The sequence below is a fragment of the Actinoplanes sp. DH11 genome (genome assembly GCF_020873875.1).
In the GTDB taxonomy this organism is placed as follows: Bacteria; Actinomycetota; Actinomycetes; order Mycobacteriales; family Micromonosporaceae; genus Actinoplanes.
Genome location: NZ_JAHWGU010000008.1, coordinates 1 through 113,382 on the forward strand (window position 1 = coordinate 1; position 113,382 = coordinate 113,382).

The 113,382-nt window shown below is 70.2% G+C and carries 109 protein-coding genes and 3 pseudogenes (1 of these 112 only partly in view); 52 read left to right on the forward strand and 60 right to left on the reverse strand.

Annotated features, from left to right (window positions below; all coding sequences use genetic code 11):
• Positions 1-212: 212 nt before the first annotated feature.
• A complete protein-coding gene (locus LPA41_RS13210; protein WP_229070473.1) occupies positions 213-881 on the forward strand; it encodes a hypothetical protein in 669 nt (222 codons plus the stop codon).
• A 360-nt stretch (positions 882-1,241) separates the two neighbouring features.
• On the opposite strand, the gene LPA41_RS13215 is transcribed toward LPA41_RS13210, so the two are convergent.
• Both LPA41_RS13215 and LPA41_RS13220 read right to left on the reverse strand, forming a co-directional pair.
• Positions 1,242-2,000, reverse strand: coding sequence for a DinB family protein (locus LPA41_RS13215; protein WP_229070475.1), 759 nt, complete (start codon positions 1,998-2,000; stop codon positions 1,242-1,244).
• A 44-nt stretch (positions 2,001-2,044) separates the two neighbouring features.
• Positions 2,045-2,506, reverse strand: a complete 462-nt coding sequence (locus tag LPA41_RS13220) for a substrate-binding domain-containing protein (protein WP_229070477.1) — start codon at positions 2,504-2,506, stop codon at positions 2,045-2,047.
• 274 nt (positions 2,507-2,780) lie between these two features.
• On the opposite strand from LPA41_RS13220, the gene LPA41_RS13225 reads away from it, so the two are divergent.
• Positions 2,781-3,350 (forward strand): S1 RNA-binding domain-containing protein, encoded by a 570-nt coding sequence (locus LPA41_RS13225; protein ID WP_255689665.1) that lies wholly within the window; start codon positions 2,781-2,783, stop codon positions 3,348-3,350.
• Between the two features lie 84 nt (positions 3,351-3,434).
• Here the strand turns inward: LPA41_RS13225 and LPA41_RS13230 are convergent, their stop codons facing one another.
• Together LPA41_RS13230 and LPA41_RS13235 are read right to left on the reverse strand one after the other, a co-directional pair.
• Positions 3,435-4,394, reverse strand: coding sequence for a DUF4238 domain-containing protein (locus LPA41_RS13230; RefSeq protein ID WP_229070481.1), 960 nt, complete (start codon positions 4,392-4,394; stop codon positions 3,435-3,437).
• A 695-nt stretch (positions 4,395-5,089) separates the two neighbouring features.
• Positions 5,090-6,154, reverse strand: a complete 1,065-nt coding sequence (locus LPA41_RS13235; protein WP_229070483.1) for a toll/interleukin-1 receptor domain-containing protein — start codon at positions 6,152-6,154, stop codon at positions 5,090-5,092.
• A gap of 131 nt (positions 6,155-6,285) precedes the next feature.
• Here LPA41_RS13235 and LPA41_RS13240 point away from each other — a divergent pair, with 131 nt between their 5' ends.
• Positions 6,286-6,768: a hypothetical protein gene (locus LPA41_RS13240; RefSeq protein WP_229070485.1), complete on the forward strand. Its 483-nt coding sequence runs from the start codon at positions 6,286-6,288 to the stop codon at positions 6,766-6,768.
• A 135-nt stretch (positions 6,769-6,903) separates the two neighbouring features.
• Here the strand turns inward: LPA41_RS13240 and LPA41_RS13245 are convergent, their stop codons facing one another.
• The 4 genes from LPA41_RS13245 to LPA41_RS13260 form a co-directional block, all read right to left on the reverse strand.
• Positions 6,904-7,233 (reverse strand): hypothetical protein, encoded by a 330-nt coding sequence (locus LPA41_RS13245; protein WP_229070486.1) that lies wholly within the window; start codon positions 7,231-7,233, stop codon positions 6,904-6,906.
• An 86-nt stretch (positions 7,234-7,319) separates the two neighbouring features.
• Entirely contained in the window at positions 7,320-7,640 is a 321-nt protein-coding gene (locus tag LPA41_RS13250; protein ID WP_229070487.1) for a hypothetical protein, read from the reverse strand.
• Positions 7,641-7,960: 320 nt separating this feature from the next.
• On the reverse strand, positions 7,961-8,827 hold the full coding sequence (locus LPA41_RS13255; RefSeq protein ID WP_229070488.1) for a LacI family DNA-binding transcriptional regulator: 867 nt from the start codon (positions 8,825-8,827) through the stop codon (positions 7,961-7,963).
• Between the two features lie 100 nt (positions 8,828-8,927).
• A complete protein-coding gene (locus LPA41_RS13260; protein WP_229070490.1) occupies positions 8,928-9,245 on the reverse strand; it encodes a hypothetical protein in 318 nt (105 codons plus the stop codon).
• Between LPA41_RS13260 and LPA41_RS42955 the strand changes: the two genes are divergently transcribed.
• Entirely contained in the window at positions 9,235-10,248 is a 1,014-nt protein-coding gene (locus tag LPA41_RS42955) for a DUF695 domain-containing protein (RefSeq protein ID WP_229070491.1), read from the forward strand. The two genes, LPA41_RS13260 and LPA41_RS42955, sit on opposite strands and share 11 nt — an antisense overlap.
• Before the next feature lie 239 nt (positions 10,249-10,487).
• Here LPA41_RS42955 and LPA41_RS13270 read toward each other — a convergent pair whose 3' ends face one another.
• The 6 genes from LPA41_RS13270 to LPA41_RS13295 form a co-directional block, all read right to left on the reverse strand.
• Complete coding sequence (locus tag LPA41_RS13270) at positions 10,488-10,988, reverse strand: barstar family protein (protein WP_229070492.1); 501 nt, start codon at positions 10,986-10,988, stop codon at positions 10,488-10,490.
• A gap of 167 nt (positions 10,989-11,155) precedes the next feature.
• A complete protein-coding gene (locus tag LPA41_RS13275) occupies positions 11,156-11,617 on the reverse strand; it encodes a GNAT family N-acetyltransferase (protein ID WP_229070495.1) in 462 nt (153 codons plus the stop codon).
• Positions 11,618-11,677: 60 nt separating this feature from the next.
• On the reverse strand, positions 11,678-11,899 hold the full coding sequence (locus LPA41_RS13280) for a hypothetical protein (protein ID WP_229070496.1): 222 nt from the start codon (positions 11,897-11,899) through the stop codon (positions 11,678-11,680).
• Positions 11,890-12,534 carry a hypothetical protein gene (locus tag LPA41_RS13285; RefSeq protein ID WP_229070498.1) on the reverse strand — a complete coding sequence of 215 codons (645 nt, stop codon included), beginning with the start codon at positions 12,532-12,534 and terminating at the stop codon, positions 11,890-11,892. Before LPA41_RS13285 ends, LPA41_RS13280 begins: the two co-directional genes overlap by 10 nt.
• 122 nt (positions 12,535-12,656) lie before the next feature.
• Complete coding sequence (locus tag LPA41_RS13290; protein WP_229070501.1) at positions 12,657-13,316, reverse strand: response regulator transcription factor; 660 nt, start codon at positions 13,314-13,316, stop codon at positions 12,657-12,659.
• Positions 13,313-14,425, reverse strand: a complete 1,113-nt coding sequence (locus LPA41_RS13295; protein ID WP_229070504.1) for a histidine kinase — start codon at positions 14,423-14,425, stop codon at positions 13,313-13,315. Before LPA41_RS13295 ends, LPA41_RS13290 begins: the two co-directional genes overlap by 4 nt.
• 224 nt (positions 14,426-14,649) lie before the next feature.
• Here LPA41_RS13295 and LPA41_RS13300 point away from each other — a divergent pair, with 224 nt between their 5' ends.
• Positions 14,650-14,982 carry a DUF6223 family protein gene (locus LPA41_RS13300; protein ID WP_229070506.1) on the forward strand — a complete coding sequence of 111 codons (333 nt, stop codon included), beginning with the start codon at positions 14,650-14,652 and terminating at the stop codon, positions 14,980-14,982.
• A gap of 92 nt (positions 14,983-15,074) precedes the next feature.
• Here LPA41_RS13300 and LPA41_RS13305 read toward each other — a convergent pair whose 3' ends face one another.
• Together LPA41_RS13305 and LPA41_RS13310 are read right to left on the reverse strand one after the other, a co-directional pair.
• A complete protein-coding gene (locus LPA41_RS13305; RefSeq protein ID WP_229070509.1) occupies positions 15,075-15,605 on the reverse strand; it encodes a hypothetical protein in 531 nt (176 codons plus the stop codon).
• A 73-nt stretch (positions 15,606-15,678) separates the two neighbouring features.
• Complete coding sequence (locus LPA41_RS13310; protein WP_229070512.1) at positions 15,679-16,392, reverse strand: VOC family protein; 714 nt, start codon at positions 16,390-16,392, stop codon at positions 15,679-15,681.
• A 263-nt stretch (positions 16,393-16,655) separates the two neighbouring features.
• Here LPA41_RS13310 and LPA41_RS13315 point away from each other — a divergent pair, with 263 nt between their 5' ends.
• A complete protein-coding gene (locus LPA41_RS13315; RefSeq protein WP_229070515.1) occupies positions 16,656-18,152 on the forward strand; it encodes a non-reducing end alpha-L-arabinofuranosidase family hydrolase in 1,497 nt (498 codons plus the stop codon).
• A 76-nt stretch (positions 18,153-18,228) separates the two neighbouring features.
• Here the strand turns inward: LPA41_RS13315 and LPA41_RS13320 are convergent, their stop codons facing one another.
• From LPA41_RS13320 to LPA41_RS13330, 3 genes are all read right to left on the reverse strand, one after another.
• Positions 18,229-19,830 (reverse strand): lysyl oxidase family protein, encoded by a 1,602-nt coding sequence (locus LPA41_RS13320; protein WP_229070518.1) that lies wholly within the window; start codon positions 19,828-19,830, stop codon positions 18,229-18,231.
• A gap of 223 nt (positions 19,831-20,053) precedes the next feature.
• Entirely contained in the window at positions 20,054-20,656 is a 603-nt protein-coding gene (locus tag LPA41_RS13325; protein WP_229070520.1) for a MarR family winged helix-turn-helix transcriptional regulator, read from the reverse strand.
• A 316-nt stretch (positions 20,657-20,972) separates the two neighbouring features.
• Positions 20,973-21,521 carry a carboxymuconolactone decarboxylase family protein gene (locus LPA41_RS13330; protein WP_229070522.1) on the reverse strand — a complete coding sequence of 183 codons (549 nt, stop codon included), beginning with the start codon at positions 21,519-21,521 and terminating at the stop codon, positions 20,973-20,975.
• A 164-nt stretch (positions 21,522-21,685) separates the two neighbouring features.
• Here LPA41_RS13330 and LPA41_RS13335 point away from each other — a divergent pair, with 164 nt between their 5' ends.
• Entirely contained in the window at positions 21,686-23,851 is a 2,166-nt protein-coding gene (locus LPA41_RS13335) for a tetratricopeptide repeat protein (RefSeq protein WP_229070525.1), read from the forward strand.
• Positions 23,852-23,952: 101 nt separating this feature from the next.
• On the opposite strand, the gene LPA41_RS13340 is transcribed toward LPA41_RS13335, so the two are convergent.
• Complete coding sequence (locus LPA41_RS13340) at positions 23,953-24,375, reverse strand: helix-turn-helix domain-containing protein (RefSeq protein ID WP_229070528.1); 423 nt, start codon at positions 24,373-24,375, stop codon at positions 23,953-23,955.
• Between the two features lie 128 nt (positions 24,376-24,503).
• Between LPA41_RS13340 and LPA41_RS13345 the strand changes: the two genes are divergently transcribed.
• Positions 24,504-25,370, forward strand: a complete 867-nt coding sequence (locus tag LPA41_RS13345) for an aldo/keto reductase family oxidoreductase (RefSeq protein WP_229070530.1) — start codon at positions 24,504-24,506, stop codon at positions 25,368-25,370.
• Between the two features lie 78 nt (positions 25,371-25,448).
• Here LPA41_RS13345 and LPA41_RS13350 read toward each other — a convergent pair whose 3' ends face one another.
• Positions 25,449-26,042, reverse strand: a complete 594-nt coding sequence (locus tag LPA41_RS13350; protein WP_229070534.1) for a TetR family transcriptional regulator — start codon at positions 26,040-26,042, stop codon at positions 25,449-25,451.
• A 74-nt stretch (positions 26,043-26,116) separates the two neighbouring features.
• Here LPA41_RS13350 and LPA41_RS13355 point away from each other — a divergent pair, with 74 nt between their 5' ends.
• On the forward strand, positions 26,117-26,524 hold the full coding sequence (locus LPA41_RS13355) for a VOC family protein (RefSeq protein ID WP_229070536.1): 408 nt from the start codon (positions 26,117-26,119) through the stop codon (positions 26,522-26,524).
• Here the strand turns inward: LPA41_RS13355 and LPA41_RS13360 are convergent.
• On the reverse strand, positions 26,514-27,188 hold the full coding sequence (locus LPA41_RS13360; protein ID WP_229070539.1) for an alpha/beta fold hydrolase: 675 nt from the start codon (positions 27,186-27,188) through the stop codon (positions 26,514-26,516). The two genes, LPA41_RS13355 and LPA41_RS13360, sit on opposite strands and share 11 nt — an antisense overlap.
• 56 nt (positions 27,189-27,244) lie before the next feature.
• On the opposite strand from LPA41_RS13360, the gene LPA41_RS13365 reads away from it, so the two are divergent.
• From LPA41_RS13365 to LPA41_RS13375, 3 genes are all read left to right on the forward strand, one after another.
• On the forward strand, positions 27,245-28,219 hold the full coding sequence (locus LPA41_RS13365) for a YafY family protein (RefSeq protein WP_229070541.1): 975 nt from the start codon (positions 27,245-27,247) through the stop codon (positions 28,217-28,219).
• A 245-nt stretch (positions 28,220-28,464) separates the two neighbouring features.
• Complete coding sequence (locus LPA41_RS13370; RefSeq protein ID WP_229070544.1) at positions 28,465-29,100, forward strand: RNA polymerase sigma factor; 636 nt, start codon at positions 28,465-28,467, stop codon at positions 29,098-29,100.
• Entirely contained in the window at positions 29,054-29,809 is a 756-nt protein-coding gene (locus tag LPA41_RS13375; protein ID WP_229070547.1) for an anti-sigma factor, read from the forward strand. Before LPA41_RS13370 ends, LPA41_RS13375 begins: the two co-directional genes overlap by 47 nt.
• A 50-nt stretch (positions 29,810-29,859) precedes the next feature.
• Here the strand turns inward: LPA41_RS13375 and LPA41_RS13380 are convergent, their stop codons facing one another.
• From LPA41_RS13380 to LPA41_RS13390, 3 genes are all read right to left on the reverse strand, one after another.
• Positions 29,860-30,279, reverse strand: a complete 420-nt coding sequence (locus LPA41_RS13380) for a DNA-binding protein (RefSeq protein WP_229070551.1) — start codon at positions 30,277-30,279, stop codon at positions 29,860-29,862.
• Between the two features lie 148 nt (positions 30,280-30,427).
• A complete protein-coding gene (locus LPA41_RS13385) occupies positions 30,428-30,835 on the reverse strand; it encodes a hypothetical protein (RefSeq protein WP_229070554.1) in 408 nt (135 codons plus the stop codon).
• A gap of 259 nt (positions 30,836-31,094) precedes the next feature.
• Positions 31,095-31,574, reverse strand: coding sequence for a MarR family winged helix-turn-helix transcriptional regulator (locus LPA41_RS13390; protein ID WP_229070556.1), 480 nt, complete (start codon positions 31,572-31,574; stop codon positions 31,095-31,097).
• 85 nt (positions 31,575-31,659) lie between these two features.
• Between LPA41_RS13390 and LPA41_RS13395 the strand changes: the two genes are divergently transcribed.
• From LPA41_RS13395 to LPA41_RS13435, 9 genes are all read left to right on the forward strand, one after another.
• The gene (locus tag LPA41_RS13395; RefSeq protein WP_229070559.1) at positions 31,660-32,511 is read left to right on the forward strand and encodes an alpha/beta fold hydrolase; all 852 of its coding nucleotides are present in this window, start codon (positions 31,660-31,662) and stop codon (positions 32,509-32,511) included.
• Positions 32,512-32,562: 51 nt separating this feature from the next.
• Positions 32,563-32,958, forward strand: a complete 396-nt coding sequence (locus tag LPA41_RS13400; RefSeq protein ID WP_229070562.1) for a GntR family transcriptional regulator — start codon at positions 32,563-32,565, stop codon at positions 32,956-32,958.
• On the forward strand, positions 32,955-33,854 hold the full coding sequence (locus tag LPA41_RS13405; protein ID WP_229070565.1) for an ABC transporter ATP-binding protein: 900 nt from the start codon (positions 32,955-32,957) through the stop codon (positions 33,852-33,854). Before LPA41_RS13400 ends, LPA41_RS13405 begins: the two co-directional genes overlap by 4 nt.
• Positions 33,851-34,825 carry an ABC transporter permease subunit gene (locus LPA41_RS13410; RefSeq protein ID WP_229070567.1) on the forward strand — a complete coding sequence of 325 codons (975 nt, stop codon included), beginning with the start codon at positions 33,851-33,853 and terminating at the stop codon, positions 34,823-34,825. The genes LPA41_RS13405 and LPA41_RS13410 overlap by 4 nt, the downstream gene beginning before the upstream one ends.
• Before the next feature lie 82 nt (positions 34,826-34,907).
• Positions 34,908-35,531 carry a maleylpyruvate isomerase family mycothiol-dependent enzyme gene (locus LPA41_RS13415; RefSeq protein WP_229070570.1) on the forward strand — a complete coding sequence of 208 codons (624 nt, stop codon included), beginning with the start codon at positions 34,908-34,910 and terminating at the stop codon, positions 35,529-35,531.
• Positions 35,532-35,679: 148 nt separating this feature from the next.
• Positions 35,680-36,174 carry a pyridoxamine 5'-phosphate oxidase family protein gene (locus tag LPA41_RS13420; protein ID WP_229070573.1) on the forward strand — a complete coding sequence of 165 codons (495 nt, stop codon included), beginning with the start codon at positions 35,680-35,682 and terminating at the stop codon, positions 36,172-36,174.
• Positions 36,175-36,244: 70 nt separating this feature from the next.
• A complete protein-coding gene (locus LPA41_RS13425; RefSeq protein ID WP_229070576.1) occupies positions 36,245-37,246 on the forward strand; it encodes an acetylserotonin O-methyltransferase in 1,002 nt (333 codons plus the stop codon).
• A 2-nt stretch (positions 37,247-37,248) separates the two neighbouring features.
• Positions 37,249-38,097 carry an SAM-dependent methyltransferase gene (locus LPA41_RS13430; protein ID WP_229070578.1) on the forward strand — a complete coding sequence of 283 codons (849 nt, stop codon included), beginning with the start codon at positions 37,249-37,251 and terminating at the stop codon, positions 38,095-38,097.
• Between the two features lie 7 nt (positions 38,098-38,104).
• Positions 38,105-38,707, forward strand: coding sequence for a sugar O-acetyltransferase (locus tag LPA41_RS13435; protein ID WP_229070581.1), 603 nt, complete (start codon positions 38,105-38,107; stop codon positions 38,705-38,707).
• A 40-nt stretch (positions 38,708-38,747) separates the two neighbouring features.
• Here LPA41_RS13435 and LPA41_RS13440 read toward each other — a convergent pair.
• The 6 genes and pseudogenes from LPA41_RS13440 to LPA41_RS13465 form a co-directional block, all read right to left on the reverse strand.
• A pseudogene (locus LPA41_RS13440) lies at positions 38,748-39,317 on the reverse strand (GrpB family protein).
• Between the two features lie 36 nt (positions 39,318-39,353).
• Positions 39,354-40,268: an NAD(+) diphosphatase gene (nudC, locus tag LPA41_RS13445; protein ID WP_229070924.1), complete on the reverse strand. Its 915-nt coding sequence runs from the start codon at positions 40,266-40,268 to the stop codon at positions 39,354-39,356.
• 476 nt (positions 40,269-40,744) lie between these two features.
• Complete coding sequence (locus LPA41_RS13450) at positions 40,745-41,125, reverse strand: hypothetical protein (RefSeq protein ID WP_229070584.1); 381 nt, start codon at positions 41,123-41,125, stop codon at positions 40,745-40,747.
• A gap of 15 nt (positions 41,126-41,140) precedes the next feature.
• Positions 41,141-41,401, reverse strand: a complete 261-nt coding sequence (locus tag LPA41_RS13455) for a PLDc N-terminal domain-containing protein (RefSeq protein WP_229070587.1) — start codon at positions 41,399-41,401, stop codon at positions 41,141-41,143.
• A gap of 45 nt (positions 41,402-41,446) precedes the next feature.
• On the reverse strand, positions 41,447-42,235 hold the full coding sequence (locus LPA41_RS13460) for an ABC transporter permease (RefSeq protein WP_229070591.1): 789 nt from the start codon (positions 42,233-42,235) through the stop codon (positions 41,447-41,449).
• Positions 42,232-43,152 carry an ABC transporter ATP-binding protein gene (locus LPA41_RS13465; RefSeq protein ID WP_229070593.1) on the reverse strand — a complete coding sequence of 307 codons (921 nt, stop codon included), beginning with the start codon at positions 43,150-43,152 and terminating at the stop codon, positions 42,232-42,234. Before LPA41_RS13465 ends, LPA41_RS13460 begins: the two co-directional genes overlap by 4 nt.
• Positions 43,153-43,248: 96 nt before the next feature.
• On the opposite strand from LPA41_RS13465, the gene LPA41_RS13470 reads away from it, so the two are divergent.
• From LPA41_RS13470 to LPA41_RS13485, 4 genes are all read left to right on the forward strand, one after another.
• On the forward strand, positions 43,249-44,442 hold the full coding sequence (locus tag LPA41_RS13470) for a sensor histidine kinase (protein WP_229070595.1): 1,194 nt from the start codon (positions 43,249-43,251) through the stop codon (positions 44,440-44,442).
• Entirely contained in the window at positions 44,439-45,113 is a 675-nt protein-coding gene (locus LPA41_RS13475; RefSeq protein ID WP_229070598.1) for a response regulator transcription factor, read from the forward strand. Before LPA41_RS13470 ends, LPA41_RS13475 begins: the two co-directional genes overlap by 4 nt.
• 215 nt (positions 45,114-45,328) lie before the next feature.
• On the forward strand, positions 45,329-46,153 hold the full coding sequence (locus LPA41_RS13480) for a TIGR03619 family F420-dependent LLM class oxidoreductase (protein WP_229070607.1): 825 nt from the start codon (positions 45,329-45,331) through the stop codon (positions 46,151-46,153).
• Positions 46,154-46,473: 320 nt separating this feature from the next.
• On the forward strand, positions 46,474-46,842 hold the full coding sequence (locus LPA41_RS13485; RefSeq protein ID WP_229070609.1) for a DUF2625 family protein: 369 nt from the start codon (positions 46,474-46,476) through the stop codon (positions 46,840-46,842).
• Positions 46,843-47,023: 181 nt separating this feature from the next.
• Here LPA41_RS13485 and LPA41_RS13490 read toward each other — a convergent pair whose 3' ends face one another.
• A complete protein-coding gene (locus LPA41_RS13490) occupies positions 47,024-48,208 on the reverse strand; it encodes a hypothetical protein (RefSeq protein WP_229070611.1) in 1,185 nt (394 codons plus the stop codon).
• A gap of 36 nt (positions 48,209-48,244) precedes the next feature.
• Between LPA41_RS13490 and LPA41_RS13495 the strand changes: the two genes are divergently transcribed.
• The 5 genes and pseudogenes from LPA41_RS13495 to LPA41_RS13515 all read left to right on the forward strand — a co-directional run bounded on the left by LPA41_RS13495 (position 48,245) and on the right by LPA41_RS13515 (position 52,891).
• Entirely contained in the window at positions 48,245-49,264 is a 1,020-nt protein-coding gene (locus LPA41_RS13495; protein WP_229070612.1) for a sigma-70 family RNA polymerase sigma factor, read from the forward strand.
• 8 nt (positions 49,265-49,272) lie between these two features.
• A complete protein-coding gene (locus LPA41_RS13500; protein ID WP_229070614.1) occupies positions 49,273-49,638 on the forward strand; it encodes a VOC family protein in 366 nt (121 codons plus the stop codon).
• 195 nt (positions 49,639-49,833) lie between these two features.
• A pseudogene (locus tag LPA41_RS13505) lies at positions 49,834-50,193 on the forward strand (dienelactone hydrolase family protein); the annotation flags it as partial.
• 109 nt (positions 50,194-50,302) lie between these two features.
• Positions 50,303-52,048 carry an exo-alpha-sialidase gene (locus LPA41_RS13510; protein ID WP_229070616.1) on the forward strand — a complete coding sequence of 582 codons (1,746 nt, stop codon included), beginning with the start codon at positions 50,303-50,305 and terminating at the stop codon, positions 52,046-52,048.
• A gap of 99 nt (positions 52,049-52,147) precedes the next feature.
• Positions 52,148-52,891, forward strand: a complete 744-nt coding sequence (locus LPA41_RS13515; protein WP_229070617.1) for a FadR/GntR family transcriptional regulator — start codon at positions 52,148-52,150, stop codon at positions 52,889-52,891.
• 41 nt (positions 52,892-52,932) lie between these two features.
• Here LPA41_RS13515 and LPA41_RS13520 read toward each other — a convergent pair whose 3' ends face one another.
• Complete coding sequence (locus tag LPA41_RS13520; protein WP_229070619.1) at positions 52,933-53,394, reverse strand: hypothetical protein; 462 nt, start codon at positions 53,392-53,394, stop codon at positions 52,933-52,935.
• Positions 53,395-53,665: 271 nt separating this feature from the next.
• Between LPA41_RS13520 and LPA41_RS13525 the strand changes: the two genes are divergently transcribed.
• The 3 genes from LPA41_RS13525 (at position 53,666) to LPA41_RS13535 (ending at position 54,833) form a co-directional block, all read left to right on the forward strand.
• Entirely contained in the window at positions 53,666-53,968 is a 303-nt protein-coding gene (locus LPA41_RS13525) for a hypothetical protein (protein WP_229070621.1), read from the forward strand.
• 82 nt (positions 53,969-54,050) lie between these two features.
• Positions 54,051-54,446 carry a hypothetical protein gene (locus LPA41_RS13530; protein WP_229070624.1) on the forward strand — a complete coding sequence of 132 codons (396 nt, stop codon included), beginning with the start codon at positions 54,051-54,053 and terminating at the stop codon, positions 54,444-54,446.
• A gap of 72 nt (positions 54,447-54,518) precedes the next feature.
• Entirely contained in the window at positions 54,519-54,833 is a 315-nt protein-coding gene (locus LPA41_RS13535) for a hypothetical protein (RefSeq protein ID WP_229070626.1), read from the forward strand.
• Between the two features lie 52 nt (positions 54,834-54,885).
• Here the strand turns inward: LPA41_RS13535 and LPA41_RS13540 are convergent.
• Positions 54,886-55,837 (reverse strand): annotated as a pseudogene (locus LPA41_RS13540) (helix-turn-helix transcriptional regulator).
• 62 nt (positions 55,838-55,899) lie between these two features.
• Here LPA41_RS13540 and LPA41_RS13545 point away from each other — a divergent pair.
• The 3 genes from LPA41_RS13545 (at position 55,900) to LPA41_RS13555 (ending at position 59,578) form a co-directional block, all read left to right on the forward strand.
• On the forward strand, positions 55,900-57,054 hold the full coding sequence (locus LPA41_RS13545; protein WP_229070629.1) for an epoxide hydrolase family protein: 1,155 nt from the start codon (positions 55,900-55,902) through the stop codon (positions 57,052-57,054).
• Between the two features lie 284 nt (positions 57,055-57,338).
• Entirely contained in the window at positions 57,339-58,985 is a 1,647-nt protein-coding gene (locus tag LPA41_RS13550) for an IS1182 family transposase (protein WP_229070632.1), read from the forward strand.
• Positions 58,986-59,101: 116 nt separating this feature from the next.
• On the forward strand, positions 59,102-59,578 hold the full coding sequence (locus LPA41_RS13555; protein WP_229070634.1) for a hypothetical protein: 477 nt from the start codon (positions 59,102-59,104) through the stop codon (positions 59,576-59,578).
• A gap of 59 nt (positions 59,579-59,637) precedes the next feature.
• Here LPA41_RS13555 and LPA41_RS13560 read toward each other — a convergent pair whose 3' ends face one another.
• The 8 genes from LPA41_RS13560 to LPA41_RS13595 form a co-directional block, all read right to left on the reverse strand.
• Complete coding sequence (locus LPA41_RS13560) at positions 59,638-60,573, reverse strand: alpha/beta hydrolase (RefSeq protein WP_229070636.1); 936 nt, start codon at positions 60,571-60,573, stop codon at positions 59,638-59,640.
• Between the two features lie 116 nt (positions 60,574-60,689).
• Entirely contained in the window at positions 60,690-61,379 is a 690-nt protein-coding gene (locus LPA41_RS13565; RefSeq protein ID WP_229070639.1) for an N-acetylmannosamine-6-phosphate 2-epimerase, read from the reverse strand.
• Positions 61,376-62,329 carry an ROK family protein gene (locus LPA41_RS13570; RefSeq protein WP_229070642.1) on the reverse strand — a complete coding sequence of 318 codons (954 nt, stop codon included), beginning with the start codon at positions 62,327-62,329 and terminating at the stop codon, positions 61,376-61,378. Before LPA41_RS13570 ends, LPA41_RS13565 begins: the two co-directional genes overlap by 4 nt.
• Positions 62,326-63,303, reverse strand: a complete 978-nt coding sequence (locus tag LPA41_RS13575) for a dihydrodipicolinate synthase family protein (RefSeq protein ID WP_229070645.1) — start codon at positions 63,301-63,303, stop codon at positions 62,326-62,328. Before LPA41_RS13575 ends, LPA41_RS13570 begins: the two co-directional genes overlap by 4 nt.
• Positions 63,300-64,337: an ABC transporter ATP-binding protein gene (locus tag LPA41_RS13580; RefSeq protein WP_229070647.1), complete on the reverse strand. Its 1,038-nt coding sequence runs from the start codon at positions 64,335-64,337 to the stop codon at positions 63,300-63,302. The genes LPA41_RS13575 and LPA41_RS13580 overlap by 4 nt, the downstream gene beginning before the upstream one ends.
• The gene (locus LPA41_RS13585; RefSeq protein ID WP_229070649.1) at positions 64,330-66,258 is read right to left on the reverse strand and encodes a dipeptide/oligopeptide/nickel ABC transporter permease/ATP-binding protein; all 1,929 of its coding nucleotides are present in this window, start codon (positions 66,256-66,258) and stop codon (positions 64,330-64,332) included. The genes LPA41_RS13580 and LPA41_RS13585 overlap by 8 nt, the downstream gene beginning before the upstream one ends.
• Complete coding sequence (locus LPA41_RS13590) at positions 66,258-67,217, reverse strand: ABC transporter permease (protein ID WP_229070651.1); 960 nt, start codon at positions 67,215-67,217, stop codon at positions 66,258-66,260. Before LPA41_RS13590 ends, LPA41_RS13585 begins: the two co-directional genes overlap by 1 nt.
• A gap of 70 nt (positions 67,218-67,287) precedes the next feature.
• Positions 67,288-68,871: an ABC transporter substrate-binding protein gene (locus LPA41_RS13595; RefSeq protein ID WP_229070655.1), complete on the reverse strand. Its 1,584-nt coding sequence runs from the start codon at positions 68,869-68,871 to the stop codon at positions 67,288-67,290.
• Positions 68,872-69,098: 227 nt separating this feature from the next.
• On the opposite strand from LPA41_RS13595, the gene LPA41_RS13600 reads away from it, so the two are divergent.
• Positions 69,099-69,827 carry a FadR/GntR family transcriptional regulator gene (locus tag LPA41_RS13600; RefSeq protein ID WP_229070657.1) on the forward strand — a complete coding sequence of 243 codons (729 nt, stop codon included), beginning with the start codon at positions 69,099-69,101 and terminating at the stop codon, positions 69,825-69,827.
• A 51-nt stretch (positions 69,828-69,878) separates the two neighbouring features.
• Here LPA41_RS13600 and LPA41_RS13605 read toward each other — a convergent pair whose 3' ends face one another.
• Entirely contained in the window at positions 69,879-72,212 is a 2,334-nt protein-coding gene (locus LPA41_RS13605) for a lectin (RefSeq protein WP_229070660.1), read from the reverse strand.
• 140 nt (positions 72,213-72,352) lie between these two features.
• Here LPA41_RS13605 and LPA41_RS13610 point away from each other — a divergent pair, with 140 nt between their 5' ends.
• On the forward strand, positions 72,353-75,121 hold the full coding sequence (locus LPA41_RS13610) for a TIM-barrel domain-containing protein (RefSeq protein WP_229070662.1): 2,769 nt from the start codon (positions 72,353-72,355) through the stop codon (positions 75,119-75,121).
• Positions 75,122-75,159: 38 nt separating this feature from the next.
• Here the strand turns inward: LPA41_RS13610 and LPA41_RS13615 are convergent, their stop codons facing one another.
• A complete protein-coding gene (locus LPA41_RS13615; protein WP_229070665.1) occupies positions 75,160-75,336 on the reverse strand; it encodes a hypothetical protein in 177 nt (58 codons plus the stop codon).
• A gap of 196 nt (positions 75,337-75,532) precedes the next feature.
• Here LPA41_RS13615 and LPA41_RS13620 point away from each other — a divergent pair, with 196 nt between their 5' ends.
• Entirely contained in the window at positions 75,533-77,089 is a 1,557-nt protein-coding gene (locus LPA41_RS13620) for a GGDEF domain-containing protein (RefSeq protein WP_229070666.1), read from the forward strand.
• Complete coding sequence (locus tag LPA41_RS13625) at positions 77,086-78,264, forward strand: ROK family transcriptional regulator (protein WP_229070669.1); 1,179 nt, start codon at positions 77,086-77,088, stop codon at positions 78,262-78,264. Before LPA41_RS13620 ends, LPA41_RS13625 begins: the two co-directional genes overlap by 4 nt.
• 116 nt (positions 78,265-78,380) lie before the next feature.
• Here the strand turns inward: LPA41_RS13625 and LPA41_RS13630 are convergent, their stop codons facing one another.
• The 6 genes from LPA41_RS13630 to LPA41_RS13655 all read right to left on the reverse strand — a co-directional run bounded on the left by LPA41_RS13630 (position 78,381) and on the right by LPA41_RS13655 (position 84,948).
• A complete protein-coding gene (locus LPA41_RS13630; protein ID WP_229070672.1) occupies positions 78,381-80,369 on the reverse strand; it encodes a discoidin domain-containing protein in 1,989 nt (662 codons plus the stop codon).
• Between the two features lie 34 nt (positions 80,370-80,403).
• Positions 80,404-80,586, reverse strand: a complete 183-nt coding sequence (locus LPA41_RS13635) for a hypothetical protein (protein ID WP_229070674.1) — start codon at positions 80,584-80,586, stop codon at positions 80,404-80,406.
• 18 nt (positions 80,587-80,604) lie between these two features.
• Positions 80,605-81,474, reverse strand: a complete 870-nt coding sequence (locus LPA41_RS13640; RefSeq protein ID WP_229070676.1) for a carbohydrate ABC transporter permease — start codon at positions 81,472-81,474, stop codon at positions 80,605-80,607.
• A 9-nt stretch (positions 81,475-81,483) separates the two neighbouring features.
• The gene (locus LPA41_RS13645) at positions 81,484-82,455 is read right to left on the reverse strand and encodes a carbohydrate ABC transporter permease (RefSeq protein ID WP_229070679.1); all 972 of its coding nucleotides are present in this window, start codon (positions 82,453-82,455) and stop codon (positions 81,484-81,486) included.
• 1 nt (position 82,456) lies between these two features.
• Positions 82,457-83,779: a carbohydrate ABC transporter substrate-binding protein gene (locus LPA41_RS13650; protein ID WP_229070681.1), complete on the reverse strand. Its 1,323-nt coding sequence runs from the start codon at positions 83,777-83,779 to the stop codon at positions 82,457-82,459.
• A gap of 155 nt (positions 83,780-83,934) precedes the next feature.
• Positions 83,935-84,948 (reverse strand): LacI family DNA-binding transcriptional regulator, encoded by a 1,014-nt coding sequence (locus LPA41_RS13655; RefSeq protein ID WP_229070683.1) that lies wholly within the window; start codon positions 84,946-84,948, stop codon positions 83,935-83,937.
• An 82-nt stretch (positions 84,949-85,030) separates the two neighbouring features.
• On the opposite strand from LPA41_RS13655, the gene LPA41_RS13660 reads away from it, so the two are divergent.
• Positions 85,031-86,866 (forward strand): beta-galactosidase, encoded by a 1,836-nt coding sequence (locus LPA41_RS13660; RefSeq protein WP_229070685.1) that lies wholly within the window; start codon positions 85,031-85,033, stop codon positions 86,864-86,866.
• An 80-nt stretch (positions 86,867-86,946) separates the two neighbouring features.
• Here the strand turns inward: LPA41_RS13660 and LPA41_RS13665 are convergent, their stop codons facing one another.
• From LPA41_RS13665 to LPA41_RS13685, 5 genes are all read right to left on the reverse strand, one after another.
• Positions 86,947-88,281, reverse strand: a complete 1,335-nt coding sequence (locus tag LPA41_RS13665; protein ID WP_229070687.1) for an alpha-L-fucosidase — start codon at positions 88,279-88,281, stop codon at positions 86,947-86,949.
• Positions 88,281-89,183 (reverse strand): carbohydrate ABC transporter permease, encoded by a 903-nt coding sequence (locus LPA41_RS41865; protein ID WP_229070689.1) that lies wholly within the window; start codon positions 89,181-89,183, stop codon positions 88,281-88,283. The genes LPA41_RS13665 and LPA41_RS41865 overlap by 1 nt, the downstream gene beginning before the upstream one ends.
• Complete coding sequence (locus tag LPA41_RS13675; RefSeq protein WP_229070691.1) at positions 89,180-90,100, reverse strand: carbohydrate ABC transporter permease; 921 nt, start codon at positions 90,098-90,100, stop codon at positions 89,180-89,182. Before LPA41_RS13675 ends, LPA41_RS41865 begins: the two co-directional genes overlap by 4 nt.
• 99 nt (positions 90,101-90,199) lie before the next feature.
• Positions 90,200-91,690, reverse strand: coding sequence for a sugar ABC transporter substrate-binding protein (locus LPA41_RS13680; protein WP_229070693.1), 1,491 nt, complete (start codon positions 91,688-91,690; stop codon positions 90,200-90,202).
• 57 nt (positions 91,691-91,747) lie between these two features.
• A complete protein-coding gene (locus LPA41_RS13685; protein WP_229070695.1) occupies positions 91,748-94,876 on the reverse strand; it encodes a glycoside hydrolase family 2 TIM barrel-domain containing protein in 3,129 nt (1,042 codons plus the stop codon).
• Between the two features lie 191 nt (positions 94,877-95,067).
• Here LPA41_RS13685 and LPA41_RS13690 point away from each other — a divergent pair, with 191 nt between their 5' ends.
• The 10 genes from LPA41_RS13690 (at position 95,068) to LPA41_RS13735 (ending at position 105,249) form a co-directional block, all read left to right on the forward strand.
• Entirely contained in the window at positions 95,068-96,138 is a 1,071-nt protein-coding gene (locus LPA41_RS13690) for a LacI family DNA-binding transcriptional regulator (protein WP_229070697.1), read from the forward strand.
• A 269-nt stretch (positions 96,139-96,407) separates the two neighbouring features.
• Entirely contained in the window at positions 96,408-97,937 is a 1,530-nt protein-coding gene (locus LPA41_RS13695; RefSeq protein WP_229070699.1) for a hypothetical protein, read from the forward strand.
• Positions 97,938-98,119: 182 nt separating this feature from the next.
• Entirely contained in the window at positions 98,120-98,971 is an 852-nt protein-coding gene (locus LPA41_RS13700) for a fumarylacetoacetate hydrolase family protein (protein ID WP_229070701.1), read from the forward strand.
• Complete coding sequence (locus tag LPA41_RS13705) at positions 98,968-100,335, forward strand: L-fuconate dehydratase (RefSeq protein WP_229070702.1); 1,368 nt, start codon at positions 98,968-98,970, stop codon at positions 100,333-100,335. The genes LPA41_RS13700 and LPA41_RS13705 overlap by 4 nt, the downstream gene beginning before the upstream one ends.
• Positions 100,332-101,093 (forward strand): SDR family NAD(P)-dependent oxidoreductase, encoded by a 762-nt coding sequence (locus LPA41_RS13710; protein ID WP_229070703.1) that lies wholly within the window; start codon positions 100,332-100,334, stop codon positions 101,091-101,093. Before LPA41_RS13705 ends, LPA41_RS13710 begins: the two co-directional genes overlap by 4 nt.
• Complete coding sequence (locus tag LPA41_RS13715; protein ID WP_229070704.1) at positions 101,090-102,085, forward strand: aldo/keto reductase; 996 nt, start codon at positions 101,090-101,092, stop codon at positions 102,083-102,085. The genes LPA41_RS13710 and LPA41_RS13715 overlap by 4 nt, the downstream gene beginning before the upstream one ends.
• Positions 102,085-102,825 (forward strand): (Fe-S)-binding protein, encoded by a 741-nt coding sequence (locus LPA41_RS13720; protein WP_229070705.1) that lies wholly within the window; start codon positions 102,085-102,087, stop codon positions 102,823-102,825. The genes LPA41_RS13715 and LPA41_RS13720 overlap by 1 nt, the downstream gene beginning before the upstream one ends.
• On the forward strand, positions 102,822-104,288 hold the full coding sequence (locus LPA41_RS13725; RefSeq protein ID WP_229070707.1) for a LutB/LldF family L-lactate oxidation iron-sulfur protein: 1,467 nt from the start codon (positions 102,822-102,824) through the stop codon (positions 104,286-104,288). Before LPA41_RS13720 ends, LPA41_RS13725 begins: the two co-directional genes overlap by 4 nt.
• Entirely contained in the window at positions 104,285-104,941 is a 657-nt protein-coding gene (locus LPA41_RS13730) for an LUD domain-containing protein (protein ID WP_229070709.1), read from the forward strand. Before LPA41_RS13725 ends, LPA41_RS13730 begins: the two co-directional genes overlap by 4 nt.
• On the forward strand, positions 104,938-105,249 hold the full coding sequence (locus tag LPA41_RS13735; protein ID WP_229070711.1) for an L-rhamnose mutarotase: 312 nt from the start codon (positions 104,938-104,940) through the stop codon (positions 105,247-105,249). The genes LPA41_RS13730 and LPA41_RS13735 overlap by 4 nt, the downstream gene beginning before the upstream one ends.
• Positions 105,250-105,322: 73 nt before the next feature.
• Here the strand turns inward: LPA41_RS13735 and LPA41_RS13740 are convergent, their stop codons facing one another.
• From LPA41_RS13740 to LPA41_RS13760, 5 genes are read right to left on the reverse strand one after another with little or no spacing between them, the layout of a single operon-like run.
• On the reverse strand, positions 105,323-105,994 hold the full coding sequence (locus tag LPA41_RS13740) for a FadR/GntR family transcriptional regulator (protein ID WP_229070713.1): 672 nt from the start codon (positions 105,992-105,994) through the stop codon (positions 105,323-105,325).
• Positions 105,995-106,051: 57 nt separating this feature from the next.
• On the reverse strand, positions 106,052-106,906 hold the full coding sequence (locus LPA41_RS13745; RefSeq protein ID WP_229070715.1) for an amidohydrolase: 855 nt from the start codon (positions 106,904-106,906) through the stop codon (positions 106,052-106,054).
• A 57-nt stretch (positions 106,907-106,963) separates the two neighbouring features.
• The gene (locus tag LPA41_RS13750) at positions 106,964-107,965 is read right to left on the reverse strand and encodes an ABC transporter permease (protein ID WP_229070717.1); all 1,002 of its coding nucleotides are present in this window, start codon (positions 107,963-107,965) and stop codon (positions 106,964-106,966) included.
• Positions 107,962-109,479, reverse strand: coding sequence for a sugar ABC transporter ATP-binding protein (locus LPA41_RS13755; RefSeq protein WP_229070719.1), 1,518 nt, complete (start codon positions 109,477-109,479; stop codon positions 107,962-107,964). The genes LPA41_RS13750 and LPA41_RS13755 overlap by 4 nt, the downstream gene beginning before the upstream one ends.
• On the reverse strand, positions 109,476-110,522 hold the full coding sequence (locus LPA41_RS13760; protein WP_229070722.1) for a sugar ABC transporter substrate-binding protein: 1,047 nt from the start codon (positions 110,520-110,522) through the stop codon (positions 109,476-109,478). Before LPA41_RS13760 ends, LPA41_RS13755 begins: the two co-directional genes overlap by 4 nt.
• 224 nt (positions 110,523-110,746) lie before the next feature.
• On the opposite strand from LPA41_RS13760, the gene LPA41_RS13765 reads away from it, so the two are divergent.
• A protein-coding gene (locus LPA41_RS13765) for an alpha-L-fucosidase (RefSeq protein WP_229070724.1) crosses the window boundary here: on the forward strand, positions 110,747-113,382 show its 5' portion. 118 nt of this gene lie beyond the right edge of the window; only the first 2,636 of its 2,754 coding nucleotides appear in the window; its start codon is at positions 110,747-110,749; its stop codon lies beyond the right edge, outside the window.

Here is a 113,382-nt window from a genome sequence, read left to right on the forward strand (position 1 = left end):
TCCTACCGAACCCGTCACCGGCGAGAACTCCTCGCCAGAGAAACACGCGCCAACCGCTCATAACCGCAGGTCCGTGGGGTCAACTTTCCCGAACCCGCAGAGGGTCAGATTTCAGAAAGCGCTGACACCGCGTTGCTGCCGCTATTGGCCGTGACGTCGGCGCTGCGCTGGTGTCGGTCAGTGCTCACAGCTATGCCAGCCGCAGTGGGCGGGTGGCACTGTTCGAGCGTGACGGCATGCGATACGCGCTGGTGCCCGGCGGCGCAGTGGAGCTCGGCTTCGATCCTGCGCGGTTCGTTCCGACCGCTGGTCAACTTCAGGATTTCGAGGAGGCGGTAGTCGCATTCTCGCTGCCCAAGCCGATTCACGGTTTCCTGGCCGAACACTTGTCCCCGGCGCGCTGGGCCACGCTGCCGGCTCGGCTGGTTGCGGTGCGCTCGGTTGACGCCGACTCCCTGTTGACGGCCGAGCACGACGGCACGGACGACCACAAATCAGTCATGGCCCGGTTGCAATGGCGAGGTCTGCGGCCGCCGACGCCGGACGAGTGGGAGTACGACTGCGGCGCCGGGGCGACCACGCTATTTCGCTGGGGCGACGAATACCCGGACGGGGAGCCCTACGGCGATGTCCCGCTGATCCAGCGTCCCAACTTCTTCGGACTCGTCATCGGCGACGACCCGTATCGGGCGGAATTCACCACCGATCCGGCAGTGCTGTGCGGCGGTGACGGCGGCAGCGCGCTGTGCGGCGGTTACGGGTCGTTCCTGTCCTGGATCACCCTGGCGACCGCCTACCGCGAACCGGCTATGGCCGAGATCGTCTACGAGGGCTATCTCGTCGGCGAAACGCCCGTACGCCCCGTTCTGCCCATATCATGATCCGCCACGCGGATCTGCCGCGATGAGGTGCGGTGCTGGTGCGTCTTCAGGAAGAGCAGGTGTTGAGCATCGCCTGCAGGGCGCTCCTCTCCGCTGTCTGCACCTTCAGGGCCCAGTGGGGCTTTACCGTGATCCACATCTTGGCGTAGGTCCAGCGGTAGCGACCTGTGACCGTACGGATGGACGGCCGGATCTGACGATGGCGGTGTCGGCGCTGGGGTCGTTGTATCTCCGGTGGCAGGTCGGCCGCCGTGCTGGCCGGGGCCGAACAGATCCGGGTGCACCGGCCCGGTGCGGTGGCCGAGCTCGCCCGCATCATTCGCGTCGATCCGCAGCCGTTCACCTCGTTCGATTTCCGACCTACCCCGTGCCGGCCTGCAGCGCCGCCAGGTCGCGGACCGCGTAGCGGTGGTGTTCGGCTTCCTCCTTCAACACCACGCTGAGGCAGCGGCGTACGACGTATTCCCGGTCGGGGTACAGGTCGCCCGGCTTGCGGGCGCACACCCGGTCGAGGTCGGTCTCGGTGAGCCCGTCGACGATGGCGCGCAGCGTGGCCATCCGGGCACGCCGCGGCGCGAGCACCTCGTCGAGGGTGGGGGTGGCGTCGAGGGTGAGGCCGAGTTTCGCCGCCTCCTCGGGCGGCGTCCCGCCGGCCGGCAGGCCCAGCGGGTGGTACGGCGCCGGCTCTTCGAGGACGGCGTTGCCGAGCCAGGCGTCGCCGGCGAACAGCAGGTGCCGGTGCGTTTCGACGAATGACCATTCGCCGTTGACCCGCTCCTGCAGGGTGGCTTCGGGCAGCTGCCGGGCGCGCTCCAGGGTCGCCGCCCACTGTGTTTCGACGGCCTGGCAGGCTGCCCGGTAGTCGTCGGGGGTCGTGGCGTCGCGGGCCAGCACCCTGGCCGGGTGCTGCCGGTCGAGTTCGGCTTCGACGTAGGCGGTCACGTCGACGTCGTTGACGACGAGTCGGGTGAAGTCGCCGCCGAGGTAGACGTCGCTGCCGTAACAGTCGACGATCTTCAGACCGGTGACCTCGCAGTCGCGGATCTCCAGGCCGGCCAGGTCGGACAGGTGGATGCGGGCACCACGGAACTGCTCACTGTTGGTGTAGTCGGCGGGCATCGCAGCAGTCTGGCGCAGTCGTCTCGTCCGCGTCTATCCCGTGCCTACGTCCGGGGCACCCAGTTCGGCGTCCAGGTGCCGGGGCTGTCGTGGCCGGTCTTCGTGGCGGCGAGGTGGTCGCGCAGGGCAGCCAGGGCGGGGTGGCGGTTGTCGCGGTGCCAGAGCAGCGAATGCGGGTAAACCGGGGTGGGGCCGGTCACCGGGATGCGTCGCCGGCCGTGGCTGGCGGGCCAGACCAGGCGAGTGTGCGCGCCGATGAAGGTGGCCAGGGCCGGGGTGTCGGCGACGGTGTCGAGCAGCGCGTCGGCGCCGAGGTTGGGGCCGGGCGCCTCGATGGTGAGCCGGAAATCGGCGACGAGGTCGTCGCAGTAGGCCGCCCACTCGGTGCCGGCGGTGATGCCGGGCATCCAGATCCGGTGCCCGACGAGCTGGGCGGGCGTCACCGGCCGGGCCACCTCCAGCGCCTGGGCCGGGCCGGTGAGCAGGTGCAGCGGTTCGTCGAGCACCCGGACGCCGGCGATGTCCTCGGGAATGGCCGCCCGGGCATGGCCACCGCGCGGAAGGCCGCGTCGATGGCACCGGAGCGCAGGGCGGCGACGGCCGTCTCAACGTCGAACAGTTGCATCAGGTCGAGCTCGGTCTCGGGGTGTGCCTGGTGAAAGGCGCGGATGACACGAGCGATCACCGTACGCGACATCGATCCATGCCACTAGACCTGATCTTGCCTGACGGGACTTTCCGAGCGTTAACCAAGCCCGACATGCGATCTTGCCGAGATGAATGCGCCCGGCGGAACTTCGATATGGTTCGCCGGTGTCCCGCCAATCGCCTTCCTCGGTATCAGTGCAGTTTTTGACGACCCTATGCCCTGGCGATGTCGTCCACGGGACGGTAACGAGGATCGAGAACTTCGGCGTGTTCGTTGACCTTGACGGGTGTCCCGAACCTGAGATTGGGTTCGTGCCGCCACCGGAGCTGTCGTGGAAGTGGATCTCCTCCGCCCATGAGGTCGTGACGCTCGGCCAGCGGGTCAGCGCCGAGGTACTGGCACTTGATCCTGAAACCCGAGGGCAGGCACTGCTGTCGCTGTGCGCCCTTGAAGAGAACCCCTGGATGGCATGGGCGGACCGGGTCGGCAGTGTGGTGACGGGCCATGTGACTGGCAACTTCGTTCCGCACGGCGTCTTCGTGGCGATCGAAGACGGAGTTGAAGGGTTGCTGCCCTACGACGAACTGGCTCCAGTCGGACAGCAAGAGACTGTTCTTCTTGGGTCGGAAGCGACAGTCCAGGTGGCGGATGTCGAGGTGTCCCGGCGACGCATTCTTTTATCGCTGCCGAAAATAAGCTGACCCTCGAACCAACGCACTCAACTGCCGACGAGAGTGCGTTTCTTCTACCGAGCTGGCAGCAATACTGGCATCCGCAACAGACAGTCATGCGTCGCTCATGCCGCCTGCGGTTAAGGCTGGAAAGATATACTTTGCAAGAAACCTTTGTTCATCAAGGTGACCTATGACCGCGCCGTAGAGGCTCGGTGCGACAGCATCCCAATCAGGATGGTGAGCCACAAATTCGCGACTGTTGCCAACCGTCCACCGGTTGAATTTCCGTGAGTCTATCCGGTTCAGGTCGGCGCTGTCGCGAGAGATAATCAGACCAATCCTGGGAGTGAGCGGCATGGTCAATCGCTGAAAATTGTCGAATCCAATACCGATACCAATTTGCGCGTAAGCCGGAGGTAGCTCAAATACTTGACCGCTAGCAACTCCACTAAGGCATACCGTGTTGTCGGAGATCACTAAGGATGGGGTACGCGGTCGCAAAAGTTTCCAATGAAAGCTCCGGCCATGTAATCGACTGGCGATCGAGTTCCACATATCCTTCGGTCTGGCGTGAGGATCACTGCGATTGCGCCATGGCCAGATGACCTGCGCAAGAATAGCGCGTAGCCCCCCGGACTTGAATGCCAGTTCTTCCTCGCTGGTAGTCGCATCGTTGGAGTAGTCTCGACGGACATACTGGTGAAGCAGGTCGAGAAGCAGGCGATGGCGTTGCCATTGGAGTGCGATAAGCCAAGCTAGCACTTCGCGCTGTTCGGCGTTAGGTTCGCGCGCCGAAGACCCAACAAGTTCGCGGATTACGGATGCAGCGGCACCCTCAATCTCCGACATGCCCTTTTCTAGGGTGACATGATCGGGTTCTTTGCCGGGGCGGTACAAGGTGTGCCCAAGATTTCGATGCCCGACATCCGTAACTGAGGCAAGGTGGGGACCCTCACGATTCAGGCGATGAACGGCAAGCCGCCGTCTGTCGTCAGCAAAGTATTCCAACTGGAACTGCGGAACAAAATGATGCTTCTTCGGGTGTTCCGATCGCTTGGAGTTTTCTCCCACTTCGCCGATCCTCCGTCTTTCAATGCGGCGAGTTAAGGGTCCGATTATAGCGGAGCGCGGGATCCCGACACCTAAAAGATTGACTGACCCGCCCCGCTAAAGCGGAGGCGCCTGCCCCGAAACGGGACTGGCGTCTGCCGGGCGGATTCGCTTCCACCTTGACGCCCTCTTTTGCCGCTGATAAAGCGTGCTGAGCGCCCGTGCGAAGTGCCGGGCGGCTGGCATCGCTCGGGGGAGAACCTCACGAAGTTGTACCGCCGCCCGGCACTTGTCAGGGTAGGCGTTTGACGGGTACTCATGACCCGCAACGCGGCCGGGCAGCGTCCCGTCATCCGGGGTGCGATTCAACGTCGTGTCGTCAGGCACAGCGCGCTAAACACCAACGCACCGAGTTTGCGCCGGTAGACGCCTTCTCCGTGAAGTCTGGCTCAACGACAGGGGACGCGCGCCCTGAAACACCGGCCGATCCGCGCCCCGATCTCACGCTCGCCATCAGCACCGCCGTGGCCGGCACCACGGTGAGGCGTCGGCCATCACACAGCGGTGCACCGCCAGCGGGGCGATAGCGCGTCGTTCGACGCATTGTCATAGCCGAAATGAGAGCGACAGCCCGGACGTCTAGACCGAAGCCTGGCCGGGCCGCGGTCCTAGAGCAATGAAATAAGTAGCCGATGTGAGTGCGCCATAATCCCTAATCAAAATTGGGACGGGGGAAACATTTTATCCCAAACCAACTTACTTGACAGCTTTTTCGGGAGCCCCTCAAATTCTTCATCGAACCATTCATCAAAGGCGTCATTCGCGTCTGCAATAAACTCCTGAAGTGCCTCAACGGCCTCTAGCGCCGTCGCGACCTTAGGGAAGCTCTCGTCGAGTTCAAGTGGCTCCTCATCGTCCCGCTTAAGGTGCCCTGCATCGATCGCCTCAGCGACTAAATCCGCGCCGCTCGGGTCATTAAAGATGTTGGGGTATTCCGCCGAGAATCCTCCAATTTTCGCACGGATCACTTCGCGCACAACCCGGTTGTTCAATGCCCGCAGTGCTTCGAGGGCCTCCTCCCGAAGGGCCTCGAAGCGCTCGATCGGTTCCGTTGGGCGTAGCGCCTCTTTGCGATCTTCTTCGGTTGTTGCCGACTTCAGCAGGCCGATCTGATGAGAAAGAACTGCGACTTCCTTACTTTTTTCAGCTAGGCGATTTTGGGCGTCTTCGAGCTTGCTTTGCAAGTCCTTGAGTTGCGCTTCAGTCACTACTGTCGGTCGTCGCAGAGTTGGCGAAATCCTCTTGAGTTCTTCAAGCCATCTGCTCTTAGCGCGGGTAAAGCTCGCTACATCCTGCTTCTTTCCCATTGCTGCACATGCGCGAGAATGCAATTCGGTAAGAAAATCCTCGTCATTCATGTAGCGGACCGTCATGGGTGTAAGAACCCCTTTTAATTCCTCGCGCGACATGCCGGGCAACAAGACCGGGAAGAGATTGTTGCCGGCTCGCCCCCACGCCGCCCCCAGCTCAGCAATGCAGACTGGACGCGCCTGGTACATGGGAGTAACGAGCGCAATTACAAGTGTAGTTTCCGCTATTTGCCCGCGAATTTCCGCCATGAGATCGGTTCCGGAATTGGCTCCGTACCCTGAATGGCCGGAGCTATAGAAGACATCCTCCTTTGCTGCATTCGCGCCAATGTCTAGCATGTAATCAACGAATGCATCAACAAGCTCCTTATCGGCGTTCGCGTGGCTGATGAAGATCGGTTTCGCAGACATGGTGACAAACTACTACTTGCCACTTGAGGTGGTGTGCTCTTCTGCCGCTGACAGCGTTCTGTTCGAGGGCCGCGGAGAAGAGGTAGGGGCTCCGGCTCTCGACCTTGGCCTTGCTCAGGCAAACTCTCCACATGGACATCGGCGCATTCGCCATGCGGTGGAACCTCGTCGGTCCTGGGTCAGCCAACCTCACTTGGGGCGCTGACGACGAGTTACTGGAGCTCCGTACCACCTACGTCGGCGACGGCTTGCGCAGTCTCCTCCGTGCCGCACTCGATCTCCGAAACGGATCGAACGCCTCAATCGCTTCGCTGCCCACCGAACCTGGTGCTCACGTATTCCTCTTCGGCGGAGCGGCCGAACAGGTCTATGTCCAAATCCTCTTCCTCCGAGACGAGTATGCGGCGGATCCGTGGCTGGGAGCACGGCGCCGCTGGGCCGGACGGATCCGCGTGGACGACTTCGTAACCGCTACGGCAGACATGGCCCAAGCCGTGCTGGACCAGCACGGCGAGGCTGGATACAGGCGGGCGTGGCGCGACATACCCTTCCCGAACCGGGAACTGGCGCGGCTTCAGGAACCCGTTGCAAGTCGGCCCACACCTGATGAGTGAATCCAGGATTGCTTTCTCCGCGGGGAACTCACTCTCTTGCCGCCGATAGGGCGTCGTCGCCGGGTAGAACCCAGGCCAAACAGCGACAGCTGGTTGTGCCGAGGGAGCGCGCCTGCTGTGCTCCTCCGAGAGTTGTCAGCGCGCTTCGCGTAGTAGGCGGTACTGGCAGCAGATATCCAGCAGTTCGGCACACCTGCTCGCGTTGTCGGGATCCAACCCTTCAAGCTCCACGTCCACGAGCACGTCGCCGTCCGGCGCCTTTGCGAAATACAGCTCGACGCGGGTCTCTCCCTCGATGACAACATCGAACCAGTCGTCCGTATCGGCATCCGAGCGAGCGACACCCGCAGCGATGGCGCTCAGGTCATCCCGGCATCGAGTGATCTCGGTAATCCTCTCGACGAACGGGAGTAAATTCGGGCCCAGAATCCAGCCGTGCATCGTGCCGCGCGGTTCCTCCAGCATCGTCGCAATGTAACGCATTGCTATCAATTTCCAAATCTCGAGAATGTCAACGCCCTGATCTGCCGCGAATCGCGCGTTCGGCCTGCTCAATCGCCGATGAAGACCAGTTCGCCGTGCTGCTCTGCGCAGCGCTCCGCCATCGATCGAAGCCGTATCAGCCCACGATGCTCAGCGCCTGCCTTCGCCAGGGTGAGCAGCAGATCGACGTCGGCGACGAGCTGCTGCATCTGGCTCGTGCCGAAACGGGTCTCGCCATGGGGATCGAGCCGACCCAACAGCCCGAGGGTCGAATTCCCATGGAACATAAGCCGGTCGAAGTCGCCGGCGGCATCGAAGAACCCGCCGGCCGGATCCGGTAGCCGTTGTATCCGCTTGCCGGCCACACGCAGTTCGACCTGAATGCCCATCCCCTGATGATCCACGGTCCCGGGTGGGCGTCCTCATCTGCCGCGATCCGGCATGTCCGCGGCGCCGTTCACCAAGCGACGGAGCCCCTGTACAGCATCCTGCGCCCCGAGAAGGCACGCAGTTTCAGCACCGACAAGGCTGATGTCCCGGGTGGGGGGTAGGGCACGGTCGCTGTGGTCAGACGACCCCTCCGATGACTGTCTGCGCCTGGTCGGCGGCCGCACGGCAAAAGGCGGCGATGGCGTGCGGAATGAGGGTCGTCTCCTGCCCCGGGCTCCACCAGCCCCCATCGACCAGTCCTCCGGCAATCTGCGCGGCATCAGGTGGAGCCGCGGACGACCAGTTCGACGGGCATGATGACGCCGGACGGGTCGTCGCCGTCGAAGCGGCGCAGGAGCTGGCTGGTCAGCTGGCCGGCGTAGCGGTGCCACGGGATGCGTACCGTGGTCAGCTTGGGTGTGGTCCTGGCGGCGATCGCCGCGTCGTCGTAGCCGGCGACGGCGATGTCGTCGGGGACGAGGCGTCCAGCCTGGGCGCAGGCGGCGAGCGCGCCTGCGGCCATCACATCGGAGGCGGCGAAGATCGCGTCGAGGTCGGGTGCCCGGCGCAGGAGCTGCTCGGTCGCGGCCAGCCCACCGGCGTAGGTGTAGTCGCCGTGCACGACGAGCGCGGGGTCGAAGGTGCCGATGGCGTCGCGGTACCCGGCGAGGCGTTGCACGCCGCCGGGCAGGTCCATCGGCCCGGTGATGGTGGCGATCCGGCGGCGTCCACGTTGCCGCAGGTGGGTGACGATCTGCTGGGCGCCGTCGCGGTCGTCGGTGCTCACGTAGGAGACGCGGCGTTCGTGGCCCAGCGGTGTTCCGCAGGCCATCACGGGCACCTGCCGGTCGAGGAGGTCGTCGACGGCGGTGCACGCGCGCGGCGCGGAGAACATCAGCACCGGGTCGTCGAGCCGGGCGGCAAGTGTATGGGTGGCCGCGTCCGGTGGTCCGTCACCGGCCACCGGGGTGACCATCATGATGTCCCGCTCGCCGAGGGTGCGCAGGCAGTCGAGCAACAGGGCGTTGACGTTGGCGTCGGCGAGCAGCCGATCGCCGGACACGCAGTGCAGGAACGCCACCGTCCCGGGGCGCGCACCGGCGAGGCGGCGTGCGTGCTGGTTCGGTGCGTAACCGGTGGCGGCCATCGCCCGTCGTACGGCGGTGCGGCTGGCGGCGCCGACGGGGCGACCGTTCAGGACCCGCGACACATGAGTACGCCGAGGCCGATGGGAAGCCTCCGGCGTCTCACGTAAGGCCATGAAGCCGGTTCAGGTCCGGAAGATGGTGTCCGACCACTGAGTTGCCGGGCACATCGAGCACCAGCACCAGGAACACGTCGGGTGTTTCGCATTCCACGAGCACGTGCTGGAATGCCGTCCCGCGCATGTTCCATGCGTACGGCACTCGCCCCTCCGAGAAGTCATGGCCGCCGAAGTCTTCCGAGGGAATGGTCTCGATGTACTCCCAAAAGTCGAATGGCGGCGCGATCCCCCACACCTGGTACTTGGGAGATCCGGTGAGGGCGGCTGAGCACCGGGCGTAGCCTGCCGATGTGATCTTCAAGAGGCGATGGAAGGCGGAGCCGGCAACGGCGATCGAGTCCTTCTGGACCTGGTGGGCCGGAGCGCGGACACGAGCCGAAGAGATGCTGGGCGGCCGGTCGGACAGTCAGCTGGTGGAGGAACTTGGTGCCGCGGTGACGGCGATCCATCCCGGGCTGGACTGGGAGTTCACGGCGGGCACGTCATCGCAGCATCTGCTGGTGGTCAGTGCTGTCGGCGACCCAGAGCTTCGGTCCTTGGCCGAGCAGTGGCGGCGGGCGGGCCCGGGTCCCGACCAGGTCTTCGGATATGCGTCCGCACGCCCGGGCAGGCCGGATGCCCTCGACTCGGGGCTCGTGTTCGACGGGCACGACCTCGACCTGGCCGACACCCGTTTCGCCGCCGCGCACGACGCGGAACGCGACTGCGTCGACGTGCGGGTGTGGCACCCGGCCTTCCCGACGCTTCCCGAAGGGGCACGCCGTCAGATCACTTTTCTCATCCTCGACTGGCTGCTCGGCGAGGACACCGTAGAGATCTGGATCGGCGGTATCGAGACGTGCGTCGAGGCCGGTCCGAGCCTGACCGGCCGAGCCCTCGCCGAACTGGTCGCCGAAGCCGGCCCGGGGGACGGCACACCCCGCTGGCGAACGATGTCCGGGACGGTCGCCGGGAAGCCGGTGGTCGCACTCGCACAGACACGGCTCATACCTGCCCGCTGGCCTGGCTATGACGTGCACATCCGGATGGACGTGCCGTACCCGCGGCGCGACGAGAACGGGCTCCCCGCCAAGGCGACTCTGGCCGCGCTGTACGCACTGGATGATCACGTCGTTGAACACGCGGACACGGTGGTCCTGGTCGCGCATGAGACGTCGAACGGGGTCCGTACCACCCATTTCTACGCCGACCGGCCGACGGCCGCGGACGCGCTGAAGCCACTCGTCGCCTCCTGGGAACACGGACGGGTCAAGATCACGGCGACCCGTGATCCCCACTGGGAGCAGGTCCGGCATCTGCGTTGAGACCCAGCGCCCGGAGGCCGCGATCGCCCTTCCATCGGCTACTTGTTTCATTGCCCTGGTGATCGTCTTCAGCCACGGGCGGACCGAGCATCACCTCCCCCGAAAAGCTCGGCGAGGTCTCCGTTGCCAGGATCCCGGCGGACGAGTTCGCGGCCGTCCTCGACGAAGACGCTGAGATCCTCGATGCCGAGCTTTGAGCTTCATGAACTCACCGCGCCGCGATCGGACCGCTGGACGCGTCAAGGCGTGACCGGGGCACTTCCCGGCCATTCGATACCCGCGAGAGTCGCGACGAGCCGTCCATCGACGAGCCCTACATCGACGTCTGCACCGGAAGCCGCGCCCTGAGCGAAGGCGCTGGGCGCGACTTCGGTGAGCAGAAAGACGAAGTGCAAGGGGAAGGGCGACCAACTCTCGTGGGGAACCCCATCGGCATCAAGCTGGAGATTCGCCTTCCACCCCGCTTCGCACAGCACCGAGAAGAAGACGCCCAGAAAGTCTGCCTCGGCCAGGTGGTCGCTGTCATCAATCAGGACGGCGAGACCCTGCCCAGCAGTTTCATGCCCGTGCCAATCATGCAGGCAGTCCACGAGCGCATCCCAGTTGTGACCGAAGTATCCGGGGAATGACAGCTCACGCGCGAAGACCGCGAAGAGCGATGCCGGGTTGCGCAACTCACGACCCGCGAGCCGCACAACGGTCCCTTCCCGCTCCCGCAGCCTGGTCACTTCAGTAGCCACCCGCGGGTCATCGGCTCGTGTGACGACGACCCATGGGGGCCGGCACTCAGACAGGGTCGGCTCCATCCCATGATCTTTCCAGACGGCCGATCCTGGTGACGCCGATGCGCTACTCGCAGAAGACGTGAGGGCGCCGCAGTACTCGTACACCCGGGAATTGGATATTGCTATGCCCTGGTCCCGCGCAGTGGCTTTCGCAGGATGTAGTTGAATCCGAATTCGGTCTCGCTGGTACGCACATCGACGTAACCCAGTCGCTGATAGAAGCCGTGCGCGGTGATGCTCGCGCCGGTCTCCATGTGGTCGTATCCCTCGCCCGCGGCCTGTGTCTCGATGTGCTGCATGAGGCGCCGCCCCACACCGTGGCCGATCATCCGCGGCTGGACGAACATCGTGAACACCCGGTTGCCGTCACGGGAGACGGTGCCGACGACCGTACCGTTGTCCACCGCAACGAAAACCTGCCGCTCCTCGCCGAGCCGTTCGATCTGCCGCGGAGAGAAATACGCGCACATGCGCGCGATGATCTCCTCCGGGTAATCCCGGCTGTTGATCTCGCGCAGGCACTGGGTTACGACGTCACTGACGGCGGTGCTGTCGCCGGCTTGGAGTGAGCGGATCTGCACCATTCCCCCATCCTGCCGTTCCTGCGCCGGTGAGGGAGGTCGGCGGCGGTCGCGCCGGAGCAGTCAGCCCCGCACCGGGGCCGGGGTCAGTTTGTAATGCAACCGCACGACGGCTGCCGACCACAAGCGCAGCAGATGGTCGGTCCGCAGCACGCCTTCATCATCGACATAGACCCGGAAACGTTCATGGATGGGTACGCGTGCGGCATGCGTGCGCCCACGGGTCTCCACGACGACGTAGGCGCCGTCCGCACCGAACGGGCCGGCGAGTGAACTCAGTTCCAAAGCACCTCCGGGAAGCACTTCCGGTCGCAGGAAGACCTGGACGTTGCCGTACGGAAGAGGGAAGGCGACATGCACGCTGGGCTGGGCGGCGCCGGGCAGTCGCCGGGTGGATAGCATCCGCTGTAGACGTACTCGCCGGTTGAGCGCAGCGTACGCATCCACCCTGCCGCCCTCTGCCGGTCATCGGCATCCACGATTGTCACCACCCTGCTGTCCATGCCGAGGGCGACATCGAGCGGCCTCGTCGGCAGGGCCAGCTGTTGAACCCGGCGGCCGAAGTACCGCGCGACGAACTCCCCGCCGGGCAAGAACACGGTGTTCCATTGCGTCCACACCTCCATCCGCCAGTCGGACGTGTGTTCGTAGAAGTCGCGGATCTCCGGCCGTAACGCATCCGCCTGAAAGCCCGGCCCGTCGAGCTGCGACATGTCCGTCAACAGGCCGGCGCCTTCCCGCTCGCGCACAGCACCGCCGTAGGCAGCCGCGGCATCCCGCAGCCAGGCGTCCCCGATCGTCTCGCTGTCATTCATGGGAGCGGCCAGCCATCGCTCGCCGCAGGCAAGGTCGACCGGGCGGCCGGTGACGCACCAGAACGTACGGGTCATCCGATCGAGACCCGGTATGAACGAACTCATCCGAGAAGCCTGTCAGGATCGGTGCGGCCGCACGCGGCAACCGTCCGCTCCGGGCGAGAACGCCGGCCCGGTCAAGGGCGGCGGCTGCGCCAGGACGAGTAGGTCAGCGGGCGGTGCGGGTGTCAGCGGTGGCGCGGCGTGGCCAGGCCGCATTCGTAGGCGATCACGACCAGCTGGGCGCGGTCCCGGGCGTGCAGTTTGGTCATGGCGCGGTTGATGTGCGTCTTGGCGGTGATCGGGGTGATCGCCATGCGGGCGGCGACCTGGTCGTTGGAGTGGCCCTGGGCGACCAGGGCGACGGCCTCGCGTTCGCGGTTGGTGAGGTGGGCCAGGGCGGCGGTGTCGGCGGGCGGTGGCTGGGCCACGTACCGGTCGATGAGTTTGCGGGTGATGGAGGGTGCGAGCAGGGCGTCACCGCGGGCGGCGACGCGGACGGCGTGCAGGAAGTCCTCCGGTTCGATGTCTTTGACGAGGAATCCGGCGGCGCCGGCGCGCAGGGCGTCGAAGACGTATTCGTCCAGGCCGTAGTTGGTGAGGATGACGACGTGCACGGCGGCCAGGGCGGGGTCCGCGGCGATGCGCCGGGTCGTCTCGATGCCGTCGGCGATCGGCATCTGGATGTCGACGAGCGCGACGTCGGGCAGGTGCTGCCGGGCCAGCGTCACGCCGTCGCGGCCGTCGGCGGCCTCGGCGACCACGGTGATGTCGTCCTCGGCGTCGAGCAGCGCGCGGAAGCCGCTGCGGATGAGCGGCTGGTCGTCGACGAGCAGGACCCTGATCATGGGGTACGGGCCACCGGCAGCTCGGCGTGCACGGTGAAGCCACCTCCGTCACGGGCGCCGGCGCGCAGCCGGCCGCCGAGGGCGGTCACTCGTTCCCGCATGCCGATCAGGCCGACCCCGGGAACGGCCGTGGATTGCGGGGTGGCGGTGCCGTCGTCGTCGACGCGCACGACGACGGCTTCCGGCCGGTACTCGATCCGGACCGACGCGGTGGCCGGCCCGGCATGGCGGGTAATGTTGGTGAGGGATTCCTGCACGATCCGGTACGCGGTCCGGTCCACCGCGACCGGCACCCCGGTGGCCTCCCCTTCGATGGTCAGCGACGTGTCCAAGCCGGTCGTGCGGGCCCGCCGGACGAGGTCGGGGACCTGGTCGAGCCCGTGCGGCACGGCTCCACCGTCATCGCGCAGCGCTTCCAGGGTGGCGCGCAGGTCGCGGGAGGCCTCGCGGCCGGCGTCCCGGATCGCCAGCAGCGCGTCCGGCACCGGTTCGCCCCGTTTGGTGGCCAGGTGCACGGCGGCCTCGGCCTGGATCTTGATCACCGAGATCTGGTGTGTCAGCGAGTCGTGCAACTCGCGGGCGATGTGCAGCCGCTCCTCCCCGGCACGGCGCAGCGCGATCTCCTCCCGGGTGCGCTCGGCCTCGTCCGCCCGGCGCTCGGCCTGGCGCAGCGCCTCACCGGCCGCGCCGGCGGCGAGCAGCCAGGCCAGTCCCAGAACGCCGCGGGCCTCGGTGAACGCCTCGCGCACCGGCAGTCCGGAAACGATCGCGGCCGCGGGCAGCGCGGCCAGCACGACCACGCTGGTGAGCACGGTGGCTCTGCGGTGCCCGGCGCGGACCGCACCGTACACCGCGACCAGGTAGGCGACCGCGAACACGTCGAACCGGGCCGCCTGCCAGCCCACCGCGCACGCGCCGGTGACGATCAGGACGGCGACGGGCGCGCGGCGCAGCGCGACCAGGGCCAGACCGCCGGCGGCCAGCAGCACCAGGCCGAGCGGGTCGGGCCCGCTGCCGGCGCTGTCCGCGGACAGACCGGTGATCACCAGGATCGCCGCCACAGCAGCGCCGATCAACCAGTCACGAACACCGATCCGAGCCTTGCTCATGCGGGCACCCTAGCGGGGCACCGCGGCCGGGCGCGTCATGCGGACGGAGCAACGGCGAATACCACGGATGCGGTACGTCCTCGGCCGCGCACCCGCGTCCGCGGCACGTGCCGCCGCCACCGGCAGCAGCTCGGCAGGCCCACGTCCGCACGATGCCGAACCGGGGCCCGGCGGACAGGATCAGGGCACGTCAAGCACCTCCTCCGAAGGGGACTGTCATGCCCATGAGCGCACTGTTCGCCGCGAACGCGTACACCTTGACCGGGGACCGGATCGTGGCCACCGCCGCCGCGCTGATCGCGCTGGCCGCCGCCGTGGCCGGTGGCCTGGCGCTGCGGCGCCCCGCCGGCCGCAGCTCCGCCCTGGCGCTGGCCGCCGGTGTGGTCGGCGTCGTCGTCGGCGCGCTGGTGGTGGCCGGCGCCGACGGTGGACCCGGCACCGGCAACGGCATCGTCGGTGGTTACGCGGCCGTGGCGCTCGGACTCACGGCGATCCTTCTCGGCGCGCTCGCCCGCGTCCGGAAGCCGCGCCGGGGCGCTGCAGGGCCGCCTGCCTGACGCTCATCGGGAGGCTCCCTCGGCGAGGCTGCCGGCCGCGTCGCTCAGTTCCGCGCGTCGCTCAGTTCCGCGAGGGTGCCGTACCGCGTCGCTCAGTCCGGCGCGCCGCCCGGGCGGGCCGGGCTGCCGAAGAACCGGCGCGAGGTCGCCGTGAGCAACATCGTGACAGTCGCCACGGCCAGCGCCAACGCCGCCACGGCCAGCGGGCCGTTCACCATGCTCATCACCATCGACCAGGCGGTCAGCCGCTCGAGCGCCGTATCGTCACCCGTCGAGAACGCCCCGATACTGACTGTCGTCGTGTCGCCGCCGGACACGCTCGCCACAGCCACGGCCAGCACGGGAAGGGCCATCCCGGCCAGGCTGAGCCGGTACGCCGTCCGGCCGGCCCGGCGCAGCCCGAACGCGGTCACCGCGAGCCAGACAGCAAGGACGCAGAGGATCGCGGGCAGGAAAGCGAACACCCGGAGGACGGCGCCGCCGAACAGTTGCGTGAACAGCACCGCTTCGGCCGCGTTCACCAGCGTCAGCACGCCGAGCAGGCCGGCCACGGCGAGCTGACACCAGAAGGCCACGGTCACCGTCGCCGGCCGCAGACTCCCGCCCGGTTCATCCGAAATCACCCGAGTACCCTAGTCGCCCGGCGGCGGCTCCGGGATGGCCGTTCGGCCATGATCGGCAGGCGGCCGGCCCGCTTCACCGGTCCTCGGGCGTGACCAGCCGGAACTCGGTGCCGTCAGGGTCGGCGAGCAGCACCGGGCCGGTCCCGCCCGCCGTCAGCCGGGTGGCCCCGAGCGCGACCAGCCGGTCCACCTCGGCCGGCCGGTCGCCACCGGTCGTGGTCAGGTCGAAGCGCTGCCGGACGGGCTCGGTGCGCACGGCCAGGGGCGGGCCGCCCCACGCGACCTTGGTGCCGCCGTACGGTGACTGGATCGCGGTCTCCTCGTCCTGGTCCCACACCAGGGGCCAGCCCAGCACCGCGCTCCAGAAGAGGCCCACCTTCCGGGTGCCGTCGCAGGTGATCTCGCCGAGCAGGCCGCAGCCGGCGAGGTACGCGTTGCCGTGCTCGATCACGCAGAACGGGTTGCCCTCCGGGTCGGCCAGGACGATGTGCCCCTCCTCGGGACGCTGGCCGACGTCGAGGTGCGCGGCACCGAGCCCCAGCGCCGTCGCGACGGTGCGCTGCTGGTCGACGGGTTCGGCGCTGGTCAGGTGCAGGTGCAGGTGGTCGGGCCGGGCCTGGGCCGCGCTGCCGGCGGCGAACCGGAGCCCGACCTGGGTGTCGGTGCCGGGGAGGGACACGCCGTAGGCGTCCTCCACGATGTCGCGGCCCAGCATGCCGGCCCAGAACTGTGCCAGGCGGGCCGGTTCGTGCGCGTCGAAGGTCACCGTCAGCCGTGGTGAGAGCATCACCGCACAGTAGAGACGGCCGGCATCGGCGACAAGGCGTGGACGTCACGGACGGCCTCCGCGTAACGGAAATTCGCCACCTTGCTTGTTAGCGCTAATTCTGACTTGTCCCGCCGAAAACTGTTACGCCAGTGGACCGGAAATGGTCGCTTCAGCTGCCAGGTAAGCATCTTGTAACGCCAGTAACCGTCTGGCAATATCGCCTCACGAATGTGAGCGCTCCCATTCAAGTACATCATTGGCACCGGATAGGGAGTTCGACGATGAGGAGCAGTCCCGGAAGTACCCGAAACCGCCGGCTGTGGCGGCTCGCCGCCGCAGCCGTCACCACCGTGCTCGGCGCGGGGCTCGCCGTCGCCGCCACGTCCGCGGCGTCGGCCGCGACGATCGACACCAGCGCGTCGTACGTGCTGGTCAACCGCACCAGCGGCAAGGCTCTCGACGTCTACAACCTGGCCACGAACGACGGTGCCCGGATCACCCAGTGGACGCGCAACGACCAGGTGCAGCAGCAGTGGCAGTTCGTCGACTCCGGCGGCGGCTGGTACCGGTTGAAGTCGCGGCACTCCGGCAAGGTCCTCGACGTCTACAACTGGTCGACGGCCGACGGCGGCTCGATCGTGCAGTGGAGCGACAACAACGCCGCGAACCAGCAGTTCAGCGTGCAGGACGTCGACGGTCACATCCAGCTGATCAACCGCAACAGCGGCAAGGCCCTCGAAGTGCAGGGCGCGTCCACGGCCGACGGCGCGAACATCGTGCAGTACAGCGACTGGAACGGCGCCAACCAGCAGTGGCAGCTCGTCCGGGTCGGCAGCGGCGGCGGACCGTCGCCCTCACCGTCCTCCGGCGCGTGCACGCTGCCGTCGACGTACCGCTGGTCCTCGACCGGGTCGCTGGCGAACCCGCGGTCCGGGTGGGTCTCGCTGAAGGACTTCACGCACGCGCCGTACAACGGCCGGCAGCTGGTCTACGCGACCACGCACGACACCGGCACGTCGTGGGGCTCGATGAACTTCGGGTTGTTCACCAACTGGAACGAGATGGCCTCGGCCAGTCAGAACTCGATGAACTTCGCCGCGGTCGCGCCGTCGCTGTTCTACTTCGCGCCGAAGAACATCTGGGTGCTCGCCTACCAGTGGGGCGGACCGGCGTTCTCGTACCGGACCTCCAGCGACCCGACCAACCCGAACGGCTGGTCGGCGCCGCAGACCCTGTTCTCCGGCAGCATCACCGGCTCCGGCACCGGGCCCATCGACCAGGCGATCATCGGTGACAGCACGAACATGTACCTCTTCTTCGCCGGCGACAACGGCAAGATCTACCGGGCGAGCATGCCGATCGGGAACTTCCCGGGCAGCTTCGGCAGCACCTCGACCGTGGTCATGAGCGACACCACCAACAACCTGTTCGAGGCGGTCCAGGTCTACAAGGTCCAGGGCCAGAACCAGTACCTCATGATCGTCGAGGCGATCGGGGCGAACGGCCGCTACTTCCGCTCGTTCACCGCCAACAGCCTCGGCGGTTCGTGGACGCCGCAGGCCGCGACCGAGAACAACCCGTTCGCGGGCAAGGCCAACAGCGGCGCCACCTGGACCAACGACATCAGCCACGGTGAGTTGCTCCGCAGCAACGCCGACCAGACCATGACCGTCGACCCCTGCAACCTGCGCCTGCTCTACCAGGGCCGATCGCCCAACTCCGGCGGCGACTACGGCCTGCTGCCCTACCGGCCGGGTCTGCTGACCCTGCAACGCTGACCGGTTCCGATCACGCGGTGGTCGCCGCAGGACTTCCCCCTGCGGCGACCACCTCAGGTGTACGGTCGAAGCGTCCTCAGCCGGCGATGCCGTGGACCTTCGGGACGGTCAGCGTGCGCTTCTTCGCCGTACCGCCCAGCACGATCTTGCGAAGGGCCGCGTTGTTGGTGGTGCTCATCTCCGCCAGCTTGCGGTCCGGGTTCGCCAGAACCTGGATGTAGTAGGTGCCGTTCGGCAGCTTGGTGATGTCGAACGACTGACCCGGCCGGTCCTGGCTGTACGTGTCACCGTTGCCGATGTCGAGCACCTCCCGCACCGCGACCACGGTGTTCGCGCCGCACGAGGTCGACAGGTCGGTGTTCGCCGGCCGCCACTTCGCACCCGCGATCGTGTAGTCGACCGCGTCCGTGTTGGCCAGGCAGAACGACTCCTTGCCGCTGCGTACCGCCAGCTTCTGGTCCGCCGCCAGCAGGTTGTACTGCGCGAAGTCGGTGAAGTGCCAGTGCAGGTGCCCGTCGCGCGGGTCCCACTCCATCGTCCCGGCCTTCTTCGAGCCGACCTGCTTGCCCTTGGCGTCGAAGTAGTACTGGTAGGCGTCCATCAGCTCCGTGCCGGTCCGCCGGAACCCGTCCACCACCAGCGGCGACGTGCCCGCGTTCCAGACCGTGGCGCCGAAGTTGACGTACCACTTGCCGTCCGCCTTGCCGGTCTTCTCGTTGAAGCCCTGCGACAGCGAGATCCCCCACGCCGGCAGTGACCGCAGATCCGGCCGCGGGCCCTTCGGCAGCGACGTCACCGGTTTCGGCACCGACGCCGCCGCCCGGAACTCGGGCAGGAACGACGAGACCTGCCGGCGCGCGTCGCCCTCGGCGCTGTGCAGGTCATGCCCGCCCGCTTCCGGCACCGCCGGTTTGCGCTCGGCGTCGGCCGCCCGTGCCGCGGCCACGCCGGCCTTGTCGAACTTCATGTCGACGATGTTCACGGCGACGCTGGCGGACGCCTGCTTGGCCGGGATGCCGAACAGTTTGACGTACTTCGGGTTCACCGTCGCGACAGCGGTGTACTTGCCGGCTTTCAGCTTGTTCAGCGCGGCCGGGTTCACCGGCTGATCCGGCACCGTGGCGTCCCAGCCGGCCTGCACACCCCAGACCGCGCCCAGGCTGAACGGGTTCTCGCCACCGCACCGGGTCGGGTACGGGTTCGTCGCGGGCGCATCCCGCCGGGTCCGGCCCGAGCTCTCCGAGTTGCCGCAGAAGGGCGTCCGGTACGTGGTGACGACCTTGCCACCCTTGTCCTTGATGGCGATCGTGGTGAAGTCCGGCAGGCCGGTGAAGTCCTTGATCGCGCCGGCGGGCAGCGTGACGCCGGTCTTCTTGCCGTTCTTGGTGACCATGCGATGCGCGATGATCGGCTTGTCGTACGCGATGCGCTTGGCCCTGATCTCGAACGCGTCCCGGCCGGCGATCACGTGCAGGCCCAGGTCGAAGGAGAGGTAGACCTCGTCGCCGTCGGCGTACCGCTCGGCGGTCACCGTCTTCGCGGCGGCCACGAACGAGAGCACGGGCGGCGCGGCGGCGGCCTCGGCCACCCCGGCGCCGGCGCCCGCCAGCAGCACGGCGCCCAGGGCCACCCCGGCCACGGGACGCCGTAACCGGCGCCGACTCTGCGGGTCTGTCATTCTGTTCCTCCCCCATTTCGGTCGGCCGGGTCGAACCGGCCGCGGTGGAACAGATCCCACACCATTGGCTGTGAAACTCCTGTGAGGCGCCGGACGATGGCATGAACCCGGGAGGGTTCGATGCCCCATTCATCCGCGCGTGACGACCAGGGGTCGGTCGTCTGCTTCCGGACCTGGACATCACGAACCGGCTCGCCGCAGGGCTCCGGCCGATCGGCGAAGCTCAGCCGGTGGCCGGCTCGTGGTCGGGGCAGCTGACCCGCAGCTCCGCGTCGCCGAACGGTGCGTCCACGAAAGCGCAGTGATGCGGCCTCGCCGGGTCCGGGTGCGCGCGCGGCACGAAGAACCGGCACGTCAGGCACATCCGCGAGATCGGGATCGCGCGCCGGTCCTGCAGCTCGCGGATCAGCGTCGTCGTGCTGCGCAGCATCGCCGCGAAGTCGTCCTCGGAGAGCGCCGACACGGCACCGGTCAGCGTCTCCGACTGCACGGCCAGCCGCCCGGCCTCCTCGTGGCCTGCCTCGGTGAGCCCGAGCAGCAGGGCTCGCGCGTCACCGGGGTCGCGTGTCGCCTCCAGCAGCTCCTTCTTGCGCAGCGTCTTCACCGCGTCGGAGACGGTGGGCGGGGTCGACGCCAGTGCCGTGACGATCTCACCCTGGCGGATCGGGTGACCCCGGTCGTGCAGCAGCGCGACGATGTCGGCCTGCAGCGGAGACAGGTTGTGCGGGCCGGCGTTGCGCCACGCCTCCATCCGCACGGCCTGCCCGAGGCGGGCCAGCCCGATCAGCAGCTGGCTCGCCGGTGGTAGCCCTGGCACGTCGGCCACGCGAACCACGCTCCCCACCCTGCGACCACTGTTGCGCTGACACGTGATCGTATCGGGGCGCCTTCGCGGTCAGCGCCGGAACGTGCCGGGGGTGCCTGGCCAAGTGGCCGCGGTCGGCTGCGCTGGGCTCGCGGGGCGGTGTTGATCTGCTAGCGATGCGAAATCGCGGTTTTGACCCCTTGATCACAGCGATTTCGTAGCGCTAGCAGATCAACATCTCGCCAGGGGCGGGGTGCGCCGGGGGCGGGGTGCGCCGCCGGCGGGGGTCCCGGCGGCGGCAGGTCGCGCCGCCGCCGGGCGGGTTCGTCGGGCCGGATCAGTCGCGCAGGGCGACGCCCTCGACGGCCGGGAAGTCGAGGGTGGTCTGGCCGACGGAGTTGAAGTAGTTGGTGAAGGTGTTCAGCGCGACCGCCGCGACGATCTCGCCGATCTCGCCGTCGCTGTAACCGGCCGCGCGGACCGCCGCGAGGTCGTCGTCCGCGACGAAGCCCTTGCTCGCGATGACCTGCTTGGCGAACGTCAGCGCGGCCTGCACCCGGGGGTCGGAGGCGTGGCCGTCGCGGCCGGCGACCAGGTCGTCCGGGGAGACACCGGCCTTGGCGCCGAGCACGGTGTGCGCGGCCAGGCAGTAGCCGCACTCGTTCTGCACGGCGGCGGTCAGTGCGATCTGCTCCTGCACCGCGGCGGGCAGCCGGCCTTTGGAGAGGGCGCCGGAGAACTGGAGGTAGGCGTCGAGCACGGCGGGCGAGTTCGCCATCGCCCGCATCATGTTCGGTGTGACGCCGAGGGCCCGCTCGACGCGGCCGAGCAGGGTGCGGGCCTGGCCCTCGGCGGTGGCGGGGTCGACGGTGGCAAGACGAGGCATGTCGGTTCCTTCGTTCGCGGCGATTGTTTGGCAGTGCCAACAACACGGCTCCGCGGCGGCTCCGCAAGACCGATCGCGGTGTGTCCCGGAGCACTCCGACGTGACGTGCGGTCCGCGTCCACACCGGGGAGACACGTCGCGCGGCGGGCCGTAGCGTGGACGGGGTGTTGAGCAAGGTGCTTGCCGGTCATCGCCGCCGGGTCAACCTCACCCAGGAGGACCTGGCGGGACGGGCCGGCCTGAGTGTGCGCAGCATCCGTGACCTGGAGAACGGGCGGGTGGCGCGGCCGCGTCCGTCCACTCTGGGCCTGCTGGCCGACGCGCTCGGCCTGTCCCCCGGCGAGCGGCAGCGGTTCCTCGGCGCCGCGACCGCGAAACCCGCCGGACCCCGGCAGCTGCCGCTGGACGTGCCCGGTTTCTGCGGCCGCGACGCCGAGCTCGCCGCCCTGGACGACCTGCTGGACCGGGCGGACACCGCGGTCGCGGTGGCCACGATCGCCGGGCTCGCCGGGGTCGGCAAGACCACTCTGGCCGTGCACTGGGCGCACCGGGTCGCCGATCGGTTCCCGGACGGCCAGCTCTACGCGGACCTGCGCGGTTTCGGCCCGGAACCGGCGGTGAGCGACCCGGCGGACGTGCTGCGTGCCTTCCTGGAGGCGCTCGACGTGTCACCGGCGCGCATCCCGGCCGGCACGGACGCGCGCGCCGCGCTCTACCGCGACCTGCTCAGCGACCGGCGGATGCTCGTGGTGCTCGACAACGCCCGCGACGACGATCAGGTGCGCCCGCTGCTGCCGGGCGCGGGGGCCGGTGTCGTCGTGGTGACCAGCCGGGACCGGCTGGCCGGGCTGTTCGCCGTGGCCGGGGCGCGACCGCTCACCCTGGACGTCCTCACCGGCTCACAGGCGCGGGTGCTGCTGGCCGCCCGGGTCGGCGCCGGCCGGCTCGCCGTGGATCCGCGGGCGACGACCCGGATCGTGGCGGCCACCGCCGGGCTGCCGCTGGCGCTGACCATGGTCGCCGCCCGGGTCGCGGTGCACCCGGCGTTCCCGCTCGCCGCGTTCGCCGACGACCTGGACGTGACGGCCGATCTGCGGCGGGTGTTCTCCTGGTCGTACGGTGCGCTCGCGGAGCCGGCGGCGCACCTGTTCCGCCTGCTGGGCCTGCATCCCGGCCCGGAGGTGACGGCGCCGGCGGCGGCCGCGCTCGCCGGTCGCCCGGCCGGCGGCATGACACCGTGCTTGCGGGAGCTGGCCCGGCTGCACCTGCTGGTCGAGCACCGGCCGGGGCGATTCCTGATGCACGACCTGGTCCGTGACTACGCCGCCGCGATCGCCGAGCAGGACCGGGACGCCCGGGAGCGCCTCTACCGGCATCTGCTGGCCGAGGCGGGTGCCGCCGCGGCCGCGTTGCAGCCGCAATGGTTGACGCCGCTGCCGCAGCCCGCTGTCACGCCCGCGCCGGAGGCGGCCCGCCGCTTCTTCGCCGCCGAGCATCAGGTGCTCACGGCCACGGTGCGTCAGGCCGCGGAGCAGGGCTTCGACGGGTACGCCTGGCGCCTCGCGTGGTGCCTGGCGGCCTGGCTCACACCCGGCGGCCGGTGGGTGGACAGCGCGGTGGTGCAGCGGATCGCGCTGGACGCGGCCCGGCGCTGCGGCGACCCGCTGGGCACGGCGACGGCCAGCCGGATGCTGGCGCGCGCCGAGACCCGGCTGGGCCACCTCGACGACGCCGAGTCGCATCTGCGGGAGGCCTACGACCTCTATCGCGACCTCGGCGACCTCGGCGGGCAGGCGCAGACGCTGCACAACCTGGCCGAGATCCTGCAGATGGCGGGCCGGTCCGGTGAGGCCGTCACGGCCGCCGGTGACGCGGTCGCGCTGCACCGCCGGGCCGGGCACCGCGACCGCGAAGCCCGGTCACTCAACGCCCTGGGCTGGCTCCTCGGCCTGGACGCGAACTACGCGGAGGCGATCGCCTGCTGCACCGCCGCGCTCGCGGTGCAGCGGGAACGCGGCGACCGCAACGGGCAGGGCGCGACGCTTGACAGCCTGGCCTTCACCTACGACCGGCTGGGCAAGCCCGCGCGGGCCGCCGCAGCAGCCGAGGAAGCCGTCCGGCTCTTCCGGGAATCCGGCGATCGGTATCACGAGGCGGAGACCCTGGGCCGGCTCGGCGACATCCGCACGGCGGCGGGTGAGCACGCGGCGGCGGCGCATGCCTGGCGCGCGGCGGTGCGCATCTTCGACGACCTGGACGACCCGGCCGCCGCCGGCCTGCGCCGCCGGCTCGGCAGCGCGGCGCCGGCCCACGCTGGGTCAGGTTCCTGAGGTGCCGCCGATGAGTCGGATCCCATGCCTCCATCGTCGGGACCGGCCCGCCGAGGTCACCAGGAAGTTGGGCGGCAGATGACCGGCAGTACCACCGGCGCTCAGGCGCTGGTGTCGTGGGCGGCCCGGCTGGCGAACACGTCGTCCATGTGCGTCTCCGCCCACTGCTTGAGTGCCCGCATCGTCCGGTGCAGGGACAGGCCGAGTTCGGTCAGCTCGTAGGTGACGGTGACCGGCACGGTCGGTGTCACGGTCCGGCTGACCAGGCCGTCGCGTTCCAGCGAGCGCAGTGTCTGGGTGAGCATCTTCTGACTGACGCCGGCCACCAGGCGGGCCAGTTCGGAGTACCGCATGGCGCGCGGTTCACCCGCGCAGTCGGGCCCGCTGCCGAGCCCGGCCAGGATCAGCGTGACCCATTTGCCGGACACCCGGTCCAGCAGCTGGTGGCTGGGGCAGGCGGCGAGGAAGGCGTCGTACGCCATCTTGCTCGTGGCCCTGTCCTGCGCCGCCGTCGTCGTCGCCATCGCAAGCTCCCCACATCTGGTGTGTTACGCACTTTCAGGTGCCTACTTCCCGCCGGAAAGCTACCTGCTCATAGTGGATCACGCATCCGGCGGCAGCGCCGGAGCACCGAACCGGAAGAGGTACGAACATGTCGTCAACCACCCTCCCCGGCGGCACCTGGACGCTGGGGGATCTGAGCGTCACCCGCGTCGGCTACGGCGCCATGCAGCTGGCCGGACCGTGGGTGATGGGACCGCCCGCCGACCACGCCGGCGCTCTGGCGGTGCTGCGCGAGGCGGTCGAGCTGGGCATCACCCACATCGACACGGCCGAGGCGTACGGGCCACGCGTCACCAACCAGCTGATCCGGGAGGCGCTGCACCCGTACCCCGCCTCGCTGCTCGTCGCGACGAAGGTCGGCGCGACCCGTGACGAGCAGGGCGGCTGGCCGCCGGCGCGGGATCCGCAGAGCCTGCGCCGGGCGGTGCGGGACAACCTGGAAACCCTGGGCCTGGACACGCTCGATCTGGTCAACCTGCGGCTGGGTGACGCCGAGGGGCCGCAGCCCGGTTCGCTCGCCGAGGCCTTCGAGACGCTCGTGGACCTGCAGCGCCAAGGCCTGATCCGGCACCTCGGGGTGAGCAACGCGACGGCCGAGCAGGTCGCCGAGGCGCAGGCCATCGCGCCGATCGTGTGCGTGCAGAACAGGTACAACCTCGCGCACCGCCACGACGACGAGCTGATCGACGCGCTTGCCGCACAGGGTGTCGCGTACGTCCCGTTCTTCCCGCTCGGCGGTTTCAGCCCGCTGCAGTCCGAGGCGCTGTCGGCGGTGGCCGCCCGGCTGCACGCGACACCGATGTCGGTGGCGCTGGCCTGGCTGCTGCACCGGTCGCCGAACATCCTGCTGATCCCCGGCACGTCGTCGGTGGCGCACCTGCGGGAGAACGTCGCCGGCGCGGGACTCGCCCTCTCCCCCGACGACCTGGCCGAGCTCGACAAGATCGGCCGCTGACGGACCGCCCGGCGCAGCCGGGTCCGCGCGGCGGCCCCGACCCGGCACGCGGCTCCCTCGACCCGGCACGCGGCTCCCTCAGCGTGGGGTGCGCAAGCCGTCGAGCAGCCGCACCAGGTCGGCCCAGGTCGCGTCGAGGGCGGCCGCCCGGTCGCGGGCACCGGCGATGTGCAGGGCGCCCTCGTTCATCGCGCCGGACAGCAGCGCGGCCGTCGCCGCCGGGGACGTGACCCGCAGGTGCCCGCTCGCGGCCAGGCCGGCCACCGCTTCGGCGAGGTGGTGGCCGGAGGCGGCGGCGTCCTGGTCACGCCAGGTGTTCCAGCCCATCACGGCCGGGGCGTCGAGGAGCAGGATCCGACGGTGGGTGTCGGTGACACTGGCGACCAGGAACGCCCGGCAGCCGGCGACGAAGCCGTCCCACGGGTCGCCGGCGGCCTCGGCGGCGGTGGTCACGGCGGCGGCCACCCGTTGCTGGGCGGCCGCCGCGACCGCTTCGAACAGTGCCTGCTTGTTGCGGTAGTGGTGGTAGACGGCCCCCCGGGTGACCTGGGCGGCGGCGGCGACCTCTTCCAGGCCGACGGAGGCGTACCCCCGCTCGGTGAACAGCGTGGTGGCCACCTCCCGGATCCGCCGCGCGGTGATCTCGCTCTGTTCCTTGGTGGCCCGCGCCATCCGCGTCCTTCCTTTACAAACACACTGTATGTATATTCGGCTTACCTGCACAGTGTATGTAAAGGAGTACAGCGATGGCACTCACCAGCTCGTATCCCGTCCTGATGACCACGGACGTCGCGGCAACGACCGCCTTCTACCGGGAATACTTCGGATTCGACGTCGGTTTCGCAGCGGACTGGTACGTCAGTCTGCGGCGCGACACGTGGGAGCTGGCGGTGCTGGACACCGGGCACGAGACGATCCCGGCGGCGTACCGGGGCGCGGTCGCCGGCGGCATGCTGCTCAACCTCGAGGTGGACGATGTGGACGCCGAGTGGGAGCGCCTGGTCGCGAGCGGAACGCTGGCGGCCGTGCTGCCGATCCGGACCGAGGACTTCGGGCAGCGCCACTTCATCGTCGCCGGTCCGGACGGCGTCCTGATCGACGTGATCACCAACGTGGAGCCCACGCCGGAGTACGCCGCCCGGTTCACGCCGTGATCGGTGACCCCGCGGGCCCGGACAGCAGGGCCGCCAGCGCCCGCGGCTCGGAGAACATCGGCCAATGCCCGGTCTTGAGCTCGGCGTAACTCCAGCCCTCCCCCACCATCAGCGCGAACAGGGGCACTGCCGCGGCCATCTCCCGCAGCTGCGCCTCCGAGAACGAGCAGAGGATTCCGGTACGCGGAACCGCCCGCCACGCCCCCCGGTGGTGCACCGCCCCGGTGGCCGTGCCGACCGGCTGCGCCTGCCCCCGCTCCCGGACCACCGCCCAGTCGAACCCCTCGGCCGCCGGCGGCGCCTCGGCGGGCACCGGCAGCATGCCGTCGACGTCGCGCACCGGCTCGCCGTCGAAGTCGGCCTGGGACATGCCGTCCGGCAGCGGCCCGGTGTCGACGTAGACGAGCCGCGCGATCCGCTCGGGCACCCGGTCGGCGGCCGCGGTCACGATCAGCCCGGCGTAGCTGTGCCCGACCAGCACCACCTCGTCCAGCTCCCGCAGCAGCCCGGTGAGCTGGTCGATGTGGTCGTCCACCGTGGTGCCCGGTAGCGCCGTCAGCGATACCTGGTGCACGTCGTGCCCCTCGGCCCGCAGAGGCGCGGCCACCTCGTCCCACGCCCAGCCACCCAACCAGAACCCCGCCACCAGCACATATGTCGTCATGCCGATGACAGTAGGCCGAATACCGGGCAGCTTCCGCCCGGTATAAGGTGTGGCACGTGCCACAGTCACTCGGTCGCGTCCTCGGTCTGCTGGAGCTGCTGCAGGCGAGCCCGTCGGGTCAGACCGTCGGCCGGCTCGCCGAGCGGCTCGGGGTCGACGAGCGGACCGTCCGGCGCTACGCCACCCATCTCGCCGACCTCGGCATCCCGGTCGAGGGCCGCCGCGGGCGGTACGGCGGGTATGCCCTCGCCCCCGGCTACCGGCTGCCCCCGCTGATGTTCGGCGACGACGAGGCGGTCGCCGTGCTGCTGGGCCTGGTCGCCGGCCGCCGGACCGGGCTGGCCGGCACCGCGGCCGCCACCGAGACCGCCCTCGCCAAGATCCGCCGGGTGCTGCCGGCCGCGCTGCGCGCCCGCACCGACGCCCTGCTGTCCACCCTCGACTTCGCCGCCGCACCGCGCCCGGCCGTGCCGGACACCGCCACCGGCACCCTGCTCACCCTGGCCGGCGCGGCCAGCGCGCACCGGCCGGTCGCGATCACCTACGCCAAGCCCGGCGCGCCACCGGCGCGGCGGCGGCTCGACCCGTACGGCCTCGTCTTCCACGGCGGCAAATGGTTCGTCACCGGGCACGACCACGGCCGCGGCGCGGTCCGCCGGTTCCGCCTCGACCGGATCGGCGAGGCGGAGGTGCTGGACGGGACGTTCGAGGTGCCGGCCGGCTTCGACCCGGGTGCCGACGTGGCCGCCGGGCTCGCGTCCGGCGCCTGGCGCCACGAGGTCTCCGTGCTGCTGCACACCGACCTGGACACGGCCCGCCGCCGGATCCCGCCGACGGTCGCCACCGTCACCGGCACACCGGCCGGGGTGCGCCTGACGGCCCGGGCCGAACGCCTCGACGGCATGGCCCAGATGCTCGCCGGCCTCGGCTGGGACTTCACCGTCGAATCCCCGGACGCCCTGCGGGCCGAGCTCACCGCCCTGGCCGACCGGCTCCGAGCCGCCGCCGGGCGGCGGCCGTCACGGCCCTGACCCGGCCCGCTCGTTGGTCACGCACAGCCCGGCGGCGAGCGGGCCTCGTAGCCGGCGTTGAGCACAGCCGGCGGCTGTCCGCGGCGATGAACCTGCGCCGGCAGGGCGCGCGGCGACAGGGCAGAATGCGCATCGGCCGAGAAGAAGTGTGCCCGGACTCACCCGAGCCGGAGAGGATCAGGTGCAACCGCCGGGGGCCCCCGCGACGAACACCTTGATGGAGGACCTGTGCGGAAGGGAGGGCGATGAGCTCCGACGACGAGCTTGCCGAGCGGTTGCGCGACGGCGACGAGCGGGCACTGCGCACGGCGTACGACAGGTACGGCGCCGCCGTGTTCCACCTGGCTCAGCGGCTGCTGCCGGGCGACGCGACCGGTGCCGAGGACGTCACCCGGTCGACGTTCGTGGCGGCCTGGAACGGCCGGGACGCCTTCGACCCCGCACGCGCCACGATGCTGGGCTGGCTGCTGGGCATCGCGCGGCGCAAGGCCGTCGACCGCCTGCGGCAGGCGGATCCGGCGAGCACGGCGGTACGGCCGTCGCCCGAATCCCCGTCCCGGGACACGCCCGCAACTCTGACCCCGGACACGCCCGCAAGCCGGTCCCCGGGCACGCCCGCAAGCCGGGACACGCCGGAACTCGCCGCGGACCGCCTGATCGTCGCCGACGAGCTGGCCCGGCTGCCCGCCGACCAGCGGCGCACACTGGAGTTGGCGTTCTTCGACGGACTCACCCAGCAGCAGCTGGTGGCCGTCACCGGACTGCCGCCGGACGTGGTCCGCAGCCACATCCGGACCGGCATGGCACACCTGCGACGTCGTTGGGAGGTGGACGGTGCAGCATCTGGATCACGATCGGCTGGTCCTTCTCGCGCTCTCTGAGGAACACGAGGAGCTGACCGAGTCGGATCATCTGGCGCACTGTGCCGCCTGCCGCCACGAGATGGAGGCGCTGCGTCACGTCGCGTTCGTCGGCTCCCAGGTCCAGGACCTGCGGGAGCTGCCGCCGCCGCCCGATCACCTGTGGCAGGCCATCGCCGCGGACATCGAACGCCCGGCGCCGCCCGCTCCCGTCGTCGACCTGGCCACCCGGCGCGACCAGCCCTCGGCCGGCCGGAAGCCCTCGGCCGGCCGGACCGCACCCGGAAGGTCGCGGCGTCGCTGGCTGGCGCCGCTGGTCGCGGCGGCTGCGGCGGCGGTCCTCGCGGTCGCCGGCACGGTCACCGTCGACCGTCTCACCGGCCCCGCTACGGCCGAGCAGGTGACCGCCGTCGCCACGCTCACGCCCCTGGCGACGGTGCCGGCGAGCGCGGGCGGCGACGTCCGGGTGACCTCGGACGGCCACCTGCACATCGACGTGCGGGACCTGCCGCTGACGACCGGCTTCCACGAGGTGTGGCTGCTGGACCCCGACGACCCGACGCGGATGGTCGCCGTGGGCAACCTGCCCGAGGCGCGCGAGGCCGTGCTGCCGGTGCCGGCCGGCACCGACCTCAACCGGTTCCGCCTGGTCGACGTCAGCGACGAACCTCACGACGGCGACGCCACGCACTCCGGCAAGAGCCTGCTGCGCGGCACGCTGACGAACTGACAGGTGTACGGGGTGATGGTGCCGCTGTCACCCCGTACACCTGAATGCCGTCATGCGGGATCCTCCTCGGAGCGCGCCGCCAGGCGCTCGTAGCGCTGCTTCGCCGCCTGCGGCGTGTTGAGGCCCAGCCCGAACGCGATGTCCTGCCAGGTCATCCCCCTGCTCCGGGCGATCTTCAGCAGGCCCAGCTCAGTCACGTCGAGGTCCGCGCGAACGCCGGGCAGCAGCGTCAGCGCCGCGACCAGGTCGTTGTCGTCGACGTCCGGCTCGTCCGGTTCCGCGACGATCGAGCCGCCGGCGAGTCCGGCGACGAGCCGCACCACCTCGTGCGGCGCCGGCATGGTGGGGTGGGCCTGCCGTGACCGGCGCCCGGGGTTGCCGGCGTGCCGGTCGACCAGGTGCGTCAGGGATCGGTAGGTACGCGAGGCGCGCTGTGCCGCGGAGTCGGGCCGGGCGAAGAGATCGGACATGCCCTGAAGCATGTCCGATCAACGCCTCGTTTTCAACTTTTTGTTTAAGCAGTGTCGGTGCCGAGCAGACACCCGAGGCGGCCAGGAGCCCACCGGAACCAGGAGCGCGTAGTCCGATCCGATCTTTTAGTGTCCGGTGGACCGGCGTTCAGCAACCCTCCGGGGTTACCAACCAATATCCGGCATCACAGTCGATGGGCGTGGCGTCGCTGTCTCCGCTGGTGTCGATCGCCACCGTACCGGGAATCACCGTCGGGACGTTTCCGTTGCCCTCCACGCTCAGGCCGCTGTCAGCTTCAGCGGGAAGGTTGGTCACGGGAGGCTCGAGCACGTCCTTGGGCAGGCCGGAAAGTTGGTCGTCGCGGGTGGTTCTGTGCTTGTTTCCCTGCGTTATGGCCTCAGCAGCGGTTTCGATGAAACACACGTATGGGTCATAGCAAGGGCCCGCCATGGCGACCGTCGTGGCGCTGGGTGCGGCGATGGCCGACCCCGCTCCCGCAGCCGCTCCCGTGACGACCCCCAGCCCGATGAAGACGGCGCACAGTGCCTTTTTCATGATCTGCCTCGCGTGGAAGAATGTTGCATTCGCTGGGCAAGAATAAGTGGGCCCAGCGAATGAGTCCGTGCCCGGAAATAGTAGACACGCTTTTTCATCACCGAGGGATTATTCGAGAGATCCGCGGCGGGGCCAACCGACAGCGATCCGAACGTACGATCTGAGCAATTGTATGACCGTTTCGCGATCCGGGCATTCCGCGGGCAGCCACTCACGTGAAGTGCCGTCGCGGTATTGACGCCGCCATTGATCCCCGCCGCTACAGGCCTTCGCTGAGATCCCGGGCGTTCCAGCCCGGCGTGTCGAAGCGCACCGGGCGGGCGCCGACCAACGCCGTCAGGTGTTTCTCGAGGGTTGCCAGTTCGGCGGCGCCGATCTGCTGCTGCCACCGCTCGCGCAGCTCGTCGAAGATCGCTTCGCCCTCCCGCATGACCGCGAAGCCCAGCGGCGTGACCTGCAGGCGTTTGCGGCGCGCGTCGCGGGGATCCGTCTCGCTCGTCACGTATCCCCGGTCCTGCAGCACGGCGATGGTCCGCGCCGCCGACTGCTTGGTGACCGACAGATGCCGGCCCAGAGCGGAAGCACTGTCCGCGCCCGCGGCGATGGCCCGCATGGCGAAGTCGTGGACCGGCCGGACGTCTTCGTGGCCGCGCCGGGCCAGTTCGTCGATCGCGGCGTCCACCAGGGCACGGAAGCCACCGAGCAGTAGCAGCGCGAGATCAGCGCCAGAACGGGACATGGGAGGAGCCTACGACAGCGCCCTCGACAATCGACAGCCTGGGTGTCTATTATTCGACACCCAGCCTGTCTATTTGAGGAGCAGCATGACCGTCACCCACCACCACGCCGAGGTCAACGGGACCCGGCTGCACTACGTCGCCGCCGGTGACAGCGGATCGCCGATCCTGCTGGTGCACGGTTTCCCCGAGACCTGGTGGGCGTTCCACAAGCTGATCCCGCTGCTCGCCGCCGAGCACCGCGTGTTCGCCGTCGACCTGCGCGGCTTCGGCGACTCCGGCAACAGCCCCGGCGAGTACGAGAGCGCGACCGCCGCCGAGGACCTGCACCAGCTGATCGGCGTGCTCGGGGTGGGCCCGGTGCACCTAACCGGCCAGGACATCAGCGGCGCCACCGTGTTCCGCCTGGCCACCGGCCACCCGCAGGACGTACTGAGCCTCACCGCCATCGAGATGGGCCTGCCCGGCTTCGGCCTGGAGGTGCTGGCCGACGTCACGCACGGCGGCGCCTGGCACATCGGCGTCCTTGCCGCACCCGGCATCCCGGAACTGCTGCTGACCGGCCGCGAACGCGAATTCCTGAGCCGGTACGCCTTCCCGTCCCTGACCGCGACGCCCGGGGCGATCACCGACGCCGACATCGACGAGTTCACCCGTACCTATGCCCGCCCGGACGGCTGGCGGGGCGCAGCCGGCCTGTACCGCTCGATGCTGCGGGAGGGTGCCGAACTGGCGGCTCTGCGACTGACCGTCCCGGTCCTGGCCGTCGGGGCCGGCGGCGGCCCGTTCACCGCGCACACCATGACCCAGGCCACCACCGGTGGCATCCGCACCGTGACGCTGGACGGCGTCGGCCACTACGTCGCCATGGAAGCCCCCGCCGAACTGGCCGAGGCCGTCCTCGACTTCACCGCCACGGTCGACTCTCCGCCCTCTTGACGGCCGCTTTACTGCTTTACTATGGTCCTAGTAAAGCAGTAAGGAGCTGCCGTGTTCGCGTTCCGGCTCGACAACCACTCCGGCGTGCCGCCGTACCTGCAACTCGTCCAGCAGGTCCGCCAGGCGGTGCTGCTGGGCTTTCTCCAACCCGGTGACCGCCTCCCGCTCATCCGCGAGGTGGTCGAGGACCTGGCGATCAATCCGAACACCGTCGCCAAGGCGTACCGGCAGATGGAGCAGGAGAACCTGGTCACCGGCCGGCCCGGTCAGGGCACGTTCGTCAATGAACAGCAGTCGGCCGTGATGCCGGCATCGACGTACACGTCGCTGCGCCGCGGCCTGGCGACCTGGCTGCGCCGTGCCTACGCGGCCGGGCTCGACGAGCAGGCGGTCAACGCGCTTTTCGCGTCCGTCCACCAGCAGACGAGGAATGAGGAAGTGGCGTGACAGCGACCGAGCTCGCGCTGCGCACCGACGGTGTGGGCAAGCGGTACCGGAAGGGCTGGGCGCTGCGCGACTGCACCCTGGCCCTGCCGGCGGGCGGCGTGATCGCCCTGGTCGGGCCGAACGGCGCGGGCAAAACCACGCTGCTGCGCCTCGTCGTCGGGTTGCTGGAACCGAGCACCGGCACGGTGGAGGTCCTCGGCCACGACGTCACCGCCAGCACTCCGCGGACCCTGTCCCGGGTCGGGTTCCTGGCCCAGGACCACCCGCTGTACAAGCGCTTCACCGTCGCCGAGATGCTGCGCTTCGGCCGGGCCTGCAACCTGCGGTTCGACCAGGGGCTGGCCGAGCGCCGGCTGGCGAAGTTGGGCATCCCGCTCGACCGCAAGGCCGGTACGCTCTCCGGCGGGCAGCAGGCCCAGGTCGCGTTGGCGCTGGCGCTGGCGAAGCGGCCGGATCTGCTGGTCCTCGACGAGCCGGTGGCCAGCCTCGATCCGCTGGCCCGGCACGAGTTCCTACAGGTCCTCATGGGCGCGGTGGCCGAGTCCGGGGTGACGGTCCTGTTCTCCTCCCACGTCGTGCACGAGCTGGAACGCGTCTGCGATCACCTGGTCGTGCTCAACCACGGCCGGGTCACGCTCACCGGTGACATCGACACCCTCCTCACCGAGCACCGGCTGCTCGTCGGCCCGCGCACGGCCACCGACCTGGGCCGCGCCGGCACCGTCGTGGAGGCGGTCCACAGCGACCGGCACACGACCCTGCTGGTACGGGACGGCGCGATCCCGACCGCGCCCGGGTGGCAGGCCCAGCCGGTCGGGCTGGAGGACCTGGTGCTGGCGTACCTGCGCCGGCCGTCCGAACCGAGCGCCGCGGTCACGTCGGGGGTGGCGGCATGACGTGGTTGATCTGGCGTCAGCACCGGACCGAGGTCTGCGTCCTGGGCCTGCTCGTCGGCATCTTCGGCATCACCCTGCTGGCGCTCGGGACACAGGCCCACGACCTGTTCCCCGGCGGTCCCGCCCGGTGTGCGGGCGAGGCCGGTGCCGGCGAGGCCTGTGCGGCCTCCTTCCGCCAGCTCGACGAGCAGTACGGGTACGTCGAGAACCTGCTGGCGGTCTTCTATCTGGTCCCCGTCGTCATCGGCGCGTTCCTCGGCGCGCCGCTGCTCGCGCGCGAACTGGAGGACGGCACCTGGCAGCTCGCCTGGACGCAGGCCGTGCCGCGGATGCGCTGGCTGGCGGCCAAGCTCACGGCACTGGCCGGCGTCACCGTCGCGCTCACCGGAGTGTTCACCGCGGTGCTCACCTGGTTCCGTCAGCCGTTCGACGCGTGGGAGGGGCGGTTCTCGGACGCCTTCGACCTGGAGGGACTGGTTCCGGTGGCGTACGCGCTGTTCGCGTTCGGCGTCGCCACGGCCGCGGGGGCGCTGCTGCGGCGCAGCCTGCCCGCGTTCGGCGTCGCGTTCGGGGCGTTCCTCGCCGCCCGGCTGCCGGTGGCGCTGCTGGCCCGTCCCGCGTACGCCACGCCGCTCACCACCATGGAGCCGGTCCCGGTCGGCGGCTCGACGGGCCAGGCGGGGCACCCGTCCGTGCCCACCTCCGCGGACTGGATGATCGAACGCGGCTACGCAGACACCACCGGGCGCAGGCTGAGCTGGACCGAGTACTACGAGCTGGAGGAGGCCGCCAACCGGGCCGGCACCAACCTCAACCAGTTCCTGCACGGGCGGGGCATCCAGCAGTTCGGGGTCTACCACCCGGCCGACCGGTTCTGGACGTTCCAGCTCATCGAGGCGGCACTGTTCATCACCGTCGCAGCGGTCCTGATCGGTGTGGTGGTGTGGCGGGTACGGCGCCGAATGATCTAGTGCCTGGCGCCGTGGTCAGAGCGCGCCGCTCGCCGGCTCCGGGGACAGCGACGGCGGCGAGCGCTCCGGTAGCGTCGGGCCGGTGGAGATCCTCGATCAGATCGCCGATGAACGCCGCCGGCTCGCCGACCTCGTGGACGCGCTGAGCGAGGAACAGCTGGCGACGCCGAGCCTGTGCGACGCGTGGACCGCCAAGCAGGTCGTCGGGCACCTGGTGGCGGTCGTCGCCGCCTCCAACCTCACCGCCGCCAAGCTGTTGGTGACAAGCGGGTTCAGCATCCACCGGGCCAACGCCCGGCTCGCCGAGCAGATGGCGGACCGGCCCGCCGCCGAACTGTCCGCCCTGCTGCGCGAGCACGCGAGCAACCCGTTCCGCCCACCGGTGGTCGGGCACCCGGGGGCGCTGACCGACCTGCAGGTCCACCGGCAGGACATCCGCCGGCCGCTCGGGCTGCCCAGCGACCTGCTCCCGGACCGGATGCGGGTTTCCCTCGGCTTCCTCACCGGCGGTCGGGCGGTCGGCTTCACCCCGAAGAACCGGCCGGCGGGCCTGCGCTTCGAGACGACCGACGTGGATTGGGCGCACGGCGCCGGCCCGCTGGTCCGGGGCGCCGGGGAGGCCGTGATGCTCGCCCTCTGCGGCCGCCGGGCCGCGCTGGCCGACCTCACCGGCGACGGCGTCGAGGTCCTGCGCCGCCGACTGTGACCCACCGCAGCCGCCGGCACGTGGCTTGCGGGCAATCGCAACTGTCCCGGTCCGGCATGTCGAGAACGGGCGATCGGCTACGTCTCCGCTGCGAAGACATCCCACGACGGCACCGCGCCGGGCGTGCGCCGCTGATCAAGGAGACGACATGAATCGCGAGGACATCGCCGCAGTGCTGGACAAGCCGATCTCCCGGGAACTGCTGGCCTCGTCGATCCCGGCGCGACTCGCCTACACCGGGATCGACGGTGCGCCCCGGGTGGTTCCGATCGGGTTCCGGTGGACGGGTGAGCACCTGCTCATGGCGACCGTCCCGAACGCGGCGAAGGTGCGGTCGCTGCGCGAGAACCCGCGGGTCGCCCTCACCGTGGACACCCAGGACCAGTGGCCGCCGCGGGCGCTGCTGATCCGAGGCGCGGCAGCGGTCCGGCTGGTGGCGGGTGTGCCGGACTCCTACGTCGAGGCCTCCCGCAAGCTCGTGCCGGCCGAGCACTTCGCCGGCTGGGAGCAGGGCGTGCGGGCACTGTACGACGAGATGGTGCTGATCACCGTCGAACCGGACTGGGCGAAACTGCTGGACTTCGAGACGACCATTCCCGCCGCCGTGCAGGAGCTGGTGCTGGCACGCCGGGACGAAGGGTGACCCCCGGGGGGAATTCGCACTGTCTGACGGCGGGCTCACCGGCGGGCCGGGCGGCGCTATGTTGCCGGGCATGGCGTCGAGTCCCCATGAGACAGTGATGGGTTTCCTCATCGGCCCGTGGTTGGCCCAGGCCGTGCGGGCGGCGGTCGACCTGTCGCTGGCCGAGCACCTGGCGGACGGTCCACGCACGGCTGCCGAGATCGCCGAGGCGGAGGGCTCGGATCCGCAGACCACGGCACGCTTTCTGCGTGCGTGCGCCTCGATGGGCCTGGTGGCGTACGCGGAAAAGGGTTTCACCGGCACCGACATGCTCGCCGTGCTGCACCGCGACGCGCCGATGTCACTGCGGGACCTGGCGTCGTCGCAGGCCAGCGCGTGCCTGTGGCTGACGTGGGCGCGGATCCCGGAGGCGGTGCGCAGCGGGCAGGCGCAGACCACGCAGGCGCTGGGCATGCCGTTCTTCGACTACCTGGCCGCGCACCCCGACGAGGGTGCCCTGTTCGGCGCCGCGATGGCCAGCATGTCCGCACCGGTGATCCAGGAGGCGGTCGAGGTGATCGACGTCGGTGGCGCCGGCACGGTGGTCGACGTCGGCGGCGCGCACGGCTCGTTCGCGCTGGCCATGCTGGCCCGGCATCCCGGCCTGGACGCGATCGTGCTGGACCTGCCGCACGCGGTGCCCGGCGCGCAGGCGGCGGCCGCCGAGCGCGGCCTGACCGACCGGTTCCGCGCGGTGGGCGGCGACTTCTTCGCGGCGGTGCCGGCGGGCGACATCCTGCTGCTGAAGTTCGTGCTGCACGACTGGTCCGACGACGATTGCGTACGCATCCTGGCGAACTGCCGCGACGCCCTGCACCCGGGTGGCCGGATCGTGATCACCGAGATCGTCATCGACGACCATGCCCCCGGCATCGCGCCGCTGATGGACATCGCCATGCTCGCGTCCGCGGGCAGCCGCGAGCGCACCCTGGCCGAGTTCGATGAGCTGCTGACCCGGTCGGGCCTGCGCCGCACCGCGACCACCGAGGTGCAACCGCCCTACGCGGTGATCGAGGCGACCCGGGCCGGCTGAGCGTGCGTGTCGAGCGGACGGCCGACGGCGTCGCCCTGATGCGGGCCCTCGAGCAGCACGCCGTGCGGCCGCTGTTCGACGACCCGCTGGCCGCCCGGATGCTGTCCGGCTGGCCGGCGGTGGTGGCGGCGCGGCGCCCGCTGCGGTGGCTGTTCCTGCACGCCCTGGAACGGGCCGGGCCGGGCTTCTACGGTGCGGTCGTCTGCCGTACCCGGGCCATCGACGACGCCTGCCGCTCCGCCCTGGCCGGCGGAATCGACCGGGTGGTGATCGTCGGCGCGGGGATGGACACCCGCCCGTACCGGATGCCCGAGATGGCGGCGGCCCGCGTCTGGGAGTTCGACCTGCCCGCGGTGCAGGCCGCGAAGAAGGCGGCCCTGCGGCGGGCCCGGGGTGCGCTGCCCGCACACGTCGACTACGTGCCGCTGAACCTGGCGCAGCCGGACGCGGCGGAGGTGCTGGCGGGTGCGGGCCTCGGGCGTACGCTGCTGATCTGCGAAGCGGTGACCATGTACGTGGCCGAGGAGGCCGCGGACCGGGTGCTCGCCTGCGCCGGGAGGCTCGCGGCGGGCAGTGTCGTGATCCTGACCTATGTACCGCGTGCCGAGGCGGACCGCGCCGGCAACGAGGGGTGGTCGCGGCGGCTGGGCTGGCGCACCGCCTACGACCCGGCGGAACTGGCCGGTCGCCTGCGGGCGCACGGCCTGAGCCCGCTCGCCGACGTCGGCGCCGACGAGCACCGGGCCCGGATGCTGCGCGACGGTGACCGTACGCTCGCTGTCTTCCCCGGCGAACGCGTCGTCGTCGCCGCCCGGGAACCGGGCAGCGCTGCGGCGGCGCATGAGGGATGATCGATGCGTGGCGGATCGTGACGACGAGGTGCTGGAACGGATCCGGCGAGGGTTGCTCTACACCGAGTCGGAGACGTCGTTCCAGAACCCGCAACGCCGCGCCGACCTGGTCTTCGAATACAACCGGACGCCGCCGGGCGACGCCGAGCGCCGCCGGGAACTGCTGGACGCGATCCTCGGTTCGGCCGGTGAACGCATCGTGCTGCTGTCACCGTTCCACGCCGGTTTCGGCAGCAACGTGCACATCGGCGACGACTTCTTCGGCAACGTCAACCTGACGTTCGTCGACGACGTGGAGATCCGGATCGGCAACGGCGTCATGATTGCGCCCAGCGTCACGCTGACCACTACCGGACATCCGATCCACCCGGCCCTGCGCGACGACTTCCGGCGGTTCTCCGAACCCATCGTCATCGAGGACAAGGTCTGGATCGGCAGCAACGCCGTCGTGCTGCCCGGCGTCCGCATCGGTTACGGCGCCGTCATCGGCGCGGGTAGCGTCGTCACCCACGACATCCCCCCGATGACCGTCGCCGTCGGCACCCCGTGCCGCGTCGTCCGCCCCATCACCGACGCCGACCGGCACACCCGCGCCGCGCCCGCCGGGTAGGCCGCCGGCCTGCCCGGCCACTGCCGCGCCATCCGCGTTCTCAGGCGTCGCTGGGAGCGGGTTCCCAGCCGGTTTCCTGTGCCCAGTCGTCGGCCCGCTGAATGATCTCCCAGCAGACCGGCGCTTTCGCGTCGGTGTAGGCCTGCCCGTCATGGCGGTACCGCTCGGCGAGAGCTCGCTTGACGCGCGCATAGTCGCCGGCCGCCTCCTGATCCACGCGCAGGAAGTCGCGGAACAGCAGGGCGAACTGTTCCGAGAAGCTGCCCATCCGTCGCACGTGGATGTGGGTGCGCGATTGACCGGGCGCCTCCCTGAATTAGCGCTTGGTGCGTTCCGGGTTCTCCGCCCGGTAGACCCAGCCGAGGGCGACAAGCCGATCACGGAACGGGGCCACCGGCTCCAAGCGCTCGACCGACACCTGAATGTCGATGATCGGCTTGGCGGCCAAGCCCGGCACTGACGTGGAGCCGATGTGATCGATACGCAGCGCCATGCCCCCGAGCGCCCGGCGCAGCGCGGCGCCGATGTCGGCGAAGCGTGCCGCCCAGGCCGGGTCGTGATCGACGATTCGGATCACCCGCCTGCCGGCTTCATCGATCTCCGCACTCATCGCGCCATCGTAAGCACCGTTCGCGGGCCGGCCCGGTCAGGACTGGTGCAGCCAGGAGTGCAGCAGCACCCGGTCGATCGAGTCCACCCGGCCGAGGCGACCGGCGGCCGCCTTCCCGGCGAGTTCCGCGCGGGTGAACCAGCGGGCGTCGAGGATCTCGGTGCCGTCGACCACCGGGGTGTCGTCGACGGCGGTCGCCCGGAACGCCACCATCAGCCCGGCCGGGAACGGCCACGGCTGGGAGCCGACGTAGCGGACCGCACCGGCCGTCAGGCCGACCTCCTCGGCGACCTCGCGGCGCACGGCGTCCTCCAGGCTCTCGCCGGTCTCCACGAAACCGGCAAGCGTGGAGTACTCCCCCAGCACCGACGCGCGGTGCCGGGCGAGCAGGCAGCGCCGCGGTTCGCCGGCCGACTCGACCAGCATGATCACGGCCGGCTCGATCCGGGGGAACAGCAGCTTGCCGCAGCTCAGGCAGGCACGCACGTGCCCCCCGTCGCGGGACTCGGTCGCCGAGCCGCACCGGCCGCAGTGCCGCTGGTTGCGGATCCAGTGCAGCAGCCCCCGGGCGTAACCCAGGATGGCGGCATCCGCCGCGGTGTGCGCGGCGTAGACACTGCGCACCGACGCGATGTCGTCGCCGCCGGCCAGGTCGAGCACCGCGGACCGGTCCAGGCCGGACAGGTCCGCGGCGAAGACCCCAGCACCGGCGTCGAGACCGAGGAAGACGGCTTCGCCGACCGCGTCCAGCAACTGTCGTGCGGGTTCCCCGACCGGCACGACAGCGCGCGGCGGGTCGCCGCGCACGACGCAGTCGTCCTGCCAGATCGGGACCACCCGGGTGTCCGGGCGGGCCCGGAGCCGGGCCAGCCACTGCGGGTCGGTGCGGTGGGCGCTCGCCCGGTCCAGCCAGCCTCCGGCGTACGGCGGCGGGCTCGCCGGTCCGGCCATGTCCACGGTCGTCAACGGTCATCAGTCCTTCGTCATCGCGGGGCGTCCGGCTGGTCGCCGGGGAGGACCCTGAGGCCACGCGTGCGATTCTCGTCGCCGACCGTGAGCGGGGACAGTACCTCGGGGACCGGGCCGTCGAGTGGCCCCTGACGCGCCGGTGGCCGGCCCCTCCTACCTGTCCGCGCTTGCCAGCCTGAGAACCTGCACCGCCTCAGCCAGCCGTCAACGGGCCAGCCACACCCGGAAAGCGGCCGGCGTGTACGAGGTCACGCGGAAGGAAGGAGTTGCACGACTCCCTATGGTCGGTCCGCGCGGCGGTGTTGATCTGCCAGCGGTGCGAAATCGCGGTTCTGACCCCATGATCACAGCGATTTCGTGGCGCTAGCAGATCAACATCTCGTCCGGGGGCGGCGCGTCCGGCGTCACTGGGCCGGAACCGGGAGACGCGGGCGCATCAGCGGACGTCGTCCAGGCCCTCAGCGCCCGTAGCGCAGGACCGGGCCGCCGACGGTGTCGACGAACGTGGTCGACGGCTCCCACGCCACCGTCAGCGGCTCGTCGGGGTCGGCGGGCCGGAAGATCGGCTCGCCTCGGATGCACAGCCCGTACAGCATGGTCTGCTCGCAGAGCCGGCACCGCAGGTAATGCCGCAGGGTGTAGCGGGTCTCCGCCGCGAGGATCTCACCGGTCAGTTCGAGCGGGCAGTCGGCCCGCAGCAGCACCATCTCACCGGCGCGCACCCGGTCCAGGAGGCTGCCGGTGGTGCCGGCCACGTCGATGGCGTCACCGCGACTGCCGGGCCGCCGCACCGGCAGGTTCGCGCAGGCGCAGGGGTCCGGCATGTCGTCGCCACACACGAGTGGAAGGATATGTCAGCGCCGGGTGGAACCGGTGCGGGCGCCCGGCCGGCCGCTGACGAACCACAGGACGATGCCGACGCCGGGCGCCAGGAGCACCAGCCAGAGCCAGCGGTTGCGCGAACGTTTCTCCAGCTCAGCCCGGTTGACGCTGACGATTGTCGCGGCGAACAGGGCCACGTAGGCGGCGAGCAGGATCGTCCAGAACGCGATGCCGGCGAGGGTGGTGCCGAGGTCGGCGGCGGCGACGGACTGGGCGGCAGTGGTCAGGTACATGGTCAGTTCTCCTCGGGAAGGTCGAGCGGGAAGGAAAGGGAAGGGTCAGGAGGCGTCGCGGCGGCTGAGGGCGAGGGCGCCCGCGCCGAGAGCGACGATCACGTACGCCGCCGCCACGGCTGCCGCGCCACCCTGCGACAGCAGGTACGGGTGATCACTTCCGGCCAGCTGCGGTGTCAGGTTGGGCAGCAGCACCGAGGCGAGGCGCAGGTGCCACACGGTCGGCAGGAAGTGGGCGATCATCGGCGTCACCAGGACGAGCCCGCCGATCGTGGTCAGCGCCGCGGCCGTCGACCGCAGTGCCGCGCCCAGACCCACCGCGACCAGGCAGGTGACGAACACGAGGACCGTCGCGCAGAGCACGGTCGGTACCGCGTCGGTCCACTGCGGCCACGGGTTGAGCGGCGCCGGCCGGTCGCCGAGCAGGAGCCGGGCGTCGGCGAAGGCCAGCAGGGCGAACACGGCGCCGCAGCCCAGACCGATGATGCCTGCCACGCCCGCCTTGGCGGCCAGCAGGATCCGCCGTTGCGGCACGGCCAGCAGGGCGGGGCCGATGGATCGGGTGGTGTACTCGCTGGTGATCAGCATGGCGCCGATCGCACCGACGAAGAACATCACGAACGGCATGGTCACCACGGTCGGGTCGGCCGTCTCGTAGTTCGCCCGGTCGGCCGGGGTCGCCGCGTCGTACGACTGGACCAGGAAGTACAGGATCAGGGCGCCCATCGCGGTGACGATCACGCCACCGGCCAGGAAGGCCCAGGTGGAGCGCAGGGTCCGTACCTTCACCAGCTCGGCAGCCGCGGCATCGCGCCAGATGGTCGAAGAGGTCATCGCAGGGCTCCTTCCAGGGCGGTGGCGCGGAACTCCACGCTCTCCTCGGTCATTTCCAGGTAGACGTCCTCGAGCGTGGCGCTGCGCGGCGTCAGGCCGTGCACGGGGATCGACGCGCCTGCGGCGGCGTCGCCGATGGCGGGGGCGTCGAGGCCGAGCACGACCAGATCTCCGTCAGGCGTACGGGTCACGGTCGCGCCGTGACCGGTCAGCAGCGCGGTCAGGTCGGCGGGGCGCGGCGTACGCACCAGCACGTCCCGCTCGAACCGGTCGCGCATCTCGGCCACCGAGGTGTCCTCGATCAGCCGGCCCTTGCCGATGATCAGGACCCGGTCGACGGTCAGCGCCATCTCGCTCATCAGGTGGCTGGAGAGCAGGACCGTACGGCCCTCCGCCGCCAGCGCCCGCAGCGTGGACCGGATCCACCGGATGCCCACCGCGTCGAGCCCGTTGACCGGCTCGTCCAGCACGATCACCGCCGGGTCGCCGAGCAGGGCGCCGGCGATGCCGAGCCGCTGGCGCATGCCGAGGGAGAAGCCGCCGACCCGCTGGTGTGCCGCGCTCGCCAGGCCGACCTGTTCCAGCACCGCGTCCACCCGGGCGCGGCCGATGCCGTTGCTGCGGGCCAGGCACGCCAGGTGGGTGGCGGCGGTGCGGCCCGGGTGGGCGGCGTCGGCGTCGAGCACCGCGCCCACCTCGTGCAGCGGGCGCCGGATCTCCGCGTACCGCCGCCCGCCGATCAGGGCTTCACCGGACGTGGGCCGGTGCAGCCCGAGCATCATCCGCATCGTGGTGGACTTGCCGGCGCCGTTGGGGCCGAGGAACCCGGTCACCACGCCCGGCCGGACCTCGAAGGACAACCGGTCCACCGCCAGCGCCGGTCCGTATCGTTTGGTCAGCTCCCGCAGCTCGATCATGTGGACAATCGTGTCAGCGAGGGTGGGTCCGGCGCGTCTGCCCGAGGTCGGAACTCGGGGTCTGACCCAGGTCATACGCCGGTATAGCGTGAGCGCGTGACACGGCCTTCCACCCGCGAGGTGCGCGGCACGCTCATCGATGCCGCCGCCGCGATGCTGCTGATGTACCTCGCCGCCTCGGCGACCCTCGATCCGCCCGGCCCGGCCTTCACCGGTCCGGCCTGGCAGGCCTGTCTGGCCGGTGCGGCAGTGGCCTTGCCGCTGGTGGTCCGCCGCCGGTGGCCGCTGCCGGTGCTCGGGTTCGTGGTGGTCGCGGCCGCGATCGCCACGGCAACCGGTGTCGTGGGCCTGGGCGTCATCGTGACGACCTGGATCCCGGTGGCGTTCGCGCTCTACACCGCCGCCACCGCGACCGTCGCCGTCCCGGCCGTGCTGGCACTGGCCGCCGCCCTGGGCGCGTCCGCCGGCACCATCGTCGGGCTCTACCTGCGCACCGGTGTGTCCTCGGCGGACGCCCCGAACAGCGAGGTGCCGCTGTGGTGGCAGTTCGAGACGGGTGCGGTCGCCGTCGTGCTGGCCGCCGCGTGGACGGCCGGCCGCCTGATCCGCTGGCGGCGCGCCATCCAGGCCGACCTGGCGCGCCGGCTGGCCCGGGACGCGGTCGCCGGGGAACGGCTGCGCATCGCCCGGGAACTGCACGACATCGTCGGGCACAGCCTGAGTCTGATCGCGGTCAAGGCGACGGTCGCCAACCACATCGCCGAGGAACGCCCCACCGAGACCCGCGCGGCACTCGTCACCATCGAACGGACCAGCCGGTCGGCGCTGACCGAGATCCGCCGGCTGCTCGACGTGCTGCGCGCCGACGACGACCAGGCCGCCGACCTGGCGCCCTCGCCCGGCACCGCCGACCTGCCCGGCCTGGTGGAGCCGCTGCGCTCCGCCGGACTGCACGTCGACCTGGAGGTCGACGGCGTCGACGACCTGCCGCCCGCGGCCGGGCTCACCGTCTACCGCATCGTCCAGGAATCGCTCACCAACGTGCTGAAACACGCCGGTGCGAGCCGGTGCGCGGTGTCGGTGCGGGCCCGCGACGGCGAGGTCCGCATCGAGGTCGCCGACGACGGCCGGGGCCGCCGGTCACCGGGCCGCCGCCAGGGGCAGGGCCTGATCGGCATGCGCGAGCGTGTGAACATGTACGGCGGCACGCTGTCCACGCAGGACGCGCCGCAGGGCGGGTTCCGGGTGGTGGCCGCCATGCCGTTCACCGCCGACCCGGAGAGCCGATGACCGACGAGATCACTGTCCTGCTGGCCGACGACCACGCCATGATGCGGGAGAGTTTCCGGGCGCTGCTGGACGTCTCCCCCGGCATCACCCCGATCGCGGAGGCCGGCACCGGCGCCGAGGCGGTCCGGCTGGCCCGCGAGCACCGGCCCGACGTGGTGCTGATGGACGTGCGGATGCCCGAGATGGACGGCATCGAGGCCACCCGGCAGATCTGCGCGGACCCGGCCACCGCGTCCGTGCGCGTGCTCATCCTGACCACCTTCGACCTGGACGAGTACGTGTACGCGGCGCTGCGCGCCGGTGCCAGCGGCTTCCTGGTCAAGGACGCCACCGCCGCGGAGCTGCTGACCGGCATCCGGCTGGTGGCCGCCGGTGAGGCCCTGCTCGCACCCCGTGTCACCCGCCGCCTGATCGCCGCCTTCAACGGCACCGGCGGACCCGCACCCGCCCCGCCCCGCGGCCTGGAAGCGATCACCGACCGGGAACAGGAGGTGCTGACCCTGATCGCCCGCGGCCTGTCCAACACCGAGATCGCCGAGCACCTGCACCTGGGCGTCGGCACCGTGAAAACCCACATCGGCCGCCTGCTGAGCAAACTCGGCGCCCGCGACCGGGCCCAGCTGGTCATCACCGCGTACGAGTCAGGCCTGATCGCCCCCCGCCCCGCCTGACCGCGTTGCCTCCGCACGGCGTTGCCTCCGCGCGGCGTTGCCTCCGCACGGCGTTGTTGATCTGCTGGCGCTACGAAAGCGCGGTGATCAAGGGGTGGAAACCGCGATTTCGCATCGCTAGCAGATCAATATCTCGGGGTGCGTCCGTCTATCGCCACTCGCCCACGGGGGCGTACTTTTGATCGGTTGTCGTCGATACAGAGGTGGCTGATCGGATGAAGTTCGGGCTGTACGGGCTGCACCGCGACCGCAATGTGGACCCCGCCGTCCTGGCCCGGCGAGCGACACTGGCCGAGGAGTCCGGGTTCGAGTCACTGTGGGTCGGCGACCACATCGCGCTCCCCGCCGGTGAAGGCAACCCGCCCCGGCTGGAGGCCGTGACCGCGCTGACCTATCTGGCAGCCGTGACGAGCCGCGTACGCCTCGGGGTCGGTCTGATCGTGCTCCCCCAGCGCCAGCCGGTGCTGCTCGCCAAACAGCTCACCTCGCTGGACGTGCTGTCCGGGGGCCGGCTGACCGTCGCCGTCGGCGCCGGCTACGTCGAACCGGAACTGAACGCGATGGGCGTCTCGCTCGCCGAACGAGGCGCCCGAACCGACGAATACCTGGCGGCGATGCGCGCGCTGTGGTCCGCCGCCCCGTCGTTCACCGGCCGCTTCGTGTCGTACTCCGGCGTCGTCCAGCACCCGTCCCCGGTCCAGCAGCCGCACCCGCCGATCGTGGTCGGCGGCCACTCCCCCGCCGCGTACCGCCGCGCCGTCCGGCACGGCACCGGCTGGTACGGCTGGGGCCTGAACCCCGACGAGACCGAGCAGACGCTACGCACGCTGGCCGAGACCGCCCGCAAGGAGCAGCGCCCGGCCGACCTCGGCGACCTCGAGATCACCATCACCCCGCCCGGCCCGCCCGACCTGGACACCGCCCGCCGGTACGCCGACGCAGGCGTGGACCGGCTCATCATCGAACTGGAAGGCATCGCCGACGACGCGGTCGACAGCGTGATCACCTCTGTCGGCGACACCCTGGTCGACCGGGTGTGACGGCTGGGGCCCTTCTGATGTGGTTGGGCTCCTTGCCGATCCGCCGTATTCTGCGTTGATCATCGACGCTGGAGGCGAGATCGATGGGTGCGAAGACCGCACTGCTGGCGTTCACCGAAGGTGATCTGCCGCCTGCGCTGCTGGGCGCGGCCGGGGCGAACGGGCCCTGCGGCAGATGAAACCGCCACGCCGCTACCACATGACGCCGGACGGCACGCTCCGCGAACTCGGCGACGACGAGGTCTGACGCCGGTCCAGCCACCGCCACTGTCCCCCGGGAAGCGTTCAAGGCACTGTCCGGGATGTGGGAGCCTCATCGTGTGGATCAATCAGCATGGACCGAGATATCGGCCGCTGTGGCCGATGCGCCCTATCCGGTTCAGGTACTGCCGGCTGACGCGGCACAGGTCGCGACGTGTTCAGCGGCGCTGGGCGTCAGTACTCGATCGTGGCTCGGTGCCGTGGTGGCCAATGCCGGAGGCATACTCGTCGACCACGGATGGCTCCATGTTCTGGGTTGCGGATACGACCGCCTGCCAGATGTCATGACCGAAGCGGATCTCGATGCGGGTGTGCTCACCGTCGGCTATGACGTCATGGGCGGCCAAGCCATCCCGCTGTCCCAGTTGGTCTCCTTCTACCACGATGCCGCTCGTCAACTCGGCGGGCCGCCCCCGGCGTCTCCCTGACTCGAAAGCGAGACGTACCCCAGTTCGCCGAGATCGCGATGCGCGCCATCGCATGCCGGAAGCCGTCGAGGATCCAGCCCGCTCCTCGACGGCTGATGGCAGCGACTGGCGCACGCCGCGGGTTGTGACCGGCCCTTGCTACAGATCCGATCAGCAGGACTTACCGGTCGGTCCGAAGCCCTTACTCGTCACTTCCCGCCACCTCGGAAAATGCGCTGAGGCGCAGCCGCGCTGCTACGTGGCCGGTGAACCAGGCGAAGAAGTCGCTGGTCGGGCCGAGACCCGAGCGGACCGCGTCGCTCCAATCGGGCTGCTCGAGTACGGCCAGGTACTGCTGAACGATGCGGTCCCGCTGCTCGGCAGTGCAGCCGCATCGGTTCGGAGGCTTGGACACCAGATAGTCGGCGATCATCGCGGCATCGACGTACCGGTTCGCTGTCGGCGGCTGCCGGGCGAGGTGAGCAGCGTGCGCGGCCAGCACGACAGGCGCGGGCGGATAGTGCTCGAGGGTCATACCCATGCCACCGCAGTCCGCCATGATCCTCAGGAGCCGGCCGGTGTGATCGATCAGGTCGTCGTCGGCATCGGTGCTGGTGATCGCTTCGTGCAGGTGCGCTGTGGTGGCGACCGCCCCAGCGAAGTAGCCGCTGAGGTGGTCGCCGTCGCAGGCATGGCGCAGCAGCCATGCCCGGGAACTGGCGGCGCCTCGTCGGCAGAGCGCCTCGACGACGTAGACCCGGCCCCAGCCGGTGACGCGCTCGGCCAGCCACCGCAGCGCTTCGGCACCTCCACGGCGGCGCTGCAACGCCTCGGCGGCCAACGGCCCGAAATGGTTCGACAGCAGCCCGATGGTTTGGATCAGCGGGATGTCGTCCTCGGCCCCATCAGTGGCCAGCAGTGTGAGCCCAACCGTAGCGGCATTGCGATCGATGCTGTGCCGCACCAACCACCGGCCGGTTCGTCGCACTCGCTGCCGGTCCGCGCGCAGCGCCGCTGCAACGATGTGGTCGTTGCGATGGATCGGGACGTAGACATCGCGGAAGGCGTCGGCAAGTTCACTCGCCTGCGCATCAGGCTGGTCGAAGTGCCTGTCGAGGATGACAGCGGCATCGGCCCCGTAGCGGCGCCGATCCCTCACCCGCCGGGTCGGCGGCCGCGAGCGGTGACGGTCTTCGTCCGGATACGGCTCGCCGTCGCGAGGCAGAGCACCGTCCGGAGATTGCTGATGGAGACGCAAAGCGTGTTCGAACAGAGCAATCGGGGGTCCGAGCAATCCAGGCTCGGTCGTCACGCTCACCGGCGGGCGGAGGACTCGATTCTTTTGATCATGGCCGCGATGATCCCATTCCCAGGCGCTTTTCAGCAAGCGGCGGCTGATTCTGTCGGCGCGTAGGGTCGCGGGATGGTGGAGAGCTCGGCCGGTGTGGGTGAACGGCTGGAACTGTTCCGGACGGAACTCACCGGTTACTGCTACCGGATGCTCGGGTCCGGCTTCGAGGCCGAGGACGCGGTGCAGGAGACGCTGGTGCGGGCCTGGCGATCGTACGACCGCTACGACGCGGGGCGGGCTTCGCTGCGTACGTGGGTGTACCGCATCGCCACCAACGTCTGCCTGGACATGTTGCGGAGCGCTCAGCGCCGTACCCTAGCCATGGATCTTGGTCCGGCATCACAGGCCGGGGCCGAACTCGGCTCGCCGGTGGCGCACCAGCGCTGGATCCAGCCTATCCCCGACGGCCGTGTCCTGCCGATGGGCGACAGCCCGGAGGAGTTGGCTGTCGCACGCGAGACGATCCGGCTGGCGTTCGTGGCCGCGCTGCAGCACCTGCCGCCCCGCCAGCGTGCCGTCCTGATCCTGCGTGACGTGCTGTGCTGGAGCGCCGACGAGGTCGCCCGGCTTCTCGAGACGTCCGTGGCGTCGGTCAACAGCGCGCTGCAACGGGCGCGCGCGACGTTGCGGGTGGCCGGGCCGGCGCCGGGCGAACCGTGGCGACCGGCCGACCCGGCGCAGCGGGAGTTGCTCGACCGCTACTGCGCGGCGTTCGAGCGGCACGACGTGGCCACGCTGGTGTCGTTGCTGCACGAGGACGCCACGATGTCGATGCCGCCGTTCGCGTGGTGGCTGCGCGGCCGGGACCAGATCCGCCTCGCCCTGCAGGATCCGCGGGCGTCGTGCGCGGGGGCACGGCTGCGGCCGGTCGCGGCGAACGGATCGCCGGCGTTCTGGCAGACCCGGCCCGGTCCGGACGGCCGGCACGTGCCGTTCGGGCTGGTTCTTCTCGACGTGCGCGGCGGCGTGATCACCGGCATCGTCACGTACCTCGACATCGACCGGCTGGTGCCGCTGTTCGATGTCGGCCGGACCGATGAGTTCGCGGCCGCTGCGACGTACTCCTTGGGACCGCATCCGACGATCCTGTAGGAGTTCTCATGCCCACCGTCCAGGCGATCATCAGCACGCCCGACATCGAGCGTCAGCGCGCCTTCTACGAGCGGCTGCTCGGCGCCGTTCCGACGAACCGCTTCCCGGCCGACGGACCGGCCTTTTCCGTGGATCTCACCCTCGGCGACTCCCAGTTCGGACTGGTCCACGAGGCCGGCACCGACCTGTCGGCGCCGGCGCGGATCCTGCTGAGCGTCGAGGTCGACGACGTCGAGGCGCTGCTGGAACGGGTGGCGGCAGCCGGCGGGCGGGTGCTGGGCAAGGCGAACGACATGCCGTGGGGCCAGCGGGTCGCCCACATCCACGACCCCGACGGCAACATGGTCAACCTGACCCAGACCCTGTCGAGGTGATGCGGCAACGCGGTCGCTGAGCTTGCCGTTCAACCGTCAGTGGTGCCGGCGACCGCGAATCGGCGTTTGTTCAGGACGCGGCGCGGTGCAGGCCGGCGGGGTGCTCGGTCGCCCAGGCACAGATGGCGGCGAGCGGTTCCTGGAGCGTCTTCCCGAGGGTGGTCAACGCGTACTCGGGAGGACACCCAGGGCAAACTCGCGGACCTGCGCGCCGCGATTAGCATGCTCGCCGCGCACCCGGCCGTGGACCCCGACCGCATCGCCGCGGTCGGGGTCTGCCTGGGCGGGGGATACGCCGTCCGGGCGGCCGCCTCCGACCCCAGGATCCGCGCCGCCGTGGGCATTGCGGGCGCCTACAACAGCCCCGCCCGTTTCAGCTCCGGCGACGGTGCCGGCTACCGTCGCACCCTCGCGTCGTTCATCGAACGCTACGACGACGAACTGCCGGCGGTCGCGCCCGGTGGTGGCCTCGCGGCGATGGGCGGCGATGAGCCGTGGTCCTACTACGGCACCGAGCGTTCGGCGGCCCCCTCGTGCGGGTCACGGTGTCGGTGAAGCAGGGGTGGGTGTCGATCCCTTGACGGTCCCCGCCGACAGCCCTACGGTCATTGGACATCTGACGTCCTTTGAACTCCCCTTTTCTCGCATCCCCGAAGGGACACCCATGCCCCCAACCCGCACCGCGGCGCTCCTGGCTGCCGCCGCCGGCCTGCTCGCGACGATGCTCACCGCACCCACACCGGCTGCGGCCGCCGCGCCGGCCGGCGTGAGCGCACAGACCGGCGCCGACTGCAGCACCAACCGGCTGACCCTGACGCTCGACAACCGCGGCACCACCGCGCAGACCTACACCGTCGCCTGGGCGGGGCGCACCGGTTCACCGTGGACTCGGACGGTCGCCGCCGGCACCAGCACCCAGCTGTACTGGACGCTGGCCGCCGGCAGCACGTACTCGCTGCGCGCCACCACCCCGACCGGGCTGGACGAGACGTTCACCGGGACCTTCCACTGCGGTACCGGCATGTCCTCGGTGGTCAGCTACGACTGCACGGCCGGCCGGTTGCAGCTGGCCCTGGAGAACCGCACCGCCACCGCGCGGGCGTTCACCGTGACCTGGCCGGACCGGACCGGCTCGCCGTGGACCGACACGGTCGCCGCCGGTGGCAACAGGTTGCACTACTGGACGGTTCCGGCCGGCACCGCGTACCGCTTGCGGGTCACCGCGCCCGGCTTCGACACCACCCACCGAGGCGTGGCCGGCTGCGGCCTGGCCGGCGGCGCACCGCAGATGAACGTGACGACCCTGCTCACGCCGCAGACCGTGATCCGCGGTCTCAACGGTTCCAACGGCCGCTACGACGGCACCGCGAGTTCGGTGCGCATCCCGGGGATGGCCGTCACCAACAACGGCACCGTCATCGCCGTGGCCGACGCGCGGGTCGACGGCTCGTACGATCTCGGTGGCGGAACCAACAACATCCAGATCGCGATGATCCGCAGCACCGACGGCGGCCGCACCTTCGAGCAGCCGCGGGTCATCCACGCCCCGGCCACCACCTCGGAGGGCGCCGGCGACCCCAGCCTGCTGGTGGACCGCACCACCGGGACCGTCTACTGCTTCTACACCTACTCCCCCCGGCCCGGCATCAGTTTCTGGTCGGCCGGCACCGGACTGAACACGGTCACCGATCCGAACAGCATGCGCCTGCAATACATCAAGAGCGGCGACAACGGGGCCACCTGGAGTGCACCGGTCGAGCTGAACCCGGCGATCAAGGACACCAGCTGGCGTCAGGTCTTCTTCTCCTCCGGGCACGGCATCCAGGCCAGCACCGGCCGGCTGATCCAGCCGATCGTCTACCGCGACTCGGCCGGGACCAGCCACACCGCCAACATCTACAGCGACGACCACGGCACCACGTGGCGGCGCGGCGGCTCGGCGGGCGGCACCATCAACGAGAGCAAGGCCGTCGAGCGCAACACAGGCGCGATCGTGCAGAACATGCGGCACAACACGACCCGGAGCCGCTTCTACGCCACCTCCACGGACGGCGCCGCGACGTTCGGGCCGGCCACGGCAAGCCCGCTGCTGACCGACCCGCTGTGCAACGCCGATGAGATCTCCTACCTGCGCCCCGCCGACCGTGGCACCGGCGGCGCGCCGCGGCGTACCGCCGTCACGCTGTTCAGCAACAACGCCGCACCGGCGAGCCGCAACGACCTCACGGTCCGGCTCTCCACCGACGACGGCGCCAGCTGGCCGGCGCGGGCGCTGATCAAGCCGGGTGGCGCCGGCTATTCGACGATGGCGGTGCTGGCCGACGGCACGGTCGGCAACCTCTACGAGGTCGGTGACCGCGGCGGCATCTTCTTCGCCCGGTTCTCCCTGGACTGGATCAAGGGCGCCTGACACGTACCCCCGTGGTGCCGCCCCGCGATCGTGCGCGGGGCGGCACGTGTTGTTCCTGGTAGCGTGACCCGACGCCACGCCACGGGAGGACGCGAAGCGATGCCGGCAGACGTCAGACCGGCCCGGCAGGGCCGCCCCTCACTGCGGGCCACCGTGACGGAACAGATCAAGCGCTACATCATCGACAGTGAGCTGCGACCCGGTGACCCGTTGCCCACCGAGGGCGAACTGTGCGAGACGCTGAACGTCAGCCGCTCCAGCCTGCGTGAGGCGATCAAAACGCTTGCCGCACTGGACATCGTCGAGGTCCGGCACGGTTTCGGCACGTACGTCGGGCGTCTGTCCTTGACCGCTCTCGTCGAGAGCCTGACCTTCCGCGGCCTGCTCAGCCCCACCGACGACTTCCGCGTCCTGCTCGACCTGATCCAGGTCCGGCAGCTGTTCGAGCAGGGCATGGCCACGCAGATCGTCGAGCGCCTCGACGTCGACCGGCTGACCGCCCTCGACGACCTCGTCGCCGGCCTGGAACGCTGCCACGACAGCGGCACATCATTCGTGGACACCGATCGGGCCTTCCACCGCCTGCTGATGGAACCCCTGGGCAACGAGCTGATCAGCCAGCTCACCGGCGCTTTCTGGGACGTGTACGCCCTCGTGGCGCCCCACCTGGGCCTGGCCGACCGGCAGGAGGAGACCGAGACGATCGCCGCCCACCGCGCGATGGTCGACGCCGCCCGCGCCCGCGACGTCACCGCCTTCGTGGCCGCCGTCGAGGCCCATTACGCCCCGGTGCGCCGCCGCATCACCGCGGCGACCGAGCAGCACCCGCCCCACCAGCGCTGAGCCGGCCCGGCCGCCGACGGACGGCGACGTTCCAACACCCGTTACGGACACTTACCGTTCGTCACGTTGGAGGAACCGGGCACGAGGTAGACGCACTGCGTGTGACCACTCGACGAGGCGATCTCGAACCGCACGGTGCGCCCCTCCATGCTCACCCACCAGCGGACATCCGCGTTCGGGGGCAGCAGCCAGGTATTACCGTCGGCGATGGCATCGGTGTACCGGTAATGGGAGGTGAACCCGAACGGCTTGAAGATGGCGTACACCGGCAACTGCGTCGCGTTGCCCGGCGGGTTCCACACCCGGGGCTCGCCGGCATCCCACCTACCCGGCCCCGACCCGACCGTCGACGGGTTCTCCCAGTTGATGCAGGCGCGGGCCACCACCGACCCGTCGGAAAGGGTCGAGTTCGCGCAGGTCTGACCGGTCGCCGCCGAGGCGCTCCCGGCCGGTACCACGACGGCGCCCACCAGCACACCGAAGGCGATCGCAGCCGAACCCACCCAAGACATAATCGTACGTCGATATCCCATCGCCTCAGTGTAGGGCGGGCGTGGCCACACCATGGCCCATCCCGCACCACCCCGGTGGGGCCACAAAGGCTTCGCCAGCTGCTGGAACGAGCCGGGAGGCCAGTGCCGTCCCAGCCAGCGATCCGTCCTGACCCCTCACCGCCCTCAGATCTCCAGCGCGGCCCAAAATGACCGCCTTCGCGTACGCCCTGGAGTTCGCCCCGGCGGGGGCACCGCCGCGCAGTTGCACTCGATCGGTGGATTGGCGGTCCACGTCACCATCCATCCGACGCCCAGCGACGCCGACTGGCAACCGGTCCTCAATGGTCTGCGCCGGGCTCTGAAACTCGGCATCGACGTCTATCCGGCGATCGGCGGAGTCGGCTGGAGCGATGCCCACCTGTCCACTTCGTATGCCACGTTGGCCGAGCTGGCGCGCGATCTGCCGTTGCGTCTCGCCGTACGGCCGTTCAACCTCTCGTACGACGCACTGACCACCCGCCGCGGCCTCGACCGGTACGCCGTGCCGCCCGGCCCCTCCCCCTCCATGCGCTGGAGCAGCTGACGACCGAAAAGCGGGGACGGCGCTATCTTCAGTGCCCACGGCATCTTGTCTCGCTGGGAGACCCCGCGAAGGGAGCGGCATCGTGAGCGCGCGCGAGCTGACCATCTGCAGCAGTTCCAAGTACTACGACGTGGTGCGGACCGTCACCGGCCATCTCGCCGAGCGCGGGATCACCGTCAACACCCCGCGGTTCGACTTCAACGAGCAACTCGTCGAGGTGACACCGGAGCGGAAGCGGGAACTCACCCACGAGTTCCTCGACAAGATCCGGCGCTCAGCCGCGATCTACATCGTCGCCGCCGACGGCTACACAGGCCACAGCGTCTGCATCGAGACGGGTTTCGCAGCCGCATTGGGCCTGCCCGTCTACATCTCGGAACCACCGGCCGAAGCGGCCGTCGCCGCCCTGGTCACGGACGTCGTCAGCACCACGGACGCACCGGACGTCCTCGCCGAGGCTCTGACGGACGGCAGATGAGGATCTTGCGCGCCGTCGCTGTCGAGCCGCCTGCACACAACGGCCTAGGCCCATCTGCGGACCATGTTCGGGTTGACCGAGCAGATCGAGCAGCACCGGCAACTGCGGTTGCAGGCCGGGGATCACGACATCCTGCTGTGCCGGGCCAGCGACGTCCCGCAGATCGTGGCACTGGAGGTCGCGGACGTCGGCCTGACCGGCTACGACGTAGCCGTGGAGTGGGCGCTCGCCAACGATCGGGAGCTGGACATTCGCGATCTGGGCCCCAGCCGGGCGTCCTTCGTCTGCTTCGTGACCGTCCCCGGCCGCCAGGTGGGCCGGATCTACTCGGAGTATCCAGCGATCACGGCCACCCCGGGCCCGCTCTCCGCTGTTCACGACCGGTGACTCAGCATGACGGTCGTCCGTGACAGCGAGTTTGATGCTGAACAGCGTGCGTCTATGGCGTTGCGGCGGCGAGCCGGGCCGTGAGTGTCCGGATGTGGTCTATCAGTTCGGCGGGTTCGTCCACCTGAAAGTCGAAACCCATGGTGGTCACATAAATGGCCAGCTCGTCGAGCGAGTGCGATCCGGTTCGCAGGGTGCACCGGTGGTCATCGATCGGCTCCACGGTCCCGGTGGTGGGCGAGATCCGGTCTGCCGCGGTCTCGGCGTCGACGTGCAGGGTGAAGCGCGCCTGGTAGCGGTAGGCCGAGGTGGAGATGGCCCGCGAGGTGTAGCCGCTGAGATCGGGCTCCGGCGGGGTGCGCGGGGTGAAGCGGGGCCCGGTGGGCGTGCGTGGCTCGAGGCGATCCACTCGGTAGGTGCGCCAATCCTGGCGGTCGACGTCCCAGCCGATGAGGTACCAGCGCCGGCCGGCGTGCACCAGCCGGTGCGGCTCGGTCGTCCGGACGGTGCTGGTGCCGTCATGGGTGCGGTAGTCGAAGCGTAGGCGCAGCAGGTCGCGGCAGGCGACGGCGATGGCGATGAGGGTGTTCGGGTCGGCGGCGGGGACCGGTGTGGGCCATCGGCACCGTGGCCGTTTGCAGGGTGTTGATCCGGTGGCGCAGCCGGGACGGCAGCAGCTGTTCGAGCTTGGACAGGGCACGCACCGAGGTCTCCTCGATCCCGGTGATCGAGCCGCCGACGGCCGTGCGCAGGCACATGGCGATCGCGACGGCTTCGTCGTCGTCCAGCAGCAGGGGCGGCACATCGGCGCCGGCGCTCAGCCGGTAACCGGCGGTGCCCGCGGTGGCCAGCACCGGGTAACCCAGCGCGCGCAGCCGCTCGATGTCGCGGCGCACGGTACGCGGAGAAATCTCCAGCCGCTCGGCTAGTTCCGTACCGGACCAATCCCGGCGGGTCTGCAGGAGCGAGAGCAATCGCAGCAGTCGTGCCGGTGTTTCCCACATGCACCAAGTCTGGCATTCACCTAGGACGAGTTCTGTCCTAACCGCTTCCTAGGCTTGTGGGCATGGCAGACAACAGCGAGATCCGGCCCTTCACCATCGACGTTCCGCAGGCCGACCTGGACGACCTGCGAGACCGGCTCGCCGGGACCCGATGGACGACAGACCTGCCCGACGTCGGCTGGAGCCGCGGGGTGCCGGTCGGCTATCTCAAGGGGCTCGCCGAGTACTGGCGCGACGGCTACGACTGGCGCGTGCACGAGCGGGAGCTGAACGGGTACCCGCAGTTCACCACCGAGATCGACGGCCAGAACATCCACTTCCTGCATGTCCGCTCCCCCGAGGCGCACGCGCTGCCGCTGATCCTGACCCACGGCTGGCCCGGCTCGATCGTCGAATTCTTGAACGTCATCGGCCCGCTGACCGATCCCCGCGCGCACGGCGGCAACCCGGCGGACGCGTTCCATGTGGTGATCCCGTCGATCCCGGGCAGCGGGTTCTCCGGGCCGACCCGGCAGGCCGGCTGGGACACCAACCGCGTGACCAGGGCGTTCGCCGAGCTGATGGACCGGCTCGGCTACGACCGGTACGGCGCCCAGGGCGGCGACACCGGCGCGGTCGTCTCACCGGGACTCGGCCGGCTCAACCCCGGCAAGGTCGTCGGTGTGCACGCGAACGGGCTGGCCGCGTTCACCGAGATCGACCCGGCCGAGGTGGCGGAGTTGACCGACGCCGAACGGGCTCGGCTGGCACATCAGGAGTACCTGAACACCGAGCAGTCCGGCTACGCGATGATCCAGATCAGCCGGCCCCAGACCCTCGCGCACGGCCTGCACGACTCCCCGGCCGGACAGCTGGCCTGGATCGTGGAGAAGTTCAAGGAATGGACGGATCCGGCCGCCGACCTTCCCGAGGACGCGGTGGACCGGGACCTGCTGCTCACCAACGTAATGGTGTACTGGCTGACCGGCACTGCCGGATCGTCGGCCAACAGCTACTACGAGACCGCGCATGCCGGCGCCTGGGGTGCGAGCGAACGGTCCACGGTGCCGACCGGTGTCGCGGTGTTCCCCGGCGACGTGTCGATCCGGCGCACCGTCGAGATCGAACACAACGTCGTGCACTGGACGGAGTTCGACCGCGGTGGCCACTTCGCCGCCATGGAGGCACCGGACCTGTTCGTCGGCGACGTCCGCCAATTCTTCGCCGGACTGCGCTGAGCCGGCGCCACCTCGCTGGTGGAGGGCATCGGCCCCGACGGCGACCGGATCGCCACGCTGCGAACCATGATCCGCCGCGGACCACGCATAAACGGAGGACGTTCACGGGGTCTTCTTTGCGAGCAAAGTCGTCGAGGTCTCTCGCGAGAGCACCCTCCCACGTTGTCCTGACGGTGCCGCCGTCAACTACCCGCCCATAAAATGACTCCGTTGGGGAATGACCAAACCAGTCGGATCCATCCGTTGGCATGATTATCGTGTTGATCGGGTGGAAAGGGTTCAGTGTGTCGCTGCAGTCGTGGGACGACCGTGGGGTGCCGGAGTTGACCGCGCGGGTGGTCCGGGCGTCGTTCCCGAACGGCACCCTGGCCATTCGGGTCCGTGACGCACTGGGTCCGGTGTTCACCGACGAGATGTTCGCGCGGGCATTCCCGGCGGGTGGCCGGCCGGCGGCGTCGCCGGGAGCCTTGGCGCTGGTCTCGGTGTTGCAGTACGCCGAAGGACTCAGCGACCGGCAGGCCGCCGAGCAGGTCCGGGCCAGGATGGACTGGAAGTATCTGCTCGGGCTGGAACTCGACGATGCCGGATTCGACTTCACGGTGCTCAGCGACTTCCGGGCCCGGCTGATCAAGCACGGGATCGAGGAGCAGGTCCTGGACGCGATCCTCGACCACTGCTCGCAGCATGGCCTGCTGCGTGCCGGTGGCCGGCAGCGCACGGACTCCACACATGTCCTGGCGGCAGTACGCACGCTCAACCGGATGGAGTTCGTCGGAGAAACCCTGCGGGCCGTTCTGGAAGCCCTGGCCGCGGCTGCACCGGCATGGCTGACGCCGTTGATCGACGCAGGCTGGGCCGACCGCTATGGCGCCCGCATCGACTCCTACCGGTTCCCGAAAGGCGATGACGTGCGCGCCCGCTGGGCCGAGCAGGTCGGCCGGGACGGCTACCTGATCCTGGACGCGATCGCCGCCGATGAGGCACCCCGGTGGCTGCGCCAGATCCCGGCAGTGCAGGTCCTCGCCCTGGCGTGGGAACAGCAGTACCACCGTGACGGGCGGGAGGTGCGCTGGCGGGAGGGCAAAGACCTCCCGCCGAGCAGAGACCGCCTGTCCTCGCCGTATGACACCGATGCCTGTTACGGCCTCAAGCGCGGCAAGGGCTGGTGCGGTTACAAGGTGCACCTGAGCGAAACCTGCGAGCCCGATGCCCCGCACCTGATCACCAACGTCGCCACCACGGACGCAACGGTCACCGACACCGAGATGACCGCCGCCATCCACCAGGGCCTGGCCGCCCGGCAGATGCTGCCCAGCCAGCACGTGGTCGACGGCGGCTACATCACCGCCGCGCACGTCGTGACCGCCCGCGACGACCACCACGTCGACCTGCTCGGCCCGGTCGGGCTGGACACCCATCAAGGCGAACGTCTCCCACAGTCCGCGTTCCACGTCGACTGGCAGACCAAGACCGTGACCTGCCCACAAAGCAAGACCAGCATCAGCTGGTCCACCCAGCGCAAGACCAGCGGCACCGAACTGGCCCGAGTCCATTTCGCCGCCGCCGACTGCACCGGCTGCCCGGCCCGGGCCGCCTGCACCACCGCCGCCGCCGACAGCAAATGGGGCCGCAGCCTCACCCTGCTTCCCGCAGCCCAGCAGCAGGTCCTGGACACCCGGCGCCGCGAACAGGCAACCACGGCCTGGCAGCAGAGCTACGACATCCGCGCAGGAGTCGAGGCCACCATCTCCCAGATCACCCGCCGCACCGGCATCCGACGCACCCGCTACACCGGCAAGGACAAGACCCACCTCGGACACCTCCTCGCCGCAACCGCCGTCAACATCATCCGCATCGACGCCTGGCTCACCGACACACCGATCGGCCGAACCAGGACAAGCCACCTCGCCCAACTCGACCTCGCCGCCTGAACGGCGAAACATCACGTTTGGTCATTCCCCAACGGAGTCCTGAAGGGCCGGGGTTCCCGCCTTACGGACTGCTGAACAATGGGCGGCGGCCCTGCCGTACAAGGAAAGGTTTGATCATGGGTTGGAACACCTCGGTGCTTTTCCGCCGGGACGTGACGGCGGACGAGGCTGTGGACGACCTCGCCATCACAGAATTCAGCGGCGAACTGGTCGGAGCCGATCAGGCTACGAGCGCCCTCAAGCCCGACGCCCTCTATGCCGCCGAGTCGGGTGGCTGGGTGCAGGTCTGGAACCCGATGATGGATGTGGTCATGGGCTGGGAGCCGACCGACCCGGCCGACGCTTTGGTGGTCTTCTTCAGCAGCGTTTCGAGCACGTACGGCTTCACGCTGTTCACGAATGGCGAGCGAACACGGCATTACGTCTACGCCGATGGTGTGGCCGTCGAGGACGAGGGGACGCCACTGCCGGTCGAGGCCGAGATCGCCCTGCCGTCCTGGGGCCCGGACGAGGACTTCCTCTGGTCGATCATCACGGCAGTCACCGGTCTCCAGTACGACGAAAAGCTGCAGTACCGCGTTTACCCGGTGTGACGGGCATGGTCGTGGCGCATCACCGACGGCCTGGGCGCGTGCGGGGCGGACGCCATGGATCAGGTGAACGCCCTGCGTAAGGCGCCCATCCGCGCGGCCACGATCCGCCGGGACAGTTCGGCGTCCGGGGCGAGCGCTTCGGCACCGTGGTACGCGCCCGGGTAGACGTGCAGTTCGGTGGGGACGCCGGCCGCCATCAGCCGCTGGGCGAATGTAATGTCCTCGTCGCGGAACAGGTCGGCGGTCCCCACGTCGATGAAGGTGGGCGGCAGCCCGGCCAGGTCGTCGGCGCGCGCGGGGGCCGCGTACCCGTCGGCCGGTCGCCCGGCCAGGTACCAGCGCCACGCCTCGATGTTGGTGGCCCGGTCCCACATGCCCAGGTCGGTGATCTCCTGGCTCGACGCGGTCTCGTTGCGGTCGTCGATCATCGGGTAGATCGGCATCAGGAACCGCACCGCCGGGCCGCACCGGTCCCGGGCCGTCAGCGCCGTCGCGATCGCCAGCCCACCGCCGGCGCTGGGGCCGTAGAGCGCCACCCGATCCGGGTCGACGCCCAGCGAGGGCGCGGTGCGGACCATCCAGGTGAGCCCGGCGTAGCAGTCGTCGAGCGCGGCCGGGTACGGGTGCTCGGGCGCCAGCCGGTACTCCACCGACACCACCACCGCCCGCACCTGGGCGCACAGCATCGCGGCGTCGGCGTCCGCACCGGCCACGCTGCCCTGCACCATGCCGCCGCCGTGGATGTAGTAGATCCCCGGCAGCGCCCCGGTGACCCCGGCCGGGCGGTAGACACGCACACCGACCTCGGGCGGGCCGGCGACGGTCCGGTCCTCGCGGACAACCGTCGCATCCCGCGCCACCTCAGCGCCGGCGGTGAACGCCGCCACGGCGGCCCGGCGGCGCAGGATGTCCGGGATAGCCCCGAAGCCGCCGGGCACGGCCTCGAGCCGCGCCTGCAGGGCGACCCGCAGCTGCGGATCGATGAATCGGGACACAGATTCCTCCGTCATGGTGGAGACAGCCCGGCCGGCTCCGACTTCGTCGTCGGTGCCGGCCGGGCTGTGCCGGGGGGCGGGAGAGGGCACCTCCCCCGCAATTCAGGAACGCGTGCTCAGGAGAGCGTGGCGGCGGCGAACCGGCGGGTGATCCAGACCGGGTCGGTGATGGCCGTGCCCACCACGACCGCGGTCGCGCCGGCGTCCAGGGCGGCCCGGACCTGCCCGGGCTCGTGATAACGCCCCTCGGCCACGATCAGCGCCGACGGCAGCTCGGCCGCCAGCGCGGCGACCAGTGTCAGGTCGGGCCCGTCCTGGTGCGGGCTGTCGTCGGTGTAGCCGGACAGCGTGGTCGCAATCAGGTCGGCGCCGGCCTCGGCCGCCGCGACACCGTCGGCGAGGGTGGCGACGTCGGCCATCAGGAGCCCGCCGGCGGCGTGCACCGCGTCGGCCGTACGCCGAAGGGGTGCACCGTCCGGTCGTGGCCGCCGCGTACCGTCGGCGGCGACCACCGCCGCTCCGGCCTCGATGACCCGGACCGCGTCGTCGACGGTCGGCGTGATGAAGACTCCCGAGGTGCCCCGCTTGGTCAGGCCGATGACCGGCACGTCGACGGCGCCGGCGACGGCGCGGACGTCGTCGAGGCCACCCACTCCCCCGCACCGCACGGCGGGGGCGCCGCCGAGGACCGCGGCCCGGGCCAGCCGGGCGATGGTCGGCGAGTCCCGCAGCGGGTGGTCCGGCCCGGCCTGGCAGGAAACGATCAGAGCGCCGCGGATGGCCGCGGTGAACTGTTCGAGGTTCATGGGCGGACTCCTTCGAGGGTGCGGGCCAGTCGTGCGGCGCCCAGCAGGGGGGTGTCCGGGCCGGTCTGCGGCACCAGGACGGGCAGCGTGCGCAACGGCGGCAGCGCCTCGGCGTGCAGGGCCGCGGCGACCATGTCGGCGAACGGTTCGATGCCGTGCACCACCCCGCCGCCGAGGGTGACCGCGTCCACGTCGACCGCGGCGACCAGGCCGGCGAGCGCGCGGCCGAGCAGTTGCGCCGCCGACCGGATCACCATCTCGGCGTCGGCGTCCCCGGCGCGCATCCGGGCGGCCACCTCGGTGAGTGGCCGCACCGGCTGGGAGGTCGCCCGGGCGTACGCCGCGGCGATTGCCGGACCGGCCGCGACCGCCTCCAGGTGGTCGTGCCGGCCGCACCCGCACGCCAGCGCGCCGTAGCCCGGCACGAGCAGGTGCCCGATCTCGCCGGTGACCGCGTGCGGGCCGGTCAGCAGCCGGCCGTGCCGGATCAGCGCACCGCCGACACCGGTGCCGACGGACACGTGCAGCACCTGCGTGAGGCCGTGGAGCCGGGGATCCAGCACGGCACCGAGGGCTGCGGTGCGGACGTCGTTGGCGACCGCCACCGGCAGGCCGAGCCGTCCGGTGAGTTCGTCGCGGACGGGTGCGCCCGCCCAGCCGGGCATGGTGCCGGTCGCGGACCGCACCACCCCGGCCTCGCTGTCGATGACGCCGGGTGCGCCCACGCCGACGGCCGCGACCGGTTCCGGCGCCCGTTCGCAGAGGCCGGCGACGAGTTCGGCGACCACGCAAAGGATCGCTGTGGCACCGGACGGGGTGTCGACGCGGATCCGGTCGCGGACCGTCCCGGCCTGGTCGACAAGCGCCGCCGCGATTTTGGTCCCCCCGATGTCGACCGCGGCAACCGTGCTCGCCCCGGCAACCCTGTTCTCGGCGGCAACCGTGCTCACAGCAGGCCTGCGGCGACAAGGATCCGCCGCACGTACTCGGTCTCCGCCTCGTCCAGCGGGATCTGCGGCACCATGGTCACGGCGTGGTCGATGACGCCCCGCAATGTCAGCGCGGTCTTGAACGCCCCCAGTGCGGACGAGCCGCGGCCCATCCGGTTCGCCGGGGCGGCCCGCACGATGCGCATCAGGCGCAGCAGCCGTTCCTGCTCCAGCCGCGCCTGCTCCCAGTCGCCGGCGCGGGCGTGCCGGTAGAGGGTGGCGTAGCCCTGCGGGTCGACGTTGCCCAGGCCCGGCACCACACCGTCGGCACCCATCCGCAGGGCGCTGTCGACGGTCAGCTCGGAGCCGGTCAGCACGCTGAAGCCGGTCAGGCCGGCGTCGTTGCGGGCGACGATCAGGTCCCGCAGCGAGCCGTCGTCGCCGGTGGAGTCCTTGAGCCCGGCCAGCACGTTCTCCTGCGCGAGACGCAGCAGCATGTCGTGGTCCAGGTTGGTGTGCACCGAGACCGGCAGGTCGTAGGCGTACAGCGGGGCCTCGCACTGCTCGGCGATGCGCCGCAGGTGCAGTTCCACCTCGGCGGGGTGGGTCCGGGTGTAGAACGGCGCTGTGGTGACGATGCCGGCGCAGCCGTCGCGGACAGCGCGGCGGGCGTGGTCGAGGACCCGCAGCGTGGTCATGTCGATGGCGCCGATCAGCACCGGCACCCGGCCGGCGACGTGTTCGAGGACGGTGTCGACCACCACGGCACGGTGCGCGTCCGGCAGGAACGCCACCTCACTGGAGGATCCGAGGATGAACAGCCCGTCGACGCCGCCGTCGATCTGGAAGTCGACCAGGCGCACCAGCGAGTCGACGTCGACCTCGAAGTCGGGGGTGAGCGGCGTGCACACCGGCGGGACCACACCGGTCAGGGCCGGGGTGAGTGCGCCGGCCGGCGCGGTGGCGGCGGAGGTGGAGGCGGTGATGGTGGTCATGGGTGCTCCTGAGCGGACTGCCCGGCGCCGGGCGCGGAGACGCCGGCGTGCGGAAGGTCCGCGGGTTCGGTGACGGGGTGGAAACAGCGGTACCGGTCGGCCGGGTCGGCGGTGTCGGTGGCGTACGGCGGCATCTCGGTCGCGCAGACGTCGGTGGCGCGCCAGCACCGGGTGCGGAACGGGCACCCCGACGGCGGGTTGACCGCCGAGGGGACGGGGCCGCTCAGCGGGATCGGGCGCATCGGATTCAGCAGACCCGGTGCGGCGGAGAACAAGGCTTGGGTGTACGGGTGCCGGCCGCGCCGGATGCGTGCCGCGGGCATCTCCTCGACGACGCGGCCGAGGTACATCGTGACGATCCGGTCGGACACGCGGCGCACGGTTTGCAGGTCGTGCGAGACGAACACCATGGCCAGTCCGAGACGGGTACGCAGGTCGAGCAGCAGGTTCAGGATCTGCGCGCGCACCGACACGTCCAGCGCCGAGGTCGGTTCGTCGGCGACCAGCAGCGGCGGTTCCAGGGCGAGGGCCCGGGCGATGGCGACGCGTTGCCGCTGGCCGCCGGACATCTGTCCGGGCAGCGCGTCGCGGGCCGAGGCGGGCAGGCCCACCAGGTCCATCAGCTCGCTGACCCGGGCGCGGCGTTCCACCGGGGTACGCCACCGCTGCACGTCGAGCGGGTCGCCGATGATCTGCTCGACGCTGAGCCGGCGGTTCAGTGACGTGGCCGGGTCCTGAAAGACCATGCCGACGAGCCGGCCGATGTGCCGGCGCCGTTCGGCGGTCCGCATCGCCCAGATGTCGCGCCCGCCGAGGCGGACGGTGCCGCCGGTCGGCTGCTGCAGACCGACCAGGACCTTGACCAGGGTGGACTTGCCGCAGCCGGACTCGCCGACCACGCCGAGGGTCTCCCCCGGCGCGATGCTCACGTCGGCCTTGGTAAGTGCGTGCACCCGGGCCCGGTTGAACACCGATCCGCCGGGTGCGCGGAAGTTGACGCTGACCTCGCTGAGTTCAGCCAGTGCATCAGTCATGGACGGCAACCTTCTCGACCTCTTCGGCAGGCGCCGGGTGGTGACACGCCGCCAGGTGACCGTTGACCTCGGCCAGCGGCGGACGGTCGTCCGCGCAGATTCGGGTGGCCCGGGGGCACCGGTCGGCGAACCGGCAGCCGGCCGGGAAGTCCGCGGGTGACGGCACGGTGCCGCGGATCTGCACGAGCCGGGGCGCCTGAGCCTCCAGCGACAGCACGGATCCGAGCAGGCCGCGGGTGTAGTGGTGGGTGGGTGCGGCGAGCACCTCGGCGGTGCGGCCTTCCTCGACGATGCGGCCGCCGTACATCACCGCGATCCGGTCGCACACGTCGCTGACCAGGGCCAGGTCGTGCGAGACGAGGATCAGGGCGAAGCCGAGTTCGGCGCGCAGCCGCAGCAGCAGTTCGATGACCTGCGCCTGCACGGTCACGTCCAGGGCGGTGGTGGGTTCGTCGGCGACGACCAGTTGCGGGTCGCGGGCCAGCGCCATCGCGATGACCACCCGCTGGCGCTGCCCGCCGGACAGTTCGTGGGGGTACGACGACAGGGTGCGCCGCGGGTCGAGGCCGACCAGGGTCATCAGGTCCTCGGCGGTACGCGTACCGCCGCGCCGGATCACCTGCTTGAGCTGCGAGCGTACGGTCATCGACGGGTTGAGGGCCGACAACGCGTCCTGATAGATCATCGAGATCCGCCGGCCCATGATCTGGCGCAGCTGCGAGCCACGGAGGCTCAGCAGGTCGGTGCCGTCGAACGTGATGGTGCCGCTGGTCCGGGCCCCGCGCGGCGGCAGGCCCAGCACGGTCAGCGCGGTCAGCGACTTGCCGCAGCCGGACTCGCCGATCAGGCCGAGCACCTCGCCGGGGCGCACGTCGAAGCTGACGCCGTCGACGATGTCGACACCGCGGTGGCTGCCGGCGAACCCGATCCGCAGGTCCCGGACCGACAGGATCGGCGCCTTGGTGACCTCGGGCCGGGCGGCGGCGGCCAGCCGTGCCGCCGCCTGAGGCAGGCCCGGCAGCGCGACAGGGGTTTCCCGCTCGGCGTCGGAGAGTTCGATCGCGACCGGGCCGGCGCCGGAGCGCCGCCGTGCGGCCGGGGCCGCCCAGGCGTCCGAGATGCCCTCGGCCAGGATGTTGAGGCAGAGCACGGTGATCAGGATCAGCAGGCCGGGGAAGAACGTGGCCCACCAGCCGCCGCTGGCCAGCAGCTGCTGGCCGTAGGCGATGACGCTGCCCCACGACGACGCGCCGGCCTCGGGTTGCAGGCCGCCGCCGATGAACGACAGCGACGCCTCGAAGACGATCGCGTTGGCGATCATCACGGTGGTGTAGACCAGGATCGGGGCCGCGCAGTTGCGGGCGACGTGCCGGATCAGGATGTGCCGGCGGCCGGCGCCGATCACCCGTTCCGCGGCGACGTAGTCCTCCTGGTACTGGGCGGCGACGTTGGCCCGCACCAGGCGGGCGATCTGCGGGATCAGGACGAAGCCGATCGCGCCGACCAGCACCGTGACGCTGTCGTTGCCGTACGCGACGACCAGGATGGCGGCGAGCACGATCGTCGGGAACGCCATCACGACGTCCAGCAGCCGCATGATCGTCTCGTCGAGCGCCTTGCGGCTGGTGGCCGCGATCGATCCGAGCACCGCGCCGATGAGCAGCGCGAGGCCGGCGGAGCCGAAGCCGACGATGAGCGAGCGCGGGGTGCCGGCCACCAGCCGGGAGTAGATGTCGCGGCCGAGGCGGTCCACGCCGAACCAGTGGTCGCCGTTCGGGCCGGTCGACGGCGGGGCGAGCGCGACCTGGGTGGGGTCGTGCCGGATCAGCCACGGTGCGGCGATCGCGACCGCGACGACCAGGAGCAGGAAGCCAAGGCAGATCTTGGCGGTCAGCGGCAGGCGCCGCAGTCCGGAAATCATCAGTGGGCTCCTCGCATCCGCGGGTTGGCCGCCAGATACAGCAGGTCGACGACGAGGTTCACCACGACGAAGCCGAGCGCGATGGTGATCACCAGGCCGCGGGCCAGGCCGATGTCGTTCTGCTGGACCGCGCTCATGATCTGGGTGCCCATGCCGGGCAGTGTGAAGATCGCCTCGATGATGACGGCTCCGCCGATCAGGTAGCCGACCTGCAGGCCGAGCACGGTCAGCGGGGTGAGCAGCGCGTTGCGCAGCACGTTGCGGCCGACCACGACCATCGGCGGCAGGCCGGCACCGATCGCGGTACGCACGTAGTCGCGGTCCAGTTCCTCCACCATCGAGGTGCGCACGACCCGGGCCAGTGCGCAGCCGGTCGGCACGGCCAGGGCGACGGCGGGCAGGATGAGGTGTTGCAACCAGCCGCTGAACGATTCCGATGGGGCGACGTAGTGGCCGCTGGGCAGCGATCCACCGCCGATCGTCGACAGCTGCTGGATCAGCAGGATGGCCAGCCAGAACGAGGGGATGGAGATGCCCGCCATCGACACCAGCCGGGTGACCTGGTCGGGCCAGCGGTCGCGGTAGAGCGCGCCGGTGATGCCCAGTACGAGCGCCAGCACCACGGCCAGGCCGACGCCCAGGGCGGTCAGCTGCAGCGTGACCGGCAGCGCGGCGGTGATGATGCCACTGATCGGCGCATTCAGCGAGAACGTCTGGCCGAGGTCTCCCTGCACCAGCGCCCACAGGTAGTCGGCGTAGCGCACCAGCAGCGGCTGGTCGAGCCCGTTGGCGGCGTTGAACGCCGCGATCTGCTCGGGGGTGGCCTGGTCGCCGAGCACCGAGAGGGCGGCGTCGTTCGGGGACAACGCCATGATCAGGAAGATGAACAGGATGATGCCGAGCATCAGCGGGATCAGCGCCGACAAGCGACGCACGATGATGCCGAGGAAGGCGTCCACCTGATGCTCCTTTCCAGGTCCGGGCGCGGCCGCCCACCCGCGGCCGCGCCACTGCAGCGGGGGATCACGGTCAGGCGCGCGAGGCGCCGACGAAGTAGAGGCCGGTCGTCGCCGCGCCCTGGAAGTCCTTGATCTTGGCCGGGTCGAAGCCGGTGACCATCTTGACGTGGAAGATCGGGTAGAGCGGCGCCTCGTCGGCGATCAGGTCGAGGGCCTGCTTCCACAGCGCGGTCTGCTCGGCGCCGGAGGACTTGGCGGCGTCCTCGATGAGCGTCGCGCACCGGGTCGCGGCGGGCGTTCCCGCCCAGCGGTGCCGGCTCTTGGTCCACGTCTCATTGGTGTAGAACCACCGCAGCAGCAGGTCCACGTCGGGGCCGAAGACCGTGGGGTCGCCGCTGGCCGCGAGCACCCGGAACCCGGGGCCGGGCACGATGGTGCCGTAGACCGCCGAGGACGGGTTGGTGTTGAGGGTGGCGGTCACCCCGATCGCCTTCCACGCGTCGATCAGCACCGGGGCGCTGTCCTTGACGAAGGCGGTGTCCGTGGTGACCAGCTCGAACGACAGGTTCGTGACGCCGGCCTCGGCGAGCAGCGCCTTCGCCTTCTCCGGGTCGTACCCGTAGACGGTGGCGGCCTTCTGGTAGTTGGCGTTGCCCTCGTCGAGGTAGCTGGTCGCCGGCGTGGCGTACCCCTGCAACGCCGTGGTGATCAGCTTCTGGGTGTCGACGGCGTAGTGCAGCGCCTGGCGCACGCGCTTGTCGTCGAACGGCGCGGCGGCGCAGTTGAACATGAGGAACATCTGGTTGAACGCCTGCTTCTCGTCCACCTCGCGGCCGTTGCCGACCGACTTGACGTCGAGGTAGGGCACCGCCTCGATCGCCTGGGAGGAGCCGCCCTGCAGGTCGTTGAGGCGGGCGGTGTTGTCCGGCGTGGTCCGCAGGGTGATCTTCTCGACCTTTGCCGGGCGCGGGCCGTTGTAGTTCGCGTTCACGCCCATCACCACGCCGGCGGTGGCGTTGGCGCTGACCAGGGTGAACGGGCCGGAGCCGATCGGCGCGGTGTCGAAGGCCTTGTTCGCCGCGGCGTCGCCGGTCTTCGCCTTGGGCACGATCTTGATGACCGCGATGCGCTGCGGGAAGAGGCTGAACGTGCCCTTGAGCTTGAACTCGACGGTCTTGGCGTCCTTGGCGGTCACCGTGTCGACGAAGGTGATGAAGCCGGCCATCAGCGAGGCGTTGGCTGGGTCCAGCGCCCGGGTGAACGACCAGACGACGTCGTCGGCGGTGACCGCGGTGCCGTCGGAGAATTTCGCGCCCTCACGCAGCGTGGCGGTCCAGGTCAGGCCGTCACCGCTTGCCGTGGGCAGCGCGGCGGCCAGCGCCGGGTAGGGCTCGCGGGTGATCGGGTCCAGGTCCACCAGCGCCTCGAAGACGTGCTGGTTCACCGTGGTCGCGACGGCACTGGAGGCCAGCATCGGGTCGAAGCCGCTGGACAGGGTGAAGGCGAGGGTCGCCTCGATGGTCTTGCCGCTCGCGGTCCCGGCGGAGTCTCCCCCGTCACCGCAGGCCCCGAGACCTGCGGTGATGGTCGTTGCGGCACCCAGAATGCCCGCATATCGCAGCAGGTTGCGACGTGATACGCCCTTGTTATCCATCGTGATCCCCAAAGTCATGTGATTTGCGGGACGTCCTACGTCCTACGTAGCCCGTAGTGCGGTACCTTATGAGCGTGTCCCCCCATGGTCAAGAGCACCCGGAGACAAGTCGCGATGAACCAGCCGCAGGCACACCCCTCCGCCCAGGATCGGCAAACCGGCTGCCGGCCGTCTCCGCATCTCGCACATTCCCGCTGCAAGAGGGCCGCAGTGGCCGGGGCACCACGATGAGGCGGCGCAGCGCACCCGCGACGACGCCGCGCCGGCCGAGCCGCACCGACGAGGTGCAGGACCGGATCAAGCAGCTGATCCTGGAACGCGGCCTGACCGCGGGCGACCCGATGCCCACCGAGCTCGACCTGCTCGAAGAGATCAATGTCAGCCGCAACTCGCTGCGGGAGGCGCTCAAGGCGCTGCAGGCAGTCGGCATCGTCGAGATCCGCCACGGTTTCGGCATGTTCGTCGGCACCATGTCGCTGGTCTCGCTCGTCGACGAACTGACCTTCCACAACCGGATGTCGCTGCACGCCGGCCGCAACGACCTGCGACACCTGGTCCAGATCCGCGAGGTCCTGGAGTACGGGCTCATCCAGCAGGTGATTCGCCAACGCGACGCCGGCAAACCGGTCGACGGGCAACTGGCCGAGGTCATGGCGCAGATGGAAGCGGAGGCCCAGGCCGGCGGCGTCAGCCCGGAGACCGACAAGCGTTTCCACGAGCTGCTCTACGAGCCGCTCGGCAACCCCCTGGTTATCCAGCTGCTGGCCGCGTTCTGGGACGTCTACCACGCCCTGCACGCCGAGCTGGACGACGCCGACGAGTCACCCGTCGAGATAGCCGCACGGCACCGCCGGGTCTACGACGCGGTGTGCGCCGGCGACGTCGAGGAGTCCGTCGCGGCGCTGACCGAGCACTTCAGCGGGATCCGCCGCCGCCTCACCCCTGGTCACAACTGAAGCCGGCCCGGCGCCGATCGGCGCCGGGCCGGCTGTGCCGCGCTGCTGCCGTCAGGGCAGGGTCCACCTCTGGTTCGCACCCCCACCGCACGTCCAGATCGTCACGGGGGTGCCGTCTGCCGGGTTGTTGCCGGTGACGTCCAGGCATCTGCCCGACTGCGGATTCACCAGCGCGCCGTCGGCACGGGGGACCCACCGTTGCGCGCCGCCGCCGTTGCAGTCCCAGATCTGCACCCTCGCACCGTCGGCGGTGCTCCCCCCGTTGACGTCCAGGCACTTGCCGAGCACCCGCAACGCGTCGCCGGCGGTAGTGGTGAAGCGCTGGTTCTCGCCGCCCGTACAGGTGTGGAGGATGGCTTGTGTTCCGTTGGCGCCGGTGCCGCCGGAGACGTCCAGGCACTTGCCGCCCAGACCGAGGACCGGGCCGGTGCCGCCGGCGAGGACCTCGAACGAGTAGACGGAGTACCCGAACGCCGTGCCGCGGGTGATGCCGCGCATCCGGACGTAGCGAGCGGTGCGGTCGCCGACGTCGAGGAGGTCCGTCGCCGGTGCGGTCAGGCCGCGGCGCTGCGCGACAGACGTCCACGTGCCGCCGTCGCCGGAGATCTCGATGTCGTAGTCGCGGGCGTACGCCGCCTCCCACGCCACCCGGACCTTGGTGAACATGCGCGCGCTGCCCAGGTCGACGCGTAGCCACTGGTCGTCGCGGTACTGGCTGGCCCACCGGCTGCCGGGGTCACCGTCGACCGCGGCGGCCGGACCGAGGGCGGCGGTCTCGGACGACGATGCCGTGGCGGGCATGCCGCGCGCCAGGTCGTCGACATCCGGGGCGAGGGTGTCGGGCAGGTAGCCGGTGCCCGGCCCCTGACCAACCGTGAAGACCCGGTCCAGGAACGCGGCGTAGTCGGTGCCCGCGTCACCCTGCGACCACATCTTCTGTGCCAGCGAGTTGAACGCGCGTTCGGTGAGCCGGTGCACGTCGAGTTCGGTGTACGGCGCCCGGACCAGGTCGTTCCACACCGCGTGCATGGCGCCCAGCAGATTCGGATGCTGAGGTGTCAGGTTCTCGGCGGCCGACCCGAAGGTGTGCGGCGCCCAGTTCAGGAAGATGTTGCGCCCATCGAGGCCCTGACCGTTGTAGTAACCGGCGGTCGGCACGACGTAGAGCTGGCTGTCCAGGGTGTTGATGATCCGATAGCCTTCGTTCACGGCCTGCGACGACGAGTACCAGCCGTGGTTCCAGACGTTGACGGCGACGTTCTTGTCGTAGCCGGCGGAGGTGCCGGACATGTACCGGTACGAGCCCCACACCCCGACGTCCTTGCCGAGCCCGCGCACGTGCGCGGCGATCGCGTTGTGGTAGCGCTGGTAGTCGGCAACGTACGCCTTCGGGTATTCGTCCAGGCCGACGTGCACGGTCGGTCCCCGGAACCACGGGACGAACTCGTCGTACACCGATCTCATGAAGTCCGTCGACTCCGGCTTGCTCAGGTCGAGGTGGTCGGAGTTGCCGCCGTTGAGGCCCATCGACGGCCGAAACCTGATGAAAGCGCGGGAGTGCGCGGGTGCGTCGATCTCCGGGACGATGGTCACCGCGTGCGCGAGTGCCGTGTTCTCGAAGCCGTCCCAATCCGCCCGCGAGTACGAGCCGTCCGTGGCGGCCAGGCCCGCGAACGCCGGGTTCGCCGAGCGCAGCCGGAACGCCGAGTACGCCTGACCCCAGTCACCGCCCGGGGCGTTGATCTCGTTGTCGTTGAGGTGCAGCTGGAAGGTGTTCATCTTGAGCCAGCCCATCCAGCGGATGTAGCTGTTGATGTACTGCGGCGTGAAGTACCGCCGGCCGACGTCGAGCATGAAGCCGCGGACGGCGTAGTCCGGCCAGTCGACGGCGGTGCCCGCCGGGGCGCTGATCCGGTCCGGGGCACCGAGCAGGGTCTGCAGCAACGTCCGGGTCGCGTAGTACAGCCCCTTCTCGCCGGCGCCGACGAGTTCGACGCGACCCGAGCCGACGACCATTCGGTACGCCTCCGGTTTGAGCGCCGCGGACACCGAACCGTACGCCGCGCCCGCATCGAGACGCAGCGCGATGTCGCCGGGCGCCGGCGTGCCCGTCAGCACCGTCATCCGCAGCGGGGTGAGTTCGGCGGCCTCGGTGACCAACTGACTGGCGATGCGCCGCACCCCGGCCGGCGAACCGGCCGGGATCACGACGCGACCGGTGCGGTGGAGAACGATCCGGCCCGTGCCACCGGCCCAGGACTGCAACGCCGGTACCACCTTCGGCGCGGGTTCCGCCGCCGCCGCGGGAGACCCGACCGCCAGCACAACGGATGCGGCGACGAGCGCGCTGACGGCGACCAGCCGCCTGAGGACATAGCGATTCATAGACGTCATCTCCTTACCTGTGAGGAAGATGATGCAATTTATGACTGACAATATTGCATGAAACTTCATCGCCCGTCAGCATGTCCTCATCGGCTCATGTGAATGACCTGGCCGGCCACCGCCCGACCGAAGGAGGCCCCATGCCCTGGTCACCGCCGGACGCCCCGCAGCCACCCACCACCCTCCGGGCTCTGCTCGCGGCCCTGATCCTGCTCGTCACGATGCTGACCGCCACTCCCGCCCGCGCCGCCACGCCCGGCAGCGCCACCACCGTCACCGGGACGGGAAACACGTACACGGTGACCACCAGCACCGCCGCGCGGATGCGGCTGGTCCTCGTCCGCACCGACATCCTGCGCATCTGGGTGGCCCCGGACGGGCAGTTCACCGATCCGGCCGGCACCGACATCACCGTCCGGACCGGCTTCGGGGCGGTCGCCAGCAGCCTGACCGACGCCGGCACGCACTACCGCGTCGCCACCTCGGCGATGGTCGTACGGATCAACAAGAATCCGCTCACGGTCGAGGCGTACCGGCCGGACGGACGCCCGCTCTGGCGGGAGGCGCAGCCGCTGGACTGGACGGACGGGCGCACCACGCAGCGGCTGCGACGCGCGGCGGACGAGCAGTTCTACGGCACCGGACTGCGGCTCGGCGAATGGGCGCTGCGTGACAAGACGGTGCCGATCGCCGTGGACAACCAATGGCGGGAGAACACCAACGCCAGCCCCGCGCCGTTCTACCTGTCCACCAACGGCTACGGCGTGCTGCGCAACACGTGGGCACCCGGCTCCTACGGCTTCACCGACCCGGTGACCACCGTGCACGACGAGCAGCGTTTCGACGCCTACTACTTCGTCGGCAACTCCCTCAAAGGGGTGCTGGGGGCGTACACCGATGTGACAGGCAAGCCGTTCCTGAGCCCGCTGTGGGGCTTCGAGCTCGGCAACGCCGACTGCTTCAACGCCTCCAGCCCCACCTACCAGGGTGACCACAACCGGGCCGGGCACCAGCGCACCCCCGACGTGCTGGCCTACGCCCGGCAGGCCCGGGCCGCGGACATGCCCTCCGGTTGGTTCATGCCCAACGACGGGTACGGCTGCGGCCACACCGACCTGCCCGCCACCGTGGCCGGCGCCGAAGCCCTCGGATTCAAGACCGGCCTGTGGACGTCCACCGGCCTCGCCGGCATCGACGAGGAGGTCGGCGTCGCCGGCACCCGCGGCGTCAAGACCGACGTCGCCTGGGTCGGCGGCGGCTACCGCAACGCCTTCCACGGGGTCCAGCAGGCCGTCGACGGCATCGAGCACAACTCCGATGCCCGCCGCTACGTGTGGACCGTCGACGGCTGGGCCGGAACCCAGCGCAACGCCGTGGTCTGGACCGGCGACACCTACGGCACGTGGAACGACATGCGCTGGACCGTGCCGGCGGTGGCCGGGGCCGGGCTGTCCGGCTTCAACTACGCCACCGGTGACGTCGACGGCATCTTCGGCGGCAGTCCGCAGACCTACGTACGGGACCTGCAGTGGAAGTCCTTCACCCCGGCGTTCATGACCATGTCGGGCTGGGGCGCCACCAACCCCGCGCCGGGATATCAGGACAAGCAGCCGTGGCGCTTCAGCGAGCCCTACCTGTCGATCAACCGCAAGTACCTGCACCTGAAGATGCGGCTGATGCCCTACCACTACACGATGAGCCACACCGCCAGCACGACCGGCGTCCCCGCCACCCGGGCCCTGGTGCTGGAGTACCCGCACGACCCGGTCGCTCGCGGCAACGCCACTTCCGCGCAGTTCATGGCGGGCGACGCGTTCCTGGTCGCACCGGTGACCACCAGCACCGAGATCCGCGACGGCATCTACCTGCCGGCCGGCACCTGGACCGACTACTGGACCGGCACAGTCCACCAGGGCCCGGTCACACTCAACGGTCACGCCGCGCCGCTCGACCGGCTTCCTCTGTTCGTCAAAGGGGGCTCGATCGTGCCGATGTGGCCGCAGATGAACTACACCGGCGAGAAACCGGTCTCCTCCCTCACCTACGATCTCTACCCGCGCGGGTCGACGGCCTTCACCCTCTACGAGGACGACGGCATCACCCGGGCGCACCGCACCGGCGCCTACGCCACCCAGCGGGTCACCATGACCGCGCCCGCGGCGGGCACCGGAACGGTCACCGTGAACGTGGGCGCCTCCACCGGAAATTACGCCGGCAAACCGGCCTCCCGGGCGTACGAGTTCACCGTGCACCTGGCCGCGGCCCCCACCTCGGTGGCGGTGGCCGGTCGGCCCGTGACCGGGCTCGCCACCCGCGCCGCCTACGACGCGGCCAGCAGCGGCTGGTTCCACGCCGGTGGGGTGCTGCACATCAAAGCAGGATCGCGTACCTCGGCGTTCACCACCCGGATCGGCGGTGCGGTCCTGCCGGCCGCCACCGGCTCCGGCACCACCGCACCGCCGATCCCCCGCGACACCTGGCGGCTGGTGCACGCCGACAGTGAGGAGACCACGGCCGAGAACGCCGGGGCGACCAGGGCGTTCGACGGCGACCCTGCGACCACCTGGCACACCGCCTGGTCGGCGGCGCCCGCACCGCTGCCGCACGAGATCCAGCTCGACCTCGGCGCCACCCACCGCATCGAGACCCTGCGGTACCTGCCCCGGCAGGACGGTGGCGTGAACGGCCGGATCGGCGCCTACGAGATCTACGTCTCCGACACCCCGGACGACTGGGGACCCGCAGCCGCGACCGGCACCTTCGCCGACACGGCCACCGAACAGAGCGTCCGGTTCACCGGAGCGCCCACCGGCCGCTATCTGCGGCTGCGGGCGCTCAGTGAGGCCGGGAACCGGGGCCCGTGGACGTCCGTCGCCGAACTCACCCTCACCGGCACCCGGGGCGGCTGAGGGGGCGGCCCAGCGGCGGCCTCACGCCAGGTAGGTGGTCAGACCCGGCGCACCGGGGCGCCGGCCCGGATCGCGCGGGGAATCTCCGCCACCCGGTCGACACGGTCGATCAACGCGGTGAGGTCGTCGGCCGGAGCCGTGGAGTCCAGCTCGACGCGGTCGGTGATCCCGATCGATGCCCAGGTGCCGGTGTCGAAGTCGCCGACCGCGGTCACCCGTAAAACGCACCGCACGACTGTCGTCGGACCGCAACGAACCGGCACCGGTGACCACCACGAACCGCTCCACCTGCCACCTCCCCTGCCCCGCAGCGTGCACTCGCCAGCGAGCGCACACAAGCCCGCGCCGGTAACGCTCATCCCGGCCGCCGCCGCGCCGATCAGGCATCATGCCGCGACAGGGGAGGGCAGGATGGCGTCACCGGAGGGAAACACGCCCACGCCGGGCGAGTCCGCGCTGGTCACCGACCGTCGGCGGGTACGCGCGTGGTTGATCGCCGCCGGTGTGACGAGTGTCCTGTTGCTGCTGGTGCAGGCCGTCGCGCCCGGTCTGGTTCTCGGCTACGCCTGGATCCCCGGCGGTGTCACCATGGGGCTGGCCGCGTGGGTGGCGTACCGGGTCTCGCGCGTCGGCGATCTCCCGCCCGCCGGCCGGTTCTTCTGGCGCCGGATCGCCATCGCGGCCGCCCTGGTCACGCCCGGTGCCTGCCTGCTCAATGCGATCAACACGGACCTGGTCCCGAACACCACTTCGTACGTGGTCGCGGCGGTCGCGCCGATCGGTGTCGCCCTGCTGCTGGTGATCGGGGCGCTGCTGCGCCTGCCCACGGTGCGGCGCATGCGCGGCGACACGGTCCGGCTGGGCCTGGACGCCGCCACCGTCATGGTGGTGGCCGCCACCGTGCTCTGGCAGTTCCAGCTGCAGCCGATGATCGGCTCGCGGCCCCAACTGTCGACGGTTGCCGGGCCGCTGGTGCTGTGCGTGATCTGCCTGGGCGCTGTTCTGGCCGTGGCCCGGCTCGTGCTGGCGGGGACCGACGCCGTGCCGTCCCGGGCGCTGCGGGTGCTGGCGCTGGTCGTGCTCATCGGTGCGCTGAGCTCGGCGGTGACCCGGCTGCTGGAACATCACGAGCGATGGCGTGGCGCCGGGCCGTGGATCAGCGCCTTCGAGGGCGGCCTGGTGGCGTGGGCGGCACTGCGGTCGTACCGTGCGTCCGCATCAGCCGGCGGCACCCGGTCCCGCACGCAGCACTTCAGCCTGTTGCCGTACGCCGCGGTCACCGCGCTCAACCTGCTGCTCGTCATCCTGACGGTCACCGGGCAGATCAGTCTCGCCGTGGTGGCCGGCTCGGTGGTGGTGACCGCCCTGGTCGTCACCCGGCAGATTTTGGCGTTCCGGGACAACGCCCAGCTCATCGACTCCCTGCACGAACACCGCCGGATGCTGCACCACCAGGCAACCCACGACTCGCTGACCGGGCTGGCGAACCGGGCACTGTTCAACGACGAGCTCGCGACCGCCTGCCTGACCCGCAGCCCGGCCGTCCTGATGGTGGACCTCGACGGGTTCAAGCAGGTCAACGACTCCCTCGGGCACGCCGCCGGGGACGACCTGCTGGTGGAGATCGCCCGTCGGCTCGGCGCCGCGACCCGCACCACCGACCTGGTGGCCCGGCTCGGCGGCGACGAGTTCGCGATCCTGCTGCCCGCCAGTGACGAGGCGGAGGCCGGGCAGGTGGCCGAGCGTATCCTCGCGTCGTTACGGGACCCGGTGCACACGCACGGCACGACGATTGCTCCGCACGCCAGCATCGGCGCGGCCGCCCACACGGACGGCGACGACGCCGACACGCTGATGCGCCGGGCCGACATCGCGATGTACGCGGCCAAGGCCGCCGGCAAGGATCGGTATGCGCTCGCCGACGCGGCGGTGCCCGGGCGTACGGCATCGGCCATGATGGTGCGGTGATCGAACGTCCGGACGCCATGCAACGGGTGCGGCGAACCCACACCGAGGCCCTGCTGGCCCAGCTGCGTGACGCCGGGCCCCTGAGCCGGGCCGAACTGATCCGGCTGACCGGGTTGTCGCGCACCACGCTGTTCGACATCATCGGTGACCTCATCACCCGCGGCATGGTCGTGGAGCGCGAACCCGAGGCCACCGGTCAGCGCGGCCGCGGCCGCCCGTCCACCACCGTGAGCCTCAACCCGAGCGCCGGCTGGATCATCGGCATCGATCTGGCACGCACCACCATCACGGTCATCATCAGCACACTCAGTCACGACATCCTGGCGCGGGGCACCCGTGCCATCGCGGTCTCGGCGAACGCGGCGCGGCGTGCCGACGCCGCCGCCGCGCTCATCGACGATCTCGTCGCCGAGCACCAGGTCGACCTGCGTGCGCTGCAGGCCATCGGCATCGGCCTGCCCGGCCTGATCGCCGGGCCCGGCGATGCTGTCTCCTCGAAGTCCGCCCAGCAGATCAGTGACCGCCTGCGGCAGCGCTTCGACGCGGCCGTGGTCACCGACAACAACTCCCGGCTAGCTGCGCTCGCGGAGAGCACGTGGGGTGCCACCCGGGACGTCCACGACGCCGTCTACGTCCTCTGGAGCGAGGGCGTGGGCGGTGGACTGATCGTCGACGGGCAGCTTGTCCGCGGCGCGCACGGCGCCGCCGGGGAGATCGGTCACGTCACCGTCGACCCGCACGGCGATCCCTGTCCCTGCGGCGGCCAGGGTTGTCTCGAGCTGCTGATTCGCCCGGCCGCCCTGGTCGAGCAGTGCCGGCAGCGCGGCGTGCCGGTCGCCGACACCGCGGGGCTGGTGGCGCAGGCTGTCGCCGGGGAGCCGGTCGTCCGGGAGGTGGTCGAGCACGCCGCGACGCTGCTCGGGCAGGTGCTGTCCGGCACGGTCGTCCAGTTCGACCCGGGCAAGATCGCCGTCGGCGGGCCGCTGGCGCAGGGCGGTGACATCGTGCTGGATCGGGTACGCGCGACCATCGCCCACCTCGCGATCCCCCACCATCTGCGCGGCATCGAGGTGGTGCCGGCCCGGTTCGGCGACGAGGGCGGCGCGATGGGTGCCGTCGCCGCGGCCCTGCGCCTCACCGCCGCCGACTCGTTGCTGCCCGCCGCACCGGGCTGAGGCGTCGGCGGGCCATCCGGAGACGCGCATGACGGCCCGGCAGCCAGCGCTGCCGGGCCTCGACATGAGCCGGTGCGGTGCGGGGTCGCCACCGGGTTCGTGACGGCCCCGCCCGGTCAGCTCAGGGCGTGGATCTCCGCCGCGGTGGTCCACGGGTTGCCGCCGACCTCACTCAGTGCGCGCAGCCGCAGGTACTGCCCGGTCTTGGCGGTGAACCGGACCTCCTTCTGCGCGGCGGTGCCGGCGAAGGTACCGGTGGCCACGGCCGCCCCCCAGGTGACGCCGTCGGCGCTGACGTAAATCTCGTACTGGCCGATCCGGCCGTTGGCGGCGCCGGCACCACTGTCCTGCCGGGGCAGGTAGCGCAGACCGGAGACGGACTGGCTCGTACCCATGTTGATCTGGATCTCGTGCGGCATCGGCGCGTTGCCGCCGCTGTACCCGGTGTGCCAGATCGTCGCGGTGTTGCCGTCGAAGGCGTTGACCGCGGCGCCGTTCTCCCCGGTCGTCTCCTGGCTGTCCGCGTACTTCAGTGACCAGCGGTCCCGGGAGATGAGCGTGGGCCCGGCCGTGCACGTGGTGCTCAGCTGGTGCGCACCCCGGTCGGGCCGGCAGCCGGTCGTGACCGGGCCGCCGAAGTAGTCCCGGCTGCCCGGGCCGGGCATGGCCTGACCGCTCGCGAGGGCCGGGGAGCCCGCGCGCAGCCGGTACCCGCCGGCGTTGCCGATCGAGGTGGCGGTGCCGGGCGCCACCAGTAGCGGGTCGGCGGTGCTCTTGGCCGGGTCGAACGGCTCACCGGCCGGGTGCTGGCCGTAGAACGTGTTGGCGTGGAACAGCAGCCCGCCGGCATTGTAGCTGGACTGCCCGTTGTCGACGTAGAAGATGTTGTTGTAGAACTCGGCGTTGGCCCCGGTGGAGCCGTTGCTGTTGTTGATGATCTGGGCGGCCTGGCCGACGTAGAAGACGTTGTTGTAGATCTTCGTGTTGGTGATCTTGCCGCAGATCAGGTCGAAGATTTGGCCGCGGTCGTTCTGGCTGATGTTGTAGCGCACGATGTTGTCGCGGGTGGTCGATCCGCCACCGTTGCACAGCAGGATGAAGCCGCCCTCGTTGTCGTGGCTGTAGTTGTACTGGTAGATGGTGCGGATGTTGCCCTCGTCCAGGTCGAAGCCCTGTCCGTCGCAGGTGCTGCGCCCGCCGCTGACCTCGTTGAACTGGAAGAGGGCGTCGTTGATGTTCCAGCCCCAGATGCCGGCCGCGCAGTTGGTGTCGCGCATCCGGAAACCGTCGACCCGGTTGTTCTCGACGAGCGCACTCTGGGTGTGGTGCACCACGATGGCGTCGCCGCCGATGTCGGTGACGGTGTTGCCGCGTACCACGACCCGGGTCTGCGGGGTCCAGGTGCCGCAGGTCGCGCCGCAGTTCGGGTTAGCCAGTTCCGGCCGGGTCATCCACCGGGTCCAGAAGTGAATGCCGTAGCGATCGACCGCCCGGACCGTGCTTCCGCTGATCACCACGTCGTCGAACTTCGTGGGCGTGGTGTTGCCGAGCACTTCGAAGAAGATGCCGGCGCTGGCGTTGTCGTCCTTCTTGTTCTGCACGCCGTTGACGTCGTGCACGTCGACGCCGGTGATCCGGTAGTAGGTGCCGGTCCCGGAGTTCTCCCGGATGATGTGCACACCCCGGCGGGCGGCGGGCGCGGCACCCTTGTTGGAGATGTCCAAGTTACGGATCTCCCAGTGCTGCTGGTTGTAGAGCTTCACCACGTCGTCGACGGCGCCGTTGCCGGCCAGGACCGGTTTGGCGCCGGTGCCGTACGCGTCGATGATGTTGGCCGCGCCGGCCGCGCCGGAGCCTTTGGGCCACAGCTGCTGGCCGACGCAGGTGGTGCCGCGCCGGATGAGGACGCGGTCACCGGAGGTGAAGGTCCGGGAGTTGACCGGCGCGAAGCTGTTCCACGGGCTGGCCTCGGTGCCGCTGCCCGCGGCAGTCGCCGAGCAGTCCACGTAGTAGCTCGTGTTCGCGGCTGCCGCCGGAGGCGCGGCGGCCAGCACTGCGGTGGCCAGCAGGGGCAGGGTGAGCAGGGATGTCCGGAGTAGTCGCATCGACCGTCCTATCTGTGCGGGGGAACGACAGGAATCAAGATCGGAACTTGCGGTTGTAGCCGGCCAGCAGAAGCAGTAGCACGGCGAGCGCGCCGAGCATCACCGCGAGCCGGCCCCAGCCGGGGGCGGGCCGGGCCAGTACGACCACGACGACGCAGGCGAGCGCGGTCAGGGTGCGGCCGGTGACGATCAGGGCGGCGCGCGTCGATTCGTTCATGACGGTCCTTTCCGGGCGTCAGCCCTTGACGCCGCCGGCGGCCATGCCCTCGATCAGGCGGCGCTGGATGAGGGCGTAGACGAGCAGCACCGGGACGATGACGATCACCATGCCGGCGTAGAGCCGCCCGTAGTCGGCGGCGGCCTTCTGCGCGGTCATCAGGTTGAGCAGGCCGACCTGCAGCGTCTTGCCCTCACCGGGCAGCAGGGTCAGCGCGATGATGAAGTCGTTCCAGTAGGCCAGGAAGTTGAACAGGATGACCGTGGTGACCGCCGGGCGGGCCATCGGCACCATCACCCGCGTCATGATCCGGAACCGGGACGCCCCGTCCAGCAGCGCCGCCTCCTCGAAGTCCCCCGGGATGGTGCGGAAGTACGAGCTGAGCAGGTAGATGGTGAATGGGATCGAGGTGGCGGCGTAGACCAGCGCGAGCATCGCCGGGTTGTCCAGGAAGAAGCCGTCCGGCATCAGGTCGATCAAGGCTCGGTCCCAGTCGACGAGCATCAGGAAGATCGGCACGACGATGTAGTTCACGTTGATGAACAACCCTGCCAGCAGCGCCATCTCGACGAGGCCCTTGCCGCGGAACTCGTAGCGGGCCACCACGTACGCCGCCGGCACCGACACCGCGAGCACCAGGACCAGGCCGAGCAGCGTGACGAGTACGGAGGTGGCGAAGTAGCGGCCCATGTCGGCGGTGACGAAGGCGTCGACGTAGTTCTGCAGGTGCAGCCCCTGCGGCAGGGTCCACGGGCTGCCGAAGAACTCGCTCCTGGTCTTGAGTGAGGCCACCAGGACCCAGCCGACCGGGATCACGATCAGCAACGCGATCACGGTCAGCAGCAGGGTGGAGACGGTCCGCGGACCGGGCTTGTGGATCGTGGTCATGGCGGTCCTCTAGTACTGGAGGGGCGGGCGCCGGGTCGCGCGGCTGACCAGCAGCGACACCAGGAACGAGAAGGCGAACACGACCACGCCGATGGCCATGCCGTAGCCGTACGAGGAGTTGGTGTACGCCTGCTGGTACATGTAGCTGAGCAGCACGTCGGAGGAACCGTCCGGGCCGCCGCCGGTCATCGCGCGCACCAGCACGAAGCTGAGGTTGACGGCGCTGAGGATGAAGAAGGTCAGCGTGGTGCGCAGGGTCTCCCAGATCAGCGGCAGCGTGATCGTGAAGAACTGCCGGCCGGCGCCGGCACCGTCGAGCGCGGAGGCCTCGTACAGCTCCTCCGGAACGCTAGCCATGCTCGCCATGTAGATGACCATGTAGTAGCCGAGCGCCTGCCAGACCATCGCGAACGCGACCGAGTAGATCACCACGCTCTGGTCGCCGAGCCAGACCTGTTGCAGCCCGTCCAGCGACAGCAGCCGAAGCGTGCCGTTGATCAGTCCGTTCTCCTGGTCGTAGACGGCGGAGAAGATCGCCGCGATGACCACGACCGACAGCACGTTGGGGATGTAGAGCACGAACCGGTAGAGATTGCGGCCGCGCAGTTTCTGCCGGGTCATGACGGCCGCGAGCGCCAGTCCGAGGCCCATCGTCACCACGGTGACAATGACCAGCAGCGCGACGGTGTTCTGGAAGGAGCGCAGGAACTGCTGGTCGTCGAGCAGTTTCGCGAAGTTGTCCAGGCCGACGAAGCGTTCCTGCGCGGAGAATCCGCTCCAGCTGTAGAGCGACATCCGGAACACGCTCAGCGTCGGCCAGATCATGAACAACGCGAACAGGGCCAGCGCCGGCAGCAGGCACACGGCGACGAATCGGCCGTCGCCGCGCTTGCGGCGGGTCGCTGCGCCGGGCGCCGCCGCCGGGGTTCGGCCGGGCTTGCGCTCGGTGTCGCCCAGCGGCGGGGTGACGGTCGAAGTCACCTCAGCTGCCCGCCTGCCGCAGCTTCTCGCTGGCGTCGTGCAGCGCCGCCTGCCACTGCTCGACGGTCTTGTCGCCGCTGATGATGCTGTTCGCCGTGTCGAACAGCGTGGTCTTGATGCTCACGCCCTCGACCGGCGCGCTGTTGGCGAACCCACCGACCAGAGCGGTGATGGACGGGTCGTCGTAGAGCCCGTAGAAACCGGCGATCTCACCGGTCACGCTGGACGCGATGCCCTTGATTGGCTGGATCGCGCTGGACTTCGCGAAGATCTTGGCGGCCTCGTCGGAGTACAGGTAGGCGAGGAAATCCTTGGCGGCGTCCTTGTTGACCGCGCCGCTGGGCACCCACGCCGACTCGACGATGGTGGTCAGGTGACGCTTGCCGCCCGCGGACACGGCCGGCAGCGGCGTCATCGCCCATGCGAAGCCCTTGGCCCGGGGCGCGTCCTTCATCTCGCCGACGACCCAGGTGCCGTTCGGCATGAACAACGCCTTGTTGTCCAGGATCGCCTGCTGGTTCTTGGTGAAGTCCTGCTCGTTGGCGTACCCCACGGTGGTCTTCGCCGCGTAGCTCAGCAGCCGGGTGGTGATGTCGAGGGTCTGGCGCGCCTGCGGGGTCTGCCAGATGCCCTGCTCATAGGTCATCACCTTGGTGAAGAACTCGTCGCCGCCGACGTTGGCCAGCAGCGCGAAGAAGAACGAGTCGAGGTAGCCCGCGGTCGGATACGTGAACAGTGCGACGCCTTGTGCTTTGGCGGTCTCGCCGAGCTGGAACATCTCGTCCCAGGTGGCCGGGACCTTCCAGCCCTTCTCGGCGAACAGGGCCTTGTTGTGGACCAGGCCGGTGGGTGCGTAGAACATCGGCATCAGGTACGTCTTGTCGTCGCCGTACGGGTTGGTGCCCAGGCCGATCATCCCGTCGGCGAGCTTGGCGCGCACGGTGGTCTGCTCGCCGGGCACGGTCATGTCGAGCACGCCGGTGAGGTCTTCGAGGGCCTTGTCCTTGACCAGGGTCTCGGAGAGCGCGGCCTTGCGGCCCTGCGGCAGCACCACCACGTCGGGGAATTTGCCGGCCTTCATGTTGGGGCTGATCTCGTCCTCGAGGGTCTTCGAGATCTGCAGCCGCACGTCGAGGCCGGGGTTCTTCGCCTGGTACGCGGCGATCAGCTCGGTGTACATGTCCCGGCCGTAGCCGCCCTCGAAGGCGGCGATCTTCAATGTCTTCTTGTCGCCTCCGGCGTCGTCTCCGCCGCCGGAACAGCCGGCGAGCAGGCCGAGCGCCGTCGCCGCGGCGGCGGCGAGGGCGAGTGGTTTTTTGAACATGGGAAGTCCTCCGTGGGCGAGCACGCGCAACGGTGCAGGAGTCGAGGCCTGAAGAATCTGCCGGCGCGACGGGTGCGGCTAGCCAGGCGGTTGTTACTGTGGCACCGATAACATGAACAGTCAAGATCGGGCCCTGGCAGCCGCGTGGCGGAAACTCAGCGTGCTGGCGGCGCGGTGGAGTGCCGGATCGTCAGGGTGGCCTGCCGCACGGCCGGTTCCGGGTCGCCGTCCGCGCCGAGCAGCACCGCGACGGCCGCCGCACCGGAGTGGTAGAAGTCCTGACGCACGGTGGTCAGCGGCGGGTGGCAGTACGCGGCCAGCTCGATGTCGTCGACGCTGACGATCGACACATCCTCGGGCACCGAACGGCCACGCTCGCGCAACGCCTTGACCACGCCGAACGCCATCTCGTCGCTGGCCGCGAAGACGGCCGTGACCTCCGGGATCATCGCGATGATGCGGCCCTGGCGGTATCCCGACTCCGGCGTCCAATCGCCCTCCAGCGGCGGCGGCGCGTCGATGCCGGCCGCGGCGAGACAGTCCTGCCAGCCCTGCCGGCGCTGGCGTGCCTCGATCCACTCGTCCGGCCCGGACACGTGCCAGATCTGGCGATGCCCGAGGTCGAGCAGGTGCTGCGTGGCGATCCGCCCGGCCTCGTGCTGGTCTATCCCGAGTACCCGGGCCCCTTCCGTGCGCGAGCCGTCCACCGTGACCGTGGGGATGTCGCGGGTGATGTCCTCCATCCGCTGGGTCACCGAGATCAGCGGTACCGCGATGACGATGCCGTCGACACCCTGGTCGGAGAGCTTGAGCAGGGCTTTCTCCATGAGCGCCGGGTCGAGTTCGGCGAGGGTCGTGATGCTCACCGAGTAGCCCGCGGCGCGGGCCGCCGCCTCTACCCCGTCGGTCACCGCGGAACGCGAGTAGTAGCCGCCGGCCTGCAGCAACACCAGGCCGAGCGTGAAGCTGCGGCCCGACGACAGCATTCGCGGCGCGCTGTTGTAGCGGTAGCCGAGCTGGCCGACGGCGTCCAGCACGCGCCGGCGGGTCTCGGCGTTGACGTGCGGGGAGTCGCGCAGCGTCCGCGAGACCGTCTGTGCCGACACCCCGGCGGCGCGTGCCACGTCCGCCATGCTCGGCTGCCTGTTACGCGTGATGGCCTCGGTCATGCTGGCGCGCTCCCCTCGTCATCCACTGCGAGGATCTTAGCGGCATTGTTTGTCATGGCACCGGTAACATAGGCTCCGCGCCATGATCGAGACGACCATGGCGGGCCCCGGCCCGCAGCCGTCGGCCGGAGTGTGGCCCACGCTCAGCTGGCGCGGGCGCCGGCTCTACCGCGCCGGCGCCGAACACCGCATCCTTTCCGGCGCGATGCACTACTTCCGGGTACACCCCCGCCTGTGGCGCGACCGCCTGCGAAGGCTCGCGGACCTCGGTCTCAACACCGTCGACACGTACGTGGCCTGGAACTTCCACCAGCCGCACGCCGACCGGGCGCCCAGCTTCGACGGCTGGCGCGACGTCGAGGCGTTCATCGAGCTGGCCGGCGCCGAAGGACTCGACGTCGTGGTGCGACCCGGGCCGTACATCTGCGCGGAATGGTCCAACGGCGGCCTACCCGCCTGGCTCACCGCCCGCGACGTGGCACTGCGCACCTCCGACCCGGGGTTCACCCAGCCCGTCGAACGGTGGTTCGACCACCTGATCCCCCGGATCGCGCGACTGCAGGCCGGTGCCGGTGGTCCGGTCGTGGCGGTGCAGGTGGAGAACGAGTACGGCAGCTACGGCGACGACCACGCCTACCTGCGCTGGAACCGGACGGCGCTCGTCGCGCGCGGCATCACCGAACTGCTGTTCACCGCCGACGGCCCGACCGAGCTGATGCTCGACGGCGGCACCATCCCGGGCACCCTGGCCGCCGCCACCCTGGGCTCCAAACCCGAGGCCGCCCGGGAACTCCTGGCCCGGCGCCGCCCGCAGGAGCCGTTCGTGGTGGCCGAGTACTGGAGCGGCTGGTTCGACCACTGGGGCGAGCACCACCACGTCCGCGGCGTGGACAGCGCGGCCGGCACCCTCGGCGCCATCGTGGCCGACGGGGGCAGCGTGAGCATCTACATGGCGCACGGCGGCACCAACTTCGGGTTGTGGGCCGGCGCCAACAGCGACGACGGCCGGTTGCAGCCGACGGTCACCAGCTACGACTCCGACGCGCCGATCGCCGAGGACGGCTCGCTCACCGCCAAGTTCCACGCGATGCGCGCGGTACTCGGCGCCTCCGGGACGCCGCGGGTTCCGGAACGGCTGCCGGTGCTGCCGGCGGCCCGGGTGCCACTGACCCACCGCGCCGGCCTGCTCACCGGCTTGACCGCGGTGCCGGCGCCCGCCGTCGACGGTCCGCACCCGGCCACGTTCGAGCAACTCGGCCTCGACGCGGGGATGGTGCTGCTCACCGCGTACCCGAAGATTCCCGAAGGCCGGCACCGGATCGTGCTGAGCGACGTCCGCGACCGCGCGGTGGTCTTCGCCGACGGCGTGCCGATCGGCGTCGCCGACGGCGGTGACCATGAACTGAGCATCGACGGCACCGGGGCCGAGGTGCACCTGCAGATCCTGGTGGAGAACCTCGGCCGGATCAACTACGGGCCCCTGCTCGGGCAGCACAAAGGGCTGCTCGGGCCGGTGCTCGTCGACCGCCGGATCGTGCACGGCTGGACCAGTACCCCGATCGCGCTTCCCGACTGGACCGCCGACGACCTGCGGCGCGCCACCGGCACCGGGCGACCACGCACCGCCGCCGGCACGTCCACCGGCTTCGCCGTGGCGAACGTGCACGTCGGCGAGCCGGCCGACACGTTCCTCGCGCTGCCCGGCTCGGCGCACGGCATGGTGTGGGTCAACGGCTTCCTGCTCGGCCGATACCGCGAGATCGGGCCGCAGGTGACGCTCTACTGCCCGGCGCCGCTGCTGCACGCCGGCGTGAACACCGTCGTGGTGCTCGACACCGACCGGCTCGGCAGCGTCCTGGAGCTGCGCGAGCGTCCCGAGCTGGGTCCCGCCGAGGAGTACATCGAGGAGTTCGACTGACGCGTACGGAGTGACACGCTCGGCCGGGACGGCGCGGGCTGGTGAGGCGCCGGCCCGGCCGCCCGGCCGCCCGAGAGCTGTCAGCCGGTGCCCAACGGGATCTCGGCAACCACGACATGCGCGTTGGATCCGGCCGGAACCGCCACCGTGACGTCGTGCCCGTTCCCGGTGACACGTACCGTGCTGGGCACGGCCACGCCGTCCGGGTACAGCCCGATCGCGTACACCACCTCCGGCCTGCCGGACGGTGAGGTGAGGTGCCACTCCAGCGTGCCGGAGGCGGTCAGGCCAGGGTCGGCAGGCCGCGAGCCGTAGATCGCGTGACCGGCATCCCGGAGGATCTCACCGAGCTCACGCATCCGCTCGGCAACGTGCCGCGAAAGGCGGCCGGAGGCGTCCGGGCCGACCCCGATGAGGTAGTTGCCACCCCGGGCCACGATGCGCACCAGCGTGGCGGCGATCTCACCGATCGGCTTCGCGGGGTCGTCAGGGGTCTCCGAACACCAGGACCGGGTCATGGTGATGCAGGATTCCCACGGGTGGTCCAGCCGTGCGTCGGGCAGTTGCTGCTCCGGGGTGCGGTAGTTCTCGTTGCGGCCGTGCACCTCACGGTCGACGACGAGGATGTCCGGTTGCAGTTCGCGGGCACGGTCGGCGATCGCGTCGATCCCGATCGGCTCGTCCGGTTCGCGCACCCAGCCCGCGTCCAGCCACAGCACATTGATCCGGCCGTACCGGGTGAGCAGTTCGTCGATCTGACGGTGGGTGTATTCGACGAACGACCGCCACTTCGCCGTCTTCTCGGCGAGATCGTAGTTGTGGAACCTGTCCCGGATCGGCTGCGCCCGGTCCCAGTAGCCCGGGTGGTTCCAGTCGGCCTTGGAGAAGTAGACGCCGGTCTCCAGGCCCTCGGCCCGGAACGCTTGGAAGGTCTCGGCCACGATGTCACGCCCGAGGCCGCAGTCTTCCGCGGTGGACTTGAAGTTGGACTGGTCGGTGTCGTACAGGGCGAAGCCGTCGTGGTGTTTCGTGGTCAGGACCAGGTACCGCAGTCCCGCGTCCGAGCACATCCGCGCCCACTCGGCGGGGTCGTAGTCCGCACCGCGGAAGGTCTCCGCCTGGCGGTTGTACCAGGTGTGGTACTCCGCAGCGGTGCCCGACCAGCCGGCGGGCGGGTCGGTGAACTCCCCCAGGTGCTCACGGTGCAGGGACCAGGAACCGCTCTGGCCGATCGCGCTGTAGATGCCCCAGTGCATGATGACCCCGACCTTCAGGTCGCGCCAGTGCTCCAACGCCGCACGGGTACGCGGGTCGGCCGGCCATTGGTAGCCGGGGTCGGGCACCGCCGTCAGCGCGCCGGCCGCCTCCAGCGCGTCCGGCGTGAAGTCGGCAGTCGTGGTCGTCGGGTCCGTCATCAGAACTTCAGTCCTCCCTCTTCGATGCCCCGGAAGAAGTACTTCTGGGCCAGGAAGAAGATGATCAGCAAGGGCAGGAAGGCGACGATGGCGCCGGCCAGCACCACCCGGTAGTCGAAGCCGAAGGCGCTCTCCAACTGTGTGATGGCGAGCATGAGCGTGAACTTGGTGTCGTCGCGCAGCACGACGACCGGCCAGAGGTAGTCCTCCCAGGCGAAGATGAACGACGTCAGCCCGACGATGACCAGGGCGCCCCGGGTCTGCGGCAGGAAGATGTGCCAGAACCGCTGCCACTCGTTCGCGCCGTCGAGCAGTGCCGCGTTCTCGAGTTCGTCGGGGACGCCGAGGAACGCCGCGCGCATCAGAAGAAGGTGGAAGGCCTCCAGCATCAGCGGCAGCCAGACCCCGACCAGGCTGTTGTAATACCCGAGGTCACGAACCTGGGCGAACAGGGAGACCATGATCGACTCGAACGGGAAGATCAACGCCGACAGCACGATCAGCGTCATCAGGTCGCGGCCTCGCCAGCCACGCCGCGACAGGATGTAGCCGCCCATCGTCGACAGGATGAGACGGCTGGCGACGATGAGGGTGCAGACGATGATCGAGTTGCCGAACGCGCGCAGCACGTCGGTCTGCTCGAACAGGTCGCCGAACGCGTCGAGACTCCACTGCTGCGGGAACACCGTGGCGCCCGGCCCGAACATGGCCTCGCCCGGGCCCTTGAAGGCACCGAGCAGAGGCACGACGAGCGGTCCCACCAGGGCCAGGAGCACAAGGACCAGGCTGGCGTAGCGCCACCCGGCAGTGCGGGCGCGGCGGCGGTTGCGGGCCCGACGCGGCGAGCGCTGCGGAGCGGATGCGGTCTCCGGCGAAGCGGCCGGTAGTGCGGTAGTGCTCACTGCTCCTCCGACTTGCGGTTGAGACGCTGGCTCAGCAGGACCAAGCCGACGGTGAGGACGAACAGCACCACCGAGGCGGCGCCGCCGAGGCCCAGGGAGCCGTAGGTGCTGTCGGCGATGCCGATGTCACGGATGTACATGGTGAGCGTCGAGGACTCACCGCCGATCCCGCCGGTGCCGTTGGTCAGCAGGAAGACCTCGCTGAACACCTTCATCGAGCCGATCATCACGAGGACGGCGACGAGGTTCATCATCAGACGCACGCCGGGCAGGGTGATGTGGAAGAACTTGCGTACGGAGCCGGCGCCGTCCATCTCCGCCGCCTCGTACAGCGATCGATCCACGTTGGCCAGCGCGGACAGGTAGAGGATCATGTAGTACGGCAGGCCTTTCCAGATGGTGATGAGCATCGCGGAGATGAGCACCCACCAGCGGCCGGTCAGGAACGGGAGCGAGCTCTGGACCAGGCCGGTGTCCTTGAGCAGCGCGTTGATCAGACCGTCGTCCTTGAGCAGGTAGGACCAAGCCAGCGCCACGACCACCACGGAGGCGACCGCCGGCAGGTAGAACAGGGACCGGAAGATCCCGATGCCGGGCAACCGGTCCCGGACCAGCAGGGCGAGCAGAAGCGGCAGGACGGTCAGCACGGGGACGACGCACAGGGCGTAGACCACCGAGTTGAGCAGCGCCGACCAGAATTCCTCGTCGCGTAGCAGGTCCTGGTAGTTCTGCAGGCCCACGAAGCCGCCGGCGCCGCCGAGCGGCCGGGCGTCGGTGAAGCTCAGGAGAACGGTGTTGAAGAAGGGATAGACGGAGAAGGCCACGACCGCGGCGACGGGCGGCACGCACCAGAGGTACGGCACCCACCATTTGCGGTATCGGGCTGCTCCACCGAGCGATGTGACGGCGCGGGCCATGACTGTAGCTGCCTTCGTGAGCGGGCCGCGGGCAGCGGCCCCAGTGGTTCGGAAGCACGGGTTCGCGGGGGCCGTCACTCAGACGGCCCCCGCGCGGGCTCAGCCCAGCCGCTCGAGCAGCGTGTTGGCCTCGGTCTGGGCGTCGGCCAGCGCCTGCTTCGGGTCCTTGCTACCGGTGACCGCCTTCTGGATGTTCTCGTTGATCACCTTGTCGATCTTGCCGGTGACGTAGAACAGTCCGACAACGACCTTGCCCTGCTTCGCTGCTTCGGCCGCGACGCTTCGTGCCTCGTCGAACGGGTCGTCAGTCTTGGGCGCCTGGAAGAAGGGGTCGGCGAGTGCGGTGGTCGAGGACGGGAAGATGACGACCTTGGGGTCCTTGGCCCAGGCCAGCTGGTTCTCCGCGTTCGTCACGTACTGGGCGAACGCCATGGCGAGTGGAGCGTTCTTCGTGGTGGTGGAGACCCCGACGTACTGGCCGTTGAACAGCACGGACCCGCCGGGCGACGACAGGTGCGGTCCGACGCCGGTCCGCGGGTAGAGGTCCGGGGCGTTCTCCTTGACGGTACGCAGGAACGACGCGTTCGGGCTGCCGAACGCGAGGGTGCCCGCGCTGTACGCCTGGCTCGGGTCAGGCTGCCCGGTCACCGAGTCGCTGGGGATGGCGCCGGCCTTGTACAGATCGGCCATGTCCGTCAGCCACTGCTGGGCCTTCGCGTCCTCGGCGAACGTGAACTTCGTGTTGTCGGCGTTCATCATGGCGACACCCAGACCGACCCAGGAGTCGACGAAGGTCCATTGGGCGTTGCCCCACAGCGCCTGGTACTCGCCCTTGGCCGCCGTGGCGATCTGCTTGCTGTCCGCGACGAGCTCGTCCCAGGTCGCGGGCGGCTGTTCCGGGTCCAGACCGGCCTTGGCGAAGAGGTCCTTGTTGTAGGTGGTGATGAGCGGGCCCCAGTACCAGGGGTAGACGGTGTGGTGGCCCTGGGCGCCGAAGCCGAGGTTGTCCCAGACGCCCGGCAGGAAGTCCTTGCCGGTGCCGGGTGCCTTCACGTCGAGGTCCATGAGCAGGTTGGCCTTGGTCAGCGCCATGACCGTGGAGCTCGCGACGTTGATGACGTCCGCCATGACGCATGTCTGCGCGTCGTTGACCATGCGGGCGTCAACGTCGTCGGCGCTGGGCGTGTCTTCCCAGTTGATCTTCACGCCGGGGTGCTGCTGTTCGAATTTTTCGATCAGCGGGTTGAAGAAGCCACCGAAGTCCTTCTTCAGTCCGCTGGTGGCGAAGCGAATCTCGCCGGAGAGCTCGGACGTCGGCAGAGGTTTGTCGTCGATGTTGCCGGCCGGCACCTCGCAGTCGACCTGCGGCCTGGGGATTCCGCCGCTCTGTGCCGTCTCGGGGTCCGAGCCGCCGAGGCCGCAGCCCGCGGTGAGGGCGAACACGCTGACTATGCTCGCGGCCACCAGCAGGGGCCGTCGGCGGCTGGTGAAGCTGATCATCGAAAGTGCCTCCGAGAATGTCGTTTCGGTGATGGACGGCGTCGGCTTCACTGCGCGTCCTGAGATCGTGACCGCCTCGTCATCGGACATCGGATGTACGGCGGGCTTGGCGGTATTAGATCTTTGCTATCACGAGTTTGCAAGAGCTCAGGGGATGTTCTCGCCAAGATTGACGAAATCGAGCACGGCCCGCAGCCGCCGGGGACGCAGCGCGTGAGCCGGCCGGACGTCGGGACCACAGGAGCGGCTGCCGAGACCGTGCTGGGCGAGGTCTAGGTAGAGATGCGCCGCTGCGGACGCGGGGAGTTCGAACGGATGGTTGACACCCGTCAATTCGTGGGCGCTCCATCGGCGCAGCGAGAAGCCCACCGGCCCGTCCACCACGCGGACGCCGAAGCCGGGACGCCCGTCCCCGGAGTCCAGCCGCAGGCTGCGCAACTCCGATCGGTGCCCGCCTTCCTGCGGCCGCACCTGCGGCTCCAGGAGCTCGTCGAGCGCGGCGGTATAGGTGCCCACCGTGACACCCGCGCGCATGTCGGGGTACGACTCGCCGGGGCCCAGCCCGAACCACGTCACGTGCCACGGGGCGGGCTGGAGCGCGAGGTGCAGCCCGGCGCGCGGCCAGGTGCCGCGCCAGGGCCCGTCCGGATCCAATGTCACGACGCACCGGGCGCCGCCGTCACAGGATGACCACTCCAGTCGTGCCGTCACCCCCAACGGAAATGCCGCGGGAGCCCATCGGGACACGGCGACAAGGCCGTGCGGGGACCGCGACACCTCGACCGTGCGACGCTCCAGCCGGTCCAGGCCGCGGTCACGCCACCGGTCGGCGGCGGACGGTCCCCGCACGCCCGCTCCCGCGCCGCCGGTGGTTGCGGGGTCGTGTTCCTCGTAGTCCAGGGGGCCGTGCCCCAAGTCGTTGTCGGTGGGCGCGCGCCACAACTCCACCCCGAAACCGAGCAACGGTACGTCCGCGATGGCGGTGGGGTCGCCGGTGCGCGGATCCAGGAGCACATCGCCGACGAGAAGGGAGCCGCCGTCGCGAGGCTCAGGCACCCGCCGGACCGGAGGGGCACCGGGCGAGCGGTCGAGCCGATGCGGCCGTGCCGGAACCGGCATGGCGCCCGGGCCGGCCGGCGTGGGGTCGAACGGGCGCCCCTGCCAGCGGTGCATGACGTGCCCGGCGTCGCACCACGCGGTCGCGGCCGCGGTCTGCACCGTGAGCGTGAGATGGAGCTCCGGCTCGGTGGGATCGGCGGATGCCAGGGCGGTGCGCAGCCGATCCGGGCAGTCCAGCACCCGACGCCGGCCGGGCGGCAGATCCCCGCAGGCCAGCGCGCCCTCGGCGACGAGGCGTCCCCGGCTCACCAGCCGCCAGCCCACCGCGAGATCGGCGGCCGTGGTGAACTGCCGCCGGGAGTCGACGATGATCCGGTGGTCCCGGGACCACGCGGCGTGGACCGGTGCCACCAGCTGGGCCCAGTCGAGCAGACCGGAGGTGGGCGTCCCGTCCGCGCGGACCATGCCGTCGGCCAGGAAGGTGCCGTCGTGCAGGCGCTCGCCGAAGTCGCCGCCGTAGGCCTGGAACGGCTGTCCGCCCGGAGCGGTCACGTTCAGCGTGTGGTCGCGCCACTCCCACACGAAACCACCCGCGATCCGGGGCGAGGCATCGATCAGCTCGATGTAGTCGCGGGCGCCGCCGGGTCCCGTGCCCATCGCGTGCAGGTATTCGACGAGCAGGTACGGCAGGGAGCGTGCACGCGCGGCCTGCTCGGCGGTGACCGAGGCGGCCGGATGATGCGGGACCGCGATCGGGCCGCCGTCGGCGAGGAAGGCGCTGACCTCCTCGATCGCCGGGTACATGCGCGCGTAGATCTGGGTGTACTCGGCCGCGTGGTCCCCCTCGTAGTGCAGCGGGCGGGACGGGTCACGCTCCTTGACCCACTGCGCCATGGCCGCGAGGTTCTCCCCCGTGCCGCACTCGTTGCCCAGCGACCAGCAGATGACGCTCGGGTGGTTCTTGTCCCGTTCCACCATGCGCCGCGCCCGGTCCAGCAGGTTCTCGCGCCAGTCCGGATCGTCGCAGGGGTTGCGCCGCCACCCGTCGACCTCGAAGCCGTGGGTCTCCAGATCACATTCCACCATCACCCACAGACCCATCTCGTCGGCCAGATCGAGCAGCCGGGGATGGGGCGGGTAGTGCGCGGTGCGGATGGCGTCGACGTTGTGCCGTTTCATCAGCGCCAGGTCGGCGCGGGCGCGGGCCTCGTCGAAGACCCGGCCGTGCCGGCTGTCGATCTCGTGCCGGTTCATGCCTCGCAGCGTGATCGGGCGGCCGTTGACGCGCAGGACGCCGTCAGTGATCTCCACGGTACGAAACCCGGTGCGTAGCGTGACGGTCTCGCCGGGCGCAGTCACGACGACGTCGTAGAGCACCGGGTCCTCGGCCGACCACGGCCGGACGGCACCGGCCTCGATCGGCGTGACCTCGTCCGGTCCGGACCAGGTCACGTCCACCCCGAGCTCGGGCACCCGCAGGCGCACCGGCCAGGCGGCCGGCCCGGACCGCAGCTCCACCTGGAGGATCCCGTGGCCGTGATGGTCGTACCCGGCCCGAACCCAGATGTCGTCGATGCCGGCGGCGGGCCGCCGAAGCAGCTGGACCTCCCGGAAGATGCCGGGTAGCCACCACTGGTCCTGGTCCTCGAGGTAGCTGCCCGCGGACCACTGGTGCACCCGCACGGACACCAGGTTGCGCCCCGCGACCAGCAGGTCCGTCACGTCGAAGTCCTGCACGAGCCGCGAACCGGTGCGCACTCCCGCCTCGTGCCCGTTGATCCAGAGTCTGGCCACCGACTCGATACCGTCGGTGCGCAGCAGTACCCGGCCGCCGTCGAACCACTCGGCGGGCACGTCGATCCAGCGCCGATGGTCGCCGGTGGGGTTGGCATCCGGCACGTGTGGTGGGTCCAGCGGGAACGGGTACATGACGTTCGTGTAGCTCGGTGAGCTGTACCGCCCGTCCGGGGGGAGCACCCAGTGGCCGGGCACGGTGATCTCGTCCCAGTCCCGGTCGTCGAGTGCGGGGTCCTGCACGGCGTGCGGGCTTGCGGCCACCGGCGAGAAGCGGAAGCGCCAGCGGCCGCCGAGGTCGATCCGCGCGGCGTCGGTGTGCACGGCTGCCACCGGGGGCGAGAGCGAGCCGGATCCCGGTGCGGTCGAGCTGAGATAGCCGGTCTCACCGGGCCCGTCCGTGCGGGACCGTCGTCCAGACATCTGCTGAGTCCTCCAAAGCAACGTTCCCTGCCACCGGGCCGAGAGTCCGCGGGGATCATCACGCGACGGCCACAGAGGCGAGGGCGGGTGGATGCGGCGCAACCTATCACGAGTTTGCAAGGGGTTTCGCGGTCCGCAGTTCCGCTCGGCTACCCGATTCGGCGCCGCTTGGCCTATGTCAAACTTGCGCCATGGCCCGCGCATCACGCAGTGACGTCGCCCGTCTCGCGGGAGTGGCACCGAGCACCGTGTCCAACATCCTCAACGGCCGCGCCGAGGAACTCAGGCTGGCTCCGGCGACGGTGGAGCGGGTCCGCGCAGCCGCACTGCAGCTGCAGTATGTTCCGCAGGCGTCGGCGCAGGCCCTGCGTGGCGGTCGTTCCCACACACTCGGGCTGCTGCTCGCCGCCCTGCCGCCCTCACCCTACGTCCCGGTGGTCTACGACGTCCTCACCGCAGCAATCGTCCGGGCGCAGGCCCGCGAACGCCTGCTGTTCCCGGTAGTGCAGCCGGAGCACGGGGAGGACACCGGCTACATCGACCGGATGCTTGCCGACGTGGATCTGGCCGGGGTGGTCTGCGAGTACTCGCCGCGCAACGCTCTCGCCGGCCAGCGGCTCGTCGACATGGACGTGCCCGTCGTCTGGATGTCACTCGACTCATCCTCCGAGCAGCGGCCCGGCATCGCCCACGTGCACGCGGACGAGCGGCCCGGGGTGCGTGACGTGCTGTCCCGGCTGGACATCGCGGACGACCAGCGTCTGGGGGTTCTCGTCGGGCCGGTGTACCGCACGGAGCGCCTCGATGTGGTTCAGGAACTTTTTCCCGGACGGATCGCCGTGTTCGAGGCGGAGTCCTGGCTGCCGCCCGCGGGACTGGCCGCCACGCGCGAGGCCCTGACCCGCCACCGCGACCTCGGGGCGTTGTTCTGCGCCGACGATCTGCTGGCCGTGGGCGCCTTGCAGGCGTGCGCCGAGCTCGGCCTCGCCGTACCCGATGACATCTCGGTGATCGGCTTCGGCGGCTATCAGCTCGGTGACTACGGGATCGGTGAGCTGACCACCGTGTACTGGCCCTTGCGCGACCTGGCCGCCGCTGCAGTGGACACCCTGGTGGACCGTCTCGGTTCGGCCGGCCCGCGCTCCCGGACTCCGGCCACTGCCGCGCCGGTCACCGTGACCTTGCCCTCCACGGCGGTGGTGCGCGGGTCCGCACGGCTCGCATCCAGGCCGCTCCGCGGAGAGGCGCGATCCGCGCGCTGACAGACCACCGCGGCGCACGCATCCGATGTCTCCACCTTCGCTAAAACGGCAAACCGCCTGAAGCGCGGCGAACGATCTTTTATATCCGCACCGTTGACAGAAATAGACCCGATGACTAATCATCGGAGATCGACATACTTCGCCGTCTGCGCTCCCCCGTCCGCGCCACCGTCCTGCGCGGCCTCGGCGCAGCGGCAACTCTCCCGGCCTGCCCGGCACCGCGACGATCCGGTGCCGCGGCGGCTGTCCTCCCCCGGAAGGAACAATCGATGCGGGATCACACTCCCTCCACGGTGAGCCGTCGCACGGTCCTCCGCGCCACCGGCCTCGGCGCCGCCGCAGCCGCAGGATTGGGGCTGGGCAGCACGCTGTCCGCCTCACCGGCCGCAGCCGCCAGCAGCCTGTCCAGGGTGGATGCCGCGTTCATCCGACGCGGCCTGGTGCACTGCGCCTGGGTCGCCCAGGCAACCGACGGTCGCTGGCAGCCCACCCCGCAGCGCTTCCGGGACAGCGGCTTCACCACCCCGACGTTCTACGACCCGCCGCTGTGGGACGCCGCGCTGATGGCGGGCCTGCCGGGCTACACCTGGGCGGCGGCCAAGGGCCCGGCCGGCGTGCATCTGACCCCGTCCACACCTCCGGACCTCACCAGGCCGGTGCTGTCCGCGGCGCAACGCGCTCGCGCCGGCGACCTGTTCAGCATGTGCTTCGGCGACGAGGAGAACTACTCCCAGCAGCTGCTGGACTGGCTGGTGCCACTCACGGCCAAGCTGCGCCAGGAGGCTCCGAACGCGCTGATGCACACCAATCAGTACGCGGGCCAGTGGAACGACACGCAGATGAAGAACTTCATGGCCGTGGTCCGGCCCGACCTTCTCACCTTCGACGAGTACTACTTCTCGATGAGCTCCAACCACGTGGGCGGCAGCATCACCAATCTGTACAACAACACCGCCCGATACCGCTGGCTCGCTCTGGGCGGCAACGACCAATCCTTCACCAACCCCATCGCCTTCGGCCAGTACACGATGGGGTTCCGGTCCGGGAACGCACCCTCCCAGGAAGGCGGAAACCGGGTCGTCTCCGAGTCGGAGCAATCAGTCGTCAGCTACGTCACCTGGGCCCTGGGCGGCAAGTGGCTCAACCTGTTCCGCTGGGAGAAGGACGCACATCCCACGTCCCTGCTGGTGCGCAAGGACGCCGGCAGCGGCCCGACCCGGCAGGCCCAGCGGTACACCACGCTCAACGCCCGGATGAAGGCGTTCTCGCCGTACCTGTCCCGGCTGCGCAGCCACAAGGCCTTTCTCGTCATGGGGCGCAACAGCGGCGGGTACAACACTCAGCCCTGGCTCGATGTCTTCGCTCCCGGTCTGGACCCGCAGACCCGGCTGTCGGCAATCGCCGCCGCCAACGTCGGCGGCGCCAACGGCGGACTGCCCGGTGACATCCTCGTCGGCACCTTCCGCCCGATCCCGGGCATGACGGCCGAGGAGTCGGCGGGCATATTCACCAACCCCGGCACGCCCGCCTTCATGGTGGTCAACGCCCTGGCGCTGCCCAACGCCGACAGGACCGACGAGTACGGAACCGGCGGCTCCAGCGCCGACACCGCGCAGAACGTCACGCTGACCTTCGACCTCTCCGACGGCTCGGTCCGCCCCGATCAGCTGCGCATGCTGAACGCTGCGACCGGCCAGGTCGTCTCGCCGGTCCTGACGGCGCGGGGTAACGGCCGATACGAACTGGTCAAGTTCATGGGTGGCGGCACCGGAGAGCTGTTCTGGTGGCAGCTCGGCTGATCGCGGTTCGGCAGGGAAAGCGGGCCCGGTCTGCAGACCGGGCCCGCGCCCGCCAGACATAGGATGATTCACTAGTCGGCGAGAAGTGCCGTGCGTGTCATTGCGGGATTCGGGGCGCCCTCGTATGCTCAGGTCGCAAAAACATCCTATGTATCGCAGTTGTCAGTCCAGGAGAGCACATCATGAAGCTGCTGCGGGTCGGCGAGCCAGGCGCGGAGGTGCCAGCCGTCCTCGACGAGGACGGTGCCGCGTACGCACTCACCGATCTCACCTCCGACATCGACGGGCCTTTCCTCGCCGGCGGTGGCGCCGACCGCGTCGGGCGCGCGCTGGCCCGGCGGACGTTGCCACCCCTGGACCTGACGGGATCTCGCATCGGGGCTCCGGTAGCCCGGCCCGGCAAGGTGGTGTGCGTCGGCCTGAACTATCGCGACCACGCCGAGGAGACCGGTGCCGCTGTCCCCGAGCGGCCGGTGGTCTTCATGAAGGACCCCGCCACAGTGGTGGGCCCCTACGACGCCGTCCGCATCCCGCGAGGCTCGGTCAAGACCGACTGGGAGGTCGAGCTCGCCGTCGTCATCGGCGCCGAAGCCCGCTATCTGGCGCGGCCCGCCGAATCCGCAGCCCACATCGCCGGCTACGCCGTCAGCAACGATGTCTCCGAGCGGGAGTTCCAGCTCGAGTACTCACACCAGTGGGACCTCGGCAAGTCCTGTGAGACCTTTAACCCGCTCGGGCCCTGGCTGGTGACCCCGGACGAGGTGGGCGACCCACAGACTCTCGGCCTCCACCTGTCGGTCAACGGCGCGGTACGCCAGAACGGCACCACCAGGAACATGGTCTTCGACGTCGCGCATCTCGTCTGGTATCTCAGCCAGTACATGGTGCTGCGTCCGGGCGACGTCATCAACACCGGCACGCCGGCAGGCGTGGCTCTCGGCCTGCCCGGTACCCCTTACCTGCGCTCCGGGGACACCGTCGAGCTGTCCATCGCGGGACTCGGTACCCAGCGCCAGACCTTCATCGCCGCGTGAAAGGCACCGACTTGTCGAGCACCTCCGCGCGGATCACCGCCGTCGACACCTATGACATCCGCTTCCCGACCTCACGAGGACTCGACGGGTCCGACGCGATGAATCCCGACCCCGACTACTCCGCCGCGTACGTCGTGCTGCGGACCATGTCCGGCGGACCGGAGGGTCACGGCTTCGCCTTCACCATCGGCCGGGGCAACGACGTCCAGGTCACCGCCGTCGACGCATTGCGCGATCACGTCGTGGGACGCTCCGTCGCCGAGCTGTGCGCCGACCCCGGCGGGCTCTACCGCGACCTGATCGGCGACAGCCAGCTGCGCTGGCTCGGACCGGAGAAGGGCGTCATGCACATGGCGATCGGGGCGGTCGTCAACGCCGTCTGGGATCTGTCGGCCAAGTGCGCGGGCAAGCCGCTGTGGCAGTTGCTCGCCGATGCGGACCCCGCCTGGCTGGTCTCTCAGATCGATTTCCGCTACCTGACCGACGCGCTGACCCCCGACGAGGCGCTGGAGCTGCTGCGGCGGGGCAGGCGGGGCGCCGGCGAGCGAGCCGCCGCCCTGCGACGCCGCGGATATCCCGCCTACACGACGTCCCCCGGCTGGCTGGGGTACTCCGACGAGAAACTCGCCAGCCTCGCCCGGCAGGCCGTCACCGACGGATTCACCCAGATCAAACTGAAGGTCGGCGCCGACCTCGAGGACGACATCCGCCGTTGCCGCGCCGCCCGCGAGGCCGTGGGACCGGACATTCGCATAGCCATCGACGCCAACCAGCGGTGGAACGTCGGGGAGGCAGTCGAGTGGATCACTGCGCTCGCACCGTTCGATCCGTACTGGATCGAGGAACCCACCAGCCCTGATGATGTCCTCGGCCACGCCGCCATCCGACGTGCCGTACAGCCGGTGAAGGTAGCCACCGGCGAGCACGTGCAGAACCGTGTCGTCTTCAAGCAGCTCCTGCAGGCGGGCGCCGTCGACATCCTGCAACTGGACGCGGTCCGGGTCGCGGGCGTCAACGAGAATCTCGCGATTCTGCTGCTCGCCGCCAAGTTCGGCGTCCCGGTCTGCCCGCATGCCGGCGGTGTCGGCCTGTGCGAACTCGTCCAGCACCTGTCGATGTTCGACTACGTCGCCCTCACCGGCACCACCGATGACCGGGTCATCGAGTACGTCGACCACCTGCACGAGCACTTCGTGGACCCGGTGGTGATCAGCGGCGGTTGTTACCGGGCACCCAGCTCGCCGGGCTTCTCCGCCACCATGCACCAGTCCAGCCTCGATACGTACACCTATCCCGGCGGCACGTTCTGGGTGACCGACGCCGTCGCCGGCACGTCCGGCACGCCCATGGAGGTCGACGCGTGACAAACGATCTGCACGGTCTCACCGCCCTGGTCACCGGAGGTGCCTCCGGCATCGGCCTGGCCACGGCCCAGCTGCTCAGCGAGCGCGGCGCGAACGTCGCGGTCCTCGACCTCGATCCCCACGGTGTGCCCTCCCCCCTGCGTGGTCTTGCCGCCGACATCACCGACGACCGCTCCGTACGCTCGGCCGTGGGCCACGCCGCCGATGCATACGGCGGGATTGACATCCTGGTCAACAACGCCGGCATCGGCGCCGCCGGAACCGTCGCGGACAACACCGACGAGCAGTGGCACCAGGTACTCGACGTCAACGTGCTCGGCATCGTGCGGATCACCCGCGCCGCCCTGCCGTACCTGCGCGTGTCACGGGCCGCCTCGGTGGTCAACCTCTGTTCCATCGCCGCCACCGCCGGCCTGCCGCAGCGCGCGCTCTACTCGGCGAGCAAGGGGGCCGTGCTGTCGCTCACCCTGGCCATGGCAGCCGACCACATTCGCGAGGGCATCCGGGTCAACTGCGTCAACCCGGGCACCGTCGACACCCCGTGGGTCGGCCGGCTACTGGCCGCCGCCGCGGACCCGACGGCCGAGCGTGCCGCACTCGAAGCCCGGCAGCCCACCGGCCGTCTGGTGACCGCGGACGAGGTGGCCGCCGCGATCGCCTACCTGGTCTCACCGGCCGCCGGCAGCACCACCGGGACCGCCCTCGCTGTCGACGGCGGCATGGCGGGGCTGCGTCTGCGCCCCGCTGCCCAGCCGTGATCTCGCGGCAGGACCGGCTGGGGCACAGTGCCGTGCCGGTCACCGCGCTCTCCTTCGGCGCGGCCGGCATCGGCAACCTGTTCACCCCGATCACCGACACACAAGCCGAACACGCCGTTGCCGCCGCCTGGGACGCCGGCGTGCGGTACTTCGACACCGCGCCGCACTACGGCCTGGGGCTGTCCGAGCGGCGGCTCGGCGCCGCGCTGCGCGGCCGGCCGAGGTCCGCGTTCACCGTGTCGACCAAGGTCGGCCGGCTGCTCGAACCCGTGGCCGCCGGGGGCGACGACCACCCGAACGGCTTCGCCGTGCCGGCCACCCACCGACGCGTCTGGGACTTCAGCGCCGAAGGCGTCCGCCGCTCCCTGCACGACAGCCTCGAACGTCTCGGCATCGACCGGGTCGACATCGCCTATCTCCACGACCCCGACGACCACGCCGAGCAGGCCCTGCGCGAGGCCTATCCGGAGCTGGAAAGACTGCGCGACGAGGGGGTGCTCGGCGCGATCGGCGTCGGCATGAACCGCACCGGATTGCTCGCCCGCTTCATCCGCGACACCGACATCGACGCCGTCCTGCTGGCCGGCCGTTACACCCTGCTCGACCAGAGCGGCCACGCCGAGGTGTTGTCGCTCGCTGCTGAGCGCCGCGTCGGTGTCGTCATCGGCGGCGTCTTCAACTCCGGTCTGCTCGCCGACCCGCGGCCCGGCGCCACCTTCGACTACGCCACCGCGCCCGACGGACTGATGACCCGCAGCCTCGATCTGAAAGCCGTCTGCGAGCGCTACGGCGTACCGCTACGTGCCGCCGCGCTGCGCTTCCCGTACGGTCACCCGGCCGTCGCCAGCGTCTTGCTCGGCGCCCGCAGCGCCGCAGAGGTCCGGGACGCCGCCACCCTGCTCCAGCGGCCCGTCCCGGACGAGCTCTGGGCAGAGCTGAGGGAGCGCGGGTTGCTGGCGCCGGCCGTGCCCACGCCGGTGCGGGAGCACTGATGCGCGTCGCCCTGTTCGTCACCTGCTTCAACGACACCCTCTTCCCGGGCACCGGCCGGGCGGTGCTCACGGTGCTGGAGCGGCTCGGTCACACCGTCGACTTCCCCCCGGAACAGACCTGCTGCGGGCAGATGCACTTCAACACCGGGTACCGCCCGGAAGCGGCCTCCCTCGCCGCCCGCTTCGCGCGTGTCTTCGCCGGGTACGACGCGGTGGTCACGCCGTCCGCCTCGTGCGCGGGCATGGTCCGCGACGGCTACCCGCTGCTGGCGGAGCGACATGGGGACGGCGTCGACGAGCAGCGGATCGCCGACATCGTGCCCCGGGTACACGAGTTCACGGCGTTCCTCACCGATGTCCTCGGTGTCACCGACGTCGGCGCGCGCTTCCCGCACCGGGTCATCTATCACCCCACCTGCCATTCGCTGCGCGGACTGCGCCTGGGCGACCGGCCGCTGAGCCTCTTGCGCGCAGTCCGCGACATCGACCTCGTGGAGCTGCCGGGCGCCGACTCGTGCTGCGGTTTCGGCGGCACCTTCGCCGTGAAGAACGCGGAAACCTCCGGGGCCATGCTGGCCGACAAGACCGCGGAGGTCCGGGCAACCGGCGCCGACGTGCTCTGCGCTGCCGACAACTCGTGCCTGATGCACATCGGCGGCGGGCTGTCCCGGCAGGGCAGCCGTGTGCGGACCATGCACCTGGCCGAGATTCTCGCCGCCACCGAGAGAGGCGCGTCATGACCGCACCCACCGATCGCGGCGTCGTCTGGCTCGGCTCCCCCACCTTTCCCGACGCCGCCCGCACCGCCCTGCTCGACACCCAGCTGCGGGCGAACCTGAAACGGGCCACCACCACCATCCGCGCCAAGCGCCACGCTGCCGCCACCGAACTGGACGACTGGGAGGCCCTGCGCGACTCGGCCGCGGCGATCAAGAGGCGCACCGCCCGCCATCTCGGCCGGTACCTGGTGCAGCTGGAGCAGACGGTGACCGCAGCCGGCGGCATCGTGCACTGGGCCGGTGACGCCGCCGAAGCCAACCGCATCGTCACCGACCTGATCCGCGAGACCGGTGAGACGGAGGTCGTGAAGGTCAAATCCATGGTCACGCAGGAGATCGGCCTCAACGAACATCTCCTCGACGCCGGGATCACCGCCTATGAGACCGACCTCGCCGAACTCATCGTGCAGCTGGGTGACGACCGCCCGTCACACATCCTGGTTCCGGCCATCCACCGGAACCGGACCGAGATCCGCGACATCTTCGCCGCTGAGATGGGCCGCTGGGGACGCCCCGCACCGGAAGACCTCACCGACGACCCGGCCGAACTCGCCGAAGCCGCCCGGCAGCATCTGCGGCACAAATTCCTCACCGCCAAGGTCGCTGTCTCCGGCGCCAACTTCGCGGTCGCCGACACCGGGACGCTCGTCGTCGTGGAGTCGGAGGGCAACGGCCGGATGTGCCTGACCCTGCCGGAGACGCTGATCACTGTCATGGGCGTCGAGAAGGTGGTGCCCACCTGGTCCGACCTCGAGGTCTTCCTCCAACTGCTGCCCCGCTCCGCCACCGGCGAGCGGATGAACCCGTACACCTCCACCTGGACCGGCATCACCGACGGTGACGGACCGTCCCGGTTCCACCTGGTGCTCCTGGACAACGGCCGCACGGACACCCTCGCCGACACCGTCGGCCGCGAAGCGCTGGCCTGCATTCGCTGCTCCGCCTGCCTCAACGTCTGCCCGGTCTTCGAACGCACCGGCGGCCACGCCTACGGCTCCGTCTACCCGGGGCCGATCGGCGCCGTCCTCACGCCGCAGCTGGCGGGCATCGACCGGGCCGCCACGCTGCCCTTCGCCTCCACCCTGTGCGGCGCCTGCTACGACGCCTGCCCTGTCAAGATCGATATTCCGGCGCTACTCGCCCATCTCCGGGCCGGGGTGGTGGAGTCCGAACGTGCGCGCAGACGGCTGCCCACGGCTGAGGCGATGACGATGACGGCCGCCGCCACCGTCCTCGGCTCTCCGGCCCTGTTCGACGCCGCCCAGAAGGCCGGTTCTCTGGGGAGCCGGGCCATCGCCCGGGACGGCCGCATCGGACGGCTGCCCGGACCGCTGCGAGGCTGGTCCGCCACCCGGGACACCCCGGCCCTGCCCGCCGAGTCCTTCCGCAGCTGGTGGCGCAAGAACCGGGACAGTGACCGATGACCAGCCGCGACGCGATCCTGAGGCGCATCGCCGCCGCCCTGGCCGACGTACCCGCCGACGAGAGCCCCGACGACGTACCGGTTCCGCGCGACTACCGCCGCAGCCACACCAGCCCCGGCGGTGACCTGGTCGCCCTGTTCACCGAACGAGTACGCGACTACCGTGCCACCGTCACCCACGCCGGCCGGGCCGGCCTGGCCGCCACCCTCGCCGCTGTCCTCACCACCCGTGGTGTGCGGAACCTGGCCCTGCCCGACGGCTTCCCGTCCGGTCTGATTCCGCCCGGCGACTGGCAGTGGCATCGTGAACCGCTCGACGTGCCGTCGCTGGACGCGCTCGACGGGACGCTGACCCTCGCCGCGGCCGGTATCGCGATCACCGGGACTCTCGTGCTCGACGCGGGCCCCGGACAGGGCCGGCGGGCCTTGACGCTCGTACCGGACTACCACCTGTGCGTGATCCGGGCCGATCAGTTCGCCGCCGACGTTCCCGACGCCCTCGCGCGCCTGGACCCGTCCCGGCCGTTGACCTTCATCTCCGGACCGTCCGCCACCAGCGACATCGAACTCGACCGCGTGGAGGGCGTGCACGGACCTCGCGTCCTGGACGTCGTCATCGCCGACCCCTCGGACACCCCTCGGGAGCAGCCATGAGAATTGCTTTGCACACCCGCGTGCGTGCGGACCGGATCGCCGAGTACGAGGCTGCCCACCGGGTGGTGCCCGCCGAACTCACCGCCGCGATCCGGGCCGCCGGCGCGAGCTCGTGGACCATCTGGCGCAGTGGCGTCGACCTGTTCCACCTGCTGGAGTGCGAGGACTACGGCCGGCTGCTCGCCGAGCTGGAGCGCCTGCCCGTCAACGTCGCCTGGCAGGCCCGGATGGCCGGGCTGCTCGACGTCACCCACGATTACTCCCCGAACGGCGCCGGCGCCGGTCTACCGGTGGTCTGGGAGCTGTGATCGCGGCACGCTGACCGCGCGTGCCTCCCGCCGCGTGCCTCCCGGGTGCGGACGGCGCTTACGCCGAATCAGCTCACAGCGCCTTGCGCAGCCACTCCTCCACCCCGGCCACGTGCACGGTCGCCCAGGACCGCGCCAGCTCGGGCTGGCGCGCCGCGATCGCGTCGACGATGGCCTGGTGCTGCTCGCGGGTCCGGGCGACCGCGCCCTCCTGCGTGACGCCGCGCCAGATTCGGGCCCGGGTGGTCGGCCCGGACAGCCCGTCCAGCAGTGAGCACAGCACGGTGTTGCCGGAGCCGAGCGCGATCAGCCGGTGGAACTCCAGGTCGCCCGCGACGAGCCGTTCGACGTCCTGGGTGTCGCCGAGACCGTCGATCACCGCCTGCAGCCCGGCGACCTGGGCGTCGCTCATCCGTTGCGCGGCCAGCGCGGTGGCGGCCGGCTCCAGGATGCGCCGGACCTCCAGGAACTCCAGCACGGTGTCGTCCTGATGGAAGTCCACGACGAAACCGAGCGTGTCCAGCAGCAACTGCGGGGCGAGGCTTGTCACGTACGTGCCGTCACCCTGGCGCACGTCCAGAACCCGGATGATCGACAGCGCCTTGACCGCCTCGCGCAGCGAGTTGCGCGAGAGCCCGAGGCGTTGCGCGAGGTCGCCCTCCCGGGGGAGCCGGTCCCCGGGCCCGAGCTCGCCGGACGTGATCATCGACTTGATCTTGCCGATCGCCTCGTCGGTAAGGGCCATCACTGCCTCCGTGCGAAAGAAAACATCAGGGTACGGGCGACGCCCCGACCGCCGGCGTCAGACCCGCAGCCGGTACACGCGCGTGGCCGTGCCGCCGAGGATCGCGGCCGAAGCCGCCGGTGACAGCGGCCCGAGCGCCTCCAGCACTGCCCGGCGCACCCGGCCGTAGCTGCCGGCGAGCAGGCACACCGGCCAGTCGGAGCCGAACATCAGCCGGTCCGGGCCGAACCGGTCCAGCGCCTCGCGCACGAACGGGCGCAGATCCCCGGCCCGCCACGTCGTCCAGTCGGCCTCGGTCACCAGTCCGGACACCTTGGCCGTGACGTTGGGCTGCTCGGCGAGGGCCGCGAACGGCCCGCGCCACCGGGCCAGCCCGGCCGCGCCCGCCCGCACCGGGGGCTTGCCGAGATGGTCGAGCACGAACCGCAGCTGCGGCACCGCCGCCGCCGCCCGCGCCGCCGACGCCAGCTGATCGGCCCGGACGACCAGGTCGAACGCCAGCCCGGCCGCTGCCACCGCCCGCAGGCCCCGGCGTACGTCCGGGCGGTCGAGGTGATCCGGGTCCGGGTGTGCCTGCACCTGGGCGCGCACCCCGACCACCCGGTCGCCGCCGGGGCGGCGCAGCTGCCGGGTCAGGCCGGCCGCCAGCACCGGATCGCTCAGCTCGGCCCAGAGGACCACCCCGGCGATCTGCGGCGCCTCGGCCGCCCACCGCAGCAGGTCGCCGGACTCGGCATCGTCGCAGCGCGCCCCCTCGACGAGCACCGACCGGTCGGTCCCGTTGGCCCGCAGTTGCGCCTGCAGCTGCGCGACGGTGAACGGCCGCCGGATCGGGCTCATCGCAGCGTCGGCCAGCCAGGGGTACTGCTCCGGGGCGGTCCACAGGTGATGGTGGGCGTCAACGGTGACCATCACCTGTGCCCGGCGCCCGGTCGCCGCTCCGGGTGCGGGGTGATCTCCACGGCCATCTCAGTCCTGCGCCTTTCCGGTGGTGAGCCGGGCCAGCATCAGCGCCACCAGGATGACCAGGCCGTAGATGGCCTGGATCCACTGCGCCGACACCCCGGCAAGCGTGAGGATGTTGTTGATCAGGCCGAGCACCAGCACGCCGCAGAGCGCGCCGAACAGCGTGCCCTTGCCGCCGTCCATGCTGATCCCGCCGATGACCGCCGCGGCGAACACCGTGAAGATCATGCCGTCGCCCTGTGCCGCCGCGACTGACCCGAGCCGGCCGGTCATCAGCAGTCCAGCCAGCGCGGCAAGCATGCCACCGACGATCAGGACGGTCCACACCACCCGGTCGGTGCGCACACCGGCGGCCCGCGCGGCGTCGACGTTGCCGCCGATCGCGTACAGCGCCCGGCCCTGCCGCAGATAGCCGAGCACACCGATGCCGGCGGCGAACAGCAGCCCGGTCATCCAGACGGACGCCGGCAGGCCCAGCCACACCGCGCTGCCCAGGTAGAGCACCGACGGCGGCAGCTCGAACAGGTTCTGCCCGCCGGTGATGCCGATCTGCAGGCCACGCAGCACGATCAGCATGCCCAGCGTCACGATGAACGCCGACAACCGCAGCCGCAGGATGAGCAGGCCGTTGAACGCGCCGACCGCCGCACCCACCAGCAGGCAGAGCGGCACCGCGAGCGCGGTCGCCCACCCGGTGCCGAACCCGCCCGCGGCGGCCGGGACGACAAGCACCACGGCCAGCGCGGGTGCCAGGCCGACGACCGACTCCAGCGACAGGTCGAACTTGCCACTGATCAGGATCAGCGCCTCGGCCAGCACCACCAGGGCCAGTTCGGTCTGTTGCTGCATGACGTTGGTGAGGTTCGTGGCGGTCAGGAACACCGGGTCGATCAGGACGCCGACCAGCAGCAGTACCAGGATGGCGGGTAGCAACGCCAGGTCACGGAAGCGGGCCAGGCGCACCACCCGGCGGGGTGGCGCGACGGCCGGTGAGATCGCGGTCAACGGATACCCTCCATTGCGGCCACCAGAGCCGCGTCGTCCCAACCCGCGGCGAATTCGGCTGTCACCTCGCCGTGGAACATCACCAGCACCCGGTCGCAGTGCCGCAGGTCGTCGATCTCGTCGGAGATCAGCAGCACGCCGGTGCCGGCGGCGGCCGCGTCGCGGACCGCGCCGAGCAGCGTCTGTTTGGAGCGCACGTCGACGCCGGCGGTCGGTGCGATGAGCACGAGCACGTCCGGGTCGGTCGACAGGGCGCGGGCCAGAACGACTTTCTGCGCGTTGCCGCCGGACAGGTTGGCGACCGGCTCGGCCGGGTCGCCGGTCTTGATGTCGTAGCGGGCGACCATCTCGCTCGCCACGGCGGCACGCCGGCGGGGCAGGATGACCGAGCCGGGTCCGAGCCGGTCCCCGATCGGCATCGTCGCGTTCTCGGCCACCGACAGCAGCGGCACGAGCCCTTCGCGGTGCCGGTCCTGCGGAACCAGTCCGATACCCGCGGCCAGCGCGGCCGGGACGCTGCCCGGCCGTACCGGCACGTCGCGGACCCGCACCGTGCCGGCGGCGGCGCGGCGCAGGCCGGCCACCGTCTCGGCGAGCGCCACCTTGCCGCTGCTGCCGGAACCGGTCACCCCGACGATCTCCCCGGCCCGCACGGTGAGCGTGACGTCGTGGTAGCCGCCGGGCAGATCGAGCCTGTGCACGTCGAGCACCGCGGGCGCGGTTCCGGTGATCGGCTGCCGTGATGGCGGTGCGATGCTTCCGGCCCCCTCGCCGGTCATCGCGTCGACCAGAGCGTCGCGGCCGATCTCGGACACCGGCGCGGTGAGCACCCAGCGGGCGTCGCGCATCACGGTGACGGTGTCGCACACGTCGAACACCTCGTGCAGGTGGTGGGAGATGAACAGCAGTGTCACGCCGGCGGTGGCCAGGACCCGCATGCGCTGGAACAGCCGCTGGATCGCGTCGGCGTCGAGTCGGGCGGTCGGCTCGTCGAGGATGACGAACCGGGCCCCGGCCGACAGGGCGCGGGCGATCTCGACGAGCTGCCGCTGCTCGACGCCGAGGTCACCGGCCGGGCGGGCCGGGTCGACCGCGATGCCGTACTCGTCGAGCAGGTCGGTGGCGGCGGCGCGTAGCGCCCGCCAGCGGATCCACGGTGACCTGGCGCCGGGTACGGCCTCGGCGTGCCGGTTGACGAACAGGTTCTCGGCCACGCTGAGCTCGGGGATCACGGTGCTCTTCTGGTACACGCAGGCGACGTGCTGCCGCCAGCGACGCCGGTCGGCCGGTGCGGGCGCCGGCTCGCCGTCGAAGCGCAGGGTACCGCTGTCCGGCCGGTTCAGGCCGGTCAGGATCGACACGAGCGTGGACTTGCCCGCGCCGTTGCGCCCGACCAGCGCGTGGGTGGAGCCGGGGGTGATCGTCAGGCGCGCGTCGGCGAGGGCGACGGTGGCGCCGAAGCGTTTGCTGATGCCGCTCGCCTCCACGGCGGCCGTGGTGCCGGGCATCGTCATCTGCCGATCTGGTTTCCCCACAGCGCGGCGTCGTCGACGTTGCCGGCCGTGACGAGCGGGGCGGGGAGCTGGTCCTCCAGGACGCCGTTGCCGAGGTCGACGATGGTGCTGTCGTGGTCGGTGGGTCCGGGCTTGAATGTCGTCCCGTCGATCGCGGCCTTGGCGTAGAAGGTCGCGTACTTGGCGTACAGGTCGGCGGGCTGCGACACGGTGGCGTCGATCTCGCCCTTGCGGATCGCCTCGAGTTCCTGCGGGATACCGTCGTTGGAGACGATGGTGATGTGCTGGGGGTCCGACGGGGGCACGAGCACACCCTTGGCGCGCAGCAGTTGCAGTGTCGGCGCCAGGAAGACGCCGCCGGCCTGCATGTAGATGCCGTTGATGTCGGGGTGCTGGGCCAACCGGGTCTGCAGGGCCGCGGACGCCTTGGCGCCCTCCCACTCGGTGGGCTCGGCGAAGACGGTGATGCCCGGGAACTTCGTGCTCATGCACTGGGCGAAGGCCTCGGAGCGGTCGCGGCCGTTGACCGAGGACAGCGATCCCTGGAACTCGACGACCTTGCCCTTGCCGCCGAGCTTCTCGCCGAGGAACTCGCAAGCCTGTTCTCCGTACGCGCGGTTGTCGGCGCGCACGACCATGAACACTCTGCCCTTGTCGGGGCGCGTGTCGACGGTGACGACCGGGATTTTCTTCTGTTCCAGCATGGCCAGCGTGGAGGCGATGGCGCCGGTGTCCTGCGGCGCCATGACGACAGCCTGGGCGCCCTGGCTGACCAGCGCCTGGCTGTTGGCGACCAGCTTGGCGACGTCGTTCTGCGAGTTGGTCGGTGCCATCAGCTCGGCGCCGGCCTCCTCGGCGTAGGCGGGCACGTACTTGGCATAAGAGTTCCAGAAATCGGAGTCGGCGCGGGGCAGGTCCAGGCCGATCCGCGGGCGGCCGTCGCCGCCGGAGGCGGTGGTCTCGGATCCGCCACCGCAGGCCGTGGCGGTCAGGACGGCAACCGCGGCCAAGGCGGCGCCGGTGGAACGCAAAAGCCGTGTCATGAATCCCTCATTCCCAGGTCGGGCGTGGCGAGGCCCGTACACATCGGATGTTTAACAGCGATGCATCATCCCGGCAAGAGCAGCGACTCGACTTTTGATCTCGTTGGTCCTCGTTACACCGCGAGGAGCTGCCGTAATACTCCGAGGCATTGACAATAAAAAACATCCCATGTTAACTCCGGATGCATAGAAGGGTCCCTATGCATCCCCGGGAAGGAATATCCGTGAGATCACTGGCACGCGCCGCCGTGCTGTCCCTGATCGCCGCCTCGCTGAGCGTCACCGCTCCCTCCGCACCGGCCGACGCCGAACCCGCCGCGTTCAACGGCGCCATCACCGGGCTGGGTAGCGGTCGCTGCGTCGACGTCCCCGGCGCCTCCACCACTGACGGCATCGGCCTGGTCCTGTGGGACTGCTCCGGCCAGGTCAATCAGGTCTGGACCCGGCTGGCCGACACCACGATCCGCAACCGCGGCAAGTGCCTGACCGCCACCGGCGGCGCCGCCACCATCGCCACCTGCGGCACCGCCACCAACCAGCGCTGGACCTACGACACCACCGCACGCACCCTGCGCAACCAGGGCACCGGCACCTGCCTCGACGCCACCGGCGGCGGCACCGCCAACAACACCCACCTCATCCTGTGGTCGTGCGGCACCGCCGGAAACCAGCAGTGGCGCATCGGTGCGGCCGAATACCAGCCGCTGCTCAACGTCGGGTTCGGCGGCTCATTCACCACCACCAGCGGCTACACCCCGGCCCCCGGCGAGCTGGTCGACGGCCGGCTGACCCGGCTGGCCGGCAGCGAGACGGCCGAGGGCTCCGCGGTCACCCTCACCGGCGGCACCACCGGGATCGGCTTCGCCCCGCGCATCGCGCTGACCAGTGCCAAGCATGTGAACCGGAGCGTCCTGGCCGAGGCGGTCGTGCGCCGGCAGGCCGGAGCCACGATGGCCTTCGACACGCTGCTCAGCCTCGCCGGCGGCGCCTACTACCGGTACGCCAGCGGCTCACAGACCACCACCCAGTTCGGCATGTACGGCCCGGACGCCCCCTACTACGACACCCGGCAGAGCGAGCCGAACCTGTCGGACACCCAGAACACTCACGTGGCGCTGGCCTACGAGTACCTCAGCGACACCTCGGCACGCCTCGAGGCGTACGTGAACGGCTGCCGCGTCGGCACCACTGTCACCACCCCGGTGGCCGCGGCCAACGCCGCCCAAGGCCTGCTGACGTTCGGCAACGACGCGGGCACGACAAACCGTGGCTGGCACGGCACCCTGGACGCGGTCGCCCTGGCGACGATGCGCAGCGCGGCCGGGCCCGCCGACTTCCAGCTCGACGCGCCGGCGTGCGGTGGCACCACCACCCCACCCCCGGCCGGCTGCGGGGACAACCCCGGCACCAGTGGCCCGGTGATCCCGGCCAACGTGATCCTCGTCGACCCCTGCGACACCGTCGACCGGATCCGGCAGAAGGCCGGCCAAGTCGTGCCGAACCCGGGGCAGCTCGACTGGCAGCGGCAGGAGCTGACCGCGTTCCTGCACTACGGCATGAACACGTTCACCGGCGTCGAATGGGGCAGCGGCGACGAGGACCCGGCCCGGTTCGACCCGGCGACCGTCAACCCGGCGCAGTGGATGGCGGTGCTCAAGCGCAACGGCTTCAAACAGGTCATCCTCACCGTCAAGCACCACGACGGGTTCCTGCTGTACCCGTCGCGGTACAGCACCCACTCGGTGCGGTCCAGCCCGTGGTGGGGCCGGACCGCACAGAGCGACATCGTGCGGGCCACCGTCGACGCCGCGCGCGCCGCCGGGCTGGGTGTGGGCTTCTACCTCTCCCCCGCCGACGGCGCGGAGATCCCGGGCCGACGCGGCGGCGACCGGTTCGGCAACGGCAGCGCCCGGCGCGCGGTGACCATCCCGACGCTTGTCACCGGTGACACCCGCACCCCGGCGCGCAGCTACACCTACCAGGCCGACGACTACAACGCCTATTTCCTCAACCAGCTCTACGAGCTGCTCACCGAGTACGGCCCGATGACCGAGGTCTGGTTCGACGGCGCGAACCCGTACACCGCGTACCCGCAGAACTACCAGACCGGCGACTGGTACCGGCTGATCAAGGCGCTGCAGCCGGCCGCCAACATCGCGATCAACGGCCCGGACGTGCGCTGGATCGGCTCGGAGTCGGGCGCCTTCCGCGCCGACGAGTGGAGCGCGCTGCCGTTCACCGGCATCGACCCGGCCGCCCTCAACCGCGATGACGACCTGCTCAGCGGGGCCCAGTCAAGTGACCTGGGCTCGGCCGCGCTGATCGGGCGCAACCTAGGCAGGATCACCTACCTGTCCTGGTACCCGGCCGAGGCCGACGTGTCGATCCGGCCCGGCTGGTTCTGGAAGTCCGCGCAGAACGGCTCGGTGAAGCAGTCCGACGCCCTGGTCCGGCTCTACGAGAACGCGGTCGGGCGCAACGCCAACCTGCTGCTCAACGTGCCACCCAACCAGGCCGGCGTGCTCGACACCCCGGACGTCGCCGCGCTCGACGCGTTCGGCGCCACCGTCCGCGGCCGTTACGGCACCGAGCTGTTCGCCCGCACCGGCGCCACCGGCACCGCCGCCGCGCTGACCGACGCGGCGCTGGGCACGTTCTGGTCACCGGCGGGCGGCGCCGCCGCCGGTGCGGTCGAGCTGACCGCCTGCCGGGCCCGCACCTTCGACCGGGTGCTGGTGCAGGAGTCGATCGGCAACGGTCAGCGCATCGAGGCCTTCGCCGTTGACGCCTGGGTGGGCGGCGCCTGGCGGCAGGTCGCCAGCGCCGGCTCGGTGGGCCACAAGCGGATCCTGCCGCTGTC

What these genes read in the sequence shown, in the direction of transcription:
- LPA41_RS13215 (WP_229070475.1), bottom strand. Translation starts at nt 2,000, where the DNA reads ATGCCCGCCGACTACACCAACAGTGAGCAGTTCCGTGGTGCCCGCATC.
- LPA41_RS13225 (WP_255689665.1), top strand. Translation starts at nt 2,781, where the DNA reads ATGCGCCCGGCGGAACTTCGATATGGTTCGCCGGTGTCCCGCCAATCG.
- LPA41_RS13235 (WP_229070483.1), bottom strand. Translation starts at nt 6,154, where the DNA reads ATGTCTGCGAAACCGATCTTCATCAGCCACGCGAACGCCGATAAGGAG.
- LPA41_RS13240 (WP_229070485.1), top strand. Translation starts at nt 6,286, where the DNA reads ATGGACATCGGCGCATTCGCCATGCGGTGGAACCTCGTCGGTCCTGGG.
- LPA41_RS13245 (WP_229070486.1), bottom strand. Translation starts at nt 7,233, where the DNA reads ATGCTGGAGGAACCGCGCGGCACGATGCACGGCTGGATTCTGGGCCCG.
- LPA41_RS13250 (WP_229070487.1), bottom strand. Translation starts at nt 7,640, where the DNA reads ATGGGCATTCAGGTCGAACTGCGTGTGGCCGGCAAGCGGATACAACGG.
- LPA41_RS13255 (WP_229070488.1), bottom strand. Translation starts at nt 8,827, where the DNA reads ATGGCCGCCACCGGTTACGCACCGAACCAGCACGCACGCCGCCTCGCC.
- LPA41_RS13275 (WP_229070495.1), bottom strand. Translation starts at nt 11,617, where the DNA reads ATGGTGCAGATCCGCTCACTCCAAGCCGGCGACAGCACCGCCGTCAGT.
- LPA41_RS13285 (WP_229070498.1), bottom strand. Translation starts at nt 12,534, where the DNA reads ATGAGTTCGTTCATACCGGGTCTCGATCGGATGACCCGTACGTTCTGG.
- LPA41_RS13290 (WP_229070501.1), bottom strand. Translation starts at nt 13,316, where the DNA reads ATGATCAGGGTCCTGCTCGTCGACGACCAGCCGCTCATCCGCAGCGGC.
- LPA41_RS13295 (WP_229070504.1), bottom strand. Translation starts at nt 14,425, where the DNA reads ATGAGCAAGGCTCGGATCGGTGTTCGTGACTGGTTGATCGGCGCTGCT.
- LPA41_RS13300 (WP_229070506.1), top strand. Translation starts at nt 14,650, where the DNA reads ATGAGCGCACTGTTCGCCGCGAACGCGTACACCTTGACCGGGGACCGG.
- LPA41_RS13310 (WP_229070512.1), bottom strand. Translation starts at nt 16,392, where the DNA reads ATGCTCTCACCACGGCTGACGGTGACCTTCGACGCGCACGAACCGGCC.
- LPA41_RS13315 (WP_229070515.1), top strand. Translation starts at nt 16,656, where the DNA reads ATGAGGAGCAGTCCCGGAAGTACCCGAAACCGCCGGCTGTGGCGGCTC.
- LPA41_RS13320 (WP_229070518.1), bottom strand. Translation starts at nt 19,830, where the DNA reads ATGACAGACCCGCAGAGTCGGCGCCGGTTACGGCGTCCCGTGGCCGGG.
- LPA41_RS13330 (WP_229070522.1), bottom strand. Translation starts at nt 21,521, where the DNA reads ATGCCTCGTCTTGCCACCGTCGACCCCGCCACCGCCGAGGGCCAGGCC.
- LPA41_RS13340 (WP_229070528.1), bottom strand. Translation starts at nt 24,375, where the DNA reads ATGGCGACGACGACGGCGGCGCAGGACAGGGCCACGAGCAAGATGGCG.
- LPA41_RS13345 (WP_229070530.1), top strand. Translation starts at nt 24,504, where the DNA reads ATGTCGTCAACCACCCTCCCCGGCGGCACCTGGACGCTGGGGGATCTG.
- LPA41_RS13350 (WP_229070534.1), bottom strand. Translation starts at nt 26,042, where the DNA reads ATGGCGCGGGCCACCAAGGAACAGAGCGAGATCACCGCGCGGCGGATC.
- LPA41_RS13355 (WP_229070536.1), top strand. Translation starts at nt 26,117, where the DNA reads ATGGCACTCACCAGCTCGTATCCCGTCCTGATGACCACGGACGTCGCG.
- LPA41_RS13360 (WP_229070539.1), bottom strand. Translation starts at nt 27,188, where the DNA reads ATGACGACATATGTGCTGGTGGCGGGGTTCTGGTTGGGTGGCTGGGCG.
- LPA41_RS13370 (WP_229070544.1), top strand. Translation starts at nt 28,465, where the DNA reads ATGAGCTCCGACGACGAGCTTGCCGAGCGGTTGCGCGACGGCGACGAG.
- LPA41_RS13380 (WP_229070551.1), bottom strand. Translation starts at nt 30,279, where the DNA reads ATGTCCGATCTCTTCGCCCGGCCCGACTCCGCGGCACAGCGCGCCTCG.
- LPA41_RS13385 (WP_229070554.1), bottom strand. Translation starts at nt 30,835, where the DNA reads ATGAAAAAGGCACTGTGCGCCGTCTTCATCGGGCTGGGGGTCGTCACG.
- LPA41_RS13390 (WP_229070556.1), bottom strand. Translation starts at nt 31,574, where the DNA reads ATGTCCCGTTCTGGCGCTGATCTCGCGCTGCTACTGCTCGGTGGCTTC.
- LPA41_RS13395 (WP_229070559.1), top strand. Translation starts at nt 31,660, where the DNA reads ATGACCGTCACCCACCACCACGCCGAGGTCAACGGGACCCGGCTGCAC.
- LPA41_RS13410 (WP_229070567.1), top strand. Translation starts at nt 33,851, where the DNA reads ATGACGTGGTTGATCTGGCGTCAGCACCGGACCGAGGTCTGCGTCCTG.
- LPA41_RS13420 (WP_229070573.1), top strand. Translation starts at nt 35,680, where the DNA reads ATGAATCGCGAGGACATCGCCGCAGTGCTGGACAAGCCGATCTCCCGG.
- LPA41_RS13425 (WP_229070576.1), top strand. Translation starts at nt 36,245, where the DNA reads ATGGCGTCGAGTCCCCATGAGACAGTGATGGGTTTCCTCATCGGCCCG.
- nudC (WP_229070924.1), bottom strand. Translation starts at nt 40,268, where the DNA reads ATGGCCGGACCGGCGAGCCCGCCGCCGTACGCCGGAGGCTGGCTGGAC.
- LPA41_RS13455 (WP_229070587.1), bottom strand. Translation starts at nt 41,401, where the DNA reads ATGTACCTGACCACTGCCGCCCAGTCCGTCGCCGCCGCCGACCTCGGC.
- LPA41_RS13460 (WP_229070591.1), bottom strand. Translation starts at nt 42,235, where the DNA reads ATGACCTCTTCGACCATCTGGCGCGATGCCGCGGCTGCCGAGCTGGTG.
- LPA41_RS13465 (WP_229070593.1), bottom strand. Translation starts at nt 43,152, where the DNA reads ATGATCGAGCTGCGGGAGCTGACCAAACGATACGGACCGGCGCTGGCG.
- LPA41_RS13475 (WP_229070598.1), top strand. Translation starts at nt 44,439, where the DNA reads ATGACCGACGAGATCACTGTCCTGCTGGCCGACGACCACGCCATGATG.
- LPA41_RS13480 (WP_229070607.1), top strand. Translation starts at nt 45,329, where the DNA reads ATGAAGTTCGGGCTGTACGGGCTGCACCGCGACCGCAATGTGGACCCC.
- LPA41_RS13495 (WP_229070612.1), top strand. Translation starts at nt 48,245, where the DNA reads ATGGTGGAGAGCTCGGCCGGTGTGGGTGAACGGCTGGAACTGTTCCGG.
- LPA41_RS13500 (WP_229070614.1), top strand. Translation starts at nt 49,273, where the DNA reads ATGCCCACCGTCCAGGCGATCATCAGCACGCCCGACATCGAGCGTCAG.
- LPA41_RS13510 (WP_229070616.1), top strand. Translation starts at nt 50,303, where the DNA reads ATGCCCCCAACCCGCACCGCGGCGCTCCTGGCTGCCGCCGCCGGCCTG.
- LPA41_RS13515 (WP_229070617.1), top strand. Translation starts at nt 52,148, where the DNA reads ATGCCGGCAGACGTCAGACCGGCCCGGCAGGGCCGCCCCTCACTGCGG.
- LPA41_RS13545 (WP_229070629.1), top strand. Translation starts at nt 55,900, where the DNA reads ATGGCAGACAACAGCGAGATCCGGCCCTTCACCATCGACGTTCCGCAG.
- LPA41_RS13555 (WP_229070634.1), top strand. Translation starts at nt 59,102, where the DNA reads ATGGGTTGGAACACCTCGGTGCTTTTCCGCCGGGACGTGACGGCGGAC.
- LPA41_RS13565 (WP_229070639.1), bottom strand. Translation starts at nt 61,379, where the DNA reads ATGAACCTCGAACAGTTCACCGCGGCCATCCGCGGCGCTCTGATCGTT.
- LPA41_RS13575 (WP_229070645.1), bottom strand. Translation starts at nt 63,303, where the DNA reads ATGACCACCATCACCGCCTCCACCTCCGCCGCCACCGCGCCGGCCGGC.
- LPA41_RS13580 (WP_229070647.1), bottom strand. Translation starts at nt 64,337, where the DNA reads ATGACTGATGCACTGGCTGAACTCAGCGAGGTCAGCGTCAACTTCCGC.
- LPA41_RS13585 (WP_229070649.1), bottom strand. Translation starts at nt 66,258, where the DNA reads ATGATTTCCGGACTGCGGCGCCTGCCGCTGACCGCCAAGATCTGCCTT.
- LPA41_RS13595 (WP_229070655.1), bottom strand. Translation starts at nt 68,871, where the DNA reads ATGGATAACAAGGGCGTATCACGTCGCAACCTGCTGCGATATGCGGGC.
- LPA41_RS13600 (WP_229070657.1), top strand. Translation starts at nt 69,099, where the DNA reads ATGAGGCGGCGCAGCGCACCCGCGACGACGCCGCGCCGGCCGAGCCGC.
- LPA41_RS13605 (WP_229070660.1), bottom strand. Translation starts at nt 72,212, where the DNA reads ATGAATCGCTATGTCCTCAGGCGGCTGGTCGCCGTCAGCGCGCTCGTC.
- LPA41_RS13610 (WP_229070662.1), top strand. Translation starts at nt 72,353, where the DNA reads ATGCCCTGGTCACCGCCGGACGCCCCGCAGCCACCCACCACCCTCCGG.
- LPA41_RS13620 (WP_229070666.1), top strand. Translation starts at nt 75,533, where the DNA reads ATGGCGTCACCGGAGGGAAACACGCCCACGCCGGGCGAGTCCGCGCTG.
- LPA41_RS13630 (WP_229070672.1), bottom strand. Translation starts at nt 80,369, where the DNA reads ATGCGACTACTCCGGACATCCCTGCTCACCCTGCCCCTGCTGGCCACC.
- LPA41_RS13635 (WP_229070674.1), bottom strand. Translation starts at nt 80,586, where the DNA reads ATGAACGAATCGACGCGCGCCGCCCTGATCGTCACCGGCCGCACCCTG.
- LPA41_RS13640 (WP_229070676.1), bottom strand. Translation starts at nt 81,474, where the DNA reads ATGACCACGATCCACAAGCCCGGTCCGCGGACCGTCTCCACCCTGCTG.
- LPA41_RS13650 (WP_229070681.1), bottom strand. Translation starts at nt 83,779, where the DNA reads ATGTTCAAAAAACCACTCGCCCTCGCCGCCGCCGCGGCGACGGCGCTC.
- LPA41_RS13655 (WP_229070683.1), bottom strand. Translation starts at nt 84,948, where the DNA reads ATGACCGAGGCCATCACGCGTAACAGGCAGCCGAGCATGGCGGACGTG.
- LPA41_RS13660 (WP_229070685.1), top strand. Translation starts at nt 85,031, where the DNA reads ATGATCGAGACGACCATGGCGGGCCCCGGCCCGCAGCCGTCGGCCGGA.
- LPA41_RS13665 (WP_229070687.1), bottom strand. Translation starts at nt 88,281, where the DNA reads ATGACGGACCCGACGACCACGACTGCCGACTTCACGCCGGACGCGCTG.
- LPA41_RS13675 (WP_229070691.1), bottom strand. Translation starts at nt 90,100, where the DNA reads ATGGCCCGCGCCGTCACATCGCTCGGTGGAGCAGCCCGATACCGCAAA.
- LPA41_RS13680 (WP_229070693.1), bottom strand. Translation starts at nt 91,690, where the DNA reads ATGTCCGATGACGAGGCGGTCACGATCTCAGGACGCGCAGTGAAGCCG.
- LPA41_RS13685 (WP_229070695.1), bottom strand. Translation starts at nt 94,876, where the DNA reads ATGTCTGGACGACGGTCCCGCACGGACGGGCCCGGTGAGACCGGCTAT.
- LPA41_RS13690 (WP_229070697.1), top strand. Translation starts at nt 95,068, where the DNA reads ATGGCCCGCGCATCACGCAGTGACGTCGCCCGTCTCGCGGGAGTGGCA.
- LPA41_RS13695 (WP_229070699.1), top strand. Translation starts at nt 96,408, where the DNA reads ATGCGGGATCACACTCCCTCCACGGTGAGCCGTCGCACGGTCCTCCGC.
- LPA41_RS13700 (WP_229070701.1), top strand. Translation starts at nt 98,120, where the DNA reads ATGAAGCTGCTGCGGGTCGGCGAGCCAGGCGCGGAGGTGCCAGCCGTC.
- LPA41_RS13720 (WP_229070705.1), top strand. Translation starts at nt 102,085, where the DNA reads ATGCGCGTCGCCCTGTTCGTCACCTGCTTCAACGACACCCTCTTCCCG.
- LPA41_RS13725 (WP_229070707.1), top strand. Translation starts at nt 102,822, where the DNA reads ATGACCGCACCCACCGATCGCGGCGTCGTCTGGCTCGGCTCCCCCACC.
- LPA41_RS13730 (WP_229070709.1), top strand. Translation starts at nt 104,285, where the DNA reads ATGACCAGCCGCGACGCGATCCTGAGGCGCATCGCCGCCGCCCTGGCC.
- LPA41_RS13735 (WP_229070711.1), top strand. Translation starts at nt 104,938, where the DNA reads ATGAGAATTGCTTTGCACACCCGCGTGCGTGCGGACCGGATCGCCGAG.
- LPA41_RS13740 (WP_229070713.1), bottom strand. Translation starts at nt 105,994, where the DNA reads ATGGCCCTTACCGACGAGGCGATCGGCAAGATCAAGTCGATGATCACG.
- LPA41_RS13745 (WP_229070715.1), bottom strand. Translation starts at nt 106,906, where the DNA reads ATGGTCACCGTTGACGCCCACCATCACCTGTGGACCGCCCCGGAGCAG.
- LPA41_RS13755 (WP_229070719.1), bottom strand. Translation starts at nt 109,479, where the DNA reads ATGACGATGCCCGGCACCACGGCCGCCGTGGAGGCGAGCGGCATCAGC.
- LPA41_RS13760 (WP_229070722.1), bottom strand. Translation starts at nt 110,522, where the DNA reads ATGACACGGCTTTTGCGTTCCACCGGCGCCGCCTTGGCCGCGGTTGCC.